The sequence below is a fragment of the Pseudomonas entomophila genome, assembly GCF_023277925.1.
GTDB lineage: Bacteria > Pseudomonadota > Gammaproteobacteria > Pseudomonadales > Pseudomonadaceae > Aquipseudomonas > Aquipseudomonas entomophila_D.
Genome location: NZ_CP063832.1, coordinates 4,799,151 through 4,912,610 on the forward strand (window position 1 = coordinate 4,799,151; position 113,460 = coordinate 4,912,610).

Genomic DNA, 113,460 nt, shown 5'->3' on the forward strand with positions numbered 1-113,460 from the left:
CGGAGTGACCGGCGTGAATTGTTCAGGCACAGCATCGCCGCTGTGCTCGGCAATCCGGTCCTTTTCCACATCGTACAAAAGCACAGCGACCCGAAGCGTGGCTGCTATGAGTCCCACCAGGCGCTCGCGCAGTTGGCGCTTGATCAAGGCCTCGAGCGAATCCTGATCTTTGAGGATGACGTGAAGCATTATCCGTTGAAGGCCTCGCGTATCCGCTGGGTCAATCGCTTCATGCGCACTCACCGATTCGAAGCCCTGCACTTGGGCTACAGCATGGGGCGTACCTGGCTGACTTGGTTCCCTTTTATTGCCCGGGGTAAGGTCGTGGCACTCCACGCTTATGTGCTTTCACGGGAGGGTTGCAAGATCCTGGCGCAGACGCCTTACGATGGCACGCCGGTGGATGTGATGTTCAAGCGTCGGATTCGGCAACATTGTGTGTTTCCCATGATGTTCCGCCAGCACGCGGCCACTGTCACCGGCAGCGACCTGGAACTGGTTGTGCGTAATGAGGATGAGTGGTGGGAGCGAAACTGGCGCAAACACTGGCGCTCGCCGCTCAAGAACCTGTGGCGTACCGCGCTGCGGCTGAACTTCTGACCATGGGGGCTGCGATAATCGTGTTGAACCCTAATTTCGCACGCCACAAATACGAAAGCCGCGCAATGCGCGGCTTTCAGTTTGGTGGGCCCACACGGACTCGCACCGTGGACCAAAGGATTATGAGTTGCCTGGAGACGCTGCAAACCCAGTGAAACCGTTCGTAGCTTAGCGTAGGTATAGTTAGCTGGAAGTAGCCTGGTTACTGGTGTTTTGGCGAAATGGGTAGAAGCTGGGCACTGTACCGCCAGTGTATTGTTTTTTGTACCGCGGAGCGGTCAGGTTTTTCGGCCATGACGTTGTTCTCCTGGTGAAAATGTGATCAAGGTTGTTGCAAGGTGGCAATTACACACCTAAGATGCCCGCCTTCTCTTACCCGACAGCAAAGGAGGCACATCATGCAACAGTTGATCACCCTTTGCAGGTCGCGCCTGGCTTGATCGCATTCGCCGCTACTCGTTAGCGGTACCGCAACGCCCGGCCTCTGGCCTGCCAATCCGAACATCTTTTTGTTTCAACCCATCAGGATTGGACTATGGGCACTTGCATTCGCAATTTGTCCGACGGCGCCGTATTGGTCGCTGCGGACGACACCTGGATCGAAGGAAAAGCGATCCAACAACTCGAAACCACCGCTCGCCTGGGGGGCATGCATCGGGTGGCCGGCATGCCGGACCTGCATCCGGGACGTGGCTATCCGGTCGGCGCGGCATTCTTTTCCGTGGGGCGTTTGTACCCGGCGCTGGTCGGCAATGACATCGGCTGTGGCATGGCGCTGTGGCGCACGGACATCCCGACCGCCAAGCTGCATCTGGACAAGCTGGAGAAACGCCTTGGCAACCTCGACCTGCCGCTCGACGAGACGTGGCAGGAGGCCGTCGCCAGCTTCGGTTTGCCTGCCACGGGGCACGAGCGTTCTCTAGGCACCATTGGTGGTGGTAACCACTTCGCCGAGCTGCAGCAACTCGATGAAAACTACGACGATGCGGCCTTGGCAGCCTTGGGCATCGAGCGTAAACACTTGCTGTTGCTGGTACACAGCGGCTCGCGTGGTTTGGGCGAGGCGATCTTGCGTGAGCAGGTCGACCTGTTCGGTCATCACGGACTGGAGGCGGGCAGCGAGGCCAGCACTCATTACCTGGGCCGGCACGACGGCGCGCTGCGTTTTGCCGAAGCCAACCGTCAGTTGATTGCCCGGCGCATGCTCGACCGCTTGCGTGCCGATGGCGATGTACTGCTCGACATCAACCACAACCTGGTGTCGCCAGCGCAGGTCGACGGGCTCGATGGGTGGCTGCATCGCAAAGGTGCCACACCGTCGGATCAGGGGGCGGTGGTGATCCCTGGTTCGCGCGGCGACTACAGCTACTTGGTACAGCCGATCGCCGACGAGCGCAGCCTGTTGTCCCTGGCCCATGGCGCCGGACGCAAATGGATGCGCAGCGAGTGCAAGGACCGCCTCGCCTCGCGCTACAGCGTCGAGCAACTGAGTCGTACGGCACTAGGCAGCCGTGTGATCTGCGCCGACCGGGCGCTGATCTACGAGGAAGCGCCGGAGGCCTACAAGGCTATCGACACGGTGGTGGGTGCCTTGCGTGAAGCGGGGTTGGTTCGCGTGCTGGCACGACTGAAACCGGTGCTCACCTACAAGACGCGCGGAGGGTGCTGCTGATGATCCTACTGCAACTCTCGGCGGCTCAGGGGCCGGAAGAATGTGCCCTGGCAGTGGCCAAGGCATTGCTCAGGCTGCAGGCCGAAGCGGATGCCCAGGCCGTGGCGGTACGGATACTCGAAGAAGAGCCGGGGCCGCGGCGCGGTACCTTGCGCTCGGTGTTGCTGGCACTGGATGGCGAGCAGGCCGAGCGCCTGGCTGATCACTGGACGGGCTCGCTGCAATGGACGTGCAGCAGCCCGTACCGGCCGGGGCATGTGCGCAAGAACTGGTTCTTTGGGGGCGCACGGTTTGCGCCACCGGCACCGGAATTGGCGAGCGAGATCCACTTCGAGACCTTGCGTTCGTCCGGGCCGGGTGGTCAGCATGTCAACACCACCGACTCGGCAGTGCGCGCCACGCACCTAGCCAGCGGCGTCAGCGTCAAGGTACAGAGCGAGCGCAGCCAGCACGCCAACAAGCGCTTGGCGCTGCTGCTCATCGGCCAACGCCTGGCGCAACAGGCAGAGCAGGTCGACAGCGAACTGCGCGCGGAGCGGTGGTTGTTCCATCACCGCATCGAGCGTGGCAATCCACGTCGGGTGTTTCGTGGCGAGCGCTTTGAGCCGGCTGACGGGTAGATTGTGTACGAATAGTCGTCGAGCTAAAGTCAGGCCCGGCGGCGTAGGCGATACCGGCCCCACAAAAACGGATGAGGAAAGGACTCGGCTCGCATTCGGGTTTACGAGTTGCAAATGAGCATTCCGTATCTGAGGCGATCCCGCCAAAAACGCAAAAGCCGCGCAATGCGCGGCTTCGAAGATGGTGGGCCCACACGGACTCGAACCGTGGACCAAAGGATTATGAGTCCTCTGCTCTAACCGACTGAGCTATAGGCCCTCAGCAGGTGCGCCGGATTATAACGAGGGTTTCGATACCGTGCCATCCGAAAGATCTGATAGTGCTATACGAAGGAAGGTAGCAGCGAATTCCTCGGGTGGCAGCGGCAGGCTGACGATGTAACCCTGGATCTGCTCACACCCTTCGGTTGCAAGGAAGCGCTGCTGGGCCTGGTTCTCCACCCCCTCGGCGATGATCGTCAGTTGCATGCTGCGCCCCAGCGCGATGATGGCGCGAGCGATGGCGGCATCGTGGGGGTCGTCCGGCAGGCCGCGGATGAACGACTGGTCGATCTTGAGGATGTCCAGCGGCAGGCGCTTGAGGTAGCTGAGCGAGGAGTAGCCGGTACCGAAATCGTCGATGGCCAGCTGTACGCCCAGTTGCTTGAGCTGGTGGAGCACGCTCAAGGCTTCCTCAGCCTGGCTCATGATGAAGTTTTCGGTGATTTCCAGTTGCAGGTCGCCAGCTTTGAGCTGATAGCTCTTGAGCAATTGCCCGATGCGCTTGGCCAGGTTGGGCTGGCGCAACTGTGCGCCAGCGAGGTTGATCGAGAGCGGGCCGAAGGCCTGGTAGGCCTTTTTCCACATATGCATCTGCCGACAGGCCTGCTCCAGCACCCAGTCCCCCAGCTGGAGAATGGTGCCGTTTTCTTCAGCGAGGTGGATGAACTGCTCGGGCGGCACCTCGCCAAAGGTGGGGTGTGTCCAGCGGATCAGGGCTTCGGCGCCGACCAGGCTCTGGGTCTTGAGGCTGAACTTGGGCTGGTAGCACAGGCTGAGTTCGTTGCGCTCGATGGCGCGACGCAGCTCGTGCTCAAGGGCGATGCGTTCGCTGGCCTGGGCGGTGAGGTCGCGGGTGTAGGTCTCGACACGGTTGCGGCCCTTGGCCTTGGAGCGGTACATGGCAGCGTCGGCGTTACGGATCAGCGTGGCGACATCGCTGCCATCCTGTGGGTAAAGGCTGATGCCGATGCTGGCGCTGGTGAAGAACTCGTGTTCACCGGCCTGGAACGGGGCGTGGAAGCAGGCCAGCAGCTTGTTGGCGATGGCGCTGGCGTCGCTGGGCTTGTGCAGGCCGGGCAGGAGAATAATGAACTCGTCGCCGCCCAGGCGGGCCACGGTGTCGACATCGCGAACCTGCTCTTTCAGGCGCTGGGCGATGCCCTTGAGTAGCAAGTCGCCGACCGGGTGGCCGAGGCTGTCGTTGATGTGCTTGAAGCGGTCCAGGTCGAGGAACAGCACGGCGCCCTGGCGGTTGGAGACTTGCGCGCAGGTGAGGGCCGACTGCAGGCGGTTCTCGAACAGTGCGCGGTTGGGCAGGCCGGTGAGTGGGTCGTGGTGGGCCTGGTAGTCGAGTTTGGCCTGGGCATGTTTGAGGCTGGAGATATCGGCGAACACGGCAACGAAGTGCGTAGTTTCCCGCTCGCTGTTGCGCACGGCGCTGATGGTCAGCCAGCCGGGGTAGAGCTCGCCGTTCTTGCGCTTGTTGTAGATCTCGCCTTGCCAATGGCCCTCGGCGGTGAGTTGGTGCCACATGGCGGCGTAGAAGGCGCTGTCATGCTGGCCGGAGGCGAGCAGGCGCGGGGTCTGGCCGAGGGCTTCGATCTCGCTGTAGCCGGTGATCTCGCTGAAGGCACGGTTGACCGCGCTGATGCGCTGGTCGGTGTCGGTGATCAGCACGCCTTCGGCGGTGTTCTCGAACACGGTGGCGGCCAGTTGCAGTTTTTCCTGCATCAGGTGGCGCTCGGTGATGTCGCGGGCAATGGTCAGCATGCAGTCGACACCGCCGATCGGCAGAGGCCGGGCAGACAGTTCGCATAGGCGGATCTGCCCGTCGCTGCGGCGAATATGGCAGCTGAAGTCACGGACGAACCCATCGCGGTTGAGCTGTTCGACCAGGCGCTGGCGTTCGTTGAGGTCGACCCAGATGCCTAAGTCGAGGGAGGTCTGGTCGACGGTCGTGCTGATGTCGTAGCCGGTCAGGCGGCAGAAACCTTCGTTGACTTCCAGCAGCAGGCCATCTTCCTGGCGTGACAGCAGTAGCCCATCAGGCGAGGCATGGAAGGCTTTGGCGAACTTTTCTTCGGAAATCTGCAGTTGCTGTTGGGTTTCTTTGAGCTGGTTGATATCACGTACCGCCACCACCAGCGCCTTGGTGCCATCCAGCTCAAAGGTTTCGGCGGAGACAAGACCGGTGAACAACTGGCCGTTACTGCGCCGGAAGGTCATTTCCAGATTACGGATACCGCCCTGGTGCAGGCGTTCGAGCAGCAGTGGACCGGTGCCGGCCACGCCCCACAGGCCAAGTTCGGTGGCCGTGCGGCCAAGTACTTGCGCCGGGCCCAGGCCTATCTGCTCCTCGAACGCTTCGTTGACCTCCATCAAGCAGCCGTCACTGTGGCGGGCGATCAGCAGAATGTCCGGGCACTGCTGGAACACCGAGGCAAACTTCTGTTCCGACAGACGTAAGGCGTCCTCGGTGTGCTTGGTTTCGCTGATGTCGATCATCAGGCCGCGTATCAAGGGTTTGGGGCCGTGCTCGATCATGCTGACAATGTTGCGCACCCATAGAGAATGGCCATCGGCGCGGATCACTCGGTAGTCGAGGCTGTGGTCGCGCCCTGCCGCGGTTTCGCTGTCGCAGTAGGCCTGGGCCCAGAGCGCGTCCTCCGGGTGCAGAATGCTGCGCCAGAAGCCGGGCTGGAGCCAATCGCCAAGCGGGTAGCCGAGCAGGTCCTCGGCATGGGGTGAGACGTAGCTGTAGGTGAAATCATTGGCGTCGGCCTCCCAGGCAATCGCCGACAGGCTCTCGACCAGGCCGCGGTAGTGGTACTCGCTGCTGCGCAGTTCCTGCTCCAGGGCGATGCGTCGGGAGATTTCCGAGCTAAGCCGGCGGTTGATACGGATCACCACGGCGAGGATGGCCACCAGAAGCAGGACGCCCGGCAGGCCGTAGAGCAGCATGTCGTGCCAGAACGTGCGCTGGTCGATGACGTTGCCCACCCAGCGCTGCTGGATATGGCTGACCTCGCTGCTGCTCATGTCGGCCATGACTTTGTCGAGGATTCCGACGAAGATCTTCTGTTCTTGTGGCGCGGCCATGGCCAACTGGTAGCGGTAGGGCGTCTCGCCGCTGACGTAGAGGCCGTCGAGCTTGAGTTGGCGCAGGCTCCAGATGCTCGAGGCGAGGTCGCCGACCACTGCGTCCACTGCATCCGTGGCCAGGGCCTGGAGCGCGGAGCTGACGTTGGGCATGGCCACCAGGTTCAGGTCCGGATGGTGGGTGCGCAGTAATTCGTGGGGGGCATAATTTTCCACCACGGCGATTTTCAAGCCATAGAGATCCTGCAGGTTACGCGGTTGAGCGCCACCTTTGTGGGCGAGAATGACGATCGGGAAGTCCAGGTAGGGGCGGGTGAACGCCAGGTAAGCCTGGCGCTCCGGGGTGGACATGATGCCGGGCAAAAGGTCGATGCGACCCGTGCGGGCCTGCGCGAGCACCTCGGTCCAGCTGCTGGGCTCGATGGGCTTGAGCTTGATGTCAAGGCGATCCTGGATCAAGGCGATGTAATCGGCGGCCAATCCCTGGTAGCGGCCTTCCTGGTCGCGAAATTCGAAGGGCGGCCATGAAGCGTCGACGCCCAGGCGCAGCTGCGGGTGTGCGCTGAGCCAGGCTTGTTCCTCGTCAGTCAGGGTGAGGGCGCCGGCCGTTGTGTTCCAGGCGATCAGGAGCAGCAACAGTAGGGCCGGCATCAAGGGCATAGCGGCCTCTCGATCAGGGGGTCTGAATCGAGTGTAGACGGGCATCCGGGCAGCGGCGTGGCGCTGTTCACGACCATTTGTCACATAAGAAAAACCCCGGCCTGGGCCGGGGTTCGTCTTTACTCGTCGAGGAAGGAGCGCAGATGCTCGCTTCGCGTCGGGTGGCGCAGCTTGCGCAGCGCCTTGGCTTCGATCTGGCGGATCCGCTCGCGGGTCACGTCGAACTGTTTGCCGACTTCTTCAAGCGTATGGTCGGTGTTCATGTCGATGCCGAAACGCATGCGCAGCACCTTGGCTTCGCGCGCGGTCAGGCCCGAGAGCACGTCGCGGGTCGCTTCCTTGAGGCTTTCGACCGTGGCCACGTCGATCGGGGACTGCATGGTGGAGTCCTCGATGAAATCGCCCAGATGCGAGTCTTCGTCGTCACCGATCGGCGTTTCCATGGAGATCGGCTCCTTGGCGATCTTCAGCACCTTGCGGATCTTGTCCTCAGGCATCTCCATGCGCTCGCCGAGCTCTTCCGGGGTCGGTTCACGGCCCATTTCCTGCAGCATCTGGCGGGAAATACGGTTGAGCTTGTTGATCGTCTCGATCATGTGCACCGGAATACGGATGGTGCGCGCCTGGTCGGCGATCGAGCGGGTGATCGCCTGGCGGATCCACCAGGTGGCGTAGGTCGAGAACTTGTAGCCGCGACGGTATTCGAACTTGTCCACCGCCTTCATCAGGCCGATGTTGCCTTCCTGGATCAGGTCGAGGAACTGCAGGCCACGGTTGGTGTACTTCTTCGCAATGGAGATCACCAGACGCAGGTTCGCCTCGACCATTTCCTTCTTGGCGCGGCGGGCCTTGGCCTCGCCGATGGACATGCGACGGTTGATTTCCTTGATTTCGGCGACGGTCAGGCCAGTCTCGGTCTCGAGGTCGATCAGCTTTTGCTGGCAGGCGACGATCGCGGCGTCTTTCTCACCCAGGGCGGCAGCCCATTTGGTGTTGCGCTTGGCCAGGTCACCGGACCAGGTCTGGTCGGTCTCGTTGCTCGGGAACAGGCGCAGGAAGTCGGCACGCGGCATGCGGGCGTCACGCACGCACAGCTGCATGATGGCGCGTTCTTGCTGGCGCAGGCGGTCGAGGGCGCTGCGGACGCGCTCAACCAGTGCGTCGAACTGCTTGGGCACCAGCTTGATCGGCATGAACAGATCAGCCAGCGCCTGCATGGCGCCAATGCTCTCGGCGTGAGTGCGACCGTGCTTCTTCAGCACCTTGAGGGTGATGACCAGCTGATCGTTGACGGCACCGAAACGTTGTGCGGCAACGACGGGGTCCGGACCGCTTTCGGCCTCTTCCTCGTCATCACTTTCGGTATTTTCGTCGTCTTCGTCTTCTTCTTCTTTCGCGGCAGCGGCCTTGGCACCTGGAATTGGTACTTCTTCGGTCGGCGCGGCGATGTTGTCGTCAGGGTCGATGTAACCGCTGAGGACGTCGGACAGGCGGCCGCCTTCGGCGGTGACGCGGTCGTATTCGCTGATGATGTAGTCGACGGTGCCCGGGAAGTGAGCGATGGCGCCCATGACTTCACGGATGCCTTCCTCGATGCGCTTGGCGATTTCGATCTCGCCTTCGCGGGTCAGCAGCTCGACGGTACCCATTTCACGCATGTACATGCGCACCGGGTCGGTCGTGCGGCCGATATCGGTCTCAACGGCCGCCAACGCTGCGGCGGCCTCTTCGGCTGCGGCTTCGTCGGTGTCGGCTTCCGCCAACAACAGGGCATCCGCATCCGGAGCACTCTCGAATACGTTGATCCCCATGTCGTTGATCATGCGGATGATGTCTTCCACCTGCTCCGGATCTGAAATATCCTCTGGCAGGTGGTCGTTGACCTCCGCGTAAGTCAGGTAGCCCTGCTCACGACCGCGGGTGATCAACTCTTTGATACGAGATTGCTGTTGCGCTTTTCCGGACATAACACCCTATCCACTGAAGGTCTTGGCGGGCAAAAAACAAGCCGAGGATTATACCCGAGCATGGACCTCACGCGCCAGATGAGGTCGGGTTTTGTGCGGGAACATTGCGGCGGAGCAAGTCGCGAAGCTTGGAAGTTTCGTCCTCGTCCAAGCCGGTTAGACGTGATTTGCTGATCAAATGTTCCAGGCTGCGCTCGCGCTGGCGAGCGGACAAACTAGTTATAGTGTCGAAAAACTGTTGTTCAAGGTTGTCGGCATCGATCAACCATTCCTTTTCCGCCAGGGCCCGCAGCAGGCGGCCTTGCTCGGTCCCGTGCCAGCGTGCGATCAGCTGCATTGAGCTTAGCTTAGGATTCTTCTGCGCGGCTTCGATCAGGGCTACCAGCAGCTGGCTGTACAGCTGTTTCTCGTCGGCGAAGTGGCCGGCGTCCTCGACCTTGCCGGCCAGCAGCGGGTGATGCAACAGGGTGCGCAAAGCTGACAATGTGGGTGGCTCCACCGGTGCTGGCACCCGTGGTGGCGCTTCGCGTTGGCCATCGCGCTGCCAGGGCTTGCCGCCTTTCTTGTCCCAAGGCTTGCCATCCCATTGTTTCTTGCCGCCGCCCTTGTTCGGCGTCCACGGGCGCTGCTCCTGTTGTGCCGGCGCGTAGTCGGGCTGTGGCAGGTCGCCGAAGTCCGGTGTATAGCTGGCCATGGCGTCGTAGTCGTAGCCGGGGTCATAGTCCGGCACGCTGGGGGTGGGCGCGTTCTGGGCCAGTTGCTCCATCTGCTGCGGATCGAGCCCGGTGATTTCCTTCAGGCGATTGCGCATCAGCTGGCGCAGGTTGGCGCCGGGCACTTGCTCGATCAGCGGTGTGGCCAGCGTGGCCATGTGCGCCTTGCCTTCCAGTGAGCGGGGATCTGCCTCGTTGCTCAGCTGTTCGAAGAAGTAGTCGGCCAGTGACTGGGCGTGCTGGTTGATGCGGGCCTGGAAGGCGTCGGTGCCCTCGGCGCGGACCAGGCTGTCCGGGTCCTCGCCTTCGGGCAGGAACAGGAAGCGCGCGCGGCGGCCATCCTGCAGGCTCGACAGGGTCGATTCCAGCGCGCGCCAGGCGGCCTTGCGGCCGGCCTGGTCGCCATCGAAGCAGAACAGCACGCTGGGCACCACACGGAACAGGCGCTTGAGATGTTCCTCGCTGGTGGCCGTGCCGAGCGTGGCCACCGCATTGCGCAGGCCTTGCTGGGCGAGGGCGATTACGTCCATGTAGCCCTCGACCACGATGATCTCGTCGAGGTTGCGGTTGTGCTTGCGTGCCTCAAACAGGCCGTACAGTTCCTGGCCTTTGTGGAACACCGGGGTTTCCGGGGAGTTCAGGTACTTGGGCTTGTCGTCGCCCAGAACCCGGCCGCCAAAGGCGATCACCCGGCCGCGACTGTCGCGGATGGGGAACATCACTCGGTCACGGAAGCGGTCGTAGCGCTTGCCGCTTTCGGCGTTCTCGATCAGCAGGCCTGCGTCGATCATCACCTTTTGCTGCAGGGTGTCAGCACCCAGGTGCTTGAGCAGATTGTCCCAGCCAGGCGGGGCGAAGCCCAGGCCAAAGTCGCGGGCGATCTCGCCGGACAGGCCGCGACCTATCAGGTACTCCACTGCCGCCTTGCGGGTGGGGTGGTTGCGCAAGGCTTGGCGATAAAACTCAGCGGCGGCCTCAAGCAGCGGGTACAGCGGCGAATCGGTTGGCTGGCGGGGCTTCTGTCCGCGGCGGCCTTCCTCGCGTGGTACCTCCACGCCTGCTGCGCGGGCCAGTTCCTCGACCGCCTGGGGGAAGTCCAGGTTGTCGTGGTCCATGACGAAGCCGAGCGCGTTGCCGCCGGCACCACAGCCGAAGCAGTAGTAGAACTGCTTGTCGGGGCTGACGGTGAAGGAAGGGCTTTTTTCCTTGTGGAACGGGCAGCAGGCGGAGAGATTCTTGCCGGTCTTCTTCAGCTGGACACGCGAACTCACCACATCGACGATGTCGGTACGGTTGAGAAGGTCATCGATGAAGCTCTGGGGAATCAGCCCGGCCATGGCAGCCTCGTCATCTGGCAACTGGCAAGTCTAAACGCTTGTGCGCGGGTTTGGCGTGGGGTGTCGCAGAAGAGGTGTTGTGCTCGTCACCAGCCCGGAAAGGGCTCGTCAGAGAGGACGTGCACGCCTGGCCAAAGACCAGTTCTGACGTGTTGAGGCAGGTTGCCCATGGCTTGTGCCAGGGCGCCCAAGGCGCATGGCCAAGGGTTTGAAACGACCGCTGCCATCAGCCCGGCACGAGGCCGGGCGGGGCAGAAGCTTTGCGTAGAACGCCTGTATTAGTACAGACGAACGGCGCGGCGCTGTTCGCGCTGGACCTTCTTGGCGTGACGCTTAACAGCGGCAGCGGCTTTGCGCTTACGCTCTGCGGTCGGCTTCTCGTAAAACTCGCGGCTACGAACTTCAGCCAGTACACCGGCTTTTTCGCAGGAGCGCTTGAAACGACGCAGAGCTACGTCGAAGGGTTCGTTCTCTTTAACTTTGACGGCTGGCATCCAGGGCTACCTTAATTCATTACCGGGGTAGACGTGCTCCTGGCAAAACATAAGGTGTGCTGGAGAACGTCGGTTTTCAAGGGTTGCGGATGTTAACCCTTAGCTGGCAGGAATGCAAAGCCTCTGATCGAAAACCGCTGGTCGGCACAAGGTGCGGGGACTATCATGCGCGCCTTCGAATTCAGCCTCCACAAGGCACGGACCCATGCTAGTACTGGGATTGGAAACATCCTGCGACGAAACTGGCGTCGCATTATACGACAGTGAACGCGGCCTGCTGGCCGACGCGCTGTTCAGCCAGATCGACTTGCACCGCGTCTATGGCGGTGTAGTCCCCGAGCTCGCCTCGCGCGATCACGTCAAGCGCATGTTGCCGCTGATCCGCCAGGTGCTGCAAGAGGCAGGTTGCGTCGCCACTGAGATCGACGCCATCGCCTACACCGCAGGTCCTGGCCTGGTCGGCGCGTTGCTGGTGGGTGCATCTTGCGCCCAGGCGCTGGCGTTCGCCTGGGATATTCCGGCGATCGGCGTACACCATATGGAAGGCCATCTGTTGGCGCCGATGCTCGAGGAGCAACCACCGGAATTTCCGTTCGTCGCTTTGTTGGTTTCGGGTGGCCATACGCAGTTGGTACGGGTTGATGGCATCGGCCGATACGAGCTACTGGGCGAGAGCCTGGATGACGCCGCCGGCGAAGCCTTCGACAAGACCGCCAAGCTGATCGGCCTCAACTACCCAGGTGGCCCGGAGATCGCGCGCCTGGCTGAGCAGGGAACGCCGGGGCGTTTTGTGTTCCCACGGCCGATGACCGATCGCCCTGGCCTGCAATTCAGTTTCAGCGGCCTGAAGACTTTCGCTCTGAACACCTGGCAACAATGCCGCGATGCCGGGGACGACAACGAGCAAACCCGTTGCGACGTGTCACTGGCGTTCCAGCAGGCGGTGGTGGAAACTCTGACCATCAAGTGCAAGCGCGCCCTCAAGCAGACCGGCCTCAAGCGTCTGGTCATCGCCGGTGGCGTGAGCGCTAACAAAGCCTTGCGCGCGTCTCTCGAGGATATGCTGGCCAGCATCAAGGGCAACGTCTATTACGCGCGCCCGCGCTTCTGTACCGACAACGGCGCGATGATTGCCTATGCAGGTTGCCAGCGTCTTCTGGCCGGTCAGCAGCAGGACCTGGCGATCAGTGTCCAGGCACGCTGGCCGATGGAACAGTTGCCTCCCGTGTGAGATGGGGCCGGAAGGCGGGCGTCAGAAGTGGCGTTCGCGCCCGGCGAACAGGTCGCGCAGGTTGCTGCGGTGTCGCCATACGATCAACAGCGTGAGCACCGTCATTGGCAGCAAGGCCTCGGGCTCGCGCCAGGCCAGCAATGGCAGGGTGAGTGGCGTGGCGATCAGGGCGGCCAGCGAGCTGGTGCGGGTCAGGTAGAAGGTCAGCAGCCAGGCGCCGATGGCCAGCAGTGCTGCCGGGAAGTAAAGGGCCATGAGCATGCCGGCCGCGGTGGCGACGCCCTTGCCACCCTGGAAGCGGAAGTAGATCGGGAACAGGTGGCCGAGCACCGCGCAGATGCCCACCCAGGCCTGCTCCTGCGGATCCAGGCCGACCTGGCGAGCCAACAGCACGGGCAACATGCCCTTGCACAGGTCGCCCAGCAGCGTCAGGATCGCCAGCTTGCGCCCTGCCAGGCGTAGCATGTTGGTTGCGCCGGCGTTGCCCGAACCACTGGAGCGCGGGTCCGGGCTGCCCGTGAGGCGGCTTAGGACGATGGCGAAGGACAGAGAGCCGAGCAGGTAGGCAAGCAGCGCCAGTGACCAAAACATGCTAACTATTCCGGGCGAGGACGCCCTGATTCTAACGGCGCCCGTCGCCCTTGTCGTGCTGTGGAGAGAAGTGCTTGGACAGAGTGTTCATCGAAGGCCTGGAAGTCGATACCGTCATCGGCGCCTATGACTGGGAACGGGATATTCGCCAGTGTCTGCGCCTGGACCTGAGTTTCGCCTGGGACAATCGACCGGCCGCTGCGGGCGACGACCTGTCGCTGGCCCTGGACTACGCCAGTGTTTCGTCGCGCATTCAGGCCTTTGCCGAGCAGGCACGCTTCGAGCTGGTCGAGACCTTCGCTGAGCGGCTGGTGGCGGTGCTGATGGAGGAGTTCAAGATCCCCTGGGTGCGCCTGAAGCTGACCAAGCCGGGTGCGGTACCAGCAGCCCGTGGCGGTGTTGGCGTGGAGATCGAGCGCGGATGTCTCTGAGCACGGTTTACCTGGGGTTGGGCAGTAACATCGACCGCGAGCGGCACTTGTGCGCGGGGCTCGATGCGTTGGCGGGCATTCTCAGTGGCATGCACTGTTCAGCGGTGTTCGAGAGCCAGGCCGTAGGCATCAAGAGCGGGCCCTTCTACAACCTGGTGGTGCGCGGGCAGACCGAGCTACCGCTACTGGAGCTCGATCGCCGCCTGAAGCTCATCGAGGCGGACAATGGCCGCTATGCACCGGACCGCAAGGGCCTGCCGCTGGATATCGATGTATTGATGTACGACGACCTGCACGGCACGTTCAACGGGCTTGTGCTACCGCGGGCGGAGATCCTGAAGAACGCCTTCGTGCTGTGGCCGTTGTCGTTGCTGGCGCCGGAGCTGGTGCACCCGGGCGAGGGCAAGCCCATGGGGCAGTTGTGGCATGAGGCACGCATCGAGCAGGTGCTGGCGCCAGTGCCGTTCGAATGGCGGGGCCTGCAACTGACCCGGATTTGAGCGGGAGGGGTTCGCCGGCAAGCCGGCGAACAGGTAGCACAGTCAACGCGCTTTGTACGCCCGCAGTGCGCTCAGTCGCTCAGTCTTGAGCGCCACGCCCAGAGCCTGGCCCGTCAACCCGCTGTCCAGCAACGGCTTCACATCCACCGCCTTGGCTGCCGTTGCCGCACCTCGCAGGTACTCGGCCTGTGGATAATCCCGGTCTTCCTGCAAGGCATCCATCCTGCACGCCTCGATGAATTCCTCGAAGCGTTGCGGGCGTCGGTATACGTCAAATTTCTGCAGCAGTTCCAGCAGCATTTCGGGGGCCAGCTCCATGGCGCGGTGCCCTTGCTCATGGAACTCACCTGCCAGTATCGCCAGTTCCTGGCACTCGCGGGGCGCCTTGAAGCGTTGGTTGACCGCCTTGATCTGCTTTCCCCCGAGGGCAAGTAGCAGGCAGGCCCAGCGTACAGCCAGAGGCTGCTGGTGCGCTGCGGCCTGTTGCAGCACATCGAGCGCGTGGCTGCCTTGGCTGGCCTCGCTATGGAACAGGGCGTCAACCTCCGGCATCAGCTCCTTGAGAGCACCGCAAGCGCGCAGCACTTCGATGAATACCTGGGGCTGGTCCTCCATCAGCGCGCGCTCGATTTCCTTCCAGCTGCGCTCTGCGGTAAGTGCTTGCAGTTCGCCCGAGGCACTGATCTGGCGCATCAGCTCCAGTGTTTCATCGGCTACGCGGAACCCCATTGGCGCATAGCGGGCGGCGAAACGTGCCACGCGCAGGACTCGTAGCGGATCTTCGGCGAACGCGAGGGAAACGTGGCGCAGGATGCGTTGGTCCAGGTCTGTTTTGCCATGGTAAGGATCGTGCAGGTTGCCGTGCTCGTCCTCGGCCATGGCATTGATGGTCAGATCACGGCGTATCAGGTCCTCTTCGAGGGTCACGTCGGGGCTGGCGTGGAAGGTGAACCCGCCATAACCGCGCCCACTCTTGCGCTCGGTGCGGGCCAGGGCGTACTCCTCACCGGTTTTGGGGTGAAGAAACACCGGGAAATCGGCGCCCACCGGGCGAAAACCCTGGGCCTGCATCTGTTCAACCGTGGCACCGACTACCAGCCAATCGACGTCGCTGACCGGGCGGCCGAGCAAGCGGTCGCGCACGGCGCCGCCAACCTTGTAGATCTGCATATGAAACCTCCATGAATGCCGACAGGATACCGTGTCGGCACGCATGGAGGAGGGTCATAGGTGATGAACTACGGCCAGGTCCATGCGCCCGTACTCACCAGACTCGCCATGTTCGCTGCGTGGCGGCATGTGGTGGGTCTTCATGATCTGGTCGCCCTGCACGGTTTCCAGGTGGATATCGAAGCCCCACAGGCGGTGTAGATGCTTGAGCACTTCGTCGGTGGAGTCGCCCAGTGGTTTGCGGTTGTGTTGCTGGTGGCGCAGGGTCAGGGAGCGGTCACCACGACGGTCGATGCTCCAGATCTGCACGTTGGGTTCGCGGTTGCCCAGGTTGTACTGGGCGGCCAGTTGCTCGCGGATGGTCCGGTAGCCGTCTTCGTCGTGGATCGCCGGTACCAGCAGGTCGTCGCGCTGGTCGTCGTCGAGGATGCTGAATAGCTTGAGGTCGCGGATCACCTTCGGTGAGAGGTACTGCAGGATGAAACTTTCGTCCTTGAAGCTACTCATGGCGAACTTGATCGTGGACAGCCAGTCGCTACCGGCGATGTCCGGGAACCAGCGGCGGTCCTCTTCAGTTGGGTGTTCGCACATGCGACGGATGTCAGTGTACATCGCAAAACCCAGGGCATAGGGGTTGATGCCGCTGTAGTACGGGCTGTCGAAGCCGGGTTGGAACACCACGCTGGTATGCGACTGGAGGAACTCCATCATGAAACCTTCGGTGATCAACCCCTCGTCGTAGAGATCGTTCATCAGCGTGTAGTGCCAAAAGGTCGCCCAACCTTCGTTCATCACTTGGGTCTGGCGCTGCGGGTAGAAATACTGGGCGATCTTGCGCACGATACGCACGACTTCACGCTGCCAGGGTTCGAGCAACGGGGCGTGTTTCTCGATGAAGTAGAGGATGTTTTCCTGCGGCTCGGCCGGGAAGCGCGCGTCATCCTTCTCGCTGCCTTTTTCCGTGCCTTTGGGGATGGTGCGCCAAAGATCGTTGATCTGCCGTTGCAGATGCTCTTCGCGCTCTTTCTGGCGTCGGCGCTCCTCTTCCGCAGAGATGGGGTAGGGGCGTTTGTAGCGGTCCACGCCGTAATTCATCAGGGCGTGGCAGGAGTCAATCAGGTCTTCCACTGCGTCGATGCCGTGGCGCTCCTCGCATTGGGCGATGTACTGCTTGGCGAACACCAGGTAATCGATGATCGAGCTGGCATCGGTCCAGGTGCGGAACAGATAGTTGCCCTTGAAGAAGCTGTTGTGGCCATAGCAGGCATGGGCGATCACCAGTGCCTGCATGCACATCGTGTTCTCTTCCATCAGGTAGGCGATGCACGGGTCGGAGTTGATCACGATCTCGTAGGCCAGGCCCATTTGCCCACGGCTGTAGGACTTTTCGGTGCTGAGGAACTGCTTGCCATATGACCAGTGGTGATACCCCAGGGGCATGCCCACGGAGGCATAGGCGTCCATCATCTGCTCGGCGGTGATGACTTCGATCTGGTTGGGGTAGGTGTCAAGCGCGTAGCGCGCGGCCAGGCGGCTGATCTCGCGGTCGTAGGTCTGGATCAGCTCGAATGTCCACTCCGAGCCGACGGAAATGGGTTGGCGTCTCTGTTCTCTGGCGCTCATGTGGCTAACCTGCGCTGGAAGAGTTCACGGAAGACCGGGTAGATATCGCCGGCCGATACCAACTGCTGCTGGGCGAAGGTGTCCGGATAGGCTTCGCCTATGCGCTCGTACTCGTACCACAGCGCTTGGTGTTCGCGTGGCGTGATCTCGACATAAGTGTAGTACTGCACATGCGGCATGATCTGGTTGGCGAGGATGTCGCGGCAGATCGGCGAGTCGTCGTTCCAGTTGTCGCCGTCCGAGGCCTGGGCGGCGTAGATGTTCCAGTCACTGGCCGGGTAACGTTCGGCCATGATCTCCTGCATCATTTTCAGTGCGCTGGAAACGATGGTGCCGCCGGTCTCGCGGGAGTAGAAGAACTCTTCTTCGTCCACTTCACGGGCGCTGGTGTGGTGACGGATGAACACCACCTCGATGCGGTCGTAGTTCCGCTTGAGGAACAGGTACAGCAGGATGAAGAAGCGCTTGGCGATATCCTTGGTGGCCTGGGTCATTGAGCCGGAGACGTCCATCAGGCAGAACATCACCGCCTTGGAGCTAGGGTTGGGTTGCTTGATCAGCAGGTTGTACTTGAGGTCGAAGGTGTCGAGGAACGGCAGGCGGTTGATGCGCGCCTTGAGGCGTTCGATCTCGATCTCGGTTTCCTGGATGTCGGTGAAGTTGTCCGGCTCTTCGACTTTCAGCCGATCCAGCTCCTTTTGTGCTTCACGCAACAGGGCGCGACTGCTGCCGGTCAGGGCGATGCGCCGGGCGTGGGCCGAGCGCAATGTGCGCACGATATTGATGCGCGATGGGTTGCCTTCGTTGGCGATACCAGCGCGCACGGTCTTGAAGGTATCGGTACCGGTCAGGTGGCGCTTGACCAGGTTGGGTAGTTCAAGATCCTCGAACATGAACTCGAGGAACTCTTCCTGGGTGATCTGGAAGACGAAGTCGTCCATGCCCTCACCGGAGTTGCCAGCCTTGCCGCGCCCGCCACCGCCGCCACCGCCCTGGGGGCGGGCGATGTGTTCGCCGGCGGTGAATTCCTTGTTGCCGGGGTGGACGATGGTCTGTTTGCCGCCACGACCGTGGTGCAGCACCGGCTCATCGATATCGCGACCCGGAATGCTGATCTGTTCGCCATGCTCCATGTCCATGATGGAGCGGCGACTCACGGCCTCTTCGACGGCTTTCTTGATGTGCTCGCGGTACCGCCGCAGGAAGCGTTGGCGGTTGACCGTGCTCTTGTTCTTGCCGTTCAGGCGTCGGTCGATTACGTAGCTCATGGGCCCTCCGGTAGCGGGATACAGCTGCAAGCTTCAAGCTACGAGCTGCAAGTAAAAGCAGTCGCCGCCGCCACGTGCGGTACGCGGGAGCCCGCCGTACCGCACGTGACTTGCCGCCTTTACTGCGATTTCCTGACCCGCAGGTACCATTCCGACAGCAGGCGCACCTGTTTGTCGGTGTAGCCACGCTCCACCATCCGGGTGACGAAGTCGTTGTGTTTCTGTTGATCCTCTTTGCTGGCCTTGGCGTTGAAGCTGATGACGGGCAGCAGATCCTCGGTGTTGGAGAACATTTTTTTCTCGATCACCACCCGCAGCTTCTCGTAGCTCAGCCAGCTGGGGTTCTTGCCATTGTTGTTGGCCCGGGCGCGCAACACGAAGTTGACGATCTCGTTGCGGAAGTCCTTTGGATTGCTGATGCCTGCCGGCTTCTCGATCTTCTCCAGTTCTTCGTTGAGGGCGATGCGGTTGAGGATTTCGCCGGTTTCCGGGTCGCGGTACTCCTGGTCCTGGATCCAGAAGTCGGCGTACAGCACATAACGGTCGAAGATGTTTTGGCCGTATTCGCTGTAGGACTCGAGGTAGGCGGTCTGGATTTCCTTGCCGATGAACTCGATGTAGCGCGGTGCCAGGTACTCCTTCAGGTAGCGCAAGTAACGCTCGCGCACCTCGGCGGGGAACTGCTCCTGCTCGATCTGCTGTTCCAGCACATAAAGCAGGTGCACCGGGTTGGCCGCGATTTCGTGCGGATCGAAGTTGAACACCTTGGACAGGATCTTGAACGCAAAACGCGTCGACAGGCCATTCATGCCCTCGTCGACACCGGCTGAGTCGCGGTACTCCTGGATCGACTTGGCCTTCGGGTCGGTGTCTTTCAGGTTCTCGCCATCGTAGACGCGCATTTTCGAGTAGATGTTGGAGTTTTCCGGCTCCTTCAGGCGCGATAGCACGGTGAACTGGGCGAGCATCTTGAGGGTGTCGGGCGCGCAGTGGGCTTTGGCCAGCGAGCTGTTGACCAGCAGCTTGTCGTAGATCTTGATCTCGTCGCTGACCCGCAGGCAGTACGGGACCTTGACGATGTAGATCCGGTCGATGAACGCTTCGTTGTTCTTGTTGTTGCGGAACGTGTGCCATTCCGACTCGTTGGAGTGGGCCAGCAGGATACCGGTGTAGGGGATGGCCCCCAGGCCTTCGGTACTGTTGTAGTTGCCCTCCTGCGTGGCGGTGAGCAGCGGGTGCAGGACCTTGATCGGTGCCTTGAACATCTCGACGAATTCCATCAAGCCCTGGTTGGCCCGGCACAGAGCGCCCGAGTAGCTGTAGGCGTCGGCATCGTTCTGTGGAAATTCTTCGAGCTTGCGGATGTCCACCTTGCCCACCAGGGCCGAGATATCCTGGTTGTTCTCGTCGCCTGGTTCAGTCTTGGCGATAGCGATCTGGTTGAGTATCGAAGGGTAGAGCTTGACCACCTTGAACTGGCTGATATCACCGCCGAACTCCGCCAGGCGTTTGGTGGCCCAGGGCGACATGATGGTGTTCAGATAGCGTCGTGGTATTCCGAAGTCCTCTTCGAGAATAGCGCCGTCCTCGGTAGCGTTGAACAGCCCCAAGGGCGATTCGAACACCGGCGAGCCCTTGATGGCATAGAACGGTACTCTCTCCATCAACTGCTTGAGTTTTTCGGCCAGCGACGATTTGCCGCCGCCTACCGGGCCCAGCAGGTAGAGGATCTGTTTCTTCTCTTCCAGGCCCTGAGCGGCATGACGGAAGTAGGAGACGATCTGGTCGATGCATTCTTCCATCCCGTGGAAGTCGGCAAAGGTTGGATATCGACGGATTACCTTGTTGGAGAATATCCGCGACAGCCTGGAGTTGCTGGAGGTGTCGATCAGCTCGGGTTCACCGATAGCCATCAACAGCCGCTCGGCCGCCGAGGCATAGGCACTGCGATCTTTCTTGCACAGTTCGAGGTACTCCTGCAGGGTAAGTTCTTCCTGCCGGGTGGACTCGAAACGTTGTTGGAAGTGGCTAAAAATGCTCATGACGTCACCTCGCTCGATACGTGGAGACGACGCCGGATCAGTCAGCTGATGCTGGCATGCAACCGGGCTTGCCGATTGCTGTAAACCCCCCAGAACACCCTGTAACGCTACCGATGACCCGCACGCCGGTGTACCGGCTCTCCCCTTTTTTTGGATGGCCTGCGCTTAAGGATAGTTGGTTATACGCAAGGTCAAGGACGGGGAGCCAAGAAGACGCCTACGACCGTTCGTCAGGTCTGGCGCGAGCCCGCACGGAGCGCGGGCTGCAGGAAAAATGAAAAAATTATTCGGAGCTGCCCTGAGCGGTCTCGCCCGGGTAGGTGTTGCGCCACAGCTCGAAGCCACCATCGATGCTGTAGACGTTGGAGAAGCCCTGGCCGACGAGATAGGCGGCGGCACTCTGGCTGGAATTGCCGTGGTAGCAGACAACCAGTGTAGGCGCATCGAGGTCGGCACTGCGGATGAAATCGGCCACCGAGTGGTTGTCCAGATGAGTGGCGCCGGTGATGTGCCCGGCGGCATAGGCTTGCGGGTCGCGAATGTCGACCACGACCGCACCTTCGGCACGCAGGGCGAGGGCTTGTTCGGGGGTAATACGCTTGAATTCGCTCATGGGTGCGCTTCCTTCAGGGGTGATCGTTGGGGGCTGGTGGGCGAGGGGTGCCCTCGCGGGTGCAATCGCAGCGGTGGTACTCGCCGCTGTCGACGTTGTACAGGGTCATCGCGCCGCCCCAGACGCAACCGGTGTCCAGGGCGATCACGCCCGGTACGTCGACACGGCCTTCGAGGGCGGCCCAGTGGCCGAAGATGATCTTCACGTGCCGCGAGCGGCGGTCCGGGTGGTCGAACCAGGGCTTATAGCCTTTGGGGGCGCTGTCCAGCCCTTCCTTGCTCTTGAGGTCGAGCTTGCCGGCGGCGGTGCAGAAGCGCATGCGGGTGAAGTAGTTGGTGATCACCCGCAGGCGTTCGACACCCGCCAGGTCCTTGCTCCACTTGTTGGGTTCGTTGCCGTACATGCCGTCCAGGTACTGCTTGAGACGACCATCGTCGCGTAGCACTTCCTCGACTTCGGCGGCCAGTTCCAGCGCCTTGCCCAGCGTCCATTGCGGTGGGATGCCGGCATGGACCATGGCAATGCCGCGTGGCTCGTCGTAGTGCAGCAGCTTTTGCCGGCGCAGCCAGTCGAACAGTGAGTCGGCGTCCGGGGCCTCGATGATTTCGCGCAGGGTGTCGCTTTTCTTCAGGCGTTCGACGCTGTGCCAGGCGGCCAGCAGGTGCAGGTCGTGGTTGCCGAGCACGCATACCAGCGAATCACGAATCGAATAGAGATAGCGCAGAGTCTCGAGCGACTCCGGGCCGCGGTTGACCAGGTCGCCCACCAACCATAGGCGGTCGACCGCGGGGTTGAAGCGCACGCGTTCGAGCAGGCACTTGAGTGGCTGCAGGCAACCTTGCAGGTCACCGACCGCGTAGGTGGCCATCAGTGCAGTGCTCCGGGTACGGCCAGGCGGAACGGCGCGATGGTGGCGTCGAAGCGTTTACCGTCCTCGGCGAACATCTGGTAGCTGCCCTGCATGGTGCCGACGCGGGTGCTGATCACCGCGCCGCTGCTGTAGGTGTGGCTCTGGCCGGGCTCGATCAGCGGTTGTTGGCCGATCACGCCCGCGCCCCGGACTTCCTCGACTTCGCCATCGCCGTTGGTGATCAGCCAGTGCCGGGACATCAGCTTGGCTTTCACCGTGCCGTTGTTCTGCACGGTGATGGTGTAGGCGAAGGCGAAACGGTCGTTTTCGGGGTCGGATTGTTCTTTGAGGTAGCGAGTGACGACGCTGACGTCGATCTGGTAGCGGGGGTCGGACATGCAAGGGCCTTGGGCGAACTGACGCAATAACGCAGTCTAGGCCATTGGCGGGGGGGAGGGCCAGCGGTGTGGGGGTGGCTGCTGGCCCGTTCGCCGGCAAGCCGGCTCCTACTATGGGGCATATCGCCTGTAGGAGCCGGCTTGCCGGCGAACGGGGGGTGTCAGCCCTGCTGTTCGGCCAGCTTGTCGGCCAGGCGCACGAACGCGGCCAGGTCCAGTTGCTCGGGGCGCAGGCTGCCATCAACGCCGGCAGCCTCGATGGCTTGGCTGTCGAGCAGGCCTTTGAGCGTGTTGCGCAAGGTCTTGCGGCGTTGGTTGAAGGCTTCGCGCACCACGCGCTCCAGCAACTGCGGGTCCTTGGCCGGGTGTGGCAGGACTTCATGGGGTACCAGGCGCACGATGGCCGAGTCCACTTTCGGTGGTGGGTTGAAGGCGCCGGGGCCTACGTTGAACAGGTGCTCCACGCGGCAGTGGTACTGGACCATGATCGACAGGCGACCCCAGTCACCACCACCAGGGCCTGCGGCCATGCGCTCAACCACTTCTTTCTGCAGCATGAAGTGCATGTCGCGGATCAGGTGGGCGTGGTCCAGCAGGTGGAAGATCAGCGGTGTCGAGATGTTGTAGGGCAAGTTGCCCACCACCTTGAGGCTGCGCTCCGGAACGCCCAACTGGTTGAAATCGAACTTCAGAGCGTCGCCCTGATGCAGGCGGAAATTGCCGCGACCGGCGAACTTGTGTTGCAGGATCGGCACCAGGTCCTTGTCCAGCTCCACCACGTCCAGCTGTGCACCGCTGCCCAGCAGACCCTCGGTGAGGGCGCCCTGGCCTGGGCCGATTTCCAGCAGGTGTTCGCCAGTCTTGGCGTTGATCGCCCGCAGGATGCGGTCGATGATTCCGGCGTCGTGCAGGAAGTTCTGGCCGAAGCGCTTGCGCGCCCGGTGTTGGTAATGCTCGGTCATGGTCGGTTCTCGGCCATCTGGTAGGCGGTTTCTAGGGCGACGCGCAGGCTGCCGGTGTCGATCCGGCCGCTGCCGGCCAGGTCCAGGGCGGTGCCGTGGTCGACCGACGTGCGGATGATCGGCAGGCCCAGCGTCACGTTGACCGCGGCGCCGAAGCCCTTGTACTTGAGCACGGGCAGGCCCTGGTCGTGGTACATCGCCAGCACTGCGTCGCAGTGCTCCAGATATTTTGGGGTAAACAGGGTATCGGCCGGCAGTGGTCCGCGCAGGTCCATGCCTTCCTGGCGCAGGCGCTCCAGGACGGGCTCGATGATGTCGATTTCTTCGCGGCCCAGGTGGCCGCCTTCTCCGGCATGGGGGTTGAGCCCGCAGACCAGGATGCGTGGGGTGTCGATGCCGAACTTGTCGCGCATGTCCGCATGCAGGATGCGGGTGACGCGCTCGAGGCGCTCGGGGGTGATGGCATCGGCGATGTCGCGCAGGGGCAGGTGAGTGGTCACCAGTGCCACGCGCAGGCCTCGTGTCGCCAGCATCATGACCACTTGCGCGGTATGGGTGAGGTCGGCGAGGAACTCGGTGTGCCCGGAGAAGGCGATGCCGCTCTCGTTGATCACCCCCTTGTGCACGGGGGCGGTGATCATCCCGGCGAATTCACCGTTGAGGCAGCCTTGGCCGGCGCGGGTGAGGGTTTCCAGGACGAAAGCGGCGTTGGCCTTGTCCAGTTGCCCTGCCACCACTGGTTTGGCCAGGGGGGTGTCCCAGACATACAGGCTCCCGGCGGGGGCCGGGTGTTCCGGGAAGCTGCCAGGCATGACCGGGCGCAGGTCGACGTCCAGCCCCAGTTGCGTGGCCCGCTCGGCGAGCAGGTCACGGCTGGTGATGGCGATCAGGGGGTGTGGCTGTGCCTCGGCGGCGAGCAGCAGGCACAGGTCTGGGCCTATGCCGGCTGGTTCACCGGGTGTAACGGCGAAGCGCAGGGGCTTCACTGGCCGGCCTGGTCGGCGCCAGGCAGCTTGATTTCAACGTAGGCTTCGTCGCGGATCTGGCGCAGCCAGGTCTGCAGCTCTTCGTCGTACTTGCGGTTGCGCAGGACGTTCATGGCCTGTTGTTCGCGGGCCTGTGCGGTGCTGTCGGTGGCACGACGGCCCAGCACTTCAAGCACGTGCCAGCCATACTGGGTGCGGAACGGGCGGGTGACTTCGCCTTGCTGGGCGTTGGCCATCTGCTCGCGGAACTCCGGCACCAGGCTGTTCGGATCGACCCAGTTGAGGTCGCCACCGTTAAGCGCCGAACCTGGGTCTTCCGAGAAGCTCTTCGCCAGTTCGCCGAAGTCTTCACCGTTCTTGATCCGGTCGTACAGGCGTTCGGCCAGCTGCTCGGTGGCCTTGTCGCTGCGGATCTCGCTCGGTTTGATCAGGATGTGGCGCACATGCACTTCGTCGCGCAGCACGCTGCTTTCGCCACCACGCTTCTCCTCGAGCTTGAGGATGATGAAGCCGTTGGGGATGCGGATTGGCTGTGTGATGTCGCCGACCGCCATGCTGCTGAGCATCTTGGCGAAGTCAGGCGGCAGCTGGCCGGCTTTGCGCCAGCCCATCTCGCCGCCTTCCAGGGCGTTCTCGCTGGCGGAGCGGGCAATGGCCAGTTGGCCGAAGTCCGCGCCCTGGCGCAGTTGCTGGTAGACCTGGCCGGCCTGCTGGGCCGCCGCCTGGATCGCCGTGGAGTTGGCGCTTTCCGGGGTCGGGATGAGGATGTTGGCCAGGCGGTACTCTTCCGAGAGCTGCATCTTGCCCAGGTCCGAGTTCAGGAAGTTCTTCACTTCCTGCTCGGAAACCTGGATGCGCTCGGCCACCCGACGCTGACGCACGCGGCTGATGATCATCTCGCGCTTGATCTGCTCGCGGGCGTCGTCGTACGACAGGCCGTCGTGGGCCAGGGCGGCGCGGAACTGCTCCAGCGACATGCCATTGCGCTGGGCGATGGTGGCGACGGCCTGGTTCAGTTCCTCGTCGGTAATGCGGATGCCCGAGCGCTCGCCGATCTGCAGTTGCAGGTTCTCGACAATCAGGCGTTCCAGTACCTGCTGCTCCAGCGCACTGGTTGGTGGCAGACCACCGCCACGCTTGGCGATGGTCTGCTGCACTTCGTGTACGCGCTGGTCCAGCTGGCTCTGCATGACCACGTCGTTGTCAACGATGGCCACTACACGGTCGATGGGTTGCACCGCGGCATGTACCGCGCCACTCAGCAATACGGCGCCCAGCATCAGCGGGCGCAGACGATCAATAAGCTTGCTCTTCACGGGTACGGTAACCTTGAATGCCTTGGTCCAGGAACGATTCGACCTTGTTGCCTACCACGCCACCTAGGCCTTTCAGCACGATCTGCAGGAAGACACCGTGGTCACCCTTCTCGTTGCTTGGGGTGGCTTGGCTGAAGTCGTCGTAGTCCAGCCAGTAACGGTTGATCAGGCGCAGCTTCCAGCAGCAGTTGTCATACTCGAAACCGCCCATCGCTTCGAGCGTGCGGTTGCGGTTGTAGTCGTGCTGCCAGCGCGCGATGACGCTCCATTGCGGCACGATCGGCCAGATGACCGAGAAGTCGTGCTGCTGGATCTTGTAGTAGTCCTTGATGTAGTTCGGCTGGCCTGGCGTGCCGTAGTCGCCGCCACCCACTTTCCAGGTGCCGGTCAGTGAGTCGTAGGTGACCAGGTCGTTACGATAGCGATATCCGAGGTTGACGACCTTGTTCGGATTGTCCTCAGGCTGGTAGTGGAACATCGCGCTTCCCGAACGGGTGCTGCGGCTGTCCGGATCCCAGTTGAAGTCCGAGTTGAAGCGCCAGTCACGGTTGAAGGCGTATTCGTATTCCAGCGCATACGGCGAGACGTCCGACAGACTGTCCTTGCGAGTGCGGTAGTCGATACCAGGCAGTTGGACCTTGCGATCCTTGAGGTAGTAAGCCTGGCCGATACTGAAGCGCTGACGTTGGAAGCCGTTGTCTTCGATCCAGCGGTTGGTCACGCCCAGCGACAGTTTGTTCTCGTCACCGATCCGGTCCGTGCCGCTGAAGCGATTGTCACGGAACAGCGAGGCATAGTTGAAGGTGTTTTCAGCCGTGTCGAACAGCGGGATGTCCTTCTGGTCCTGATAGGGGACGTAGAGATAGAACAGGCGCGGCTCGAGTGTCTGGCGATAGTGCGTGCCAAACAGCTGGGTGTTCCGGTCGAAGTAAAGACCGCTGTCGACGCTGAAGACGGGGATATCACGATTCAGTGTGCTGTTGTAGCTGCCGTAGCCGGCAATTGACGACTGTGCTGCCGCCTGCGCCTTGCCTTGGCTGTCCAGGTCCAGGTCGTAGTGGGTATAGACGTATTTCAGCTTCGGCGTGATATAGCCATAGCTGGCGCCCATCGGCAGGCTGATCGAAGGTGCCGCGTTCAGGCGGGTGCCATTGGCACGGGCAATGCCGCTGACACTTTCATCGATACGGCGGCCGCCGATGATATTGCCATTCGGATCGAACACATACCCCAGCGATCCATCCGCCTCGCCGTCCTTGTTGAACACCAGGTCGTTCTTCAGGTCGCGGTCGAAGCGGACGGCTTCGGTCTCGTAACTGAAGTCGAGCCCACCTGGATGGTAAGGCAGCATCCCGTTGAAGGTGACTTGTGGCAGCCTGTCGTACGGCGTGATCTGCGAAATGGTCGCCATTTCGTAGGCGTGGACATTCAAACCAGCGGAATAGTTGTCACCACGATAGGTGAGCGTGCCCCGTTGGTTGATGAAGTCTCGCTTCTGCACACCGATCTGGTCCGTTTCCAGATCCTGGAAGTAGAACGGATCACTGATATCGGTGTAGTCCACCTCGGCCATCAGGCGCTCGTCCAGGCCGCCCTTGTGCTGCCAGTTGACCATCCAGCGCTCTTTCTTGTAGTCCGTCTGCAGCTTGCGGTCATCGCTCTCGTCGTTGAGATACGCGCCGCCGAATTGACCTTCGCTGGACTTGGTCAGGTAACGGAACTCGCCTTCCATGAGCATGCCGCGCTTGGCCATGTAGCGCGGGTACAACGTGGCATCGTAGTTAGGTGCCAGGTTGAAGTAGTACGGTGTGACCAGCATGAAGCCGGTGTCGCTGCTGGTGCTGAACGACGGCGGCAGGAAACCGGACTGGCGGCGGTCATCGATCGGGAAGTAGATGTACGGTGTGTAGAACACCGGGAAATCCTTGACCCGCAGCGTCACGTTGGTCGCGGTGCCGAAACCGGTGGCAGGGTTCAAGGTGATGTTGTTGCCCTTGAGCTGCCATGCGTTGCTGCCCGGCTCACAGGTGGTATAGGTACCGTCCTTGAGGCGGATGATGGCGTTTTCCGCGCGCTTGGCGTACAGGGCGTTGCCGCGGATGTGCGACTTGTGCATCACGTATTCGGCGTTGTCGACCCGGGCTTCGCCGGTGTCGAGCTGGATCTGCGCCTCGTCGCCGACTACCAGCGAGCCATTGTCGCGGATCTTGACGTTACCCTTGAGCTCGCCGCGGTTCTCGGCCTGGTACAGGTTGGCCTCGTCGGCCTCGGCCTGCATGCTGCCCTGGCGCATGACCACGTCACCTGCAAGCGTCGCGATCTGCTGCTCTTGCTGGTACTTGGAGACCTTGGCGTTGATGTAGGTGGGCGACTCGTCCTTGGGCGTGGTGTCGTTCATGCCCGGGCGGGTCGGCTCGATGTAGGCGCCGCCGCAGTACGGGCCGGTCTCGGCCAGTTGCGCGGCGGTGAGCTTCTCGCGCGGCACCCAGTCCAGATGGCTGTAGTCTTCGCTGCGCGACTTCAGGCCGCGACCTTTGGCCTCGGTGACCAGCATCGGTTTTTCGGCCTGCGCCTCACCGCCTTCGCCCGGCGCCTCGGCGCCTGAACTCGCGGCGGCAGCACCCGGGTGCACCGGGCGTGGCGGCAGGTTGCCGGTAGCCTTGGGCTTGCAGTCCCAGCCACCGGCGGCGGACACTTGGCAGTCGAACTGCTCGGCCGCCACCACGTACGACGTGGCCAGGGGTTGCAGTGCCAGCAGACCGCCAGTCACCAGCAACGGAAACTTTCTACGAAACGCGGGGGATTTCAATGCCATCTTATTAGTCCGGGCTTCCTGCGTGCCATCTGCCCGCGTGTGGGGGCCGCACGCCTCTCGATGGTCTGAAAAAGATGCTGGATAATAAAGCATGACCCGCTTGACGGCTAGGGCCGTCGGAGAACCCTTGTAATGCCCGATCACGATGTACGCCTGCAACAACTGACCGCCTGGCTCGCCGGGCAGCTCGAGAGTCTGTTCCGCAACAACGCCTGGGGCGAGGTGCCCGAAGGCAGCCTGACCGCCGCCAGCAGCGATGCGAGTTTCCGCCGCTACTTCCGTTGGGAAGGCGCGAGCCACAGCTTCGTGATCATGGATGCCCCACCTCCCCAGGAAAACTGCCGGCCATTCGTCGACATCGATCATCTGCTGGCCAGTGCCGGGGTAAACGTCCCGGTGATCCATGGCCAGGACCTGGAGCGTGGCTTCCTGCTGTTGGGCGACCTTGGGCGCCAGACCTACCTTGACATCATCGATCAGGACAACGCCGACGCCTTGTTTGCCGATGCCATCGAGGCATTGCTGGCCTTCCAGCGCCTGCCGATGGACGCACCGCTGCCCAGCTACGATGTCGCGCTGCTGCACCGTGAACTGGAGCTGTTCCCCGAGTGGTACGTCGGGCGGGCGCTCGGCCTGCAACTGAGCGCGGCTCAGCAGGCTACCTGGCAACGGGTGAGCCAACTGCTGATCGACAGTGCCCTGGCCCAGCCCAAGGTACTGGTGCACCGCGACTACATGCCGCGCAACCTGATGCACAGTGCCCCCAACCCCGGTGTGCTGGACTTCCAGGATGCGGTCTACGGTCCTGTAACCTACGACATCACTTGCCTGTTCAAGGATGCCTTCCTCAGTTGGCCTCAGGCGCGCGTCGAGGGCTGGTTGCGCAATTACTGGGACAAGGCGCGGGCCGCGGGTATTCCGGTCCAGGACGACTTCGAGGCGTTCCACCGCGCCAGCGACCTGATGGGTGTGCAGCGTCACCTCAAGGTGATCGGTATCTTCGCGCGAATTTGCCACCGTGATGGCAAGCCACGCTATCTCACCGATGTGCCGCGCTTCTTCACCTATATAGATGAAGTGATCGCCCGACGCCCCGAATTGGCCGAGCTGGGGCAACTGATTGCCGAACTCCAAGGCGAGGCGCGCCCATGAAGGCGATGATCCTGGCAGCAGGCAAGGGCGAGCGTATGCGCCCATTGACCCTGCATACCCCCAAGCCACTGGTGCCCGCCGCCGGCAAGCCACTGATCGAGTACCATCTCGAGGCGCTGGCCCGGGCCGGCGTGCGCGATGTCGTCATCAATCACGCCTGGCTTGGTCAACAGATCGAGGATCATCTGGGGGATGGTAGCCGTTTCGGGTTGAGCATCCGTTATTCGCCGGAGGGCGAGCCGCTGGAGACCGGCGGCGGGATCTTCAAGGCCCTGCCGTTGCTGGGGGGCGCGCCGTTCCTGCTGGTCAACGGCGATATCTGGACGGATTACGACTTCCGGGCGCTGAACGCCCCCCTGCAGGGCCAGGCGCACCTGGTGCTGGTCGATAACCCCGGGCACCACGGCCGCGGCGATTTCCGGCTGCTGGATGGGCAGGTGGTCGACGGCGACGATGCGCCAGGCACGTTGACGTTCAGCGGCATTTCCGTGCTCGACCCTTCGCTGTTCGATGGCTGTCAGGCGGGAGCCTTCAAATTGGCCCCGTTGCTGCGCAAGGCCATGGTCGAGGGGCGGGTAAGTGGTGAGCATTTTGCTGGGCACTGGGTCGATGTCGGCACCCTCGAACGTCTGGCCGATGTCGAGCGCCTGATCGGAGCGAATACCTGAAATGTGGTGGCCAAGCACAGTGATTGGTGCCGGGGCCGGTTTCGCCGTGGCCAGCATTCCTGGGGCACTGCTCGGGGCGCTGCTGGGCCAGGCCATGGATCGGCGCCTGCGTCTTCAGGGATGGGACGATATGCGCGAGCGCCTGGGTGGCCGCCCGGCGTTGCGTGATGACGAACTGCTGTTCGTGCTGCTTGGGCGCCTGGCCAAGAGCGATGGTCGGGTGGCCGAAGGGCATATCCAGCAAGCCCGCCAGGAGATGATCCGCCTGGATCTTGGGGAGCCTGCGCGTCGGCGGGCCATTGCGGCGTTCAATCGTGGCAAGGCGGGCAAGGATCGGTTGGGTCATCACCTGCGCCGGATCAAGCTGCAGCCCCATGCCGCGGAAGGTACCTTGCGCGCCTGTTGGCGGATGGTCTGGGCCGATGGCAAGGCGGGGCGCCAGGAGCGTGACTTGCTGTTGGGCTGGGGCGAGCAGTTGGGGCTTAGCCGCAGCCAGGTGCAGGCGCTGTCGTTGGAGTACGAGCCGCGAAAGGCGTCGCTCGAAGGCGGCACGATGACCTATGCGGCAGCCTTGCGCCTGTTGGGTGTGGAGGCGGATACCGACACCGACCAGGTCAAGCAGGCCTATCGCCGCCTGCTCAGTCGCCACCACCCGGACAAACTGGTGGGCAGTGGCGCCAGCGAGGCGAAGGTGCGCGAGGCGACCGAGCTGACGCGCGAGCTGCACCAGGCCTTTGCCATGGTCCGTAAGCGTCGGGGTTTGTAAGGGGGCTATCGTCGGCACCTGAGGGGGCGACCGTATTGTGCTGGCGGTACTGGCCCTTTCGCCAGCAAGGCCGGCCCCTACAGGTGTGGCGCTAGTCTTTAGACAGCTTCGGTCCCTGTGGGAGCGGGTTTACCCGCGAAGCCGCCACCGCCGTCGTCACTCTTCCTTGGGCGTCAGCCACCCACGTACCCGGCGCAGCAGTTGTTCCTGCTCCGCTGCCTTGTTGCCCGGCATGGCCATCAGCGAGACCTGGCGATACTGGCTGTCCTTTTGCCGCTTGCTTGCCTGCAGGCGCTGCTGGGCGGCCTGGCTGTCCTGGGGGCGGCTGGCGTAGTAGATGTCGGCGGTCGGTACTTTCAAGGTCGGTGTCAGGCTTTGCAGGTCCTGCTCGACCCTTGCCGGCGTCTGTGCGCCTACCATCACCAGTTTCTGCACCTGCGGCGGCTGCTTCTCGCTGAGGTAGCGCGCGGCCCAGTAGGCACCGCTGCCATTGCCGAGCAGGACGATGCTGCGCGCCTTTTGCTGCTGTGCGTAGGCCACGGCGGCGTCAAGGCGAGCGAAGATCCGCTCGGCATCGGCCTGGTCGCTGTGTTCGTCGGCTTCGACCGCGTCGGTGCTCTCGGCGGCGTCCGCCTCAGGAGCAGTGGCTTGGGCGACGTTGGCGTTGGCGTCCGCTGGCGTATCCTTGGCCGGTGCCGACTCTCCCTCAGGCTTTTGCGCTGCGGGGGCCGGCTTGGCCTCGACCCGTGCTTGTGGGCGCTCGGCCAAAAGGTCCGGCAGGCTCAGGCTCAGGGTGTGCCAGCCTACATCCGGGAAGCCCCGGCGCAATGGGCCGACGGTATTCGGCCAGTCGGCCGTCTCACCCGCGCCCGGGACGATGATCACGGCGCCTTTCGGGTCGCTATCGTTGGCGGGTTTCCACAGCGCCAGGAAGTTCTCGCCATTGGCCTGCAAGGTCTGCTGCTCGGCCTTGGGCGCCTGGCGTTCGAGGGCCAGGGCGTCGTCCTGGCTGCGTTCGGCCAGCGGCGCGCGCGGGGTGGGCGCGGCGGCCTCGGTGGCAGCTTCTGTTTTCTCGGTATCGGCGGCCTGAGCGCCGAGGGGCAGGAGCGAGGCCAGGCAGAACATTGCCAGCGTCGTGCGATAAAGTGTGAACATGAATCAACCCAAGGCCAGAATAATACCGGCAGCCTAATAGTATTTGCCCGCGACGGCCACGCCAGGTGGCCATCCTTGCCAAGACGAGCGTATAGATGAAGCGAGTGCGTTGCCTGTGGGTTATCGGCTGGTTGTGTCTACCCTTGATCGCGTTGGCTAGGCCGCAGGCGCCCCCCGTGGTTGTGCTGGAGCCTGCCCAGCAGCAATGGCTGGATGCGCACCGCAGCCTGCGCGTCGGGTTCGTGCTGCAGGCGCCTTACGCGCAGTTCGATCGCCGTCTCCAGCAGTACTACGGCGCGAACGTCGAACTGGTCGATGAACTGGCCCAGGCGCTCCGGCTGGACCTGACCTGGCGCGGGTTCACCGACGAAGCGGCCCTCGAGCATGCCTTGCAGGCGAGCGAGATCGACTTTGCCCCTGGGCTCGCCCAGACGCCGGCCAGCCTGCGCAACTGGTTGTTCAGCGACCCGTACATGCGTGTGCCGCAGTTGGTGGTGGGGATGCGCAGTGGCGCGGTGGCGGTGGAACTGGAGAAGTTGACCGCCAATGACCGGGTCGCGGTTCGCATGCCCTCCAGGTTGGCGGATTACCTGCGTGGCAACTACACCAACCTCAACCTGCAAGGCGTGCCCAGCGAGCGTGAGGCGTTGCAACTGGTGCTGGGCGGTCAGGCCGGTTTCGCCGTGCTCGATGAAGCGCAACTCAGCCGTCTTTCCCGTGAAAGCGAGTTCAGTGACCTGGCTGTTGTGGGCGACATCGGCCTGCCCCAGCTGCTGCGGATCGGCTCGCGACGAGACTGGCCGATGCTCGCTGACATTCTCGAGCGCGGCCTGCAGGCGATGCCGGCCAAGCGCCTGGAGCAACTGCATCAACGCTGGTTGCAACCCAAGTACCCACGTTTTTCCGAGTCGACCGGATTCTGGCAGAACCTCGCGCTGTTGTTCGGTCTGTTGCTGCTTTGCGCCTTGGCCACGCTGGTGTGGCAGCGTCGCCAGCAGCGGGGGGTGGAACGGGCCTTGCTGGCGGCTCGCGAGACGCTGATCGAGCGCCAGGTGCGGGAAGAGGCGCTGCGCCTGAGCCAGTTCTCCATCGACCAGAGCACGGTCGGTATCTTCTGGGTCAACTGGGACAGCCATGTGCGCTACGCCAATCACGCGGCCGAGCGCATGCTCGGGTTCGACGAGGGGGCGTTGATCGAGCGGCCGCTGAGCGACGTCGAGCCCAGCCTCAGCATGGATCGCTGGCTGGCACTATGGAAGCGGGCGCGCAGCGGCGAGGGTGGGGAACTGCAGTTCGAGAGCCAATGTGTGCGCGCCGACGGTAGCCAATTGCCGGTGGACCTGTCGCTGTCGTTCCTGCGCTTTCGCGATGCCGAGTACCTGGTGGTGTTTCTTTCCGATGTCACCGAGCGCCGCCGAGCCCTTGAAGAGCTGCGTGAAAGCGAAGCGCGCCTCAAGGGTATCGCCGGCAATGTGCCGGGGCTGGTGTTCCGCCTAGAGCGCGACCCGGCCGAAGGCGACCCGGAGTTTCCCTACATCAGCGAGGGCAGCGAAGCTCTCGTCGGCTATAGCCCTGCGGCCATCCAGCACCCGCAGATGGGGCTGCGCAATCTGGTCCACCCCGAGGATCGCGGCGACTACCACCGCGTCCAGAACCTGGCCTTGGCGACTGACCAGGATTGGTCCTGGCAAGGACGAATCCTGACGCGCGAGGGCGAACAGCGCTGGGCCGACATCAAGGCCACCACCCGCCGCCTGGTCGATGGGCGCATGGTCTGGGACGGGGTGGTCTGGGACATCACCCAGGGCAAGCAGGCGGAACTTGCTTTGGCGAACTCCCAGGAGCAGCTTCGCGAGCTGTCGGCGCACCTGGAAAGCGTACGTGAAGAAGAAAAAGCCCGCATCGCCCGTGAAGTGCACGACGAGCTAGGGCAGATGCTCACGGTGCTCAAGCTGGAAGTGTCGATGTGCGAGCTGGCCTATGGTGAGTTGGACGCAGGGCTCAACGAGCGGCTGGCTAGCATGAAGCGCCTGATCGCCCAGCTGTTCCAGCTGGTGCGCGATGTGGCCACCGCTTTGCGCCCGCCAATCCTCGACGCTGGCATCGCCTCGGCGATCGAGTGGCAAGCCCGGCGTTTCGAGGCGCGCACGCAGATCCCTTGCCTGGTGCAGGTGCCGGACAATCTGCCTCCCTTGAGTGATGCCAAGGCCACGGGCCTGTTCCGCATCCTTCAGGAGGCGCTGACCAATGTGATACGCCATGCTCAGGCACACACGGTGCAGATCGAACTGGTGCGCGAGGGCGGGCAACTGCGCTTGACGGTCATCGACGATGGTAAGGGCTTCATACCGGGCGAGGCGCGGCCTACCTCGTTCGGCCTGGTGGGTGTGCGTGAACGTGTGCTGATGCTGGGCGGCAGCATGAGCCTGGACAGCGAGCCGGGCGAGGGCACCAGCCTGAGCGTGGCGATTCCTTTGGTGTAGGAGAAAACGATCGTGATTCGAGTGCTGGTGGCGGAAGACCACACCATCGTCCGGGAAGGCATCAAGCAGTTGATCGGCCTGGCCAGGGACATGCAGGTGGCGGGCGAGGCGAGTAACGGCGAGCAATTGTTGGAGACGCTGCGTCACACGCCCTGCGAGGTGGTGTTGCTGGATATCTCCATGCCGGGGGTGAATGGCCTGGAGGCGATCCCACGGATCCGCGCGTTGAACAACCCGCCGGCGATCCTGATGCTGTCGATGCACGACGAGGCGCAGATGGCGGCCCGGGCGCTGAAGGCCGGCGCGGCGGGCTATGCCACAAAGGATAGCGATCCGGCGCTGTTGCTCACCGCCATTCGCCGGGTGGCCGGGGGCGGGCGCTATATCGACCCGGCCCTGGCCGACCGCATGGTGTTCGAGGTTGGCCTGACCGAGACCCGGCCCTTGCATACCCTGCTGTCGGAGCGCGAGTTCTCGGTGTTCGAGCGCCTGGCCCAGGGCGCCAACGTCAACGACATCGCCCAGCAGTTGGCGCTGTCGAGCAAGACCATCAGCACCCACAAGGCGCGCTTGATGCAGAAGCTCAAAGTCAACTCGCTGGCGGAGCTGGTGAAGTACGCCATGGAGCACAAGCTGGTGTGAGTGTTCTGGTTGCGACAAGGGCTTTTACGCGATCTCACCGTAGGAGCAGCTTTAGCCGCGATGCAAGCGCCGCTGTCTCTGGTACCCGCTTCGCGGGTGATCGCGGCTGAAGCCGCCCCTACAAAGATAGAGTTACCTGAAAACGCCATCCATGTAGGGCGATCCCTACAGCAAGTCTTCCATCCGGATGATGACATTCTCTCAGCGCCCCCGATTTTCGGGCGTTCTTGCCTCTTCTACGCTTCTACCCACGCAGTCATTCCAACAAGAAGGTACAGGCATGAGCGAGGCGAATTCGAACGCGGCCAGCGAGACGCTGGTCAGCTTCCGGGGCGTGCAGAAGAGCTACGACGGCGAATCGCTGATCGTCAAGGACCTCAACCTCGATATCCGCAAGGGCGAGTTCCTCACCCTGCTCGGGCCGTCCGGCTCGGGCAAGACCACCAGCCTGATGATGCTGGCCGGCTTCGAAACCCCCACCGCCGGCGAGATCCAACTGGCCGGGCGCTCGATCAACAACGTGCCGCCGCACAAGCGCGATATCGGCATGGTGTTCCAGAACTACGCGTTGTTCCCGCACATGACCGTGGCTGAGAACCTGGCCTTCCCGCTGACCGTGCGCAACCTGAGCAAGACCGACATCAGTGAGCGGGTCAAGCGCGTGCTCAACATGGTCCAGCTCGACGCCTTCGCCAAGCGCTACCCCGGCCAGCTGTCCGGTGGCCAGCAGCAGCGTGTGGCGCTGGCCCGGGCCCTGGTGTTCGAGCCGCAGCTGGTGCTGATGGACGAACCACTCGGCGCGTTGGACAAGCAATTGCGTGAACACATGCAGATGGAGATCAAGCACATCCACCAGCGCCTTGGCGTGACCGTGGTTTATGTAACCCACGATCAGGGCGAGGCGCTGACCATGTCCGACCGGGTGGCAGTGTTCCATCAGGGCGAGATCCAGCAGATCGCCGACCCGCGCACCCTCTACGAAGAGCCGTGCAACACCTTCGTCGCCAACTTCATTGGCGAGAACAACCGCATCAACGGCACCCTGCTGGCCAGCGATGGTAAGCGCTGCCAGGTGCAATTGGCCCGTGGCGAGCGGGTCGAGGCGCTGGCGGTGAACGTCGGCCAGGCCGGCGAGCCGGTCACCCTGTCGATCCGCCCCGAGCGCGTGCGGCTGAACGGCCACAGCGAAAGCTGCGTCAACCGCTTCTCCGGCCGCGTGGCCGAATTCATCTACCTGGGCGACCACGTGCGGGTGCGCCTGGAAGTCTGCGGCAAGGCCGACTTCTTCGTGAAGCAGCCGATCGCCGAGCTCGACCCGGCCCTGGCCGTGGGCGATGTGGTACCGCTGGGCTGGGAGGTGGAGCACGCCCGCGCGCTCGATCCGATTGCACAAGCCCATTGATGGATTGCTTCACCAACCCTGCACTGTGGAGAGAATAATAATGCGCAAGCAGTTGAAACTGACCGCCCTGGCCCTTGGGCTGTTCGCCGCCGGCCAGGCCATGGCGGCCGACCTCACCGTGATTTCCTTCGGGGGGGCCAACAAGGCCGCCCAGGTCAAAGCGTTCTACGAGCCGTGGGAAAAGGCCGGCAAGGGCAAGATCGTCGCGGGTGAGTACAACGGTGAGATGGCCAAAGTGAAAGCGATGGTCGACACCAAGAGCGTGTCGTGGAATCTGGTCGAGGTGGAGTCGCCGGAGCTGGCGCGGGGCTGCGACGAAGGCATGTTCGAGGAGCTCGATCCGGCTTTGTTCGGTAGTGAAAGCGACTACGTCAAAGGTGCCATCCAGCCTTGCGGCGTGGGCTTCTTCGTCTGGTCCACGGTCATGGCCTACAACGCCGACAAGCTCAAGACCGCGCCCACCAGCTGGGCCGATTTCTGGGACACGAAGCAGTTCCCAGGCAAGCGCGGCCTGCGCAAGGGTGCCAAGTACACCCTCGAATTCGCCCTGATGGCCGACGGCGTCGCGCCGAAGGATGTCTACAAGGTGCTGGCCACCAAGGAAGGCCAGGATCGCGCCTTCAAGAAACTGGATGAGCTCAAGCCCAGCATCCAGTGGTGGGAAGCCGGCGCCCAGCCGCCGCAGTACCTGGCTTCGGGGGATGTGGTCATGAGCTCGGCCTACAACGGCCGCATCGCCGCGGTGCAGAAAGAGAGCAACCTCAAAGTGGTATGGAACGGCGGCATCTACGACTTCGACGCCTGGGCCATCCCGAAAGGCGCCAAGGATGTGGAAGAGGCGAAGAAGTTCATTGCCTACACCGTGCAGCCTGAGCAACAGAAGACCTACTCCGAGAACATCGCCTACGGCCCGGCCAATTCCAAGGCCGTCCCGCTGCTGGCCGATGCGGTGAAGAAGGACATGCCGACCACGCCTGAGAACATCGCCAACCAGGTGAAGATCGATGTGGCGTTCTGGGCCGACAACAGCGAACAGCTGGAGCAACGCTTCAACGCCTGGGCGGCGAAGAAGTAACCAGCCCGTTCACCGGCAAGCCGGCTTCCACTTGGATTCCCTGTAGGAGCCGGCTTGCCGGCGAACAATCCCACCCCTGTATTCCGGAGTTCGCCATGGCCATTGCAGTGCCCCTCAACGAAGGCGCAGGTCCAAGCCTCAAGCAGCGCCTCAAGCATGCCGAGCGGGTCAACCGCTGGAAGGCCCAGGCGTTGATCGCGCCGCTGGCGCTGTTCCTCCTGCTGGTGTTCCTGGTGCCGATCGCGGCGCTGTTGTACAAAAGCGTCGGCAACCCCGAGGTGGTCGGCGGCCTGCCGCGTACCGTCGAAGCGGTAGCGCAATGGGATGGCAAGAGCCTGCCCGGCGAGGAGGTCTACAAGGCCCTGAGCCAGGACCTGGCCGAGTCGCGCAAGCACCAGACCCTGGGCGATCTCTCCAAGCGGCTCAACATGGAGCTGGCCGGTTACCGCAGCCTGCTGGCCAAGACTGCGAGGGCGCTGCCGTTCAAGGAGGAGCCCGCCTCCTATAAAGAAGCCTTGCAGACGCTCGACGAGCGCTGGGGCGACCCTGCCTACTGGCAAGCGATCCGTCGCAACACCAGCAGCGTCACGCCGTTCTACCTGCTGGCCGCACTGGACCACCGTATCGACGACCTGGGCGAGCTGGCCAAGGCTACCCCCGACCAGGCCATCTACCTCGACATCTTCGCTCGCACCCTGTGGATGGGGGTGGTGATCACTGTGATCTGCCTGGTGCTGGCCTATCCTCTGGCCTACCTGCTGGCCAACCTGCCGACCCGGCAAAGCAACCTGCTGATGATCCTGGTGCTGCTGCCGTTCTGGACGTCGATCCTGGTACGGGTGGCGGCGTGGATCGTGCTGTTGCAGTCGGGTGGCCTGATCAACAGCGCGCTGATGGCAATGGGCATCATCGACCAGCCGCTGGAGCTGGTGTTCAACCGTACCGGCGTGTACATCTCGATGGTGCACATCCTGCTGCCATTCATGATCCTGCCGCTGTACAGCGTGATGAAGGGTATTTCACCCAGCTACATGCGCGCGGCGATCTCCCTCGGTTGCCACCCCTTCGCCAGCTTCTGGCGGGTGTACTTCCCGCAGACCTACGCCGGCGTCGGCGCCGGTTGCCTGCTGGTGTTCATCCTGGCCATCGGCTACTACATCACCCCGGCGCTGCTGGGCAGCCCGAATGACCAGATGGTCAGCTACTTCGTCGCCTTCTACACCAACACCAGCATCAACTGGGGCATGGCCACCGCGCTGGGCGGGCTGTTGCTGCTGGCGACCGTACTGTTGTACCTGATCTATAGCTGGCTGGTCGGCGCCAGCCGCCTGCGCCTGAGCTAAGGAGCCTTGTCATGCTGAGCCCCTACATGTCGCCCGTGGAACGGGTGTGGTTCTACAGCCTGCGTATCCTGTGTGGGTTGATCCTGCTGTTCCTGGTGTTGCCGGTGCTGGTCATCGTGCCGTTATCGTTCAACAGCGGGAGTTTCCTGGTCTATCCGCTGCAAGGCTTCTCGCTGCACTGGTACCAGGATTTCTTCGCGTCCGCCGAATGGATGCGGGCCTTGAAGAACAGCATCATCGTCGCCCCGGCGGCCACGGTACTGGCCATGGTGTTTGGCACCTTGGCCTCGATCGGCCTGACCCGGGGCGACTTCCCCGGCAAGTCGTTGGTGATGGCGCTGGTGATCTCCCCGATGGTGGTGCCGGTGGTGATCATTGGTGTGGCCAGCTATCTGTTCTTCGCACCGTTGGGCATGGGCAACAGCTTCGTTTCACTGATTCTGGTGCATGCGGTGCTGGGCGTGCCGTTCGTGATCATCACCGTGTCGGCCACGCTGCAGGGGTTCAACTACAACTTGGTGCGCGCGGCGGCCAGCCTCGGGGCTTCGCCATTGCTGACCTTCCGTCGGGTGACATTGCCGCTGATTGCGCCGGGCGTGATCTCCGGGGCGCTGTTCGCCTTCGCCACCTCATTCGATGAAGTGGTGGTGACCCTGTTCCTCGCCGGGCCGGAGCAGGCGACCCTGCCACGGCAGATGTTCAGCGGCATCCGCGAGAACCTGAGCCCCACCATCGCGGCGGCGGCCACGTTGCTGATCGTGTTCTCGGTGATCCTGTTGCTGACCCTGGAGTGGTTGCGAGGGCGTAGCGAGAAGTTGAGAACCCAGCAACCTGCCTGAGGCAGTGCGGTTGTAGGAGCCGGCCTTGCCGGCGAACCAGGCGATGCTATGGTTGGCACCGGCTGTGCCGGTGTTCGCCGGCAAGGCCGGCTCCTACAGGGTTGCGGCACATCCTTGATACCAATCAGCCTCGATCTGCTTCCCTGGGTTACAATGCGCGCCACTGTGATTTCCGCCAACAGGTGCGCCATGCAGCCCTACGCTATTGCCCCCTCCATTCTTTCCGCCGATTTCGCCCGCCTGGGCGAGGACGTCGACAAGGTTCTGGCCGCCGGGGCCGACATCGTCCACTTCGATGTCATGGACAACCACTACGTCCCCAACCTGACCATCGGCCCGATGGTCTGCAGCGCGCTGCGCAAGTACGGCGTGACCGTGCCGATCGACGTGCACCTGATGGTCAGCCCGGTCGACCGTATCATCGGTGACTTCATCGAGGCCGGCGCCACCTATATCACTTTCCACCCGGAAGCCTCGCAGCACATCGACCGCTCGCTGCAGTTGATTCGCGACGGAGGCTGCAAGGCTGGCCTGGTATTCAACCCGGCGACCGGCCTGGACGCCCTGAAGTATGTGATGGACAAGGTCGACATGGTCCTGCTGATGAGCGTCAACCCAGGCTTCGGCGGGCAGAAATTCATCCCCGGCACCCTGGATAAGCTGCGTGAAGCACGCGCCCTGATCGACGCCAGCGGCCGGGATATCCGCCTGGAGATCGACGGCGGCGTCAACGTCAACAACATCCGCGAGATCACCGCCGCTGGCGCTGACACCTTCGTGGCCGGCTCGGCGATCTTCAACGCCCCGGACTACAAGGAAGTCATCGACAAGATGCGTGCCGAAATGGCGCTGGCCCGCGCATGAGCGGCTTCGAGCAGCTGTTCCCGGGGACGCTGCCCAGGCTGGTGATGTTCGATCTGGATGGCACCCTGATCGACTCGGTACCTGACCTGGCCGCAGCCGTCGACCGCATGCTGCTCGACCTCGGGCGCCCGCCTGCCGGGCTCGACGCCGTGCGCCATTGGGTGGGCAACGGTGCCCAGGTCCTGGTGCGCCGGGCGCTGGCTGATGGCATCGAGCACGACAAGGTGGACGACGAATTGGCCGAACGTGCCCTGGCCCTGTTCATGGAGGCCTACGCCGAGAGCCATGAGCTGACCGTCGTCTACCCCGGGGTGCGTGACACGTTGCGCTGGCTGAACAAGCAAGGCGTGGAAATGGCGCTGATCACCAACAAGCCGGAGCGCTTCGTCGCGCCTCTGCTTGACCAGATGAAGATCGGCCGCTATTTCCGCTGGATCATCGGCGGCGACACCCTGCCACAGAAGAAACCCGACCCTGCAGCCCTGCTATTTGTCATGAAAATGGCCGGTGTTGCCCCGGAGCAGTCGCTGTTCATCGGCGACTCGCGCAGCGACGTGCTGGCGGCCAAGGCCGCCGGGGTCAAGTGCGTCGGCCTTAGCTATGGCTACAACCACGGCCGCCCCATCGACGAAGAATCCCCCAGCCTGGTGATCGACGACCTGCGCCGCCTGCTGCCCGGTTGCTTAGTCACCGACACTGGGATAACGTTGGCGGACCTTCAAGCCCCGCAAAGCAGAGACAACAACGTGGTGGTCACTGGCAAATTCTGGATGAAAGTCATCAAGGCCCTGGCCCGCTGGCGCTGGCGCGCCTGACTCCCGCTCGCCGGCACCTGCCGGCCCGTCCGCTTGCCCGACCCCATTGCTGCTTGCCACGAGGCTACACATGACCCGCGAAGAATTCCTGCGCCTGGCCGCTGCCGGCTACAACCGTATCCCCCTTGCCTGCGAAACCCTGGCCGACTTTGACACCCCGCTGTCGATCTACCTGAAGCTTGCCGACCAACCCAACTCCTACCTGCTCGAGTCCGTGCAGGGGGGGGAGAAGTGGGGCCGCTACTCGATGATCGGCCTGCCGTCGCGCACCGTGATGCGCGTGCATGGCTACCACGTCAGCATCCTGCAGGATGGCGTCGAAGTGGAAAGTCACGATGTCGAGGATCCACTGGCTTTCGTCGAGGCGTTCAAGGACCGTTACAAGGTTGCCGACATCCCCGGTTTGCCACGCTTCAACGGTGGCCTGGTGGGTTACTTCGGCTATGACTGCGTGCGCTACGTCGAGAAACGCCTGGGCGCCAGCCCCAACCCGGATCCGCTCGGGGTGCCGGATATCCTGCTGATGGTGTCCGATGCCGTGGTGGTGTTCGACAACCTGGCGGGCAAGATGCACGCGATCGTCTTGGTCGATCCAGCCGAGGAGCAGGCGTTCGAGAACGGCAAGGCCCGCCTGGAGGGGTTGCTGGAGAAGCTGCGTCAGCCGATCGCCCCGCGCCGTGGCCTCGACCTCAGCGGGCCCATGGCCGCCGAGCCCGAGTTCCGCTCCAGCTACACCCGCGCCGACTACGAAAGCGCGGTGGATCGTATCAAGGAGTACATCCTTGCCGGTGACTGCATGCAGGTGGTGCCGTCGCAGCGCATGTCCATCGACTTCAAGGCCGCGCCCATCGACTTGTACCGTGCGCTGCGCTGTTTCAACCCCACGCCATACATGTACTTCTTCAACTTCGGTGACTTCCATGTCGTGGGCAGTTCCCCCGAAGTGCTGGTGCGTGTCGAGGACAACCTGGTCACTGTGCGCCCGATCGCCGGTACCCGCCCACGTGGTGCCACCGAAGAGGCCGACCGCGCCTTGGAAGACGATCTGCTGTCGGACGACAAGGAGATCGCCGAGCACCTGATGCTGATCGACTTGGGCCGCAACGATGTTGGCCGAGTGTCTGCCACTGGCAGCGTGCGCCTGACCGAGAAGATGGTGATCGAGCGTTATTCCAACGTCATGCACATTGTCTCCAACGTCACTGGCCAGTTGCGTGAAGGGTTGACGGCGATGGATGCGCTGCGGGCAATCTTGCCAGCGGGTACCTTATCCGGTGCGCCGAAGATCCGTGCCATGGAGATCATCGACGAGCTGGAGCCGGTCAAGCGTGGCGTCTACGGTGGTGCGGTGGGCTACTTCGCCTGGAATGGCAACATGGATACCGCCATCGCAATCCGTACTGCGGTGATCAAGGATGGCGAGCTGCATGTGCAGGCTGGTGGCGGCATTGTCGCGGACTCAGTGCCGGCGCTGGAGTGGGAAGAGACCATCAACAAACGCCGGGCGATGTTCCGTGCCGTGGCGTTGGCTGAGCAAACGCCCAGGTAATTCTGCAGCCCTTCGCCGGCAAGCCGGCTCCTACACGAACCCTGTAGGAGCCGGCTTGCCGGCGAACCGCGATTCAGAAATCTACGCTCACCGCCAGGCTCACCCCCTGCTGCCTCAGCTCGTCACTCTTGCGCCAGTTGTAGTTCCCCCGCAGGTTTACCCCCGGTACCAGTTCATGAGTCACCCCCAGGCTGGCGCGGGTCAGGTTGCTGTGTGGTGTATAGCCGGTCAGGGTGAAGTCGTTGGCCGGCAGTGTGGTCAGGTGCATGGTCAGGTCCTGTTGGTCATCCTCGAACTCATGCTCCCGGGCGACCTCGGCGAACAGTTTCGTGCCCTGCAGCACCTGCACGCTCCCCAGCATCCCAACGCCCAGGCGCCGCGACGTGCGTTCCTGATCATCGAAGCCCAGTGCTGTCGAGCGCCCACTTTTCTCCTCATAGCCATCCACCTTGACCCGTGCATAGTCGGCGCTGACGAAGGGGGCCAGTTGCCATTCGCTGCCGTCTGCTGCCAGGTTGTAGCCCAGGCGGCCGGTGACCGCCCAAGTCTCGCCATCGGTGTCGCCTTTTTCGCTACGGTCGTTCACGCCCAGGGCGAAGGTGCGCTTGAGGTCCCTGTAATCAAGATGCCCGGCGGTAAGCGCCGCGTCGGCCCACCAGCGGCCCTGGCGGAACTGGGCGAAGGCACTGGCAAGGTAGCTGTCGAGCTTGTAGTAAGAATCTTGTTGGCCCACCTCGAGCTTCTGCCGGTACACACCGGCGGCCAGGCCCAGCCGCCAGGCATCGTCGGGACGGTAGCTGCCACCCAGGGTCAGGTTATAGCCCCGGCCATCACCGCTGGCGGCGCTGCGTTGACTGCCGAAGTCCAGGTCCTGCGCGCCGGTGGCGACGAAGGCCTGCCACTGGCCGACTGCTTGCCAAGGTGTTTGCCATTGGTTGCGCAACTCGTCCTGGTGGGCGCGGACACTGGCGTGGGCTATTTCGGGAAGAAGGGTCAGTTCCCACGGCGCGGCGAGAATCGAATAGCCGTAGTCGGCGATCAGTTGCTGGCCGGCGATGGTTGGGTGCACGGAGTCGTTGAACAGCAGTTTGGTCGGGTCGGGCGTCGTGCCGTTGGCACCATAGACCGGGTTGCCCACGCAGTTGCCGCCGCTATAGCAGGTGCCGACCAGGTTCTGGCCGCTGGCCAGGCCGAACTGCGCAGGGCTGGCCAGGGCTTCCTGGAGCAGCACCGGTATGTTCAGGGGAATGATCTCGGCATCGATGCCGGCAAGTTGGCTGACCAGCGACTGGTTGAATACGCCGGACAGCTGCGACAGCGGGCCCTGTTGTGGCGTGCCACTGAAGCTCGGAGTCTGACCCAGGTCGGGCAGCAGCCACACCATGATGTAGCGAGCACCTGCCTGTTGCAGCGCCTGGGCACTGGCGGCCAGGCGGGCGCCGGACGCGGCGGCGCTGGCCGGGCTGGTGACCAGGCCCTGGAGGAAGTCGTTGCCGCCACCTGTCAGGTAGTACAGGGCGTTCGGGTCGGCGCCCAGGCCGTTGGCCAAGTAACCGGGGCGTTGGCGCAGTACCGTGCCGGCTCCGGGCTGCCCTGGCGGTATGACCGCTTTCGAGGTGGTGGTGATCGAGTCGAGGATCTGTTGCGTGGTGTAGCCGCCCACCGCCCAGTTGTTGCCGTCAGGTATGCCGCGCAGCTGGTTGGTCGGTGACGTCGAGGGGCCGAGCGAGCCGTCGCTGAAACCAAGCCGACCGCCGAGGATCATTGGCGACACCGGTGCATAGTTGCCGTTGGCGTCGCGGTTGGTAAAACGCATGCCCGCGGTACCACCGGTCAGGTCGGGAAACTGCCCGGCGTCACTCAGGCTGTCGCCGAAGACGACCAGCGAGCTGTAGGGAGAGGGCGCGGCCATGGCCTGGCTGCAGGCGAACACGAGGGCACCGAGTGAAGTGCGCAGGAAGGGAGCCTTGTGCATGCATGGATATCCTTTTCTTTGTTTTTATTGGAACAAGCCGCTTGACCTTAGCAAATTCCCGGTCTTTGCCTACCGTTCCATTCGTTTCCCTGTGTTTACGGGCATATTGCGCCCATCGTCACGGTAGGCTACTGTGCCGGAACGTATGAACGAGACCTACCCTGTGTTGATCGTCAGCAAACTCTTGATACACGTGATCAAGGCCATCGCCCGTTGGCGTTGGCGCGCCTGACTTTTTCTCCTGCCGGCATAACCGGCCCGTCCCCGTCTGCCTTCCTTTCGTTTCACCCGTCGCCTTGTCGCGCACCTGTTCGCGCACCCGTGATCGGCCGTGGAAGGCTCGAATCAAAAGTCAGTATTCAAGAGGTTCGTTCCAGATGTTACTGATGATCGACAACTACGACTCCTTCACCTACAACGTCGTGCAATACCTCGGCGAGCTGGGTGCCGAGGTCAAGGTCATTCGCAACGACGAAATGACCATCGCCCAGATCGAAGCCCTCAATCCCGAGCGCATCGTGGTCTCCCCCGGCCCCTGCACACCCAGCGAAGCGGGCGTGTCCATCGAGGCCATCCTGCATTTCGCCGGCAAGCTGCCCATCCTGGGCGTCTGTCTCGGCCACCAGTCCATCGGCCAAGCCTTCGGCGGTGACGTGGTGCGCGCACGCCAGGTGATGCACGGCAAGACCAGCCCGGTGCTCCACCGCGACTTGGGCGTATTCGCCGATTTGAACAACCCGCTCACCGTCACCCGTTATCACTCGCTGGTGGTCAAGCGCGAAACGCTGCCGGATTGCCTGGAAGTCACCGCCTGGACCGCCCACGAAGACGGTTCGGTCGACGAGATCATGGGCCTGCGTCACAAAACGCTGAATGTTGAAGGGGTACAGTTCCACCCCGAGTCCATCCTCACCGAGCAGGGCCATGAACTGTTCGCCAACTTCCTCAAGCAGACCGGCGGCCGCCGTTAAGGATCGATCATGGATATCAAGAGTGCTTTGAGCCGTATCGTCGGCCATCTGGACCTGTCCACTGAGGAAATGCGCGATGTCATGCGCCAGATCATGACTGGCCAGTGCAGCGAGGCGCAGATCGGCGCGTTCCTCATGGGCATGCGCATGAAGAGTGAAAGCATCGACGAGATCGTCGGCGCGGTATCGGTCATGCGTGAGCTGGCCGACAAGGTCGAACTCCAGAACCTCGACGGCGTGGTCGACATCGTCGGCACCGGCGGCGATGGCGCCAACATATTTAACGTGTCCACGGCGTCGGCCTTCGTTATCGCGGCGGCCGGATGCACCGTGGCCAAGCACGGCAACCGCGCGGTTTCCGGTAAGAGCGGCAGCGCCGACCTGCTGGAGGCTGCCGGCATCTACCTGAACCTGACACCGGTCCAGGTGGCGCGTTGCATCGACAGCCTGGGCATCGGCTTCATGTTCGCCCAGACCCACCACAGCGCCATGAAGCACGCGGCCGGCCCGCGTCGTGATCTGGGCCTGCGTACTTTGTTCAACATGCTCGGCCCGCTTACGAATCCGGCCGGCGTGAAGCACCAGGTGGTCGGGGTCTTCACTCAAGCCCTGTGCCGTCCACTGGCCGAAGTGCTGCAGCGCCTGGGCAGCAAGCATGTGCTGGTGGTGCATTCGAAGGACGGCCTGGATGAGTTCAGCCTGGCCGCTCCAACCTTCGTCGCCGAACTGAAAAATGACCAGATCACCGAGTACTGGGTCGAGCCGGAAGACCTTCGCATGAAGAGCCAGAGCCTGCACGGCTTGGCCGTCGAAGGCCCGCAAGCGTCGCTGGAGCTGATCCGTGACGCGCTGGGCCGGCGCAAGACCGAGAACGGGCAGAAGGCCGCCGAGATGATCGTACTCAACGCAGGTGCTGCCCTGTATGCCGCCGATCATGCAATGAGTCTGGCGCAAGGTGTGGAATTGGCCCATGACGTGCTGCACACCGGCCTGGCTTGGGAAAAACTGCAGGAGCTGGGTGCGTTTACCGCGGTATTCAAGGTGGAGAACGAAGCATGAGTGTCCCGACGGTGCTGGAAAGGATCATCGCACGCAAGTTCCAGGAAGTGGCCGAGCGTAGCGCGCGCGTCAGCCTCGCCGAGCTCGAGGCCATGGCCAAGTTGGCCGATGCGCCGCGTGGCTTTGCCAAGGCCCTGATCGAGCAGGCCAAGTGCAAGAAACCGGCGGTGATTGCCGAGATCAAGAAGGCCTCGCCCAGCAAGGGCGTGATCCGCGAAGACTTCGTGCCAGCAGACATCGCCGTCAGCTACGAGAAGGGCGGTGCGACCTGCCTCTCCGTGCTGACCGACGTGGACTACTTCCAAGGTGCCGACGCCTATCTGCAACAGGCCCGCGCTGCGGTTTCGCTGCCGGTGATCCGCAAGGACTTCATGGTCGATCCGTACCAGATCGTCGAAGCCCGTGCCCTGGGTGCCGACTGCGTGCTACTGATTGTTTCGGCGCTCGACGATGTAAAAATGGCCGAGCTGGCCGCCACCGCCAAGGATGTTGGCCTCGATGTGCTGGTGGAAGTGCACGACGGTGATGAGCTGGAGCGTGCGTTGAAAACCCTCGACACACCATTGGTCGGGGTCAACAATCGCAACCTACACACCTTCGAAGTCAGCCTCGAGACCACTCTCGACCTGCTGCCGCGCATTCCGCGTGATCGCCTGACCATTACCGAGAGCGGCATCCTCAACCGTGCCGATGTCGAGCTGATGGAAATCAACGAGGTGTATTCGTTTCTGGTCGGTGAAGCCTTCATGCGCGCCGAGCAGCCGGGGCTGGAGTTGCAACGGCTGTTCTTCCCGGACCAGGTGAAGAAAACCGTGGTTCAGCCACTGGACTGATCGAATCGAAGCCGGCGTTTGCCGGCTTTTTGTTGGCCTGTCACCGACCTTTCGTGGGCAAGTCCCGTTCCTGTATGCAGCGCCGTACCTGGGGACGCAGGCTTGCCCGCGAAGAGGCCCGAGAAAACAACATCAAAGGTGGATCAATGACCGATCAACCCCTGGCCCTGACCGTCGAGCAAGGCCTGCACGCCGAGCAGGACCTGCTGGCCGCCGTGTGTTGCGGTGATCGCGAGTCCGGTGTGCTGTTCTGGCGCCCGACCGACCATGCCCTGGTGATGCCACGACGCATGAGCCGTCTGGAAAACTTCGAAGCCGCCTGCGCTGAGCTGGCGATCGCCGGCTGGCCGGTGTTGCTGCGTGAAACCGGTGGTGAGCCGGTGCCGCAGTCCCACTCAACGGTGAACATCGCGCTGGTCTACGTGGCGCCGCGCAGCGAAGGCGACCATGGGCGGATCGAGAACGCCTACGAACGCCTGTGCCTGCCGTTATGTGATGTGTTGCGCGAATGGGGTGGGGTGGCTTCGGTCGGCGAGATCGACGGCGCCTTCTGTGACGGGCGCTACAACGTCAACCTCAATGGCCGCAAGCTGGTCGGCACTGCCCAGCGATGGCGCCAGGGCCTGGGTGGCAAGCGCCCTGTGGTGCTGGTGCATGGCGCACTGTTGCTGGATAACGAGCGCGAATCGATGGTGGCGGCGGTGAACCGCTTCAACGAGTGCTGCGAGCTGGACCAGCGCTGCCGCGCCGATAGCCACATTGCCCTGCATGAAGTGGTGCCCGAGGCACCTTGGTTCGAACGCCTCAACCAGGCTTATGCCGATGTGATCGGGGCATTGCCGAAGGATTAACGGGTACCGTAGACCACCATGGTCTTGCCCTTGACCTGCACCAGGCTGCGCTCCTCGAGGTCCTTGAGCACGCGGCCAACCATTTCACGGGAGCAACCGACGATCCGGCCGATCTCCTGGCGGGTGATCTTGATCTGCATGCCATCGGGGTGGGTCATGGCGTCGGGTTGCTTGCACAGTTCGAGCAGGCAGCGGGCAACTCGACCGGTCACATCGAAGAAGGCCAGGTCACCCACCTTGCGCGTGGTGTTGCGTAGGCGCTGGGCCATCTGGCTGCCGAGCGCATAGAGGATTTCCGGGTCCTGGCGCGCCAGTTCGCGAAACTTGTCGTAGCTGATCTCGGCCACTTCGCATTCGGTCTTGGCGCGTACCCATGCACTGCGCTGGTGCTCCTGGCCAACCGGCTCGAACAGGCCCAGCTCGCCAAAGAAATCGCCGTTGTTGAGGTAGGCGATGATCATTTCGTGGCCTTCGTCGTCCTCGATCAGGATGGTCACCGAACCCTTGACGATGAACGACAGCGTTTCGGCCCGGTCTCCCGCGCAGATGATGTTGCTCTTGGCCGCATAACGGCGGCGCTGGCAGTGCCCGAGCAGCTTGTCGATGTTCTTGATCTTGGCGGGAAGGGCTGAGGAGACCATCACGAAATCCTGTTCGATGCGACGCATTGGCTTTTATATAGTTGGCCTGCGCGATGCGCCAGGCATTTGGCGCCAGCTTATCAGACACTTTCGCTTGTATCGGCATAAAAGCGACGTGTCTTGAGCTTTTCCGACAGCGCCACAAGGACTAAGCTGACACCCTTTTACGAAATCGGGAGTCCGGATAGATGAAGGCACGCATCCAGTGGGCCGGTGAAGCGATGTTCCTCGGCGAGTCGGGGAGCGGTCATGTCGTCGTGATGGACGGCCCACCCGAAGCCGGTGGCCGTAACTTGGGCGTACGCCCCATGGAGATGCTGCTGTTGGGTCTCGGTGGCTGCAGCAGCTTCGACGTGGTCAGCATCCTGAAGAAGTCGCGCCAGGCCGTGGAAAGCTGCGAAGCCTTCCTGGAGGCCGAACGTGCCAGTGAAGACCCCAAAGTGTTCACCAAGATCCATCTCAACTTCGTGGTCAAGGGCCGCGGGTTGAAGGAGGCGCAGGTCAAGCGTGCGGTGGAGCTGTCGGCCGAGAAGTACTGCTCGGCCTCGATCATGCTGGACCGCGCGGGCGTCGAGATTACCCACGGTTACGAAATCGTCGAACTCGCCTGACGTGCGGGAGCGCCTGGCGCTCAGGTGCTCTGCTTGCGCAGTCGCTCAACGCCAAGCAGTAGCGCGAGCCCCGGGATGAGGGCGAGCAGCAACCAATGCGTGTTCACGCCCAACAGCATGAGCAGTTCCAGGGCGCTCCAGGTACTGCCGTAGCTTTCGGCAAAGTTCAAGCACTGCAACTGCGCGACGATGATCGCAAGCAGCACAAAAATGCCGATAAGTGTTCGACGGCTGTGGATAAAGCAGCCGAGCAGAAGGAACATCAGCTGCACCGGGGCGGTGAAGAGCAGCAGTTCGAGCGCGCTGTTGCTTTTGGGCTCGACGAGATAAGGCAGCTCCAGGCTGAACCCGGTTTGCCTGAGGCTTGCTGTCATCAGGCAAACGAAGAGATAGGCAACCAGAATCAGTCCCAGGCCTTGCAACAGGCGGGCGACGAACATTCGAACGCTCAACGGCGCAACGCTGGGAGCAGTTGCAAAAGGCGGGCAGGCACTTTTGCTCGTAGGTGTGCGCTTAATGCTTCCCGCTGCTTCTGGTAGAGCACGCCCAGCCCGATAACTGCGAGGCCGATCAGGGTCAGTACTACAGGGAACAGCAGGGAGTCGGCGAATACTTCGTAGGAAAGGTACCCAAGGTAAGCCGCCACCCCCATGGCTCCGAACACCATGAACACCGGCCTGCGCAAAAGCACGGCCAGGCCCATCAGGCCCAGGTTGATCAGGCAGTACACGAACTTGCCCCATTCGCTACCGCTGTCCATCAGCGTCAGCCCGCCCCAGAATGCCGCTAGCCCAGCGAGGTATCCCCAGAAGGCGTAATCGCGCTCGGTGCGCCCATCCACCACGAGAAACACCAGCAGCATGCCAAGGCCGAACCATAGCGAAACGGTGCGGCGTTGCTCCCAGTCGAAGACATCGCCGTAAAACCATTCGGTGAGGTCCATCGACATGAACCACAACGCCACGGCAATCGGCATGACAATGAAAGGGAAGGGCACCAGGCGCAGCATCAGCAGGCCGGCGAGCACGGTTGCCGCCTCCATGACCAGCCAACCGCCCTGTACATAGGTGTAGTACTGGTGATAGTCGCCCTGGGCATCATCCATTGGCCACCAACCGAGCAATCGCTCGATGGCGAACACCGCCAACGGCACGATGCTGACCGCCACCGCCGCCAGCACCCCTGCGGCGATGGGTTGGCCTCGGCGTTGCAGTGACAGGGCGAACAGGGTGATCGCGGCAATGTAGAGCAGCGCGATGGCCAGCAGCGCAGAATCGCCGATGCGCATCCAGGCTTCCGTGAGCAACCAGCCCATGGCGCCCATGATCAGTAATGCGCCGAAGTAGAACGCCACGTGAGCCAGCTGGAAGCTGCCGGAGGTTTGTGGCTGCTGGCGCAGGAAGTCCAGTAATGCCCGGTCTTGGCCGGGTTGCAGTATCCCGGCGCTCACGGCGCGTGCCAGGTCCCTGGCGTCGAAGCGTTCCATCCGGGTTACCTCAGATGCGATAGGTGCTCTTGGTCATGACCTTGGCCAGCAGGCTCATGCCGAAGCGGACCGGTGCCGGGAAACGATAGCCGCCGGCTTCCAGTGCGGATTCGGCATGATGCTCCTCGTCGATGCGCATCTGCTCGAGGATCGCGCGGGACTTGCCGTCGTTCACGGGGATCTGCTCTAGGTGCTCGTCCAGGTGCTTGCACACCTGATGCTCGGTAGCCGCGACGAAACCCAGGCTGACCTTGTCGCTGACCAGGCCGGCGAGGGCACCGATGCCGAAGGACATGCCATAGAACAATGGATTGAGCACGCTGGGGTGGCTGTCGAGCTGGCGAATACGCTGCTCGCACCAGGCCAGGTGGTCGATTTCTTCTTCGGCCGCATGCTCCATGGCCTTGCGCACCTGGGGTAGCTTGGCAGTCAGGGCCTGGCCCTGATAGAGCGCCTGGGCGCAGACTTCACCGGTGTGGTTGATGCGCATCAGGCCGGCGATGTGGCGGGTCTGCTGCTCGTCGAGTTCAGCGTCCGGCTGGATGATCGCCGGGGACGGACGAGCAGGTTGACCGCTGAAGGGCAGCAAGGTGCGCATGGCGGTATCGGCCTGCAGCAACAAGCGGTCGAGCGGCGAATAGTGACGTTCGGTAGCCATCGGGCACCTCCGCAAGAGTGTGCCCGACAGTTTACCGCAATCGGTTGAACCGAGCTTGCCTTGGATCAGCCCGGTGGCCAGTGCATCTGGCGCTGACCGAGCACATGCATATGGATGTGGTAGACGGTCTGGCCGCCTTTCGGGTTGCAGTTCATGACCACCCGGAAACCTTCCTCGCAGCCCTGCTCGACGGCCAGGCGCTGGGCGGTGAACAGGATGTGGCCGGCCAGGGCCTTGTCCTCTTCGGTCAGGTCGTTGAGGGTGCGGATGTGTTTCTTCGGTATGACCAGGAAATGTACTGGCGCCGCGGGGGCGATATCCTTGAAGGCCAGAATCTGGTCATCTTCGTAGATGATATCCGCCGGGATTTCCCGGTTGATGATTTTGAGGAATAGATCGTCCACAGTACTTGCTCCATGGTGAGTGTCCGGGCCGAGTGTACTGAGCCCGATGCCGCTCGCCCAGGGGTTATTCCATGCCGACCGGGCAGTAGCGTCGATGGATCACCCCTGCCAGTTTACGCGTCAGCCAGCGTGGTAGCAGGCGCGGGGCGAAGGCCAGCCAGCGGTTGCGTCGGCCTGGCATTATCAGTGCGCGGTTCTTGTCCAGGGCACGGACGGTGTACAGGGCAATTTCCTCGGGGCTGGGGCAGCGAGTGCGACCATCAAGCCTAGGTATCCTGCGCCGGGGTGAGCGTATCGGCCCCGGGCACAGCACTGAAACCTTGATTCCGGTACGCCGGAGCTCTTCACGCAACGCTTCGGAAAAGCTCATTACATAGGCTTTGCTGGCGGCATAGGCAGCCATCCAGGGGCCGGGAGCGACACCGGCGAGTCCCGCGACATTGAGAATCTGTCCACCACCCTGGATAGCCATCAAGTTGCCGATGGCGTGGCACAGCCGACTCAGGGCGAGGATGTTGACCTCGAGCAGGTCCTGCTCGTCGGCCCATTCATGGGCAAGAAACGGCCCATAGGTACGCTGTCCGGCGCAGTTGACCAGCAAGTCGATACGCCGCTCGCCTTCCTCCAGTTCGAGCACGAAGCCCGACAGGCGCAAGGGCTGGCTGAGATCGCAGGCACGGAACAGCACCTCGACCCCGAATCGTTGGGTGAGCTCGATGGCTACCGGTTCCAGCGTCTCGCGCTGGCGTGCCACCAGGATCAGGTTGCGCCCGCGCCGCGCCAGTGCCTCCGCCAGGGCAAGGCCCAGGCCGCTGGAGGCTCCAGTGATCATGGCGTAACGGGTCATGCAAGGCTCCTGGGGCGTGAGGGGCGCCTAGTGTACAGCCTGGCTGATTTGCTACAAGGCGTTGCCGCGTAGCTGCTGGCTACGATCAAGGGCGGCCTGGTATTCGTCGCGCAGACGCTCGATCAGCTCGGCGACACCAGGCAGGTCGTGGATATCGCCAACGCCCTGGCCGGCGGACCAGACGGTCTTCCACGCCTTTGCCTCGTCATCCAGTGGCTTGAGCTTGCCTGTTTCATGGTTGCTCTTCAGGGTGCCGAGATCGTACCCGGCCTGCTCCAGGCTCTCGCGCAGGAAACTGGCCGGGATGCCGGAGACTGCCGGGGTATGCACGATGTCAGCCGCGCCTGCGTCCAGAATCATCTGTTTGTAAGTTTCCTGGGCCTGGCTCTCTCGGGTGGCGATAAAGCGTGTGCCCATGTAACCCAGGTCGGCTCCCAGCAGTTGGGCGGCAAGCAATTGATTGCCGTGGTTGAGGCAGCCGGCCAGCAGGACGGTCTTATCGAAGAACTGTCGGATTTCCGCAACCAGAGCGAAGGGGCTCCAGGTCCCGGCATGGCCGCCCGCGCCTGCGGCGACGGCAATCAACCCATCGACGCCTGCTTCGGCGGCTTTTTCGGCATGACGGCGGGTGGTGACGTCGTGAAACACCAGGCCACCATAGCTGTGCACTGCATCCACTACTTCTTTCACCGCCCCCAGGCTGGTGATGACGATCGGCACGCGATGCTCGACGCACAGTATTAGGTCGGCCTGCAGGCGCGGGTTGCTCTGGTGCACGATCAAGTTCACCGCATAGGGCGCTGTTGCCTGCAATTGCGCCAGCCCAGCCTCGATCTGTTCCAGCCAGTCCTTGAAACCCGCACTGTCACGCTGGTTGAGCGCGGGAAAGCTGCCCACTACGCCATTCGCGCAGCATGCCAGCACCAACTGCGGGTTGGAAATCAGGAACATCGGTGCGGCCACCAGCGGCAAGCGCAGGCGTTGTTCGAGCGAAGCGGGCAGGGACATGGCGAAACTCCTGTAGGCGGTGGTTTACCGTCAGAACGGTTTGACCACCACGAGAATTACGATACCCAGCAAGATGAGGACGGGCACTTCGTTGAACCAGCGATAGTAGATATGGCTGCGGGTGTTGCTGCCCGTGGCGAAGCGCTTGCGCTGGGCGCCGCACATGTGATGGTAGACGGTGAGCAGGGCCACCAGGGTCAGCTTGGCGTGCAGCCAGCCCTGGCTCAGCCAGCCTGGGTTCAGATACAGCATCCAGCCGCCGAACACGTAGGTGGCGATCATCGCCGGGTTCATGATGCCCCGGTACAGCTTGCGCTCCATGGTGACGAAGCGATCCAGGCTGACGGCGTCCTGGCTCTGGGCGTGGTACACGAACAGGCGTGGCAGGTAGAACAGGCCGGCGAACCAGCAGACCACGCTGACGATATGCAGCGCCTTGATCCATAGATAGAGCATGGGGAGTTCCTTCAGGTTTTCACGGTCGTCAGATAGTAGAGTCCCAGCGCCCGAAGGGACATCCCAAGAGTTGTTACAGGCCTTTCACGCCCCTATTATCGTGCGCTTTCCAGTCGGTTCGTTGATAAGGGGCAAGCGTTATGATCAAGGTCGGTATCGTTGGCGGCACGGGTTACACCGGTGTCGAACTGCTTCGTCTGCTGGCGCAGCACCCACAGGCCGAAGTGGCGGTGATCACTTCGCGTTCCGAGGCGGGCGTCGCGGTTGCTGACATGTACCCGAACCTGCGCGGCCATTACGACGGGCTGACCTTCAGCGTGCCTGACAGCAAGACCCTCGGCGCCTGCGACGTGGTGTTCTTCGCCACCCCGCACGGGGTCGCCCACGCCCTGGCCGGTGAATTGCTGGCGGCGGGGACCAAGGTCATCGACCTCTCCGCCGACTTCCGCCTGCAGGACGCCGCTGAATGGGGCAAGTGGTACGGCCAGCCACACGGCGCGCCCGAACTGCTCAAGGATGCGGTCTATGGTCTGCCCGAAGTGAACCGCGAGAAGATCCGTCAGGCCCGCCTGATCGCTGTGCCCGGCTGTTACCCGACTGCCACCCAACTGGGCTTCCTGCCGTTGCTGGAAGCTGGCCTGGCCGACCCATTGCGCCTGATCGCCGATTGCAAGTCGGGTGTGAGCGGTGCCGGCCGTGGCGCTGCGGTGGGTTCGTTGTTCTGCGAGGCGGGCGAAAGCATGAAGGCCTATGCAGTCAAAGGCCATCGCCACCTGCCGGAAATCAGCCAGGGCCTGCGCCTGGCTGCGGGCAAGGACATCGGCCTGACGTTCGTGCCGCACCTGACCCCGATGATCCGCGGCATTCACGCCACCCTGTACGCCGCGGTCGCCGACACCTCCGTGGACCTGCAGGCGCTTTTCGAGAAGCGATATGCCAACGAACCGTTCGTCGACGTGATGCCGGCCGGCAGCCATCCGGAAACCCGTAGCGTGCGCGGCGCCAACGTCTGCCGCATCGCCGTGCATCGGCCGCAGGGTGGAGATCTCGTGGTGGTGTTGTCGGTGATCGACAACCTGGTCAAGGGCGCTTCCGGGCAGGCAGTACAGAACCTGAACATCCTGTTCGGCCTGGATGAGCGCATGGGGCTGTCCCACGCTGGCCTGTTGCCGTAAGCAGTCTCCGTGCATCAAGGCCCGCCCTGCGCGGGCCTTTTTCATGGGCGCGACTAAAGCCGCACAATTCTTGACCGATTTTCTCGGAGAAGCGGATAATGCGCGACATCGAGTTTTATGGCGGCACTGCGCCGGGAGAATCAACATGAGCGTCGAATCCTTCACCCCCACGGCTTTGGAGTTCACCCCAGGGGCTGCGCACAAGGTGAAGACTCTGGTCAGCGAAGAGGGCAATGACCGTCTGAAGCTGCGGGTATTCGTGACCGGCGGTGGTTGCTCGGGTTTCCAGTATGGCTTCACCTTCGATGAGGATGTGGCCGAGGACGACACCATCGTCGAGCGCGAAGGCGTTGCGCTGGTGGTCGATCCGATGAGTTTCCAATACCTCGCGGGTGCCGAAGTGGATTACCAGGAAGGCCTGGAAGGTTCGCGCTTCGTGATCAAGAACCCGAATGCCACCACTACCTGTGGTTGTGGTTCGTCGTTCTCGATCTGATTGCCGTGCTGCAATAGAAAACGCCGCGCAATAGCGCGGCGTTTTGCATTCTGCATGGTGGCTATGCCGGATAGATGGCGCCGAGGATGCGCAAGCCTTTGGCGGCGGTCACACTGGGGCGGTTGGCGGGGATGCCCTCCAGGCAGCAGTGGGCTAGCCAGGCGAAGGCCATGGCTTCTACCCAGTCAGGGTCCACGCCATGCGCCGCAGTGCTGGCAACCTGCGCCGCGGGCATCAATGCTGCCAGGCGGGCCATCAGCGTTCCATTGCGTGCGCCCCCGCCACACACCAGCAACGACTCGGTAGCGTCCTGGGCCTGGCGCAGCGAATCGATGATGCTGGTGGCGGTCAGCTCTAGCAGAGTGGCCTGAACATCTTCATCTCGGTACGCAGGCAAGCGCGCAAGATGTGTATCCAGCCAGGGCAGGTTGAACACTTCGCGGCCAGTACTCTTCGGGCCGCTCCCGGCAAAGAACGGATCACTCAGCAGCGCTTCAAGCAGGTCAGGCTGGACTGCGCCACCGGCTGCCCAGTTGCCATTGGCATCAAAGGCCAGGCCCTGCTTGCGTTCGATCCAGGCGTCCAGCAGTACGTTGCCAGGCCCGCAGTCGAAGCCATGCACCGGCTTGTCCTGATCGATCAGGCTCAGATTGCTGAAGCCCCCTATATTCAAGATCGCCACCCGTTGGCCAAGATGCCCGAACAAGGCCTCATGGAATGCGGGTACCAGTGGCGCACCCTGGCCGCCGGCAGCCACGTCACGGCGGCGAAAATCACCCACCACACAGATGCCGGTCAGTTCGCCGAGCAATGCCGGGTTACCGATCTGCACGGTAAAACCGCGAGCGGGTTCATGGCGGATGGTTTGCCCGTGGCTGCCGATGGCGCGGATAGCGTCAGGCTTCAGGCCTTGAGTGGCCAGCAGGTGGTTGATGCCGTGGGCGGCGAGGCTGGCCCAGCGATTCTCCGCCAGGGCTGCACGCGTAATCTCGTCCGGTCCGCTGGCGCAAAGGCCGAGCAAATCCTGGCGGAGATCGGCGGGCATGGGGATGTAATGGGTGGCGAGCAGCTTTGGCTGCTCGTGTTGTTCGATCAGGGCAATGTCCAGGCCATCGAGGCTGGTCCCGGACATTACCCCCAGGTAGAGCGCCATGCCGTCAGCGCTTGTTGGCGGCAAGCAGGGTGGCCTTTTCCTGATCCATGCGGGCGATCAAGGGTTGGCTCTGCTGGTTGAAACGCGCGCGCTCGGCCTTGGCGATCGGGTCAGCCATCGGCACCTTCTGGCTCAACGGGTCGACGTGCACGCCATTGACCTGGAACTCGTAGTGCAGGTGCGGGCCGGTCGACAGGCCGGTGGTGCCGATATAGCCGATGATCTGGCCCTGTTTCACGCTCCCGCCCGTCTTGATGCCCTTGGCAAAGCCCTGCATATGACCGTAGAGGGTCTTGTAGGAGTTGCCGTGGGCAATGATCACGGTGTTGCCGTAGCCACCGCGACGGCCAGCCAGTTCGATGCGGCCATCGCCAGCGGCTTTGATCGGTGTGCCGCGAGGGGCAGCGTAATCCACACCCTTGTGGGCGCGGATCTTGTTCAGGATCGGGTGCTTGCGGCCAGCGGAGAAGCGCGAGCTGATGCGGGCGAAGTCCACTGGTGTGCGGATGAACGCCTTGCGCAGGCTATTGCCGTCGGCGGTGTAGTAGTTGGTGTTGCCCTGCTTGTTGGTGTAGCGCACGGCGGTGTAGGTCTTGCCGCGGTTGGTGAAGCGGGCGGAGAGGATGCTGCCGGTGCCGACCACCTTGCCATCCATTATCTTCTGCTCGTAGACCACGTCGAATTCGTCGCCTGGGCGAATGTCCTGGGCGAAGTCGATGTCGTAGCCAAGGATCTTGGCCATGTCCATGGTCATGCTGTGGGACAGGCCAGCACGCTGCGCCGAGGCTGACAGCGAACTCTTGATCACTCCATGCGCGTAGGCGGTGCGTACCACCGGTTTGCTGATCTCGCGGTCAAAAGTGAAGCCCTTGTCGGTGCGGGTCAGGCGAATGGTCTCAAGATTACTGACCTTGCTGTGCAGGCTGGTCAGTTGGCCATCCTTGTCCAGTTCGAACTGCAGCACCTGGCCATGCTTGAGTTGGCTGAACTGCTTGGCCTGCTTGTTACTGGCGAGGATGTCGTGGACTGCATTGGCGGGTAGACCGACCTTGTTGAACAGGGTGGAAAGCGTATCGCCACGGGAGACGACCACTTCACGATGGCCCGGAGCTTTCTCTTCCTGCTTGGCGACAGGAGCGGGTTCGGTCTTGGTCTGGGCGGTATCCGCCTCGTCACTTTCGATCTGGGCAAAAGGGGAATCGGTGTTCTGCTCGGCCTGCACCAGAGGCGCGGCCCGGGACTCGTCCTTCAGCTGCTCGGCCGGGCTTTCCAGCTCCAGGCTGAGGGTGGTTTTCTTGGCTTCGACTTCGCTGGAAGGGAAGACCAGCAGCGCCAGGCTGAGCAGGGCAGCAATGCCGCTGGCGGCCAACAGATGGCTTTTCGGATAAAGCGGGGGCGCTTTAGGCGTTTCGTTGGTCATAGGTGAAGTGACTTTGAAAAAATGAAGTGGAAAAGATGAATGACATGATGAAGATGAAATAACTGTATAAAATATAACCAAATCCGTTCTCGCGCAAGGGCGCGTAGACGCCATCGCGCGTCGTTCGGGTCACATTTCATTGCGAAACTTGTAATTGATGGCCGATCTTGTATGGTTGGCTCCCCTTGAATCTGAGCCTTGCGGGTCTGTCTATGAAGTCGGTTGAAGAGCAGCTGGCGCTTATCAAGCGCGGTGCGGAAGAGGTACTGGTCGAGTCGGAATTGGTGGAGAAGCTCAAGCGCGGCCAACCGCTGCGCATCAAGGCGGGCTTCGATCCAACCGCGCCCGACCTGCACCTGGGTCACACCGTGCTGATCAACAAGCTGCGCCAGTTCCAGGAGCTTGGCCATCAGGTCATTTTCCTGATCGGCGACTTCACCGGCATGATTGGTGATCCGAGCGGGAAGAGTGCCACGCGCCCGCCGCTGACCCGCGAGCAGGTACTGGAGAACGCCGAGACGTACAAGCAGCAGGTGTTCAAGATTCTTGATCCCGCGAAGACCGAGGTGGCGTTCAACTCCACCTGGATGGATCAGCTCACGCCTGCCGACTTTATTCGCCTGGCTTCCCAGTACACGGTCGCACGCATGCTCGAGCGCGATGACTTCGACAAGCGCTACACCAGCAATCAGCCGATCGCGATTCATGAGTTTCTCTATCCGCTGGTGCAGGGGTATGACTCCGTGGCACTGAGGGCCGATGTGGAGCTGGGAGGTACCGATCAGAAGTTTAACCTGCTGATGGGGCGTGAGTTGCAGCGCGCCTACGGGCAGGAAGCACAGAACATTGTCACCATGCCGTTGCTCGAAGGGCTGGATGGTGTGAAGAAGATGTCCAAGTCACTGGGCAATTATGTTGGTATCCAAGAAGCGCCTGGGGTGATGTACAGCAAGCTTGTGTCGATCCCGGATACTTTGATGTGGCGTTACTTTGAGCTCCTGAGCTTCCGTTCCATGGAAGAGATCGATCAATTCCGTGCGGATGTCGAGAAGGGCGCTAATCCGCGGGATATCAAGATCAAGCTGGCTGAAGAGATCGTTGCTCGCTTCCATGGTGAAGAAGCTGCTGCCAATGCTCACCGTGCGGCGGGTAACCGCATGAGAGATGGCGAGTTGCCGGAAGATCTGCCGGAGATCGAAGTCGCTGCGGCGGAAGACTTGCCGATCGCGGCTGTGTTGAACCGTGCGGGGCTGGTGAAAAACTCGGCTCAGGCGCGGGACTTATTGAGTGGTGGTGCCGTCAAGGTTGATGGCGCGGTGGTCGAGCGTGACTTCATGTTTGTGCTTGGTGCGACTCATGTGTGCCAGGCGGGCAAGAAGTCCTTTGCGCGAGTTACGTTGAAGGCGCAGTGAGGCTTGGTTCTTTCTATATAGAGGGAGCGGAAGCGGGGAGGTCAGTAGGCCTCCCTGTTTTGTTTTTGGGGTTGGCTCTTTCTTCTACATGGGCGTCGGGGTCGCTAGGCGCTTGTCTTGAGACCGTTTTGGCCCCGATAGGTGCCTGTCTTGGGTTTCTCTGGCGCTATCTTCAGGGCGCAGCAAGGCTCATGGCGGGCCCCTGGAGGGCGCGGAACGACCTTTTCGCTAATTATTTGAAAATATTGAAATTAAAGGTTGACGGGGTTTCAGATCCCCTTATAATGCGCCCCACTTCCAGCGACAACGGAACGCGGAACTCCTTGAGAATCAACGAGTTAAGCGAATTTGAAGTGGCTGGAAGGGCTTCGGTTTCACATCGAAAGCGGTGAAAAGGTGGTTGACAGCAGGTTGTAACGCTGTATGATTCGCCTCCCGCTACGAGAGATCGCAGCGAGTCAAGTGTTTGAAGTTAAACGAAAAACTTCGAAAATAACGCTTGACACGAAATGAGGCTAGCGTAGAATGCGCGCCTCGGTTGAGCTGAAAAGCGCTTAACCAATCGCTCTTTAACAAATTGAATCAAGCAATTCGTGTGGGTGCTTGTGAGTACGGACTGATAGTCACCAAGATTATCAGCATCACAAGTGGCCATGCGAGAAATCACATAGTCATTTGAGATTGCTGAGCCAAGTTTAGGGTTTATTAAAAACCCAAGCAGTATTGAACTGAAGAGTTTGATCATGGCTCAGATTGAACGCTGGCGGCAGGCCTAACACATGCAAGTCGAGCGGATGACGGGAGCTTGCTCCTTGATTCAGCGGCGGACGGGTGAGTAATGCCTAGGAATCTGCCTGGTAGTGGGGGACAACGTTTCGAAAGGAACGCTAATACCGCATACGTCCTACGGGAGAAAGCAGGGGACCTTCGGGCCTTGCGCTATCAGATGAGCCTAGGTCGGATTAGCTAGTTGGTGGGGTAATGGCTCACCAAGGCGACGATCCGTAACTGGTCTGAGAGGATGATCAGTCACACTGGAACTGAGACACGGTCCAGACTCCTACGGGAGGCAGCAGTGGGGAATATTGGACAATGGGCGAAAGCCTGATCCAGCCATGCCGCGTGTGTGAAGAAGGTCTTCGGATTGTAAAGCACTTTAAGTTGGGAGGAAGGGCAGTAAGTTAATACCTTGCTGTTTTGACGTTACCGACAGAATAAGCACCGGCTAACTCTGTGCCAGCAGCCGCGGTAATACAGAGGGTGCAAGCGTTAATCGGAATTACTGGGCGTAAAGCGCGCGTAGGTGGTTCGTTAAGTTGGATGTGAAAGCCCCGGGCTCAACCTGGGAACTGCATCCAAAACTGGCGAGCTAGAGTATGGTAGAGGGTGGTGGAATTTCCTGTGTAGCGGTGAAATGCGTAGATATAGGAAGGAACACCAGTGGCGAAGGCGACCACCTGGACTGATACTGACACTGAGGTGCGAAAGCGTGGGGAGCAAACAGGATTAGATACCCTGGTAGTCCACGCCGTAAACGATGTCAACTAGCCGTTGGAATCCTTGAGATTTTAGTGGCGCAGCTAACGCATTAAGTTGACCGCCTGGGGAGTACGGCCGCAAGGTTAAAACTCAAATGAATTGACGGGGGCCCGCACAAGCGGTGGAGCATGTGGTTTAATTCGAAGCAACGCGAAGAACCTTACCAGGCCTTGACATGCAGAGAACTTTCCAGAGATGGATTGGTGCCTTCGGGAACTCTGACACAGGTGCTGCATGGCTGTCGTCAGCTCGTGTCGTGAGATGTTGGGTTAAGTCCCGTAACGAGCGCAACCCTTGTCCTTAGTTACCAGCACGTTATGGTGGGCACTCTAAGGAGACTGCCGGTGACAAACCGGAGGAAGGTGGGGATGACGTCAAGTCATCATGGCCCTTACGGCCTGGGCTACACACGTGCTACAATGGTCGGTACAGAGGGTTGCCAAGCCGCGAGGTGGAGCTAATCTCACAAAACCGATCGTAGTCCGGATCGCAGTCTGCAACTCGACTGCGTGAAGTCGGAATCGCTAGTAATCGCAAATCAGAATGTTGCGGTGAATACGTTCCCGGGCCTTGTACACACCGCCCGTCACACCATGGGAGTGGGTTGCACCAGAAGTAGCTAGTCTAACCTTCGGGGGGACGGTTACCACGGTGTGATTCATGACTGGGGTGAAGTCGTAACAAGGTAGCCGTAGGGGAACCTGCGGCTGGATCACCTCCTTAATCGACGACATCAGCCTACTGATGAGCTCCCACACGAATTGCTTGATTCAGATGTAAAGACGATCAAGACCCTATATAGGTCTGTAGCTCAGTTGGTTAGAGCGCACCCCTGATAAGGGTGAGGTCGGCAGTTCAAATCTGCCCAGACCTACCAATATGCGGGGCCATAGCTCAGCTGGGAGAGCGCCTGCCTTGCACGCAGGAGGTCAGCGGTTCGATCCCGCTTGGCTCCACCACTTTCTGTTGTGTCTAGTTGATCAGAACTTAGAAATGAGCATTCGTTGATGAATGCTGATTTCTGACTTTTGTCAGATCGTTCTTTAAAAATTCGGATATGTGATAGAAATAGACTGAACACCCGTTTCACTGCGGGTGGATCAGGCTAAGGTAAAATTTGTGAGTTCTGCTCGAAAGAGCGACGTGCGAATTTTCGGCGAATGTCGTCTTCACAGTATAACCAGATTGCTTGGGGTTATATGGTCAAGTGAAGAAGCGCATACGGTGGATGCCTTGGCAGTCAGAGGCGATGAAAGACGTGGTAGCCTGCGATAAGCTTTGGGGAGTCGGCAAACAGACTGTGATCCAGAGATCTCTGAATGGGGGAACCCACTCAGCATAAGCTGAGTATCTTGTACTGAATACATAGGTGCAAGAGGCGAACCAGGGGAACTGAAACATCTAAGTACCCTGAGGAAAAGAAATCAACCGAGATTCCCTTAGTAGTGGCGAGCGAACGGGGACCAGCCCTTAAGCTGGTTTGAGATTAGTGGAACGCTCTGGAAAGTGCGGCCATAGTGGGTGATAGCCCCGTACACGAAAATCTCTTGCCAGTGAAATCGAGTAGGACGGAGCACGAGAAACTTTGTCTGAACATGGGGGGACCATCCTCCAAGGCTAAATACTACTGACTGACCGATAGTGAACCAGTACCGTGAGGGAAAGGCGAAAAGAACCCCGGAGAGGGGAGTGAAATAGAACCTGAAACCGTATGCGTACAAGCAGTGGGAGCCTACTTTGTTAGGTGACTGCGTACCTTTTGTATAATGGGTCAGCGACTTATATTCAGTGGCGAGCTTAACCGAATAGGGGAGGCGTAGCGAAAGCGAGTCTTAATAGGGCGCTTTAGTCGCTGGGTATAGACCCGAAACCGGGCGATCTATCCATGGGCAGGTTGAAGGTTAGGTAACACTGACTGGAGGACCGAACCGACTACCGTTGAAAAGTTAGCGGATGACCTGTGGATCGGAGTGAAAGGCTAATCAAGCTCGGAGATAGCTGGTTCTCCTCGAAAGCTATTTAGGTAGCGCCTCATGTATCACTGTAGGGGGTAGAGCACTGTTTCGGCTAGGGGGTCATCCCGACTTACCAAACCGATGCAAACTCCGAATACCTACAAGTGCCGAGCATGGGAGACACACGGCGGGTGCTAACGTCCGTCGTGAAAAGGGAAACAACCCAGACCGTCAGCTAAGGTCCCAAAGTCATGGTTAAGTGGGAAACGATGTGGGAAGGCTTAGACAGCTAGGAGGTTGGCTTAGAAGCAGCCACCCTTTAAAGAAAGCGTAATAGCTCACTAGTCGAGTCGGCCTGCGCGGAAGATGTAACGGGGCTCAAACCATGCACCGAAGCTACGGGTATCACCTTTGGTGATGCGGTAGAGGAGCGTTCTGTAAGCCTGTGAAGGTGAGTTGAGAAGCTTGCTGGAGGTATCAGAAGTGCGAATGCTGACATGAGTAACGACAATGCGAGTGAAAAACTCGCACGCCGAAAGACCAAGGTTTCCTGCGCAACGTTAATCGACGCAGGGTTAGTCGGTCCCTAAGGCGAGGCTGAAAAGCGTAGTCGATGGAAAACAGGTTAATATTCCTGTACTTCCAGTTATTGCGATGGAGGGACGGAGAAGGCTAGGCCAGCTTGGCGTTGGTTGTCCAAGTTTAAGGTGGTAGGCTGAAATCTTAGGCAAATCCGGGATTTCAAGGCCGAGAGCTGATGACGAGTGCTCATTAGAGCGCGAAGTGGTTGATGCCATGCTTCCAAGAAAAGCTCCTAAGCTTCAGATAACTGGGAACCGTACCCCAAACCGACACAGGTGGTTAGGTAGAGAATACCAAGGCGCTTGAGAGAACTCGGGTGAAGGAACTAGGCAAAATGGCACCGTAACTTCGGGAGAAGGTGCGCCGGTGAGGGTGAAGCACTTGCTGCGTAAGCCCACGCCGGTCGAAGATACCAGGCCGCTGCGACTGTTTATTAAAAACACAGCACTCTGCAAACACGAAAGTGGACGTATAGGGTGTGACGCCTGCCCGGTGCCGGAAGGTTAATTGATGGGGTTAGCGCAAGCGAAGCTCTTGATCGAAGCCCCGGTAAACGGCGGCCGTAACTATAACGGTCCTAAGGTAGCGAAATTCCTTGTCGGGTAAGTTCCGACCTGCACGAATGGCGTAACGATGGCGGCGCTGTCTCCACCCGAGACTCAGTGAAATTGAAATCGCTGTGAAGATGCAGTGTATCCGCGGCTAGACGGAAAGACCCCGTGAACCTTTACTATAGCTTTGCACTGGACTTTGAGCTTGCTTGTGTAGGATAGGTGGGAGGCTTTGAAGTGGGGACGCCAGTTCTCATGGAGCCATCCTTGAAATACCACCCTGGCAACCTTGAGGTTCTAACTCAGGTCCGTTATCCGGATCGAGGACAGTGTATGGTGGGTAGTTTGACTGGGGCGGTCTCCTCCCAAAGAGTAACGGAGGAGTACGAAGGTGCGCTCAGACCGGTCGGAAATCGGTCGTAGAGTATAAAGGCAAAAGCGCGCTTGACTGCGAGACAAACACGTCGAGCAGGTACGAAAGTAGGTCTTAGTGATCCGGTGGTTCTGTATGGAAGGGCCATCGCTCAACGGATAAAAGGTACTCCGGGGATAACAGGCTGATACCGCCCAAGAGTTCATATCGACGGCGGTGTTTGGCACCTCGATGTCGGCTCATCACATCCTGGGGCTGAAGCCGGTCCCAAGGGTATGGCTGTTCGCCATTTAAAGTGGTACGCGAGCTGGGTTTAGAACGTCGTGAGACAGTTCGGTCCCTATCTGCCGTGGACGTTTGAGATTTGAGAGGGGCTGCTCCTAGTACGAGAGGACCGGAGTGGACGAACCTCTGGTGTTCCGGTTGTCACGCCAGTGGCATTGCCGGGTAGCTATGTTCGGAAGAGATAACCGCTGAAAGCATCTAAGCGGGAAACTTGCCTCAAGATGAGATCTCACTGGAGCCTTGAGCTCCCTGAAGGGCCGTCGAAGACTACGACGTTGATAGGTTGGGTGTGTAAGCGCTGTGAGGCGTTGAGCTAACCAATACTAATTGCCCGTGAGGCTTGACCATATAACACCCAAGCAATTTGCTCATGCGAATTGCGGTGGTGAAGACGAAACGAACCGAAAGTTCGCGACGAACCACAAGATCACATATCCGAATTGGCTGGAGTATCCATCTGGATCTTCTGGCAACAGAATTTCTTGACGACCATAGAGCATTGGAACCACCTGATCCCATCCCGAACTCAGCAGTGAAACGATGCATCGCCGATGGTAGTGTGGGGTTTCCCCATGTGAGAGTAGGTCATCGTCAAGATTCATTTCGCAAAACCCCTATCTGCGCGAGCAGGTAGGGGTTTTGTCTTTGCGCGATCGAAACGCAGCCCCCTGTAGGCGCCGGCATGCCGGCGAACACCGGCACCGCCGCGCGCCCTTCGCCGGCAACGCCGGCTCCTACGGGGGTAACCCGATGGGCCCCTTTTCCTATGCAAGCCTACTACCCATAGCTATCATGCCAGCCTTATTTAAAATCGAGACTGGCATGCTGAAGTTGTTGAATCTTCTCAAGGATGGCCGGTTCCATTCTGGCGAGGCTCTGGGGGCTGCCCTCGGAGTGAGTCGCAGCGCCGTGTGGAAGCAGCTGCAGCACCTCGAGGGCGATCTGAACCTGACCGTACACAAGGTTCGTGGGCGTGGCTATCAACTGGCTTCTCCGCTGAACTTGCTGGAAGAACAGGCAATTGCTGGCTTTTCGCAAGGAGAACAGTGGCCGCTGTTCATACATAGGGATATCGACTCGACCAATGCAGAAGGGTTGCGGCTTGTCGCTGCCGGGCAAAGCGCTCCGTTCGTGGTGCTGGCGGAGCGTCAGCGCGCCGGGCGCGGGCGCCGTGGTCGGCAATGGGTCAGTCCATTCGCAGAAAACCTCTATTACAGCGTGGTGCTGCGCGTCGAAGGTGGTATGCGTCAGCTGGAAGGGTTGAGTCTGGTCGTGGGGTTGGCCGTCATGCGTACTCTGCAGGCCTTTGGGCTTCAGGACGTGGGGCTCAAGTGGCCCAATGATGTGTTGGCCAGCGGTAAGAAAATCACTGGCATTCTGCTCGAGCTGGTGGGTGATCCCGCAGATGTCTGCCATGTCGTGCTGGGTATCGGTATCAATGTGAACATGCAGAGCAATGACCAGGTCGATCAGGCCTGGGCCTCGATGCGGACGCAGATGGGCAAGGTAATCGATCGTAACCACCTGGTCGCTTTGCTCTCCCAGCAGTTGCAGCATGAGCTGGCTCGTCATCGTCGGTATGGTTTTGCGGTATTCCAGGAGGAGTGGGAGCAGGCGCACTTATGGCAGGGGCGGAAAGTTTCGCTCGTGGCGGGCAATACCCGGATCGACGGGGTGGTGCTCGGAGTGGACGGCCAGGGCGGGTTGCGTCTTGATGTAGATGGTGTGGAAAAGAGCTACAGCGGTGGTGAGCTCAGCCTGAGGTTGCGTGATGATTCTTGAGCTCGACTGTGGAAACAGCTTTATAAAGTGGCGTGTCATCCATGTTGCGGATGCCACGATTGCCGGAGGCGGCGTCGTCGACTCCGATCAGGCGCTATTGGCAGCGGTTGCTGCGTTACCGGCGTTACATCTTGCCGGTTGCCGAATGGTCAGTGTGCGCAGTGAGGAGGAGACATCTTCCTTGTGCACATTGCTCCAGGGGGCTTTCGCAATAGAGGTGTGCGTGGCACAGCCGGTAAAGGAAATGGCCGGCGTACGCAACGGCTATGAGGATTACCAGCGCTTGGGTATGGACCGCTGGCTCGGTGCTTTGGGGGCCTATCACCTGGCGAAAGGTGCTTGCCTGGTAATCGATTTCGGAACTGCGGCCAAGGCCGACTTCATTGCTGCTGATGGTGAGCACTTGGGGGGATACATCTGCCCTGGCATGCCATTGATGCGCAGCCAGTTGCGTACTCATACCCGCCGCATTCGCTATGACGATGCTTCCGCCGAGCGTGCGCTGAACAGCCTCGAGCCAGGCCGCTCGACGGTCGAGGCGGTAGAGCGCGGTTGTGTATTGATGCTCCAGGGCTTTGCTCGTACGCAGGTGGAGCAAGCAGGTGCGCTTCTGGGGGAAGGCTTTACAGTTTTCCTTACTGGAGGTGATGCGCCCCTGGTGCGCGAGGCTGTGCCCCAGGCGCGAATTGTCCCGGACCTGGTATTTGTCGGCTTGGCCATCGCCTGCCCGTTGAGTTGAGGTGACTATGCGCTGGTTGTTTCTGCTGTTGGTCGTGTTGAACGTCTTTTATTACGTCTGGCATCAGCAGGAAGCTCCTTTGAAGGCCAAGGAGGTCGCCCCACTGTCTTTGTACAAGGGTTCCCAGCAGGAGATACGCCTGCTGCGTGAGACTGGTGCCGCGACGCCGGCTCGGCGTCGCGATGAGTGCCTGGTAGTGGGGGGGATGCCTGCTCGTGAGCAACTGGATATGCTGCGCCAGCGCCTGTTGAGCCTGGATATTTCCGCGCAGCCGCTTGCTGGGCAGCTGCCTGGTGCGGAAGGTTTCTGGCTCAAAGTCGCACCGGAGAGCGAGCGTTTGCTGGATCAAGCGGTACTGGCGGCTCTTTCCAAGGATTTCAAAGACTTAAAACACAAAATTATTTTGTGCGAGGGTATTGCAACTGCTGATTAGCTTGATAGAATGGCGCCCGCTTCACAGGGAACACCACTGAGGTGGTAGAGCTGGAAGCGGTGTCAAAGTAGCTAAGTTTCAGATTTGATTGAAAAAATCTGAAAAAAAGCTTGACACTGAGGCGGCGGGCAAATAGAATGCCGGCCACATCTGGAGGGATTCCCGAGCGGTCAAAGGGGACGGACTGTAAATCCGTTGCGAGAGCTTCGAAGGTTCGAATCCTTCTCCCTCCACCAGTTTTAGCGAGAGCCGCAAGCTCCGCGGGTATAGTTTAGTGGTAGAACCTCAGCCTTCCAAGCTGATGATGCGGGTTCGATTCCCGCTACCCGCTCCAAGTTTGCTGTTGTTGCGCAAGGTGTTTCGCTCTTGTAGCTCAGTTGGTAGAGCACACCCTTGGTAAGGGTGAGGTCAGCGGTTCAAGTCCGCTCAAGAGCTCCATATAAACAAGGCAGATATGAAAATATCTGCCTTTGTTTTATCAGCGGTATATCTATTTCTTCTGCGGAGGATTGTATCGATGGCTAAGGAAAAGTTTGATCGTTCCCTACCTCACGTTAACGTCGGCACCATCGGCCACGTTGATCACGGTAAGACCACTCTGACTGCAGCGCTGACTCGCGTCTGCTCCGAAGTTTTCGGTTCGGCCGTCGTTGAGTTCGACAAGATCGACTCGGCTCCAGAAGAAAAAGCGCGCGGTATCACCATCAACACCGCTCACGTCGAGTACAACTCGAACATTCGTCACTACGCTCACGTTGACTGCCCAGGTCACGCTGACTACGTGAAGAACATGATCACCGGTGCTGCCCAGATGGACGGCGCGATCCTGGTTTGCTCGGCCGCCGATGGTCCGATGCCACAAACCCGTGAGCACATCCTGCTGTCCCGTCAGGTTGGCGTTCCGTACATCGTGGTCTTCCTGAACAAGGCTGACCTGGTAGACGACGCTGAGCTGCTGGAGCTGGTCGAGATGGAAGTTCGCGACCTGCTGTCCACCTACGACTTCCCAGGCGACGACACTCCGATCATCATCGGTTCGGCTCGTATGGCCCTGGAAGGCAAAGACGACAACGAAATGGGCACTACCGCTGTCAAGAAGCTGGTAGAAACTCTGGATGCCTACATCCCTGAGCCAGTTCGTGCCATCGACCAGCCGTTCCTGATGCCGATCGAAGACGTATTCTCGATCTCGGGTCGTGGTACCGTTGTTACCGGTCGTATCGAGCGTGGTATCGTCCGCGTTCAAGACCCGCTGGAAATCGTTGGTCTGCGTGACACCACCACCACCACCTGCACCGGCGTTGAGATGTTCCGCAAGCTGCTGGACGAAGGTCGTGCTGGCGAGAACTGCGGCGTCCTGCTGCGTGGTACCAAGCGTGACGACGTTGAGCGTGGCCAGGTTCTGGTCAAGCCAGGTTCGGTCAAGCCGCACACCAAGTTCACCGCAGAAGTCTACGTCCTGTCGAAGGAAGAAGGCGGCCGTCACACTCCGTTCTTCAAAGGCTACCGTCCTCAGTTCTACTTCCGTACCACTGACGTGACCGGTAACTGCGAACTGCCGGAAGGCGTTGAGATGGTAATGCCAGGTGACAACATTCAGATGACTGTCACCCTGATCAAGACCATCGCAATGGAAGACGGTCTGCGCTTCGCCATCCGTGAAGGCGGTCGTACCGTCGGCGCCGGCGTCGTAGCAAAAATTATTGAATAAGTAGTTGATTTAAATGATCAGGCCGGTATAATTGCCGGCCTGATACAGCGTTATAGGTCAGTAGCTCAATTGGCAGAGCGACGGTCTCCAAAACCGTAGGTTGGGGGTTCGATTCCCTCCTGACCTGCCATTCACCTCGGTGTGATTGGCTTTCTTCTCACAGGATCCTCCTCGATGACTCCCAAAACTGAAGCCCAAGAATCGCGTTTTGATCTGTTCAAGTGGCTGGCTGTTGTTGCATTGGTAGTCGTAGGTGTTGTGGGTAATCAGTATTACTCCGCCTCCCCGATCCTGTATCGCGTGCTCGTTCTGCTCGCTTTGGCTGCAGTCGCTGGCTTCGTTGCCTTGCAGACCGCCAAAGGCAAGTCGTTCTTTGCGCTGGCGAAGGAAGCTCGTACCGAGATCCGTAAAGTCGTGTGGCCAACTCGCCAAGAAACCACTCAGACCACGCTGATTGTCGTGGCTGTAGTCCTGGTTATGGCGCTGCTGCTGTGGGGGCTCGACTCCCTGCTCGGCTGGTTGGTCTCCTTGATCGTTGGCTAAGGGTGTCTCGTGGCTAAGCGTTGGTATGTTGTTCATGCTTACTCGGGTTACGAGAAGCATGTCATGCGCTCCCTGATCGAGCGTGTCAAGCTGGCTGGCATGGAAGACGAATTCGGCGAGATCCTGGTCCCGACCGAAGAAGTTGTCGAAATGCGCAACGGCCAGAAGCGCAAGAGCGAGCGAAAATTCTTCCCTGGCTATGTATTGGTCCAGATGGAAATGAATGAAGGGACTTGGCACCTTGTCAAGGATACTCCTCGGGTCATGGGTTTCATTGGTGGTACCGCAGACAAGCCTGCGCCGATCACCGATAAAGAGGCAGAGGCCATCCTGCGTCGCGTAGCCGACGGCAGTGACAAGCCGAAGCCGAAGACACTGTTCGAGCCGGGTGAAGTGGTTCGCGTCATTGACGGTCCGTTCGCCGACTTTAACGGTAGTGTCGAAGAGGTTAACTACGAAAAGAGTCGCCTGCAGGTTGCGGTGCTCATTTTCGGTCGCTCTACTCCGGTGGAGCTCGAGTTCAGCCAGGTCGAGAAGGTCTAGCGGAACGCAGCATCCCATACCCCGCAGCCCTATGTGCTGCGGGGTTTTGTCGTCACTGGGATAAAACGCAAGTCATCCGGGGAGCCATCTGGCGTTCGTACCCGATTTTGGAGTAGCTCATGGCTAAGAAGATTCAGGCTTACATCAAGCTGCAAGTAAAGGCCGGCCAGGCCAACCCAAGCCCACCCGTTGGTCCAGCACTGGGTCAACACGGTGTGAACATCATGGAATTCTGCAAGGCCTTCAACGCCCGTACTCAGGGTCAAGAGCCAGGTCTGCCGACTCCAGTGATCATCACTGTCTACAGTGACCGTAGCTTCACCTTCGAAACCAAGAGCACCCCTGCTTCGGTTCTGCTGAAGAAAGCTGCTGGTCTGACCAGCGGTTCGGCTCGCCCGAACACCGTCAAGGTCGGTACTGTTACCCGTGCTCAGCTGGAAGATATCGCCAAGACTAAGCAGGCTGACCTGACCGCCGCTGACCTGGACGCAGCTGTACGCACCATCGCTGGCTCTGCCCGCAGCATGGGCCTGAACGTGGAGGGTGTGTAATGGCTAAGCTGACCAAGCGTCAAAAGGCAATCGCCGAAAAAATCGAAGCAGGCAAGGCCTACAACTTCGAAGAAGCTGCAACCCTGCTGGCTTCGCTGCCGACTGCCAAGTTCGTAGAGTCCTACGACATCGCCGTTAACCTCGGTGTTGACCCGCGTAAATCCGACCAGGTCGTTCGTAGCGCTACCGTGCTGCCACACGGCACTGGCAAGACCGTACGTGTTGCCGTCTTCACCCAGGGTCCAGCTGCTGAAGCCGCTCTGGCTGCCGGCGCTGACCGTGTAGGCATGGACGATCTGGCTGCCGAAATGAAAGGCGGCGACCTGAACTATGACGTCGTCATCGCATCGCCTGATGCAATGCGCGTTGTAGGTCAGCTGGGTCAGGTTCTCGGTCCTCGCGGCCTGATGCCTAACCCGAAAGTCGGTACCGTTACTCCAGACGTAGCCACTGCCGTGAAAAACGCCAAGGCCGGTCAGGTTCGCTACCGTACCGACAAGAACGGTATCATCCACACCTCCGTTGGCAAGGTTGGCTTCGAAGCTGGCAAGCTGAAGGAAAACGTTGAAGCCCTGATCGCTGATCTGAAGCGTATCAAGCCAGCTTCCTCGAAAGGTATCTACGTCAAGCGCGTTACCCTGAGCACCACCATGGGCCCAGGTCTGATCATCGATCAGAGCTCGCTGAACGTGTAATGCTCGGCCGGTGCGACCTAGTCGCACCGGCTGCTGAAAATTGGGGTCCCTGCCTGGCGGGGGCTATCCAAGACCGTAGGCGGCGCAAGCCTTAAACCTCAAGCCTACGCAGATGGTGCTCCCGATTCGTTCGCGAATCAGACACCAAAACGACATCCGGCTCCGGCCAGATGAAACGGTAGAAACCAGGAGTAAACCCGTGGCAATTAAACTCGAAGACAAGAAGGCCATCGTCGCTGAAGTCAACGAGGCTGCCAAAGTCGCTCTGTCCGCTGTCGTGGCTGATGCCCGTGGTGTGACTGTAGGCGCAATGACCGGACTCCGTAAAGAGGCCCGCGAAGCTGGCGTATACGTACGTGTCGTACGTAACACCCTGCTCAAGCGCGCTGTTGAAGGCACCGAATTCTCGATCCTCAACGACGCGTTCAAAGGCCCGACCCTGATTGCTTTCTCCAACGAACACCCGGGCGCCGCTGCTCGTCTGTTCAAAGAGTTCGCCAAGGGTCAGGACAAGTTCGAGATCAAGGCAGCTGCGTTTGACGGCAAGTTCCTTGCCGCTAACCAGATCGACGTGCTGGCAACCCTGCCAACTCGCGACGAGGCTATCGCACAGCTGATGAGCGTAATCCAAGGTGCAACCAGCAAGCTGGCTCGCACTCTGGCAGCTCTGCGCGACCAGAAAGAAGCTGCTGCTGCCTAAGGCACGCGCAACCCTTTCAAAATCATATGTTTAATTTGATGGCTGCGTAGGCTGTCACCCCAATACAGGATTTAAGTCATGTCTCTGACTAACGAGCAAATCATCGAAGCAATCGGCCAGAAAACCGTTCTGGAAATTGTTGAGCTGATCAAAGCGATGGAAGAAACCTTCGGCGTTACCGCTGCTGCCGCTGTTGCCGCTGGCCCAGCTGTTGCCGCTGCTGCTGCTGAAGAGCAAACCGAGTTCAACGTCGTTCTGACCGAAGCTGGCGACAAGAAGGTCAACGTGATCAAGGCAGTTCGTGAACTGACTGGTCTGGGCCTGAAAGAAGCCAAAGAGAAAGTCGACGGCGCTCCTCAGGTTATCGCTGAAGGCGTTTCGAAAGAAGCCGCTGAAGACGCGAAGAAGAAGCTGGAAGAAGCAGGCGCTAAAGTCGAGCTGAAGTAATTTCGACTTTGCGACTCCAGTCCGAGCGTTAAGCGAAGGGCTGATGGCTGGTGGCTTATGCCACCGGCCTTTTTCCGTTATTGGTGGCCGATCAGGTCGGCCCCGATAACGAGCGGCAACCACCAAGACGGTGGCGCAAACCAAGGGGTTTGCACGATTTTCTGGCTGCTCCCGCCGGGAGATGCCAAACAAGCAGGTGACCAAGCTGGGGAATGCTGATGGCTTACTCATACACTGAGAAAAAACGTATCCGCAAGGACTTTAGCAAGTTGCCGGACGTCATGGATGTGCCTTACCTCCTGGCCATCCAGCTGGATTCGTATCGCGAATTCCTGCAGGCGGGAGCATCCAAGGATCAGTTCCGCGACGTCGGTCTGCATGCGGCCTTCAAATCGGTATTCCCGATCATCAGCTACTCCGGCAATGCTGCCCTGGAGTACGTCGGCTATCGCCTGGGCGAGCCGGCCTTCGATGTGAAGGAATGTGTCCTGCGCGGTGTGACCTTTGCGGTCCCGCTGCGGGTGAAGGTGCGCCTGATCATCTTCGACAAGGAATCGTCGAACAAAGCGATCAAGGACATCAAAGAGCAAGAAGTCTACATGGGTGAAATCCCCCTGATGACTGAAAACGGTACCTTCGTTATCAACGGTACCGAGCGTGTAATCGTATCTCAGCTGCACCGTTCGCCGGGTGTGTTCTTCGACCACGACCGTGGCAAGACCCACAGCTCCGGCAAGCTGCTGTACTCCGCACGCATCATCCCTTACCGCGGTTCCTGGCTGGACTTCGAGTTCGACCCGAAGGACTGCGTATTCGTGCGTATCGACCGTCGCCGCAAACTGCCGGCCTCGGTACTGCTGCGTGCCCTGGGTTACAGCACTGAAGAAGTACTCAACACCTTCTACACCACCAACGTGTTCCACCTGTCCGGCGAGAAACTCAGCCTGGAACTGGTGCCACAGCGCCTGCGTGGTGAAGTCGCGGTCATGGACATCCATGACGGCAGCGGCAAGGTCATCGTCGAGCAGGGCCGCCGTATTACCGCGCGCCACATCAACCAGCTGGAAAAAGCTGGCGTGAAAGAGCTGGACGTTCCGCTGGAGTACGTACTGGGCCGCACCACCGCCAAGGCGATCGTGCACCCGGCTACCGGTGAGATCCTGGCCGAATGCAACACCGAGCTGACCACTGATCTGCTGGTCAAGATCGCCAAGGCCCAGGTCGTTCGCATCGAGACGCTGTACACCAACGACATCGATTGCGGTCCGTTCATTTCGGACACCCTGAAGATCGATACCACCAGCAACCAACTGGAAGCGCTGGTCGAGATCTACCGCATGATGCGTCCAGGCGAGCCGCCAACCAAGGACGCCGCCGAGACCCTGTTCAACAACCTGTTCTTCAGCGCCGAGCGTTACGACCTGTCCGCTGTCGGTCGCATGAAGTTCAACCGTCGTATCGGTCGTACCGAGATCGAAGGTTCGGGCGTGCTGAGCAAGGAAGACATCGTCGAGGTCCTGAAGACCCTGGTCGATATCCGTAACGGCAAAGGCATTGTCGACGACATCGACCACCTGGGTAACCGTCGCGTCCGTTGCGTCGGCGAGATGGCCGAGAACCAGTTCCGTGTTGGCCTGGTGCGTGTAGAGCGCGCGGTCAAAGAGCGTCTGTCGATGGCTGAAAGCGAAGGCCTGATGCCTCAGGACCTGATCAACGCCAAGCCAGTAGCGGCGGCGGTGAAAGAGTTCTTCGGTTCCAGCCAGCTCTCGCAGTTCATGGACCAGAACAACCCGCTCTCCGAGATCACTCACAAGCGCCGTGTCTCCGCACTCGGCCCTGGTGGTCTGACCCGTGAGCGCGCAGGCTTCGAAGTCCGTGACGTACACCCGACCCACTACGGCCGTGTGTGCCCGATCGAAACGCCGGAAGGCCCGAACATCGGTCTGATCAACTCCCTGGCCGCTTATGCCCGCACCAACCAGTACGGCTTCCTGGAAAGCCCGTACCGCGTGGTGAAAGAGGGTGTGGTCAGCGACGACATCGTGTTCCTGTCGGCGATCGAAGAAGCGGATCACGTCATTGCACAGGCTTCGGCCGCAATGAACGAGAAGAAGCAGCTGATCGACGAGCTGGTAGCCGTTCGTCACCTGAACGAATTCACCGTCAAGGCGCCGGAAGACGTCACCCTGATGGACGTTTCGCCGAAGCAGGTAGTCTCGGTCGCAGCGTCGCTGATTCCGTTCCTCGAGCACGACGACGCCAACCGTGCGTTGATGGGTTCGAACATGCAGCGTCAGGCTGTACCAACCCTGCGCGCCGACAAGCCGCTGGTGGGTACCGGCATGGAGCGCAACGTCGCCCGTGACTCTGGTGTCTGCGTGGTTGCTCGCCGCGGTGGTGTGATCGACTCGGTTGACGCCAGCCGTATCGTCGTACGCGTGGCTGACGACGAAGTCGAAACCGGTGAAGCTGGTGTGGATATCTACAACCTCACCAAGTACACCCGCTCGAACCAGAACACCTGCATCAACCAGCGTCCGCTGGTAAGCAAAGGTGATGTGGTCGCGCGTGGCGACATCATGGCTGACGGTCCGTCCACCGACATGGGTGAGCTGGCACTGGGCCAGAACATGCGCATCGCGTTCATGGCGTGGAACGGCTTCAACTTCGAAGACTCCATCTGCCTGTCCGAGCGTGTGGTCCAGGAAGACCGTTTCACCACGATCCACATTCAGGAGCTGACCTGTGTGGCCCGTGACACCAAGCTTGGCCCAGAAGAAATCACCGCGGATATCCCGAACGTGGGTGAAGCTGCGCTGAACAAGCTGGACGAAGCCGGTATCGTTTACGTGGGTGCCGAAGTCGGCGCTGGCGACATCCTGGTCGGCAAGGTCACCCCGAAAGGCGAGACCCAGCTGACTCCGGAAGAAAAACTGCTGCGCGCGATCTTCGGTGAGAAGGCCAGCGACGTCAAAGACACCTCCCTGCGCGTACCAACCGGTACCAAAGGCACCGTCATCGACGTACAGGTCTTCACCCGTGATGGCGTAGAGCGCGACAGCCGCGCCCTGGCCATCGAGAAGATGCAGCTGGACGAGATCCGCAAGGACCTCAACGAAGAGTTCCGCATCGTCGAAGGTGCAACCTTCGAGCGTCTGCGTTCCGCCCTGAACGGCCAGGTGGTCGACGGTGGTGCGGGCCTGAAGAAAGGCACCGTGATCACTGATGACGTGCTGAACGGTCTGGAGCACGGCCAGTGGTTCAAGCTGCGCATGGCAGAAGATGCACTGAACGAGCAGCTGGAAAAGGCTCAGCAGTACATCGTCGATCGCCGTCGCCTGCTGGACGACAAGTTCGAAGACAAGAAGCGCAAGCTGCAGCAGGGCGACGACCTGGCACCGGGCGTGCTGAAGATCGTCAAGGTCTACCTGGCAATCCGCCGTCGCATCCAGCCGGGTGACAAGATGGCCGGTCGTCACGGTAACAAGGGTGTCGTCTCGGTGATCATGCCGGTCGAAGACATGCCGCACGACGCCAACGGTACTCCGGTCGACGTCGTACTGAACCCGCTGGGCGTACCTTCGCGTATGAACGTCGGTCAGATCCTCGAAACCCACCTGGGCCTCGCGGCCAAGGGCCTGGGCGAGAAGATCGACCGCATGATCGAAGAGCAGCGCAAGGCCGCTGAACTGCGTACCTTCCTCACCGAAATCTACAACGAGATCGGTGGTCGTCAGGAGAACCTGGAAGAGTTCACCGACGAAGAGATCATGGCTCTGGCAAACAACCTGAAGAAAGGCGTGCCTATGGCCACTCCAGTCTTCGACGGTGCCAAGGAGCGTGAGATCAAGGCCATGCTGAAGCTGGCAGACCTGCCGGAAAGCGGCCAGATGCAGCTGTTCGACGGCCGCACCGGCAACAAGTTCGAGCGTTCTGTGACCGTTGGTTACATGTACATGCTCAAGCTGAACCACTTGGTGGACGACAAGATGCACGCGCGTTCCACTGGTTCCTACAGCCTGGTTACCCAGCAGCCGCTGGGTGGTAAGGCGCAGTTCGGTGGTCAGCGTTTCGGGGAGATGGAAGTGTGGGCGCTGGAAGCATACGGCGCGGCATACACCCTGCAAGAAATGCTCACAGTGAAGTCGGACGACGTGAACGGCCGTACCAAGATGTACAAGAACATCGTGGATGGCGATCACCGTATGGAGCCGGGCATGCCCGAGTCCTTCAACGTGTTGATCAAAGAGATCCGTTCGCTCGGTATCGATATCGATCTGGAAACCGAATAACACGTGACGCGAAGGGGAGTGGGGCAGGTAATGCCCGCTCCCTGCTCCGCCAGGAGGAAAGGCCTTGAAAGACCTACTGAATTTGCTGAAAAACCAGGGTCAAGTCGAAGAGTTCGACGCCATCCGCATCGGTCTGGCGTCGCCTGAAATGATCCGTTCGTGGTCGTTCGGTGAAGTCAAAAAGCCGGAAACCATCAACTACCGTACGTTCAAGCCTGAGCGTGACGGCCTGTTCTGCGCCAAGATCTTTGGCCCAGTCAAGGACTACGAGTGCCTGTGCGGTAAGTACAAGCGCCTGAAGCACCGTGGCGTGATCTGCGAGAAGTGCGGCGTTGAAGTCGCCCTGGCCAAGGTTCGTCGTGAGCGCATGGCGCACATCGAACTGGCCTCGCCGGTTGCCCACATCTGGTTCCTGAAGTCGCTGCCGTCCCGTATCGGCCTGCTGATGGACATGACCCTGCGTGATATCGAGCGCGTGCTCTACTTCGAGAGCTACGTCGTTATCGACCCGGGTATGACCACCCTGGAAAAGGGCCAGCTGCTGAACGATGAGCAGTACTTCGAAGCGCTGGAAGAGTTCGGTGACGACTTCGACGCCCGCATGGGTGCCGAGGCTGTCCGCGAACTGCTGCACGCTATCGACCTGGAACACGAGATCGGCCGCCTGCGCGAAGAGATTCCGCAGACCAACTCGGAAACCAAGATCAAGAAGCTGTCCAAGCGCCTGAAGCTGATGGAAGCTTTCCAGGGCTCGGGCAACCTGCCTGAGTGGATGGTCCTGACCGTCCTGCCAGTACTGCCGCCGGACCTGCGTCCGCTGGTACCGCTGGATGGTGGCCGCTTCGCGACCTCCGACCTGAACGACCTGTATCGTCGGGTGATCAACCGTAACAACCGTCTGAAGCGCCTGCTCGATCTGTCGGCGCCGGACATCATTGTGCGCAACGAAAAGCGCATGCTGCAGGAAGCGGTCGACGCCCTGCTCGACAACGGCCGTCGCGGTCGCGCCATCACTGGCTCGAACAAGCGTCCGCTGAAGTCGCTGGCTGACATGATCAAAGGTAAGCAAGGTCGTTTCCGTCAGAACCTGCTCGGTAAGCGTGTGGACTACTCCGGCCGTTCGGTAATTACCGTAGGCCCGACCCTGCGTCTGCACCAGTGCGGTCTCCCCAAGAAAATGGCCCTCGAGCTGTTCAAGCCGTTCATTTTCGGCAAGCTGGAAATGCGTGGTCTGGCGACCACCATCAAGGCTGCCAAGAAGATGGTCGAGCGCGAGCTGCCAGAGGTGTGGGACGTTCTCGCTGAAGTGATTCGCGAACACCCCGTGCTGCTCAACCGTGCACCGACCCTGCACCGTCTGGGTATCCAGGCGTTCGAGCCGGTTCTGATCGAAGGTAAGGCCATCCAGCTGCACCCTCTGGTCTGCGCCGCGTACAACGCCGACTTCGACGGTGACCAGATGGCTGTGCACGTGCCGCTGACGCTGGAAGCCCAGCTGGAAGCGCGCGCGCTGATGATGTCGACCAACAACATCCTGTCGCCAGCCAACGGTGAGCCAATCATCGTTCCGTCGCAGGACGTTGTACTGGGTCTGTACTACATGACCCGCGAAGCCATCAACGCCAAGGGCGAAGGTCGCGTGTTTGCCGACCTGCAGGAAGTCGACCGCGTATTCCGCGCCGGCGAAGCCGCCCTGCACGCGAAAATCAAGGTCCGTATCAACGAGACCGTGAAAGATCGCGATGGCAGCATCACCAAGAACACCCGCATTGTCGACACCACTGTCGGCCGCGCGCTGCTGTTCCAGGTTGTACCGGCAGGCCTGCCGTACGATGTGGTCAACCAGCCGATGAAGAAAAAGGCGATCTCCAAGCTGATCAACCAGTGCTACCGCGTGGTTGGTCTGAAAGAGACCGTGATCTTCGCCGACCAGTTGATGTACACCGGTTTCGCCTACTCGACCATTTCCGGCGTTTCGATCGGTGTTAACGACTTCGTTATCCCGGACGAGAAAGCCCGCATCATCGGTACCGCTACCGACGAAGTGAAGGAAATCGAGAGCCAGTACGCCTCCGGCCTGGTAACCCAGGGCGAGAAGTACAACAAGGTCATCGACTTGTGGTCCAAGGCGAACGACGAAGTCTCCAAGGCGATGATGGCCAACCTCTCGAAAGAGAAGGTCATCGACCGCAATGGCGACGAAGTCGAGCAAGAGTCCTTCAACTCGATGTACATGATGGCCGACTCCGGTGCTCGTGGTTCCGCGGCTCAGATCCGTCAGCTGGCCGGTATGCGTGGCCTGATGGCCAAGCCGGACGGCTCGATCATCGAGACGCCGATCACCGCGAACTTCCGTGAAGGTCTGAGCGTACTGCAGTACTTCATCTCGACCCACGGTGCTCGTAAGGGTCTGGCGGATACCGCGTTGAAGACTGCGAACTCCGGTTACCTGACTCGCCGTCTGGTGGACGTTGCCCAGGATCTGGTCGTGACCGAGATCGACTGTGGCACCGAACAGGGCCTGTTGATGACCCCGCACATCGAAGGCGGCGACGTTGTCGAGCCGCTGGGTGAGCGTGTACTGGGTCGTGTCATCGCCCGTGACGTGTTCAAGCCAGGCACCGAGGACGTCATCGTTCCGGCCGGCACTCTGGTCGACGAGCAGTGGGTCGAGTTCATCGAGCTGAACAGCATCGACGAAGTGATCGTGCGTTCGCCGATCAACTGCGAAACCCGCTATGGCATCTGCGCCAAATGCTACGGTCGCGACCTGGCTCGCGGTCACCAGGTGAACATCGGTGAGGCTGTTGGCGTTATCGCTGCACAGTCGATCGGTGAGCCGGGTACCCAGCTGACCATGCGTACGTTCCACATCGGTGGTGCTGCAAGCCGTACCTCGGCTGCCGACAGCGTCCAGGTGAAGAACGGCGGTATGGTGCGTCTGCACAACCTGAAGCAGGTCGTGCGCGCCGACGGTAACCTGGTTGCCGTATCGCGTTCCGGCGAGCTGGCCATTGCCGACGAATTCGGTCGTGAGCGTGAGCGTTACAAGCTGCCTTACGGTGCGGTGATTTCGGTCAAGGAAGGTGAGAAGGTCGAAGCTGGCGCCATCGTCGCCAAGTGGGACCCGCACACCCACCCGATCGTTACCGAACTGAAAGGTACCGTGACCTTCGTGGGCATGGAAGAAAACATCACCATCAAGCGCCAGACCGATGAACTGACCGGCCTGACCAACATTGAAGTGATGGATGTCAAGGATCGCCCTGCCGCTGGCAAGGAAATCCGTCCGGCGATCAAGATGGTCGACGCCAATGGCAAGGACCTGTACCTGCCAGGTACCGACGTACCGGCTCAGTACTTCCTGCCGGCCAACGCCCTTGTCGGTGTGGCTGACGGTGCCCAGATCGGTGTCGGTGACGTTATCGCGCGTATCCCGCAAGAAACGTCGAAGACCCGTGACATCACCGGTGGTCTGCCACGCGTTGCCGACCTGTTCGAAGCGCGTCGTCCGAAAGAAGCCTCGATCCTGGCTGAAGTCAGCGGCACCATCGCGTTCGGTAAAGAGACCAAGGGCAAGCGTCGTCTGGTCATTACTCCGACCGACGGTAGCGATCCGTACGAAGAGCTGATTCCGAAGTGGCGCCACCTGAACGTCTTCGAAGGCGAACAGGTAAACCGCGGCGAAGTTATCTCCGACGGCCCGAGCGATCCGCACGACATCCTGCGTCTGCTGGGTGTGAGCGCGCTGGCGAAGTACATCGTCAACGAGATCCAGGACGTTTACCGCCTGCAAGGCGTTAAGATCAACGACAAGCACATCGAGACCATCCTGCGTCAGATGCTGCGCAAGGTCGAGATCGCCGAGTCGGGTGACTCCAGCTTCATCAAGGGCGACCAGATGGAACTGACTCAGGTGCTGGTCGAGAACGAGCGTCTCGCCGCCGAAGACAAGTTCATCTCGAAGTACACCCGTGTGCTGCTGGGTATCACCAAGGCCTCGCTGTCCACCGAATCGTTCATCTCGGCGGCTTCCTTCCAGGAAACCACCCGCGTACTGACCGAAGCGGCGGTAACCGGCAAGCGCGATTACCTGCGCGGCCTGAAAGAGAACGTGGTCGTGGGTCGTCTGATCCCGGCCGGTACTGGTCTGGCCTACCACAGCGAGCGCAAGCGTCGCCGTGATGCCGACAAGCCGCTGCGTGTGAGCGCCAGTGAGGTGGAAGCCGCACTGACCGAAGCGCTGAACTCCAGCGGTAACTAAGTGCAGGGCAAGGCCCCGGCGCCCCTCGCAAGACCATCGGCGACATGAATTGTTGCCGATGATCGGGCGGGGAGGGCCGGGGCCTCGTCTTGACTGGGTGCAAGATCCTCTTTAGACTTTTGTACCCTTAAATTTGGTGAGGCTCCGTCTCGCCAATTTTTGGCTTTCTTGCAAGACAATAGAGTCGCAAGACAATCAGTGGAGCTAGTAGATGGCAACTATCAACCAGCTGGTACGTCAGCCGCGTAAGCGTTCGGTCGAGAAGTCCGACGTTCCTGCGCTGCAGAACTGCCCGCAGCGTCGTGGCGTGTGCACCCGCGTGTACACCACCACGCCGAAAAAACCTAACTCGGCACTGCGTAAAGTATGCCGTGTGCGTCTGACCAACGGTTTCGAGGTTTCCTCGTACATCGGTGGTGAAGGCCACAACCTGCAAGAGCACAGCGTCGTCCTGATCCGTGGCGGCCGTGTAAAAGACTTGCCAGGTGTTCGTTACCACACCGTTCGCGGCTCTCTGGATACTTCGGGCGTCAAAGGCCGTAACCAGGGTCGTTCGAAGTACGGTACCAAGCGTCCGAAGTAATCGGCCGTTTGCAGACATCCATTTTTTTGAGTCGATAAGAGTAAGGTCGGGCGTGGGTCGAATAGACCTGGTCCCGGGCTAACCTGAAGACCGTTTGAGGGCTTATCATGCCAAGACGTCGTGTAGCAGCAAAACGTGAGATCCTTGACGATCCGAAGTACGGATCCCAGATCCTCGCCAAGTTCATGAACCACGTGATGGAAAGCGGCAAGAAGGCCGTAGCCGAGCGCATCGTTTACGGTGCCCTGGATACCGTCAAAGCACGCAAGAACAGCGACCCCCTGGAAATCTTCGAGAAAGCTCTCGACGCCATCGCTCCGCTGGTCGAAGTAAAGTCCCGCCGTGTCGGCGGTGCCACTTACCAGGTCCCGGTTGAAGTTCGTCCGTCCCGTCGTAACGCTCTGGCAATGCGCTGGCTCGTAGACTACGCCCGCAAGCGCGGCGAGAAGTCGATGGCTCTGCGCCTGGCTGGCGAGCTGCTGGATGCTGCTGAAGGCAAGGGTGCTGCAGTCAAGAAGCGTGAAGACGTTCACCGTATGGCTGAAGCCAACAAAGCGTTCTCGCACTACCGCTTCTAATTCAAGCATCAATCATTTTGCGAGGGCTTTATGGCTCGTACTACAGCAATTAACCGCTACCGTAACATTGGTATCTGCGCGCACGTTGACGCGGGCAAGACTACCACTACCGAGCGGATCCTGTTCTACACAGGTCTGAGCCACAAGATGGGCGAGGTGCACGACGGCGCCGCGACCACCGACTGGATGGTGCAGGAGCAGGAGCGCGGTATCACCATTACCTCCGCTGCCGTTACCACCTTCTGGAAAGGTTCCCGTGGTCAGTACGACAACTACCGCGTAAACGTCATCGATACCCCCGGCCACGTTGACTTCACCATTGAAGTAGAGCGTTCGCTGCGTGTACTCGACGGCGCGGTCGTTGTGTTCTGCGGTACCTCCGGCGTTGAGCCGCAGTCCGAAACCGTATGGCGTCAGGCCAACAAGTACGGCGTTCCACGTGTTGTCTACGTGAACAAGATGGACCGTGCCGGTGCAAACTTCCTGCGCGTTGTCGGCCAGATCAAGAACCGTCTGGGGCACACCCCGGTTCCGGTCCAGCTGGCTATCGGTGCTGAAGATGACTTCCAGGGTCAGGTTGACCTGATCAAGATGAAAGCCATCTACTGGAACGATGACGACAAAGGTACTACCTACCGCGAGGAAGAAATTCCTGCCGAGCTGGTGGACCTGGCCAACGAATGGCGCAGCAACATGGTTGAGGCTGCTGCCGAGGCCAACGAAGAGCTGATGAACAAGTACCTTGAAGAAGGTGACCTGTCCGTCGAAGACATCAAGGCTGGTCTGCGCGCCCGTACCCTCGCGAGCGAGATCGTTCCTGCTGTCTGCGGTTCCTCGTTCAAGAACAAGGGCGTTCCCCTGGTTCTCGACGCCGTTATCGACTTCCTGCCTGCTCCGACCGAAATCCCGGCGATCAAGGGTATCCACCCTGACCTGATCGACGTGCCGAAGGACGAAGTCACCCCAGAGCAGTACGACGAGCGTCCTGCTGACGACAACGAGCCGTTCTCGGCCCTGGCGTTCAAGATTGCCACCGACCCGTTCGTGGGCACTCTGACCTTCGTTCGCGTCTACTCGGGCTTCCTGACCTCCGGTGACTCCGTCATCAACTCGGTCAAGGGCAAGAAAGAGCGCGTTGGTCGTATGGTGCAGATGCACGCCAACCAGCGTGAAGAGATCAAAGAAGTACGCGCTGGCGACATCGCTGCTCTGATCGGCATGAAGGACGTCACCACCGGTGACACCTTGTGCAACGCCGACAAGCCGATCATCCTCGAGCGTATGGACTTCCCTGAGCCGGTGATTTCGCTCTCCGTAGAGCCGAAAACCAAGGCTGACCAGGAGAAGATGGGTATCGCTCTGGGCAAGCTGGCCCAGGAAGACCCGTCGTTCCGCGTCAAGACCGACGAAGAAACCGGCCAGACCATCATCTCCGGTATGGGTGAGCTGCACCTGGACATCCTCGTTGACCGCATGAAGCGCGAATTCAACGTCGAGTGCAACGTCGGCAAGCCGCAGGTTTCGTACCGCGAGAAGATCACCAAGTCCAACGTCGAGATCGAAGGCAAGTTCGTTCGTCAGTCGGGTGGTCGTGGTCAGTTCGGTCACTGCTGGATCCGTTTCTCGGAGCCGGACGTGGACGACAAGGGCAACATCACCGAAGGTCTGGTGTTCACCAACGAAGTCGTTGGTGGTGTGATTCCTAAGGAATTCATCGCCCCGATCCAGAAGGGTATCGAAGAGCAGATGAAAAACGGCGTTGTTGCCGGCTATCCGCTGCTCGGCCTGAAGGCTACGGTATTTGACGGTTCGTACCACGACGTCGACTCCAACGAAATGGCGTTCAAGATCGCCGCTTCGATGGCGACCAAGCAACTGGCCCAGAAGGGCGGTGGCGTGGTACTTGAGCCGATCATGAAGGTCGAAGTTGTAACCCCGGAAGACTACCTGGGTGACGTGATGGGTGACCTGAGCCGTCGTCGCGGGATGATCCAGGGTAATGAAGACTCGGTGTCCGGCAAGGTAATCACTGCTGAGGTACCGCTCGGAGAGATGTTCGGTTACGCGACCGACGTTCGTTCCATGTCTCAGGGTCGCGCAAGCTACTCCATGGAATTCTCCAAATACGCCGAAGCTCCGTCGAACATCGTCGAAGCACTCGTTAAAAAACAAGGCTAATCCCCTTTAGGCAAGAGGTTCACTGTCGTGGCTAAAGAAAAATTTGATCGTTCCCTTCCCCACGTTAACGTCGGCACCATCGGCCACGTTGACCACGGTAAGACCACTCTGACCGCAGCTCTGACCCGCGTCTGCTCCGAAGTTTTCGGTTCGGCCGTCGTTGAGTTCGACAAGATCGACTCGGCTCCAGAAGAAAAAGCGCGCGGTATCACCATCAACACCGCTCACGTCGAGTACAACTCGAACATTCGTCACTACGCTCACGTTGACTGCCCAGGTCACGCTGACTACGTGAAGAACATGATCACCGGTGCTGCCCAGATGGACGGCGCGATCCTGGTTTGCTCGGCCGCCGATGGTCCGATGCCACAAACCCGTGAGCACATCCTGCTGTCCCGTCAGGTTGGCGTTCCGTACATCGTGGTCTTCCTGAACAAGGCTGACCTGGTAGACGACGCTGAGCTGCTGGAGCTGGTCGAGATGGAAGTTCGCGACCTGCTGTCCACCTACGACTTCCCAGGCGACGACACTCCGATCATCATCGGTTCGGCTCGTATGGCCCTGGAAGGCAAAGACGACAACGAAATGGGCACTACCGCTGTCAAGAAGCTGGTAGAAACTCTGGATGCCTACATCCCTGAGCCAGTTCGTGCCATCGACCAGCCGTTCCTGATGCCGATCGAAGACGTATTCTCGATCTCGGGTCGTGGTACCGTTGTTACCGGTCGTATCGAGCGTGGTATCGTCCGCGTTCAAGACCCGCTGGAAATCGTTGGTCTGCGTGACACCACCACCACCACCTGCACCGGCGTTGAGATGTTCCGCAAGCTGCTGGACGAAGGTCGTGCTGGCGAGAACTGCGGCGTCCTGCTGCGTGGTACCAAGCGTGACGACGTTGAGCGTGGCCAGGTTCTGGTCAAGCCAGGTTCGGTCAAGCCGCACACCAAGTTCACCGCAGAAGTCTACGTCCTGTCGAAGGAAGAAGGCGGCCGTCACACTCCGTTCTTCAAAGGCTACCGTCCTCAGTTCTACTTCCGTACCACTGACGTGACCGGTAACTGCGAACTGCCGGAAGGCGTTGAGATGGTAATGCCAGGTGACAACATTCAGATGACTGTCACCCTGATCAAGACCATCGCAATGGAAGACGGTCTGCGCTTCGCCATCCGTGAAGGCGGTCGTACCGTCGGCGCCGGCGTCGTAGCCAAAATCATCGAGTAATCACTCGATCGGTTGAAAAAACCCCCGCTCAGCGGGGGTTTTTTTTATTGGGTTGACACTAAATTGGGGCGTCTATAGAATCACGCCTCCTTTTAACGGGCGTAGTGCGCCCGATGGGAACAGCCTGGAGTCTGAAATCCAATGCAAAATCAGCAAATCCGTATCAGGTTGAAGGCTTTCGACCATCGCCTGATCGACCAATCCACCCAGGAAATCGTGGAAACCGCGAAACGTACTGGTGCACAAGTGCGTGGTCCAATTCCACTGCCAACCCGCAAAGAGCGTTTCACCGTTCTGATCTCCCCGCACGTCAACAAGGACGCGCGTGATCAGTACGAGATTCGCACTCATAAGCGTGTTCTGGACATCGTCCAGCCAACGGATAAAACCGTTGATGCGCTGATGAAGCTTGATCTCGCGGCAGGCGTGGAAGTGCAGATCAGCCTCGGCTAAGACTTCGGTCTGGTCGTGTAACGCTCTGAAATGGGCGGCCATAGCGGGTGAAAGCCCCGTACACTCATGAGGTTTACAACATGACTATTGGTGTAGTCGGTCGAAAAGCGGGCATGACCCGTATTTTCACCGAAGAAGGTGTCTCCATTCCGGTCACGGTCATCGAGATCGAGCCGAATCGCGTCACCCAGTTCAAAACTGAAGAAACCGATGGCTACCGTGCAGTGCAAGTCACTGTCGGCGAGCGTCGTGCTTCGCGTGTGACTGCCGCTCAGGCAGGCCACTTCGCCAAGGCTAACGTTGCCGCTGGTCGCGGTGTCTGGGAGTTCCGTCTTGAAGAAGGCGATTTCCAGGCTGGCGATCTGATCAAAGCTGAACTCTTCACTGCAGGCCAGCTGGTAGACGTAACCGGTCAGTCCAAAGGTAAAGGCTTCGCCGGTACCATCAAGCGTTGGAACTTCCGTGGTCAGGACAATACCCACGGTAACTCCGTATCGCACCGTGTCCCTGGCTCCATCGGCCAGTGCCAGACTCCTGGTCGTGTATTCAAGGGCAAGAAAATGTCCGGTCACATGGGCGCCGAGCGCGTGACTGTTCAGTCCCTGGAAGTAGTACGCGTAGACGCTGAACGCAACCTGCTGCTGATCAAGGGTGCCGTCCCAGGCGCTACTGGCGGCGACGTGGTCGTGCGTCCGGCTGTCAAGGCTCGCGGTTAAGGGGAAACTGACATGCAACTTAATGTAAATGACGCTCAGGCGATCGAAGTTTCCGAACTGACCTTCGGTGGCGAATTCAACGAGACGCTGGTACACCAAGCAGTCGTGGCCTATATGGCCGGCGGCCGTCAGGGCACCAAGCAGCAGAAGACCCGTTCTGACGTGGCCGGTGGCGGTAAGCGCCCATGGCGTCAGAAAGGTACTGGCCGCGCTCGTGCCGGTACTACCCGTGGTCCGATCTGGCGTGGCGGTGGTGTAACCTTCGCAGCTCGTCCTCAAGATCACTCGCAGAAGCTCAACAAGAAGATGTACCGCGCAGCCCTGCGCTCCATCCTCGCCGAGCTGGTGCGTAGCGACCGTCTGGTCGTGGTTCAGGACTTCGCTGTTGAAGCACCGAAAACCAAGGATCTGCTGAACAAGCTGAACGGCATGGGTCTGAACGACGTTCTGATCGTTTCCGACGCTGTTGATCAGAACCTGTACCTGGCTGCTCGCAACCTGCCGCACGTCGACGTACGTGACGTTCAAGGTTCCGACCCGGTCAGTCTGATCGCATACGAGAAAGTGTTGATCACTGTCTCGGCCGTGAAGAAATTCGAGGAGCTGCTGGGATGAACCAGGAACGCGTATTCAAAGTCCTCCTTGGCCCGCACGTTTCCGAGAAGGCTACCGTTCTGGCTGAGAAAAAAGGTCAGTTCGTATTCAAGGTTGCTACCGATGCAACCAAGCTGGAAATCAAGAAAGCTGTCGAAGGCCTGTTCAACGTAAAAGTTGAAAACGTGTCGACTGTTAACGTTCTGGGTAAAACCAAGCGTACCGCACGTGGTCTGGGCAAGCGTAATGACTGGAAGAAGGCGATCGTCTCCCTTCAGCCAGGCCAAGATCTCGATTTCAGCAGCAGTGCTGAGTAAGGAAGGGGTGCATCATGGCAATCGTTAAATGCAAACCGACTTCCCCTGGCCGCCGTTTTGTGGTCAAGGTGGTCAACAAGGAGCTGCACAAAGGCGCTCCTCACGCACCGCTGATCGAGAAAAAATCGAAGTCTGGTGGTCGTAACAACAATGGCCGCATCACCACTCGTCACGTTGGTGGTGGTCATAAGCAGCATTACCGTCTGGTCGACTTCCGTCGCAACGACAAAGATGGCATTCCAGCCACTGTCGAGCGTATCGAATACGACCCGAACCGTACTGCTCACATCGCCCTGCTGTGCTACGCAGACGGTGAGCGTCGCTACATCATCGCCCCTAAAGGCGTGAGTGCTGGCGACCAGCTGATCGCAGGTGCACTGGCCCCAATCAAGGCCGGTAACTCCCTGCAGCTGCGCAACATCCCAGTAGGTAGCACCGTTCACGGCATCGAACTGAAGCCGGGTAAAGGTGCTCAGATCGCTCGTTCTGCTGGTGCTTCCGCTCAGCTGATCGCGCGTGAAGGCGTCTACGTGACTCTGCGTCTTCGCTCTGGCGAAATGCGTAAAGTACTGGCTGAGTGCCGTGCGACCCTGGGCGAAGTCTCGAACTCCGAGCACAGCCTGCGTTCGCTGGGTAAAGCGGGTGCCAAACGCTGGCGCGGCGTTCGCCCAACCGTTCGTGGTGTTGCCATGAACCCGGTTGACCACCCGCATGGTGGTGGTGAAGGTCGTACCTCCGGTGGTCGTCATCCGGTATCGCCATGGGGCTTCCCAACCAAGGGTGCTAAAACCCGCGGTAATAAGCGTACCGACAACATGATCGTCCGTCGTCGCAAGTAACTAGAGGGATACGACAGTGCCACGTTCTCTGAAAAAAGGTCCTTTTATCGATCTTCACCTGCTGAAGAAGGTCGAAGTGGCGGTGGAGAAGAACGATCGCAAGCCAGTTAAAACCTGGTCGCGCCGTTCGATGATCCTGCCACAAATGGTCGGTCTGACCATCGCGGTACACAACGGTCGCCAACACGTCCCAGTTCTCGTGAACGAAGACATGGTCGGCCACAAACTGGGCGAGTTCGCCGGTACCCGCACCTACCGCGGGCACGTGGCTGACAAGAAAGCCAAGCGTTAAGGGGTAAGGAAATGGAAGTAGCCGCTAAGTTGTCGGGCGCTCGCATCTCCGCCCAGAAAGCCCGCTTGGTCGCCGACCAGATCCGCGGGAAGAAGGTGGGCGAAGCGCTCAACCTGTTGGCCTTCAGCAGCAAAAAAGCCGCTGAAATCATGAAGAAAGTCCTCGAGTCGGCCGTTGCCAACGCCGAACACAACGAAGGCGCAGACGTTGATGACCTGAAGGTCTCCACCGTCTTCGTCAACGAAGGGCGTTCGCTGAAGCGCATCATGCCGCGTGCTAAAGGCCGCGCTGATCGCATCGTCAAGCGGTCTTGCCATATCACTGTCAAGGTTGCGGACAAGTAACGGAGTCGATCAGATGGGTCAGAAAGTACATCCCACTGGCATTCGCCTGGGAATCGTCAAGGAGCACACCTCCGTCTGGTACGCAGACGGCGCGACTTACGCAGATTACCTGTTGAAGGATCTGCAGACGCGTGAGTACCTCCAAGACAAACTAAAAAGCGCGTCCGTAAGCCGTATCGATATTCATCGTCCGGCTCAAACTGCACGCATCACCATCCACACCGCTCGTCCCGGTATCGTTATCGGTAAGAAAGGTGAAGATGTTGAGAAACTGCGTCAGGACCTGACCAAGCAGATGGGTGTGCCTGTGCACATCAACATCGAAGAGATCCGCAAGCCGGAACTCGACGCCATGCTGGTTGCTCAGAGCGTTGCCCAGCAGCTGGAACGCCGCGTTATGTTCCGTCGCGCCATGAAGCGCGCCGTGCAGAACGCCATGCGTATTGGTGCCAAAGGCATCAAGATCCAGGTGAGCGGTCGTCTCGGCGGTGCCGAGATCGCACGTACCGAGTGGTATCGCGAAGGTCGTGTGCCTCTGCACACCCTGCGTGCCGATATCGACTACAACACCTACGAAGCTCACACCACCTACGGTGTGATCGGTGTGAAGGTTTGGATCTTCAAAGGCGAAGTGATTGGTGGTCGCCAGGAAGAGCTGAAGCCTCAAGCACCAGCGCCTCGTAAAAAAGCTGCTAAGTAAGGGGTACGCCAAATGTTGCAACCAAAGCGTACAAAATTCCGCAAGCAGATGACTGGCCACAACCGTGGTCTGGCACTGCGCGGTAGCAAGGTCAGCTTCGGCGAGTTCGCTCTGAAAGCTGTCGCTCGCGGTCGTCTCACCGCCCGCCAGATCGAGTCGGCACGTCGTGCTCTGACCCGTCACGTAAAACGTGGCGGCAAGATCTGGATCCGTGTATTCCCGGACAAGCCGGTTACCAAGAAGCCTCTCGAAGTGCGTATGGGTAAAGGTAAGGGTTCCGTGGAGTACTGGGTTGCCCAGATCCAGCCAGGCAAAGTCCTGTACGAGATCGAGGGTGTTTCTGAAGAGCTGGCGCGCGAAGCTTTCGCCCTGGCTGCTGCAAAGCTGCCTCTCGCCACCTCCTTTGTTAAGCGGACGGTGATGTGATGAAAGCGAATGAACTTCGTGAAAAATCGGCACAGCAACTGAATGAGCAACTGCTCGGCTTGCTGCGCGACCAGTTCAATCTGCGCATGCAGAAAGCAACTGGCCAGTTGGGGCAGTCGCACCTGCTCTCGCAAGTTAAGCGTGACATCGCTCGCGTGAAAACTGTGCTCAACCAGCAGGCAGGTAAGTGATCATGGCTGAAGCTGAAAAAACCGTCCGTACGCTGACTGGCCGTGTCGTCAGCGACAAAATGGACAAGACCATCACCGTTCTGATCGAGCGTCGCGTCAAGCACCCGATCTACGGTAAATACGTTAAGCGTTCGACTAAGCTGCACGCGCACGACGAATCCAACCAGTGCAAGATCGGCGACAAGGTTTCCATCCGTGAAACCCGTCCGCTGGCCAAGACCAAGTCCTGGGCACTGGTTGAAGTCCTCGAACGCGCTGTTGAAGTCTAAGGGCTAGGGGTCGGAGAAATTTTATGATTCAGACTCAATCCATGCTCGATGTGGCCGATAACAGCGGCGCTCGTCGCGTCATGTGCATCAAGGTGCTCGGCGGTTCTCACCGCCGTTACGCCGGCATCGGTGACATCATCAAGGTTACCGTCAAGGAAGCAATTCCGCGCGGTAAGGTCAAAAAAGGCCAAGTGATGACCGCTGTTGTCGTCCGTACCCGTCACGGTGTACGTCGCGCTGACGGTTCCATCATTCGTTTCGACGGCAACGCTGCTGTTCTGCTGAACACCAAGCAAGAGCCGATCGGCACTCGCATCTTCGGGCCAGTGACCCGTGAACTTCGTACCGAGAAGTTCATGAAGATCGTCTCGCTCGCCCCTGAAGTGCTCTAAGGAGATCCGACATGCAAAAGATTCGTCGTGACGACGAGATCATCGTGATCGCCGGCAAAGACAAAGGTAAGCGCGGTAAGGTGCTGAAGGTTCTGGCTGATGACCGTCTGGTCATCGGTGGTGTGAACCTGGTCAAGCGTCATACCAAGCCTAACCCGATGGCGGGCGTCCAGGGCGGTATCGTCGAGAAAGAAGCGCCTCTGCACGCTTCCAACGTTGCCATCTTCAACGGTGAAACCAACAAGGCTGACCGCGTTGGTTTCAAAGTAGAAGACGGTAAGAAAATTCGTGTCTTCAAGTCGACCCAAAAAGCGGTTGATGCTTGAACACTGCTAGGTAGAAGACCATGGCACGACTGAAAGAGATTTACCGGAACGAAATCGCTCCTAAGCTTAAGGAAGAACTTAAGCTGTCGAACGTGATGGAAGTTCCGCGCGTTACCAAGATCACCCTGAACATGGGTCTGGGCGAAGCGATCGGCGACAAGAAAGTCATCGAGCACGCTGTTGCCGACCTGGAAAAGATCACCGGTCAAAAGCCGGTTGTGACTTTCGCTCGTAAATCCATCGCGGGCTTCAAAGTCCGTGAGGGCTGGCCGATCGGCGTCAAGGTGACCCTGCGTCGCGACAAGATGTACGAATTCCTGGACCGCCTGCTGGCGATCTCCCTGCCTCGGGTTCGCGACTTCCGCGGCCTGAATGCCAAGTCCTTCGACGGTCGTGGCAACTACAGCATGGGCGTGAAAGAGCAGATCATCTTCCCGGAAATCGACTACGACAAGATCGATGCTCTGCGCGGTTTGGACATCACCCTGACCACCACTGCTCGTTCGGACGACGAAGGCCGCGCTCTGCTGCGTGCATTCAAGTTCCCGTTCCGCAACTGATTGGAGTAGGAAAATGGCCAAGAAGAGCATGAAAAACCGCGAGCTGAAGCGTCAGCTCACGGTAGCCAAGTTCGCTAAGAAGCGTGCTGAGCTGAAAGCGACCATCGTCAACCTGAACGCCTCTCCAGAAGAGCGTTTCGCTGCCGTTGTCGCTCTGCAGAAGCAACCACGTGACGCCAGTGCCTCGCGCCTGCGTAACCGTTGCCGCCTGACCGGTCGTCCGCACGGCGTGTACCGCAAGTTCGGCCTCGGCCGTAACAAGCTGCGCGAAGCCGCCATGCGTGGTGACGTGCCAGGTCTGGTCAAGGCCAGCTGGTAATTCAGTTGGCGTGACCGCCGGCGGAAGGGGAGTGATCTTCCGACCGCCGGTGACCTCGCAACGAAACAAGCCCCTATATGGGGCTTGTTTCGTTTCTACCTTGTGTCTAGAATGACCGGCTCACCCGAGCCTGGGTTTTTTCCCCTGCGCGTTTGGGTGGTTGTGATAGCCGCAAGGCTAATAATTCTTGTATCAGGAGCATCTAGCCCATGAGTATGCAGGACCCGTTAGCGGACATGCTAACTCGCATCCGTAATGCCCAGATGGCTGAAAAGTCTGTCGTAAGCATGCCTTCCTCCACCCTGAAGGTCGCGGTTGCCAAAGTACTGAAAGACGAAGGTTACATCGCCGGCTATGAAGTCACTGGCGAAGCCAAGCCTTCTCTGTCGATCGAACTGAAGTACTTCGAAGGCCGTCCGGTCATTGAGGAACTGAAGCGTTCCAGCCGTCCTGGCCTGCGCCAGTACAAGGCCGTTACCGAGCTGCCGAAAGTACGTGGCGGCCTGGGCGTGTCTATCGTCTCCACCAACAAAGGTGTGATGACTGACCGCGCTGCGCGCGCTGCCGGTGTCGGCGGCGAAGTTCTGTGCACAGTGTTCTAAGGGGAGATAGGCATGTCTCGCGTCGCTAAGAACCCCGTTAAGCTGCCAGCAGGCGTCGAAGTCAAATTCGCCGGTCAGCAGCTTTCGGTGAAGGGTGCCAAGGGCACTCTCGAACTGAACGTTCACTCGTCTGTTGAAGTTACCGAAGAAGCTGGTGAGCTGCGTTTCTCCGCTCGCAACGGTGACCAGCAAGCTCGCGCCATGGCCGGTACCACCCGCGCCCTGGTGAACAACATGGTCCAAGGCGTAAGCCAAGGCTTCGAGCGCAAGCTCCAGCTGGTCGGTGTTGGTTACAAGGCACAGGCCAAAGGCACCGTCCTGAACCTGGCTCTGGGCTTCTCGCATCCAGTGGATTACGAACTGCCAGCTGGTATCACCGCTGAAACCCCAAGCCAGACCGACATCCTGATCAAGGGTATCGACAAGCAGCTGGTAGGTCAGGTGGCCGCTGAAGTCCGCGGTTTCCGTCCGCCAGAGCCTTACAAGGGCAAGGGTGTGCGTTACGCGGACGAAGTAGTCCGTCGTAAAGAAGCCAAGAAGAAGTAGGGCCTAGCAAATGACCGACAAAAAAGTTACTCGACTGCGTCGCGCTCGCAAAGCACGCCTGAAAATGCACGAGCTCGAAGCCGTGCGTCTGTGCGTGTTCCGCTCCTCGCAGCACATCTACGCCCAGGTCATTTCGGCCGACGGCAGCAAGGTTCTGGCAAGTGCCTCGACCTTGGACAAAGAACTGCGTGATGGCGCCACTGGCAACATCGACGCGGCCACTAAGGTTGGCAAGCTGGTAGCTGAGCGCGCGAAAGCCGCCGGTGTATCTCAAGTTGCCTTTGACCGTTCCGGCTTCAAGTACCATGGCCGCGTCAAAGCGCTGGCTGATGCTGCTCGTGAAGGCGGGCTGGAGTTCTAAGTTATGGCAAATAACGATCAAAAGCGCGACGAAGGCTACATCGAGAAGCTGGTTCAAGTTAACCGCGTAGCCAAAACCGTAAAAGGCGGCCGTATCTTCACCTTCACCGCGCTGACCGTGGTAGGTGATGGCAAGGGTCGTGTTGGCTTCGGCCGTGGCAAATCGCGCGAAGTACCAGCCGCGATCCAGAAAGCCATGGAAGCTGCTCGTCGCAACATGATTCAGGTTGACCTGAAAGGCACCACCCTGCAGTACGCCACCAAGGCCGCCCACGGCGCCTCGAAGGTCTACATGCAGCCTGCCTCGGAAGGTACCGGTATCATCGCCGGCGGCGCAATGCGTGCCGTCCTGGAAGTTGCTGGTGTTCAGAACGTCCTGGCCAAGTGCTACGGTTCGACCAACCCAGTGAACGTGGTTCATGCCACCTTCAAGGGTCTGAAAGCCATGCAATCCCCTGAGTCCATTGCTGCCAAGCGCGGCAAGACTGTCGAGGAGATCTTCTGATCATGGCAACCGTAAAAGTAACGCTGATCAAGAGCGTCTCGGGCCGTATCCCTAACCACAAGCTGTGCGTCAAGGGCCTGGGTCTGCGTCGTATCGGTCACACTGTAGAAGTCCAGGATACTCCCGAGAACCGCGGGATGATCAACAAGGCCTACTACATGCTGAAGGTCGAGGGTTAATCGATGAAACTCAATGATCTGAGTCCAGCGCCGGGTTCCCGTCGCGAGAAGCACCGTCCGGGCCGTGGTATCGGTAGCGGTCTGGGTAAGACCGGTGGTCGCGGCCACAAAGGTCAGACCTCCCGTTCCGGTGGTTCCATTGCTCCAGGCTTCGAAGGCGGTCAACAGCCGCTGCACCGTCGCCTGCCGAAGTTCGGCTTCGTCTCCCTCAAGGCCATGGACCGCGCTGAAGTGCGTCTGTCCGAGCTGGCCAAGGTGGAAGGCGATCTGATCACCGTTCAGTCCCTCAAGGACGCCAACGTGATCGGCCAGCACGTACAGCGCGTGAAAATCATGCTGTCGGGCGAAGTCACTCGCGCAGTCACCCTCAAGGGTATCGCCGTCACCAAAGGTGCACGTGCGGCTATCGAAGCAGCTGGCGGCAAGTTCGAGGAATAAATGGCTAAGCAAGGTGCTCTCTCTTCGCTCGGTAAGGGCGGGATGTCGGAACTCTGGGCTCGTCTGCGTTTTCTGTTCATGGCGATCATCGTCTATCGAATCGGCGCGCACATCCCGGTACCAGGCATTAACCCGGACCGTCTTGCGGATCTGTTCCGGCAGAATGAGGGGACCATTCTTAGCTTGTTCAACATGTTTTCCGGCGGCGCGCTGGAGCGCATGAGCATTTTTGCACTGGGGATCATGCCGTACATCTCGGCGTCGATCATCATGCAGCTCATGACCGCTGTCAGCCCGCAGCTGGAGCAGTTGAAGAAGGAAGGTGAAGCTGGCCGTCGCAAGATCAGCCAGTACACCCGCTACGGCACCGTTATCCTGGCGCTGGTTCAAGCCATTGGCATGTCCATTGGCCTGGCCAACCAGGGCGTGGCGTTTTCTGCTGGCCTCGGCTTCCATGTCGTCGCCGTCTCCACCTTCGTGGCAGGCGCGATGTTCATGATGTGGCTGGGTGAGCAGATCACCGAGCGCGGTGTGGGCAACGGTATCTCGATGTTGATCTTCGCAGGTATCGTTGCCGGTCTTCCGAGAGCAATCGGGCAGTCTTTCGAGTCTGCGCGCACAGGCGATATCAACATATTCGCCCTGGTCGCTATCGGTTTGCTGGCAGTAGCGATTATCGGCTTCGTGGTGTTCATTGAGCGTGGTCAGCGTCGTATCGCCGTTCACTACGCCAAGCGTCAGCAGGGCCGCAAGGTCTTCGCTGCGCAGACTAGCCACCTGCCGCTGAAGGTGAATATGGCGGGCGTAATCCCGGCCATTTTCGCGAGCAGCATTCTGCTGTTCCCGGCTTCGCTGGGTGCCTGGTTCGGTCAGTCCGAGGGTATGGGCTGGCTGCAGGACATCTCGCAGTCGATCGCTCCTGGTCAGCCGTTGAACATTCTGCTGTTTAGTGCAGGGATTATTTTCTTCTGCTTCTTCTACACAGCGTTGATGTTCAACCCGAAAGACGTAGCGGAAAACCTGAAGAAGTCCGGTGCCTTTATTCCGGGTATCCGTCCTGGTGAGCAGTCGGCACGCTACATTGATGGCGTCCTGACCCGTTTGACCATGTTCGGTGCTCTTTACATGATGGCCGTCTGCCTTCTGCCCCAGTTCCTGGTGGTAGCAGCAAACGTGCCGTTCTACCTTGGCGGGACCTCGTTGCTGATTGTGGTAGTGGTTGTGATGGACTTCATGTCCCAAGTACAATCGCACCTCGTTTCGCACCAGTACGAATCCCTGATGAAGAAAGCCAACCTGAAAGGCTACGGCGGCAGCGGTCTGCTGCGCTGATTTAGCCCCCTAAGGTTCGAGGAGTCGGTAATGAAAGTTCGTGCATCGGTGAAAAAGCTGTGCCGTAACTGCAAGATCATTCGTCGCGAAGGTATCGTGCGCGTGATCTGCAGCGCGGAACCGCGTCACAAGCAGCGCCAAGGCTGAGTGTGATCTGCGCTTCAAACCCAGCAGCTAGTGTGCTGCTGGGTTGATTATTCGTTTCTACAGCGATATTATCTCGCGCCCTATTTCTTGGCTTCCGGGGCGTAGGTAGCTGTCAATTGGAGTCCCACTGAATGGCCCGTATTGCAGGCGTCAACATTCCAGATAACAAGCATACTGTTATCTCGCTGACCTACATCTATGGTGTCGGTCGCACAACTGCACAGAAGATCTGTGCAGACGCTGGTGTCAACCCAGCCGCTAAGATCAAGGATCTGAGCGACGAGCAAATCGAAACCCTGCGTGGCGAAGTCGCGAAGTTCACCACCGAAGGTGACCTGCGTCGTGACATCAACATGAAGATCAAGCGCTTGATGGACCTGGGTTGCTACCGCGGCCTGCGTCATCGTAAAGGTCTGCCGGTTCGCGGTCAGCGCACCAAGACCAACGCACGCACCCGTAAGGGCCCGCGTAAGCCGATCCGCAAGTAATCGCCCAGGAATATAGACATGGCAAAACCTGCTGCTCGTCCTCGTAAGAAAGTCAAAAAGACAGTGGTTGATGGCATCGCCCACATCCATGCGTCTTTCAACAACACCATCGTGACCATCACCGACCGTCAGGGCAACGCACTGTCCTGGGCTACTTCCGGTGGTTCGGGTTTCCGTGGTTCGCGCAAATCCACCCCGTTCGCAGCCCAGATCGCTGCTGAGCGTGCTGGTCAAGCTGCGCTGGAATATGGTCTGAAGAACCTCGACGTCAACGTCAAGGGTCCAGGTCCAGGTCGTGAATCCGCCGTTCGTGCACTGAACAGCTGCGGCTACAAGATCGCCAGCATCACCGACGTGACGCCAATCCCGCATAACGGGTGCCGTCCGCCGAAGAAGCGTCGCGTGTAATCAGGAGACAGATAAATGGCACGTTACATTGGTCCAAAATGCAAACTGTCTCGCCGTGAAGGCACTGACCTGTTCCTGAAGAGTGGCGTTCGCGCTCTGGAATCGAAGTGCAACATCGAAGCAGCCCCAGGTATCCACGGCCAGCGCCGTGGCCGTCAGTCCGACTACGGTACCCAGCTGCGCGAGAAACAAAAAGTCCGTCGTATCTACGGCGTGCTGGAGCGTCAATTCCGCGGTTACTACCAAGCGGCTGCCTCGAAGAAAGGCGCCACTGGTGAGAACCTGCTGCAGATGCTCGAGTGCCGTCTGGATAACGTCGTCTACCGTATGGGCTTCGGCTCGACTCGTTCCGAGTCCCGCCAGCTGGTTTCGCACAAAGCGATCAGCGTCAACGGTAAGACTGTGAACATTCCATCCTACCAAGTTCGTCCGGGTGACGTGGTCTCGGTTCGCGAGAAGTCGCTGAACCAGCTGCGCATTGTTCAAGCCCTTGAACTGTGCGCCCAGCGTGGCCGCGTTGAGTGGGTAGACGTGGATACTGCTAAAAAGTCGGGCGTTTTCAAGAACGTTCCTGCTCGCAGCGACCTGTCCGCCGACATCAACGAAAACCTGATTGTCGAGCTCTACTCCAAGTAAGGGCTAGAAAATAGGTGCATCCATGCAGATTTCGGTAAATGAGTTTCTGACACCCCGCCACATCGATGTGCAGGTTGTCAGTCCAACCCGCGCCAAGATCACGCTCGAGCCTCTCGAGCGTGGCTTCGGCCATACCCTGGGCAACGCGCTGCGCCGCATCCTGTTGTCCTCCATGCCTGGCTGTGCAGTAGTCGAGGCCGAGATCGACGGCGTACTCCATGAGTACTCCGCGATCGAAGGTGTACAGGAAGACGTCATTGAAATCCTGTTGAACCTGAAAGGCCTGGCTATCAAACTGCACGGTCGTGACGAAGTTACGCTGACCTTGTCGAAAAAGGGTTCGGGGGTGGTTACCGCTGCCGATATTCAGCTGGATCACGATGTCGAGATCGTCAACCCCGATCACGTAATCGCGAACCTGGCGTCCAACGGCGCCCTGAACATGAAGCTCACCGTAGCTCGTGGTCGCGGTTACGAGCCGGCCGACTCCCGTCAGACCGACGAAGATGAAAGCCGCAGCATTGGTCGCCTTCAGCTGGACGCTTCGTTCAGCCCGGTGCGTCGTATCGCCTATGTGGTCGAGAACGCCCGTGTTGAACAGCGTACCAACCTGGACAAGCTGGTCATCGATCTGGAAACCAACGGTACCCTGGATCCTGAAGAGGCCATCCGTCGTGCCGCGACCATCCTGCAACAGCAGTTGGCCGCGTTCGTCGACCTCAAAGGTGACAGCGAGCCGGTTGTGGTCGAGCAGGAAGACGAGATCGATCCGATCCTGCTGCGCCCGGTTGACGACCTGGAACTGACCGTACGTTCGGCCAACTGCCTCAAGGCGGAGAACATCTACTACATCGGCGACCTGATTCAGCGTACCGAAGTAGAGCTGTTGAAGACTCCTAACCTGGGCAAGAAGTCCCTGACTGAAATCAAGGACGTCCTGGCCTCCCGTGGTCTGTCTCTCGGCATGCGCCTCGACAACTGGCCGCCTGCAAGTCTTAAGAAGGACGACAAGGCGACTGCCTGATCGTCGTAATCACCGAACGTAGTGTTTGGTAAGGAATGAATCATGCGTCATCGTAAAAGTGGACGTCACCTGAGCCGTACCAGCTCTCACCGCAAGGCTATGTTCCAGAACATGGCAGTGTCGCTGATCGAGCACGAGCTGATCAAAACCACCCTGCCGAAAGCCAAGGAACTGCGCCGCGTTGCCGAGCCGCTGATCACCCTGGCCAAGGAAGACAGCGTAGCCAACCGTCGTCTGGCCTTCGACCGTACCCGTTCGAAGTCCGCCGTTGGCAAACTGTTCAACGATCTGGGCAAGCGTTACGCCACCCGTCAGGGCGGCTACCTGCGCATCCTGAAGTGCGGTTTCCGCGCTGGCGACAACGCGCCTATGGCGTATGTCGAGCTGGTTGATCGTCCAGTCGGTGGTGCTGTAGAAGCTGCCGAGTAAGACGTTCTGTCTGCTGCAAGGAACCGGGCCTAGTGCCCGGTTTTTTGTGTCTGCGGTAATCAGAATTTTCTATCATATTTGCAAGAATAATGAATTAGCTCAAAGATCTGACCTTGAGGATACTTCATGGTATGCCACTAAGTGGCCACTGAAGCCGATAAGGAGAGCCCATGAGCAAGATTCTCACCACCGCCAGCGGTGCCCCCGTTGCTGATAACCAGAATTCCCGTTCCGCCGGCCCACGTGGCCCGTTGCTGCTCGACGACTTCCACCTGATCGAGAAACTGGCCCACTTCAACCGCGAGAACATCCCTGAGCGCCGCGTACATGCGAAGGGCTCGGGCGCCTACGGTACCTTTACCGTCACCCGTGATATCAGCGGTTACACAAGCGCCAAGCTGTTCGATGCCATCGGCAAGCGCACCGAAACCTTCCTGCGCTTTTCCACGGTAGGTGGCGAACGCGGTTCCGCCGACACCGAGCGTGACCCGCGCGGCTTCGCGTTGAAGTTCTACACAGAGGAAGGCAACTGGGACATCGTTGGCAACAACACCCCGGTGTTCTTCATCCGTGACCCGTTGAAGTTCCCGGACTTCATCCACACCCAGAAGCGCCACCCGCAGAGCAACCTGAAGAATGCCCAGATGATGTGGGACTTCTGGTCGTACTCGCCGGAAGCACTGCACCAGGTCACCATCCTCTTCTCCGACCGCGGCATCCCCGATGGCTACCGCCATATGCACGGTTTCGGCAGCCACACCTACAGCCTGATCAACGCCAAGGGTGAGCGCACTTGGGTCAAGTGGCACTTCAAGACCCAGCAGGGCATCAAGAACCTGGCGCCTGCCGACGCAGCGCGCCTGGCTGGTACCGACCCAGACTACGCCCAGCGCGACCTGTTCGAGGCTATCGGGCGTGGTGATTTCCCGCGTTGGACCGTGTGCATCCAGGTGATGAGCGAGGCCGAAGCGGCTGCCCGGGCAGAGAACCCCTTCGATGTGACCAAGACCTGGTCGCAGAAGGAGTACCCGTTGATCGAAGTGGGTGTGCTGGAACTCAACCGCAACCCACTCAACTACTTCGCCGAGGTCGAGCAGGCCACCTTCGGCCCGAGCAACATGGTCCCGGGTGTTGGCCTGTCGCCGGACCGCATGCTGCAAGGTCGGGTGTTCGCCTACGCCGATGCGCACCGCTACCGGGTGGGCACCAATCACCAGCAGTTGCCGGTTAATGCTTCGCGCAGTCCGGTCAACAGCTACCAGCGCGATGGTTCGATGGCCATGGGGGGCTACGGCAGCGCGCCGAACTATGAGCCCAACAGCCACGCCGACGCGCCGAAGCAGTCGCCCCGCCATGCCGAGCCGGCGCTGGCACTCAATGGCGCGGCGGATCGCTACGATCACCGTGAGGACACGGATTATTACAGCCACGCTGGGGCGCTGTTCCGCCTGATGAACGCCGAGCAGAAGGCGTTGTTGATCAGCAATATCGCCGGCACCATGGCCGGAGTCAGCGAAGATGTGGTCCAGCGCCAGTTGCAGCACTTCTTCAAGGCCGATCCGGCTTATGGCGAAGGCGTCGCCAAGGCCCTGGGTGTGAATCTCGCCTAAGTCGAAGTGATAAGAAAAATCGCCCTCATTTGGGCGGTTTTTCAATGAATATCACTACTGTTTAGTCGATTTTTTACCTCGGATTGCGCATTTTCAGTGACCACGAGCAAAAGCTGGTTCACACTAGTGGTCATTGACGCATTCATAGGGAGAAGCAGGGCGATGCAAGGTCACCCGGACGTAATCAACTACCTCGTCACGTTGCTGAAGGGCGAACTGGCAGCACGCGATCAGTATTTCATCCACTCGCGCATGTACGAAGACTGGGGCTTGGGGAAGCTCTACGAGCGTATCAACCACGAGATGGAAGAAGAGACGCAGCACGCCGATGCCCTGATGCGTCGTATTCTGATGCTCGAAGGCACTCCCGACATGCGCGCCGATGACCTCGAAGTCGGCAGCACGGTCCCGGAGATGATCGAGGCCGATCTCAAGCTCGAGTACAAGGTGCGTGCCGCGTTGTGCAAGGGTATCGAACTGTGCGAGCTGCACAAGGACTACATCAGCCGCGATATCCTGCGGGCGCAGCTGGCAGATACCGAAGAAGATCACACCTACTGGCTGGAGAAGCAGCAGGGGCTGATCAAGGCCATTGGCCTCGAGAACTACCTGCAATCGCAGATGTAAAAGCCTGGGGGCTGCAACGCAGCCCCCTTGTTGTATCAGGCCCGATCCCGCTCCAGCAGCGGTTTCAGGTAATGCCCGGTGTAGGACTGCTTCTTCTCGGCCAGCTCTTCCGGCGTGCCACAGGCAATGATCTGCCCCCCCTTGGAACCACCCTCCGGCCCCAGGTCCACCAGCCAGTCGGCAGTCTTGATCACATCCAGGTTGTGCTCGATCACCACCACTGTATTGCCGTGGTCGCGCAGTCGGTGCAGCACATCAAGCAGTTGCTGGATGTCGGCGAAGTGCAGGCCTGTGGTGGGTTCGTCGAGGATGTACAAGGTCTTGCCGGTATCACGCTTGGACAGCTCGCGGGATAGCTTGACCCGTTGTGCCTCGCCGCCGGACAGGGTAGTCGCCGACTGCCCCAGCTTGATGTAGGAAAGCCCGACGTCCATCAGTGTCTGCAGCTTGCGCGCCAGGGCCGGGACCGCGTCGAAGAACTCGCGGGCATCCTCGATGGTCATTTCCAGCACCTCGTGGATGTTCTTGCCCTTGTACTTGATCTCCAGGGTTTCGCGGTTGTAGCGCTTGCTCTTGCACACGTCGCAGGGCACGTAGATGTCCGGCAGGAAGTGCATCTCAACCTTGATCAGGCCGTCGCCCTGGCAGGCCTCGCAGCGCCCGCCTTTGACGTTGAACGAGAAGCGCCCAGGGCCGTAGCCGCGTGAGCGGGCCTCCGGCACGCCGGAGAACAGTTCACGGATCGGCGTGAAGATGCCGGTGTAGGTTGCCGGGTTCGAGCGTGGGGTGCGGCCGATTGGGCTTTGGTCGATGTCGACCACCTTGTCCAGATGCTGCAGGCCGTCGACGCTGACGTGCGGCGCCGCCTCCAGGCTGCTCGCACCGTTGAGCGCGGTGGCGGCCAAAGGGAACAGGGTGTTGTTGATCAGTGTCGACTTGCCCGAGCCGGACACGCCGGTCACACAAGTCAGCAGGCCGATCGGTACTTCCAGGTCGACGTTCTGCAAGTTGTTGCCGCGCGCGCCCTTTAGCTTGAGCGAGAGCTTCTTGTTGCGCGGGGTGCGCTTGGCGGGCACGACGATCTTCTTGCGCCCGGACAGGTATTTGCCGGTCAGTGAGTCAGGGTGCGCCATGACTTCTTCCGGCGAGCCTTCGGCGACGATCTGCCCGCCATGCACGCCGGCGCCCGGGCCAATGTCCACCACGTAGTCGGCCAGGCGGATGGCATCCTCGTCGTGTTCCACCACGATCACCGTGTTGCCCAGGTCTCGTAGGTGGTTGAGGGTGGCCAGCAGGCGGTCGTTGTCGCGCTGGTGCAGACCGATGGACGGCTCGTCGAGGATGTACATCACGCCCACCAGGCCGGCACCGATCTGGCTGGCCAGGCGGATGCGCTGGGCCTCACCGCCGGACAGGGTGTCAGCGCTGCGGTCGAGCGTCAGGTAGTCGAGGCCGACGTTGACCAGGAACTGCAGGCGCTCGCAGATCTCCTTGAGGATCTTCGCGGCAATCTCACCGCGTCGGCCGGTCAGGGTCAGGTCGCCGAAGTACGCGCTAGCTTCGCCGATTGGCAGATTGGTGACTGCCGGCAAGGTTTTCTCACCTACCCACACATGCCGCGCCTCACGGCGCAGGCGCGTACCGCGGCAGTCGGGGCAGGGCTGGGTGCCGAGGAACTTGGCCAGTTCTTCGCGCACGGTGGCCGACTCGGTCTCGCGGTAGCGGCGCTCGAGGTTGGGCACGATACCTTCGAACGGGTGCGAGCGCTTGACGATGTCGCCACGGTCGTTGAGGTACTTGAAGTCGACGCTTTGCTTGCCGCTGCCGTGCAGGATCACTTTCTGGTGATCGGCCGAGAGCTCGCCGAAGGGTTCTTCAAGACTGAAACCGTAGTGCGCGGCCAGTGAACCGAGCATCTGGAAGTAATAGACGTTGCGCCGGTCCCAGCCGCGTATAGCGCCCTCGGCGAGGGTGAGTTCGGCGTTGACCAGGCGCTTGGTGTCGAAGAACTGCTTCACCCCCAGGCCATCACAGGTCGGGCAGGCACCGGCCGGGTTATTGAAAGAGAACAGCTTCGGTTCTAGTTCGCTGATCGCATGGCCGCAGATCGGGCAGGCGAAGCGGGCGGAGAAGATCACTTCATCGCCTTCCTCGTCGTCCATTGGCGCCACCAGGGCAATACCGTCGGCCAGCTTGAGCGCGGTCTCGAACGATTCGGCCAGGCGCTGCTGCAGGTCGGCGCGGACTTTGAAGCGGTCCACCACCACATCAATGCTGTGCTTCTTCTGCTTATCCAGCTTGGGCAGTTCGTCGAGCTCGTAGAGCTTGCCGTTGACCCGGGCGCGTACGAAGCCCTGGGCACGCAGTTCGTCGAACACCGCCAGGTGCTCGCCCTTGCGCTCGCGGATTACTGGGGCCAGCAGCATCAGCTTGCTACCCTCGGGCTTTTCCAGCACCAGGTCGACCATCTGGCTGATCGTTTGCGCTTCCAGCGGGATGTCATGGTCCGGGCAGCGTGGTGTGCCGACGCGGGCATAGAGCAGGCGCAGGTAGTCGTAGATCTCGGTGATGGTGCCCACGGTCGAGCGCGGGTTGTGCGAGGTCGACTTCTGTTCGATGGAGATGGCCGGCGACAGGCCTTCGATAGTATCGACGTCGGGTTTTTCCATCATCGACAGGAACTGCCGGGCGTACGCCGACAGCGATTCCACGTAGCGGCGCTGGCCTTCGGCGTACAGGGTGTCGAACGCCAGGGACGACTTGCCGGAACCGGACAGGCCGGTGATCACGATCAGCTTGTCCCGCGGTAGCGTGAGGTCGATGTTCTTCAGGTTGTGGGTGCGTGCCCCACGGATCAGGATCTTGTCCACTGCAGCCTCGCTCGGCGGGCATAAACACAGGAGTATACGGCGCGCTGCCATTACGCGGCAAAGCGTCACGTGTATGCCGTCAACGCGTCGGACTGATAGAATCGCCGCCGGTTCACACGAGGTTATTCCATGCACGACACCCACAACGAACGCATGAGTGGCAGCGAAACCCGCGCCGCTAGCGGCCTGGCCCTGGTCTTTGCCTTTCGTATGCTGGGCATGTTCATGGTACTGCCGGTGCTGGCCACCTACGGCATGGACCTGGCTGGCGCCACCCCCGCGCTGATCGGCCTGGCCATCGGTGCCTATGGCCTGACCCAGGCCGTGCTGCAGATCCCGTTCGGGGTGATTTCCGATCGCATCGGCCGACGCCCGGTGATTTACCTGGGGCTGGTGATCTTCGCCCTGGGCAGCGTGTTGGCGGCCCAGGCCGATTCGATCTGGGGTGTGATCGCCGGGCGCATCCTGCAGGGTGCCGGTGCCATCTCCGCGGCGGTGATGGCGCTGCTTTCCGATCTCACCCGCGAACAGCACCGGACCAAGGCCATGGCGATGATCGGCATGAGCATCGGCTTGTCGTTCGCCGTGGCGATGGTGATCGGGCCGTTGTTGACCCGCGCCTTTGGCTTGTCAGGATTGTTCCTCGCCACCGCAGGACTTGCCCTGGTCGGTATCGCCCTGATCGCTTTTGTCGTGCCCAACACCCATAGCACCATGCAGCATCGCGAATCCGGTGTGGCCCGCCAGGCGCTCGGCCCGACCCTCCGTCATCCGGACCTTCTGCGCCTGGACGCGGGCATTTTCATCCTCCACGCTATTCTCATGGCCAGCTTCGTGGCGCTGCCGCTGGCGTTCGTCGAGCGAGGTGGTTTGCCGAAAGAGCAGCACTGGTGGGTGTACCTGACCGCGCTGCTCGTTTCATTTTTTGCAATGGTCCCGTTCATCATCTACGGGGAGAAGAAGCGCAAGATGAAACGCGTGCTGCTTGGCGCGGTCAGTGTGTTGCTGCTGGTGGAGGTGTTCTTCTGGCAGTGGGCTGACAACTTGCGCGGACTGGTGATCGGCACCGTGGTATTCTTTACTGCCTTCAACCTGCTGGAGGCATCTCTGCCTTCGCTGGTCAGCAAGGTGTCGCCCGCCGGCGGCAAGGGGACTGCGATGGGGGTGTACTCCACCAGCCAGTTCCTGGGTGCCGCGCTGGGAGGAATCATCGGTGGCTGGTTGTTCCAGCACGGTGGCCTGAGCATGGTGTTTCTTGGTTGCGCGGGCCTGTGCGCCTTGTGGCTGCTCACCGCGTTGCGCATGAACGAGCCGCCCTACGTGACCAGCCTGCGCATGCCGCTGACGCCGGAGGCGGTCCGGGAAGCCGGGCTGACCGAGCGCTTGATGGCCGTGCCGGGTGTGACCGACGCCGTGGTGGTGGCAGAAGAAGCCGCCATCTATATCAAACTGGATACGAAAATTTTGGACCGTACGACCCTCGAGCGTCTGGTGAACCCAGCCTCTTCGGCGTGCGAAGCCTAGGAGAACGTTATGGCCCGTGGGGTTAACAAAGTCATTCTGGTCGGTACCTGCGGTCAGGATCCCGAAGTCCGCTACCTGCCCAACGGTAACGCCGTGACCAACCTGAGCCTGGCCACCAGCGAGCAGTGGACCGACAAGCAGTCCGGCCAGAAGGTCGAGCGTACTGAATGGCACCGCGTGTCGCTGTTTGGCAAGGTCGCCGAGATCGCCGGCGAGTACCTGCGCAAGGGTTCGCAGGTGTACATCGAGGGCAAGCTGCAGACCCGCGAGTGGGAAAAGGACGGCATCAAGCGCTACACCACCGAGATCATCGTCGACATGCAGGGCACCATGCAGCTGCTCGGCGGCCGTCCGCAGAACCAGCAGCAAGGTGGCGACCCGTACAACCAGGGTGGCGGTAACTACAACCAGGGCGGCCAGCAGCAGTACAACCAGGCGCCGCGCCAGCAGGCCCCACGCCCGCAGCAGGCTCCTCAGCGTCCGGCACCGCAGCAGCCTGCCCCGCAGCCGGCCGCTGACTTCGACAGCTTCGACGACGATATTCCGTTCTAAGCCGAAGTGTGACCGTTGGTTGCGAACCCCCTAGGCGAGAGCTTCGGGGGTTTTTTGTTGCCGAGTATGCTTGCGCGGTACTCAGTTCGAAACCACAGCATATTTGAAAACAACTTGATGGCACTATGCCATAGTTGAGGCATTTCGTCGGCTTTAACAATTCGATTTGGTTCTGATCATAACTTTTCCTACGTGCGTTTCAAAAAAATCTGAGCTCAGAATGGCTGCGATTTCTTTTAACGGCTGTTAAATTTTTCAAAGAGTTATCCACGATACCTGATTGAGTTTCGTCAATAAGTTTTGCAATTGCCTCAGGGATAATATTAGTCGGCATCAGGGAAACCCTGAGATGGTGTATTCGCTCTGCTTTTGCCTATCCTTTTGAGTGGTTGCAATGTGTCATTGATGGCATTAGGCTATTCATCCGCTTGACCACCTGTTCACTGGATTGTGAACTGAATCGATAGAACTTCCCGACAGCAAAGTTCTGGAACTCAGGTTCCAGAATCGATGTGCGAGTTCTAAATGCGAGAAATGGATGTCTTATTCTTCTAAATTGGCTGCGCGCTATCTGGAACTCGGCAAGAATGCCGTCTCGCCGGGCTCATTCGGCGGTGACGACGTGCGCTTCTCCACCGAGTTCGAAGCCCTCGAAGGTGAGCTGACCCGGGCGCAGTCGATCCATGCCAGCGGCCAGGTGGACTGGCTGAAGATCCTCGAGAACAGTGAAGCGCTGCTGCGCGACCAGTCCAAGGATCTGCGCGTGGCCTCTTGGCTGACCTGGGCCCTGTTCCAGCGCGAATCCTACGCCGGCCTGCTGGCGGGTATCAGCCTGCTGCGCGAGCTGTGCGAGCACCACTGGGAGGACGTCCATCCCGCCAAGCCCCGTACCCGTTCCGCCGCCATCGGTTGGCTGGTGCCACGCCTCGAGCAGGCGCTGGGCGCCGACATTGCGATCAAGGAACAGTTGCCGCTGTTCCAGCAGATGGTCGAGCAACTGGGTGGATTGGAAGCGGCGCTATCCGCCCAGCTGGGCGACGATGCGCCGCTGCTGCTGCCGATCTGCCGTGCACTCAAGGGCCAGGTCCAGCGTTCGGCCGACAACGAGCCGCAACCTGGCGCGGTCGGCGCCATCGTCGCTCAGGTCAAGCAGGCCGCCACCCAGCTGTTCACCCCGGGCGAGCCGGTGGAGAACGAGAAGGACGCCACCAAGGCCCTGCGTGCCCAGCAGGAACAGGGCCGCCAGCTGTGCGTATGGTGGCAGCGGCAGAAAGCCACCGATCTGCGCGCTCTGCGCCTGAACCGCACGCTGCTGTGGCTGCCCATCGAGGCGATGCCGGAGCGTAATGCTGAAAACGTTACCGCATTGCGTGGCCTGCCTGCTGACAAGCTCAAGAACTACCGGGAGCGTTTCGAGCAGGGCAACTATGCCGACCTGCTAGTGGAGCTGGAGAACAGCGTGGCCAAGGCGCCGTTCTGGTTCGATGGCCAGCGCCTGGTCTGGGAGTGCTGCCAGGCCTTGAACGTCGAGGCCGGCATGCGTGAGGTGGAGATGAACTTCGCCTCGCTGTTGCAGCGCCTGCCCAGCGTGATCGAGCTGAAGTTCCACGACGGTACTCCCTTCGCTGACCCCGAAACCCGTGCCTGGGTCGCCGCCCAGGTCACCCCCCACTTGCAGGCCGAGGTGGCCCAGCCGGTCACTGAGCCCGGCGCGCGCCAGGCGCCCTGGGAGGAAGCCCTGGAGGCGGTGCAGCCGATCCTGCGCAAGGATGGCCTCAAGAGCGCGGTGCAACACCTCAAACAGCAGATGCAGGGCGCCCACGGCGGGCGTGAGCGCTTTTTCTGGCAGTTGAGCCAGGCGCGCCTCTGCTACACGGCCAAGAAATACGAGCTGGCCAAGACCCAGCTGGAAGCCCTCGACGAACAACTGCGCCAAGCCGGCCTGGACGTCTGGGAGCCCGACCTGTCGCTGCAGGTGCTGCACCTGCTGCATACCTGTTGCGAGCTGCTGCCGCAGAACCATGTGGTGCGCGAACGCAAGGACGAGATCTACCGCCGACTGTGCCATCTCGATCTCGAAGTCGTACTCGAATAGGCCCAAGGGCCATAACCCTCAAGGAGAAAACCAATGGCCAAAGAAGGCTCGGTAGCCCCCAAGGAACGCATCAACGTCACGTTCAAACCCGCCACCGGTGGGGCTCAGGAAGAGATCGAACTGCCGTTGAAACTACTGGCGATCGGTGACTACACCCTGCGTGCCGACGATCGCAAGATCGAAGACCGCAAGCCGATCAGCATCGACAAGATGAACTTCGACGAGGTGCTGGCCAAGCAGGAGCTGAGCATGACCCTGGCCGTGCCCAACCGCCTGCAGGAAGGCGCCGAAGGCGACGAGCTGGCGGTCAGCCTGCGCGTCAACACCATGAAGGACTTCAACCCGGCCAGCTTGGTCGAGCAAGTGCCGGAGCTGAAGAAGCTGATGGAACTGCGTGAAGCCCTGGTCGCCCTGAAAGGCCCGTTGGGTAACGCCCCAGCGTTCCGCAAGGCCATCGAAGGCGTGCTGGCCGACGGTGAGTCCCGCGAGCGCGTGCTCGGCGAACTGGGCCTGAACGCCGCGCCTGACGCCTGATCCCCCTAGTCAAGGAAGCTAATTGCCATGAGCACCGCCGCACAACAACAGAGCGCCGAGAACAGCGAATTCAGCATTCTCGACAGCATCATCGCCGAAACCCGACTGACCCCGGACGACGAAGCCTACGACATCGCCAAGCGTGGTGTGTCGGCTTTCATCGAAGAACTGCTCAAGCCGCAGAACGACGGTGAGCCGGTCAAGAAGGCGTTGGTCGACCGCATGATCGCCGAGATCGATGCCAAGCTCAGCCGCCAGATGGACGAGATCCTCCACCACCCGGACTTCCAGGCCATGGAATCGGCCTGGCGTGGGCTGCAACTGCTGGTCGACCGCACCAACTTCCGTGAAAACATCAAGATCGAGATCCTCAACGTCTCCAAGCAGGACCTGCTGGATGACTTCGAAGACTCGCCGGAAGTGATGCAGGCCGGCCTGTACAAGCACATCTACACCGCCGAGTACGGCCAGTTCGGTGGCCAGCCGGTGGGCGCGGTCATCGCCAACTACTACCTGTCGCCGAGCTCGCCGGACGTCAAGCTGATGCAGTACGTCTCCAGCGTCTCCTGCATGTCCCACGCGCCATTCATCGCCGCTGCCGGCCCGAAATTCTTCGGCCTGGAAAGCTTCACCGGCCTGCCGGACCTGAAGGACCTGAAAGATCACTTCGAAGGCCCGCAGTTCACCAAATGGCAGAGCTTCCGTGAGTCCGAGGACGCGCGCTACATCGGCCTGACCGTGCCGCGCTTCCTGCTGCGCAACCCGTACGACCCGGAAGAGAACCCGGTCAAGTCGTTCGTCTACAAGGAAACCGTGGCCAACAGCCACGAGCACTACCTGTGGGGCAACACCGCGTACGCCTTTGGTACCAAGCTGACCGACAGCTTCGCCAAGTTCCGCTGGTGCCCGAACATCATCGGCCCGCAGAGCGGTGGCGCGGTGGAAGACCTGCCGCTGCACCACTTCGAGAGCATGGGCGAGATCGAGACCAAGATCCCGACCGAAGTGCTGGTGTCCGACCGTCGCGAGTACGAGCTGGCCGAAGAGGGCTTCATTGCCCTGACCATGCGCAAGGGCAGCGACAACGCGGCGTTCTTCTCGGCCAACTCGGCGCAGAAACCGAAGTTCTTCGGTATCAGCGCGGAAGGCAAGACCGCCGAGCTGAACTACAAGCTGGGCACCCAGCTGCCGTACATGATGATCGTCAACCGCCTGGCCCACTACATCAAAGTCCTGCAGCGCGAGCAGCTGGGCTCCTGGAAGGAACGCACCGACCTGGAGCTGGAGCTGAACAAGTGGATCCGCCAGTACGTGGCCGACCAGGAGAACCCGAGCGCCGAAGTGCGTGGCCGTCGTCCGCTGCGCGCCGCCCAGGTGATCGTCAGCGACGTGGAAGGTGAGCCGGGCTGGTACCGCGTCAGCCTGAACGTGCGTCCGCACTTCAAGTACATGGGCGCCGACTTCACCCTGTCGCTGGTCGGCAAGCTGGACAAGGAGTAAGCGTCGATGATGGAAGGTTACGGAAGCCTGTTCGAACGCCTGAGCGGCGAAGCCGACCAGCGTGCCAACTGGCGGCGTGAAGACGCCGCCATGGCTTCCGTGGCCGCTCATCTGGCGAAAATGCTCAGCACCCGTGCCGGCAGCGTGCAGACGCTCGCCGACTACGGGTTGCCGGACCTCAACGACATGCGCCTGAGTTTGCACGACGCACTCAGCCAGGCCCGCCGGGCTATCGAGTATTTCATCGAAGCCTACGAGCCCCGCATGTCCGATGTCCGGGTGATTTCCCGACCGCGTGATCACGATCAGCTCAAGCTGGCTTTCAGTATCGAAGGCCAGCTTGAGGTGGACGGCATCAAGCGCTCTGTCAGTTTTGCCGCGCGCCTGGATGGCAGCGGGCAAGTCAGTGTCAGTCAAGGAGACTAACGATGTCGCGCCTCCCATAAACCTGGATTTCACGAACCCTGCGCCACTGGCGGTACTCGAGATCTGAATTCAGGCGGAACGACGGATGTCCTTCAACTATTACTACCAAAGCGAGCTGACGGCGCTGCGCCAGCTGGGGCGACGCTTTGCCGAACGCAGCCCGGCGCTGGCGCCGTTCCTCGGCCAGGCTGGGCGCGACCCGGACGTCGAGCGCCTGCTCGAGGGCTTCGCCTTCCTCACCGGCCGCCTGCGGCAGAAGCTCGACGATGAGCTGCCTGAACTCACACACTCGCTGATGCACCTGCTGTGGCCGAACTACATGCGTCCGCTACCGGCGTTCAGCATCCTCCAGTTCGACCCCCTGCGCCAGGCCGGCCCGGCCCTGCGGGTCGAGCGCGACACGCCGGTGGAAGGCAAGCCGATCGATGGCGTCAGCTGCCGCTTTCGCACCTGCTACCCGACCGAAGTGCTGCCGCTGCGCCTGAGCGCGCTGAACTACTCGCTCAATGGCCAGGGCGCGCTGCTGAGCCTGCGCCTGGAGATGAACTGCGACGGCAACCTGGGGGATGTGAAGCTGAACAAGCTGCGCCTGCACCTGGCCGGTGAGCGCTACATCAGCCAGATGCTCTACCTGAGCCTGCTGCGCAGCCTGGCCGGTATCGAGCTGATGCCGCTGGACAGCCACGGCAAGCCGATGCTCAATTCCAAGGGCGAGCCGTTGCTGCTGCGCGCGCCGGCGGCCAAGGTGCACCCGGTGGGGTTCGCCGAGGAAGAGGCGCTGATCCCCTATCCACTGAACACCTTCCGCGGCTACCGCTTCCTGCAGGAGTACTTCGCCTTCCAGGACAAGTTCCTGTTCGTCGACGTGACCGGCCTGGAGGTGCTGCAGAGCCTGCCGGAGGAAACCCTCAAGCAGG

The 113,460-nt window shown here is 60.4% G+C and carries 108 protein-coding genes, 7 tRNA genes and 3 rRNA genes (2 of these 118 running past the window's edge); 88 read left to right on the forward strand and 30 right to left on the reverse strand.

What is annotated here, in order from left to right; all coding sequences use genetic code 11:
• The 3 genes from IM733_RS21290 to prfH all read left to right on the forward strand — a co-directional run.
• On the forward strand, window positions 1–600 hold the 3' portion of the coding sequence (locus IM733_RS21290; RefSeq protein WP_248918371.1) for a glycosyltransferase family 25 protein. 48 nt of this gene lie to the left of the window's left edge; the window shows 600 of its 648 coding nt (coding positions 49–648); its start codon lies beyond the left edge, outside the window; its stop codon occupies window positions 598–600.
• 535 nt (window positions 601–1,135) lie between these two features.
• Window positions 1,136–2,272 carry an RNA ligase RtcB family protein gene (locus IM733_RS21295; protein WP_248918372.1) on the forward strand — a complete coding sequence of 379 codons (1,137 nt, stop codon included), beginning with the start codon at window positions 1,136–1,138 and terminating at the stop codon, window positions 2,270–2,272.
• Complete coding sequence (gene prfH, locus IM733_RS21300; RefSeq protein ID WP_248918373.1) at window positions 2,272–2,892, forward strand: peptide chain release factor H; 621 nt, start codon at window positions 2,272–2,274, stop codon at window positions 2,890–2,892. Before IM733_RS21295 ends, prfH begins: the two co-directional genes overlap by 1 nt.
• Before the next feature lie 182 nt (window positions 2,893–3,074).
• Here prfH and IM733_RS21305 read toward each other — a convergent pair.
• The 5 genes from IM733_RS21305 to rpsU all read right to left on the reverse strand — a co-directional run bounded on the left by IM733_RS21305 (window position 3,075) and on the right by rpsU (window position 11,423).
• Window positions 3,075–3,151 (reverse strand) — tRNA-Ile (locus tag IM733_RS21305).
• Window positions 3,152–3,168: 17 nt separating this feature from the next.
• Entirely contained in the window at window positions 3,169–6,912 is a 3,744-nt protein-coding gene (locus IM733_RS21310; RefSeq protein ID WP_248918374.1) for a bifunctional diguanylate cyclase/phosphodiesterase, read from the reverse strand.
• Between the two features lie 119 nt (window positions 6,913–7,031).
• A complete protein-coding gene (gene rpoD / locus IM733_RS21315; protein WP_248918375.1) occupies window positions 7,032–8,879 on the reverse strand; it encodes an RNA polymerase sigma factor RpoD in 1,848 nt (615 codons plus the stop codon).
• Window positions 8,880–8,946: 67 nt separating this feature from the next.
• Window positions 8,947–10,929, reverse strand: coding sequence for a DNA primase (gene dnaG / locus IM733_RS21320; RefSeq protein WP_248918376.1), 1,983 nt, complete (start codon window positions 10,927–10,929; stop codon window positions 8,947–8,949).
• 278 nt (window positions 10,930–11,207) lie between these two features.
• Window positions 11,208–11,423 (reverse strand): 30S ribosomal protein S21, encoded by a 216-nt coding sequence (rpsU, locus tag IM733_RS21325; protein WP_003255575.1) that lies wholly within the window; start codon window positions 11,421–11,423, stop codon window positions 11,208–11,210.
• A 205-nt stretch (window positions 11,424–11,628) separates the two neighbouring features.
• Here rpsU and tsaD point away from each other — a divergent pair, with 205 nt between their 5' ends.
• The gene (gene tsaD / locus IM733_RS21330) at window positions 11,629–12,654 is read left to right on the forward strand and encodes a tRNA (adenosine(37)-N6)-threonylcarbamoyltransferase complex transferase subunit TsaD (protein WP_248918377.1); all 1,026 of its coding nucleotides are present in this window, start codon (window positions 11,629–11,631) and stop codon (window positions 12,652–12,654) included.
• Between the two features lie 21 nt (window positions 12,655–12,675).
• Here the strand turns inward: tsaD and plsY are convergent, their stop codons facing one another.
• Window positions 12,676–13,245, reverse strand: coding sequence for a glycerol-3-phosphate 1-O-acyltransferase PlsY (gene plsY / locus IM733_RS21335; RefSeq protein ID WP_248918378.1), 570 nt, complete (start codon window positions 13,243–13,245; stop codon window positions 12,676–12,678).
• Window positions 13,246–13,319: 74 nt separating this feature from the next.
• On the opposite strand from plsY, the gene folB reads away from it, so the two are divergent.
• The gene (gene folB, locus IM733_RS21340; protein ID WP_248918379.1) at window positions 13,320–13,676 is read left to right on the forward strand and encodes a dihydroneopterin aldolase; all 357 of its coding nucleotides are present in this window, start codon (window positions 13,320–13,322) and stop codon (window positions 13,674–13,676) included.
• Window positions 13,667–14,176: a 2-amino-4-hydroxy-6-hydroxymethyldihydropteridine diphosphokinase gene (gene folK, locus IM733_RS21345; protein ID WP_248918380.1), complete on the forward strand. Its 510-nt coding sequence runs from the start codon at window positions 13,667–13,669 to the stop codon at window positions 14,174–14,176. The genes folB and folK overlap by 10 nt, the downstream gene beginning before the upstream one ends.
• 42 nt (window positions 14,177–14,218) lie before the next feature.
• On the opposite strand, the gene IM733_RS21350 is transcribed toward folK, so the two are convergent.
• The 11 genes from IM733_RS21350 to IM733_RS21400 all read right to left on the reverse strand — a co-directional run bounded on the left by IM733_RS21350 (window position 14,219) and on the right by IM733_RS21400 (window position 28,219).
• Window positions 14,219–15,346 (reverse strand): multifunctional CCA addition/repair protein, encoded by a 1,128-nt coding sequence (locus tag IM733_RS21350; protein ID WP_248918381.1) that lies wholly within the window; start codon window positions 15,344–15,346, stop codon window positions 14,219–14,221.
• A 54-nt stretch (window positions 15,347–15,400) separates the two neighbouring features.
• Window positions 15,401–16,969: a SpoVR family protein gene (locus IM733_RS21355; protein WP_248918382.1), complete on the reverse strand. Its 1,569-nt coding sequence runs from the start codon at window positions 16,967–16,969 to the stop codon at window positions 15,401–15,403.
• Window positions 16,966–18,237: a YeaH/YhbH family protein gene (locus IM733_RS21360; RefSeq protein WP_213659292.1), complete on the reverse strand. Its 1,272-nt coding sequence runs from the start codon at window positions 18,235–18,237 to the stop codon at window positions 16,966–16,968. Before IM733_RS21360 ends, IM733_RS21355 begins: the two co-directional genes overlap by 4 nt.
• Before the next feature lie 119 nt (window positions 18,238–18,356).
• On the reverse strand, window positions 18,357–20,279 hold the full coding sequence (locus tag IM733_RS21365; protein ID WP_213659293.1) for a PrkA family serine protein kinase: 1,923 nt from the start codon (window positions 20,277–20,279) through the stop codon (window positions 18,357–18,359).
• 283 nt (window positions 20,280–20,562) lie between these two features.
• Window positions 20,563–20,892 carry a thiosulfate sulfurtransferase GlpE gene (gene glpE, locus IM733_RS21370; protein WP_248918383.1) on the reverse strand — a complete coding sequence of 110 codons (330 nt, stop codon included), beginning with the start codon at window positions 20,890–20,892 and terminating at the stop codon, window positions 20,563–20,565.
• 13 nt (window positions 20,893–20,905) lie between these two features.
• The gene (locus IM733_RS21375) at window positions 20,906–21,760 is read right to left on the reverse strand and encodes a symmetrical bis(5'-nucleosyl)-tetraphosphatase (RefSeq protein ID WP_248918384.1); all 855 of its coding nucleotides are present in this window, start codon (window positions 21,758–21,760) and stop codon (window positions 20,906–20,908) included.
• Window positions 21,760–22,140: a Co2+/Mg2+ efflux protein ApaG gene (apaG, locus tag IM733_RS21380; RefSeq protein ID WP_248918385.1), complete on the reverse strand. Its 381-nt coding sequence runs from the start codon at window positions 22,138–22,140 to the stop codon at window positions 21,760–21,762. Before apaG ends, IM733_RS21375 begins: the two co-directional genes overlap by 1 nt.
• Before the next feature lie 161 nt (window positions 22,141–22,301).
• Window positions 22,302–23,102: a 16S rRNA (adenine(1518)-N(6)/adenine(1519)-N(6))-dimethyltransferase RsmA gene (gene rsmA, locus IM733_RS21385; protein WP_248918386.1), complete on the reverse strand. Its 801-nt coding sequence runs from the start codon at window positions 23,100–23,102 to the stop codon at window positions 22,302–22,304.
• A complete protein-coding gene (pdxA, locus tag IM733_RS21390; protein ID WP_248918387.1) occupies window positions 23,099–24,088 on the reverse strand; it encodes a 4-hydroxythreonine-4-phosphate dehydrogenase PdxA in 990 nt (329 codons plus the stop codon). Before pdxA ends, rsmA begins: the two co-directional genes overlap by 4 nt.
• Window positions 24,085–25,404, reverse strand: a complete 1,320-nt coding sequence (surA, locus tag IM733_RS21395) for a peptidylprolyl isomerase SurA (protein ID WP_248918388.1) — start codon at window positions 25,402–25,404, stop codon at window positions 24,085–24,087. The genes pdxA and surA overlap by 4 nt, the downstream gene beginning before the upstream one ends.
• Entirely contained in the window at window positions 25,385–28,219 is a 2,835-nt protein-coding gene (locus tag IM733_RS21400) for an LPS-assembly protein LptD (RefSeq protein ID WP_248918389.1), read from the reverse strand. Before IM733_RS21400 ends, surA begins: the two co-directional genes overlap by 20 nt.
• 132 nt (window positions 28,220–28,351) lie before the next feature.
• On the opposite strand from IM733_RS21400, the gene IM733_RS21405 reads away from it, so the two are divergent.
• From IM733_RS21405 to IM733_RS21415, 3 genes are read left to right on the forward strand one after another with little or no spacing between them, the layout of a single operon-like run.
• Window positions 28,352–29,371 (forward strand): aminoglycoside phosphotransferase family protein, encoded by a 1,020-nt coding sequence (locus tag IM733_RS21405; protein ID WP_248918390.1) that lies wholly within the window; start codon window positions 28,352–28,354, stop codon window positions 29,369–29,371.
• Window positions 29,368–30,039 (forward strand): N-acetylmuramate alpha-1-phosphate uridylyltransferase MurU, encoded by a 672-nt coding sequence (gene murU, locus IM733_RS21410; protein WP_248918391.1) that lies wholly within the window; start codon window positions 29,368–29,370, stop codon window positions 30,037–30,039. The genes IM733_RS21405 and murU overlap by 4 nt, the downstream gene beginning before the upstream one ends.
• A 1-nt stretch (window position 30,040) precedes the next feature.
• Window positions 30,041–30,805, forward strand: a complete 765-nt coding sequence (locus tag IM733_RS21415; protein WP_248918392.1) for a TerB family tellurite resistance protein — start codon at window positions 30,041–30,043, stop codon at window positions 30,803–30,805.
• Between the two features lie 156 nt (window positions 30,806–30,961).
• On the opposite strand, the gene IM733_RS21420 is transcribed toward IM733_RS21415, so the two are convergent.
• Window positions 30,962–31,960, reverse strand: a complete 999-nt coding sequence (locus IM733_RS21420) for an alpha/beta hydrolase family protein (protein ID WP_248918393.1) — start codon at window positions 31,958–31,960, stop codon at window positions 30,962–30,964.
• A gap of 95 nt (window positions 31,961–32,055) precedes the next feature.
• Here IM733_RS21420 and IM733_RS21425 point away from each other — a divergent pair, with 95 nt between their 5' ends.
• From IM733_RS21425 to trpE, 9 genes are all read left to right on the forward strand, one after another.
• A complete protein-coding gene (locus IM733_RS21425; RefSeq protein ID WP_248918394.1) occupies window positions 32,056–34,443 on the forward strand; it encodes a PAS domain-containing sensor histidine kinase in 2,388 nt (795 codons plus the stop codon).
• Window positions 34,444–34,452: 9 nt separating this feature from the next.
• Entirely contained in the window at window positions 34,453–35,085 is a 633-nt protein-coding gene (locus tag IM733_RS21430; RefSeq protein WP_248921218.1) for a response regulator, read from the forward strand.
• Window positions 35,086–35,365: 280 nt separating this feature from the next.
• Window positions 35,366–36,487 (forward strand): ABC transporter ATP-binding protein, encoded by a 1,122-nt coding sequence (locus tag IM733_RS21435; RefSeq protein WP_248918395.1) that lies wholly within the window; start codon window positions 35,366–35,368, stop codon window positions 36,485–36,487.
• Between the two features lie 40 nt (window positions 36,488–36,527).
• A complete protein-coding gene (locus IM733_RS21440; protein ID WP_248918396.1) occupies window positions 36,528–37,562 on the forward strand; it encodes an ABC transporter substrate-binding protein in 1,035 nt (344 codons plus the stop codon).
• 95 nt (window positions 37,563–37,657) lie between these two features.
• A complete protein-coding gene (locus IM733_RS21445; RefSeq protein WP_248918397.1) occupies window positions 37,658–38,905 on the forward strand; it encodes an ABC transporter permease in 1,248 nt (415 codons plus the stop codon).
• A gap of 11 nt (window positions 38,906–38,916) precedes the next feature.
• The gene (locus IM733_RS21450; protein ID WP_248918398.1) at window positions 38,917–39,744 is read left to right on the forward strand and encodes an ABC transporter permease; all 828 of its coding nucleotides are present in this window, start codon (window positions 38,917–38,919) and stop codon (window positions 39,742–39,744) included.
• 189 nt (window positions 39,745–39,933) lie between these two features.
• Complete coding sequence (gene rpe / locus IM733_RS21455; RefSeq protein ID WP_248918399.1) at window positions 39,934–40,608, forward strand: ribulose-phosphate 3-epimerase; 675 nt, start codon at window positions 39,934–39,936, stop codon at window positions 40,606–40,608.
• Entirely contained in the window at window positions 40,605–41,423 is an 819-nt protein-coding gene (locus tag IM733_RS21460) for a phosphoglycolate phosphatase (protein ID WP_248918400.1), read from the forward strand. The genes rpe and IM733_RS21460 overlap by 4 nt, the downstream gene beginning before the upstream one ends.
• A 70-nt stretch (window positions 41,424–41,493) precedes the next feature.
• Window positions 41,494–42,972 (forward strand): anthranilate synthase component I, encoded by a 1,479-nt coding sequence (trpE, locus tag IM733_RS21465; protein WP_248918401.1) that lies wholly within the window; start codon window positions 41,494–41,496, stop codon window positions 42,970–42,972.
• A gap of 73 nt (window positions 42,973–43,045) precedes the next feature.
• Here trpE and estP read toward each other — a convergent pair whose 3' ends face one another.
• On the reverse strand, window positions 43,046–44,947 hold the full coding sequence (estP, locus tag IM733_RS21470) for an esterase EstP (RefSeq protein ID WP_248918402.1): 1,902 nt from the start codon (window positions 44,945–44,947) through the stop codon (window positions 43,046–43,048).
• Between the two features lie 377 nt (window positions 44,948–45,324).
• Between estP and IM733_RS21475 the strand changes: the two genes are divergently transcribed.
• From IM733_RS21475 to IM733_RS21490, 4 genes are all read left to right on the forward strand, one after another.
• Window positions 45,325–45,918: an aminodeoxychorismate/anthranilate synthase component II gene (locus tag IM733_RS21475; protein WP_248918403.1), complete on the forward strand. Its 594-nt coding sequence runs from the start codon at window positions 45,325–45,327 to the stop codon at window positions 45,916–45,918.
• Window positions 45,919–45,927: 9 nt separating this feature from the next.
• The gene (trpD, locus tag IM733_RS21480; protein ID WP_248918404.1) at window positions 45,928–46,977 is read left to right on the forward strand and encodes an anthranilate phosphoribosyltransferase; all 1,050 of its coding nucleotides are present in this window, start codon (window positions 45,928–45,930) and stop codon (window positions 46,975–46,977) included.
• Complete coding sequence (gene trpC / locus IM733_RS21485) at window positions 46,974–47,810, forward strand: indole-3-glycerol phosphate synthase TrpC (RefSeq protein ID WP_248918405.1); 837 nt, start codon at window positions 46,974–46,976, stop codon at window positions 47,808–47,810. The genes trpD and trpC overlap by 4 nt, the downstream gene beginning before the upstream one ends.
• Window positions 47,811–47,956: 146 nt before the next feature.
• A complete protein-coding gene (locus IM733_RS21490) occupies window positions 47,957–48,661 on the forward strand; it encodes a lipoate--protein ligase family protein (protein WP_248918406.1) in 705 nt (234 codons plus the stop codon).
• Here the strand turns inward: IM733_RS21490 and crp are convergent.
• Complete coding sequence (gene crp, locus IM733_RS21495) at window positions 48,658–49,302, reverse strand: cAMP-activated global transcriptional regulator CRP (protein WP_011531862.1); 645 nt, start codon at window positions 49,300–49,302, stop codon at window positions 48,658–48,660. The genes IM733_RS21490 and crp overlap by 4 nt on opposite strands.
• A 188-nt stretch (window positions 49,303–49,490) precedes the next feature.
• Between crp and IM733_RS21500 the strand changes: the two genes are divergently transcribed.
• Window positions 49,491–49,913, forward strand: a complete 423-nt coding sequence (locus IM733_RS21500) for an OsmC family protein (protein ID WP_213659316.1) — start codon at window positions 49,491–49,493, stop codon at window positions 49,911–49,913.
• A gap of 20 nt (window positions 49,914–49,933) precedes the next feature.
• Here IM733_RS21500 and IM733_RS21505 read toward each other — a convergent pair whose 3' ends face one another.
• The 7 genes from IM733_RS21505 to hemJ all read right to left on the reverse strand — a co-directional run bounded on the left by IM733_RS21505 (window position 49,934) and on the right by hemJ (window position 54,772).
• Window positions 49,934–50,353, reverse strand: a complete 420-nt coding sequence (locus IM733_RS21505) for a hypothetical protein (protein ID WP_248918407.1) — start codon at window positions 50,351–50,353, stop codon at window positions 49,934–49,936.
• Window positions 50,354–50,361: 8 nt separating this feature from the next.
• Entirely contained in the window at window positions 50,362–51,399 is a 1,038-nt protein-coding gene (locus IM733_RS21510) for a DUF2157 domain-containing protein (RefSeq protein WP_248918408.1), read from the reverse strand.
• A gap of 10 nt (window positions 51,400–51,409) precedes the next feature.
• Window positions 51,410–52,057, reverse strand: a complete 648-nt coding sequence (gene coq7 / locus IM733_RS21515) for a 2-polyprenyl-3-methyl-6-methoxy-1,4-benzoquinone monooxygenase (RefSeq protein WP_248918409.1) — start codon at window positions 52,055–52,057, stop codon at window positions 51,410–51,412.
• Between the two features lie 65 nt (window positions 52,058–52,122).
• The gene (locus IM733_RS21520; RefSeq protein ID WP_011531867.1) at window positions 52,123–52,461 is read right to left on the reverse strand and encodes a histidine triad nucleotide-binding protein; all 339 of its coding nucleotides are present in this window, start codon (window positions 52,459–52,461) and stop codon (window positions 52,123–52,125) included.
• Between the two features lie 64 nt (window positions 52,462–52,525).
• Window positions 52,526–53,308, reverse strand: coding sequence for an SDR family NAD(P)-dependent oxidoreductase (locus IM733_RS21525; protein ID WP_248918410.1), 783 nt, complete (start codon window positions 53,306–53,308; stop codon window positions 52,526–52,528).
• A gap of 51 nt (window positions 53,309–53,359) precedes the next feature.
• A complete protein-coding gene (locus tag IM733_RS21530) occupies window positions 53,360–54,316 on the reverse strand; it encodes an NAD(P)H-dependent flavin oxidoreductase (RefSeq protein ID WP_248918411.1) in 957 nt (318 codons plus the stop codon).
• Between the two features lie 30 nt (window positions 54,317–54,346).
• Window positions 54,347–54,772: a protoporphyrinogen oxidase HemJ gene (hemJ, locus tag IM733_RS21535; protein WP_248918412.1), complete on the reverse strand. Its 426-nt coding sequence runs from the start codon at window positions 54,770–54,772 to the stop codon at window positions 54,347–54,349.
• Window positions 54,773–54,912: 140 nt separating this feature from the next.
• On the opposite strand from hemJ, the gene argC reads away from it, so the two are divergent.
• Together argC and erpA are read left to right on the forward strand one after the other, a co-directional pair.
• Complete coding sequence (argC, locus tag IM733_RS21540; RefSeq protein ID WP_248918413.1) at window positions 54,913–55,947, forward strand: N-acetyl-gamma-glutamyl-phosphate reductase; 1,035 nt, start codon at window positions 54,913–54,915, stop codon at window positions 55,945–55,947.
• 145 nt (window positions 55,948–56,092) lie between these two features.
• Window positions 56,093–56,443, forward strand: coding sequence for an iron-sulfur cluster insertion protein ErpA (gene erpA, locus IM733_RS21545; RefSeq protein ID WP_011531872.1), 351 nt, complete (start codon window positions 56,093–56,095; stop codon window positions 56,441–56,443).
• A gap of 61 nt (window positions 56,444–56,504) precedes the next feature.
• On the opposite strand, the gene IM733_RS21550 is transcribed toward erpA, so the two are convergent.
• Window positions 56,505–57,596 carry an anhydro-N-acetylmuramic acid kinase gene (locus IM733_RS21550; RefSeq protein ID WP_248918414.1) on the reverse strand — a complete coding sequence of 364 codons (1,092 nt, stop codon included), beginning with the start codon at window positions 57,594–57,596 and terminating at the stop codon, window positions 56,505–56,507.
• Window positions 57,597–57,600: 4 nt separating this feature from the next.
• Window positions 57,601–59,016: a peptidoglycan DD-metalloendopeptidase family protein gene (locus IM733_RS21555; protein WP_248918415.1), complete on the reverse strand. Its 1,416-nt coding sequence runs from the start codon at window positions 59,014–59,016 to the stop codon at window positions 57,601–57,603.
• A gap of 212 nt (window positions 59,017–59,228) precedes the next feature.
• Between IM733_RS21555 and tyrS the strand changes: the two genes are divergently transcribed.
• The 56 genes from tyrS to bfr all read left to right on the forward strand — a co-directional run bounded on the left by tyrS (window position 59,229) and on the right by bfr (window position 103,042).
• The gene (gene tyrS / locus IM733_RS21560) at window positions 59,229–60,428 is read left to right on the forward strand and encodes a tyrosine--tRNA ligase (RefSeq protein ID WP_248921219.1); all 1,200 of its coding nucleotides are present in this window, start codon (window positions 59,229–59,231) and stop codon (window positions 60,426–60,428) included.
• A gap of 725 nt (window positions 60,429–61,153) precedes the next feature.
• Window positions 61,154–62,690, forward strand: a 16S ribosomal RNA gene (locus IM733_RS21565).
• 77 nt (window positions 62,691–62,767) lie between these two features.
• A tRNA-Ile gene (locus tag IM733_RS21570) sits at window positions 62,768–62,844 on the forward strand.
• Between the two features lie 6 nt (window positions 62,845–62,850).
• A tRNA-Ala gene (locus tag IM733_RS21575) sits at window positions 62,851–62,926 on the forward strand.
• A 242-nt stretch (window positions 62,927–63,168) separates the two neighbouring features.
• Window positions 63,169–66,061 (forward strand): 23S ribosomal RNA (locus tag IM733_RS21580).
• A 133-nt stretch (window positions 66,062–66,194) separates the two neighbouring features.
• Window positions 66,195–66,310: ribosomal RNA gene (gene rrf / locus IM733_RS21585) — 5S ribosomal RNA — on the forward strand.
• The 16S, 23S and 5S rRNA genes sit together here with 2 tRNA genes alongside, the layout of an rRNA operon.
• 225 nt (window positions 66,311–66,535) lie before the next feature.
• Window positions 66,536–67,495: a bifunctional biotin--[acetyl-CoA-carboxylase] ligase/biotin operon repressor BirA gene (gene birA / locus IM733_RS21590; RefSeq protein ID WP_248918416.1), complete on the forward strand. Its 960-nt coding sequence runs from the start codon at window positions 66,536–66,538 to the stop codon at window positions 67,493–67,495.
• Window positions 67,485–68,234 carry a pantothenate kinase gene (locus IM733_RS21595; protein WP_248918417.1) on the forward strand — a complete coding sequence of 250 codons (750 nt, stop codon included), beginning with the start codon at window positions 67,485–67,487 and terminating at the stop codon, window positions 68,232–68,234. The genes birA and IM733_RS21595 overlap by 11 nt, the downstream gene beginning before the upstream one ends.
• A gap of 7 nt (window positions 68,235–68,241) precedes the next feature.
• Window positions 68,242–68,667, forward strand: coding sequence for a hypothetical protein (locus IM733_RS21600; RefSeq protein WP_248918418.1), 426 nt, complete (start codon window positions 68,242–68,244; stop codon window positions 68,665–68,667).
• A gap of 152 nt (window positions 68,668–68,819) precedes the next feature.
• Window positions 68,820–68,903, forward strand: a tRNA-Tyr gene (locus IM733_RS21605).
• 24 nt (window positions 68,904–68,927) lie between these two features.
• Window positions 68,928–69,001, forward strand: a tRNA-Gly gene (locus IM733_RS21610).
• A gap of 28 nt (window positions 69,002–69,029) precedes the next feature.
• Window positions 69,030–69,105: transfer RNA gene (locus IM733_RS21615), tRNA-Thr, on the forward strand.
• Window positions 69,106–69,184: 79 nt separating this feature from the next.
• Window positions 69,185–70,378 carry an elongation factor Tu gene (gene tuf / locus IM733_RS21620; protein ID WP_010951775.1) on the forward strand — a complete coding sequence of 398 codons (1,194 nt, stop codon included), beginning with the start codon at window positions 69,185–69,187 and terminating at the stop codon, window positions 70,376–70,378.
• 54 nt (window positions 70,379–70,432) lie between these two features.
• Window positions 70,433–70,508: transfer RNA gene (locus tag IM733_RS21625), tRNA-Trp, on the forward strand.
• A 44-nt stretch (window positions 70,509–70,552) separates the two neighbouring features.
• The gene (secE, locus tag IM733_RS21630; RefSeq protein WP_011531879.1) at window positions 70,553–70,921 is read left to right on the forward strand and encodes a preprotein translocase subunit SecE; all 369 of its coding nucleotides are present in this window, start codon (window positions 70,553–70,555) and stop codon (window positions 70,919–70,921) included.
• Window positions 70,922–70,930: 9 nt separating this feature from the next.
• A complete protein-coding gene (gene nusG, locus IM733_RS21635; protein ID WP_011531880.1) occupies window positions 70,931–71,464 on the forward strand; it encodes a transcription termination/antitermination protein NusG in 534 nt (177 codons plus the stop codon).
• Window positions 71,465–71,583: 119 nt separating this feature from the next.
• Window positions 71,584–72,015, forward strand: coding sequence for a 50S ribosomal protein L11 (rplK, locus tag IM733_RS21640; RefSeq protein WP_248918419.1), 432 nt, complete (start codon window positions 71,584–71,586; stop codon window positions 72,013–72,015).
• Window positions 72,015–72,710, forward strand: a complete 696-nt coding sequence (gene rplA / locus IM733_RS21645; protein WP_011531882.1) for a 50S ribosomal protein L1 — start codon at window positions 72,015–72,017, stop codon at window positions 72,708–72,710. The genes rplK and rplA overlap by 1 nt, the downstream gene beginning before the upstream one ends.
• Before the next feature lie 199 nt (window positions 72,711–72,909).
• Window positions 72,910–73,410: a 50S ribosomal protein L10 gene (gene rplJ / locus IM733_RS21650; RefSeq protein WP_003257082.1), complete on the forward strand. Its 501-nt coding sequence runs from the start codon at window positions 72,910–72,912 to the stop codon at window positions 73,408–73,410.
• A 78-nt stretch (window positions 73,411–73,488) separates the two neighbouring features.
• Window positions 73,489–73,857 carry a 50S ribosomal protein L7/L12 gene (gene rplL / locus IM733_RS21655; RefSeq protein ID WP_011531883.1) on the forward strand — a complete coding sequence of 123 codons (369 nt, stop codon included), beginning with the start codon at window positions 73,489–73,491 and terminating at the stop codon, window positions 73,855–73,857.
• Window positions 73,858–74,075: 218 nt separating this feature from the next.
• Window positions 74,076–78,149: a DNA-directed RNA polymerase subunit beta gene (rpoB, locus tag IM733_RS21660; RefSeq protein ID WP_213659330.1), complete on the forward strand. Its 4,074-nt coding sequence runs from the start codon at window positions 74,076–74,078 to the stop codon at window positions 78,147–78,149.
• Window positions 78,150–78,213: 64 nt separating this feature from the next.
• Complete coding sequence (gene rpoC, locus IM733_RS21665) at window positions 78,214–82,413, forward strand: DNA-directed RNA polymerase subunit beta' (RefSeq protein WP_011531885.1); 4,200 nt, start codon at window positions 78,214–78,216, stop codon at window positions 82,411–82,413.
• Window positions 82,414–82,624: 211 nt separating this feature from the next.
• Window positions 82,625–82,996: a 30S ribosomal protein S12 gene (rpsL, locus tag IM733_RS21670; RefSeq protein ID WP_003255492.1), complete on the forward strand. Its 372-nt coding sequence runs from the start codon at window positions 82,625–82,627 to the stop codon at window positions 82,994–82,996.
• A gap of 107 nt (window positions 82,997–83,103) precedes the next feature.
• Entirely contained in the window at window positions 83,104–83,574 is a 471-nt protein-coding gene (rpsG, locus tag IM733_RS21675) for a 30S ribosomal protein S7 (protein ID WP_003246741.1), read from the forward strand.
• A gap of 30 nt (window positions 83,575–83,604) precedes the next feature.
• Window positions 83,605–85,752 (forward strand): elongation factor G, encoded by a 2,148-nt coding sequence (fusA, locus tag IM733_RS21680; RefSeq protein WP_248918420.1) that lies wholly within the window; start codon window positions 83,605–83,607, stop codon window positions 85,750–85,752.
• A gap of 27 nt (window positions 85,753–85,779) precedes the next feature.
• Window positions 85,780–86,973: an elongation factor Tu gene (tuf, locus tag IM733_RS21685; RefSeq protein ID WP_010951775.1), complete on the forward strand. Its 1,194-nt coding sequence runs from the start codon at window positions 85,780–85,782 to the stop codon at window positions 86,971–86,973.
• Between the two features lie 141 nt (window positions 86,974–87,114).
• Complete coding sequence (gene rpsJ / locus IM733_RS21690) at window positions 87,115–87,426, forward strand: 30S ribosomal protein S10 (RefSeq protein WP_003103876.1); 312 nt, start codon at window positions 87,115–87,117, stop codon at window positions 87,424–87,426.
• 80 nt (window positions 87,427–87,506) lie between these two features.
• A complete protein-coding gene (rplC, locus tag IM733_RS21695; RefSeq protein WP_011531887.1) occupies window positions 87,507–88,142 on the forward strand; it encodes a 50S ribosomal protein L3 in 636 nt (211 codons plus the stop codon).
• Window positions 88,143–88,154: 12 nt separating this feature from the next.
• A complete protein-coding gene (gene rplD, locus IM733_RS21700) occupies window positions 88,155–88,757 on the forward strand; it encodes a 50S ribosomal protein L4 (protein ID WP_008089819.1) in 603 nt (200 codons plus the stop codon).
• Window positions 88,754–89,053 (forward strand): 50S ribosomal protein L23, encoded by a 300-nt coding sequence (rplW, locus tag IM733_RS21705; RefSeq protein ID WP_003255484.1) that lies wholly within the window; start codon window positions 88,754–88,756, stop codon window positions 89,051–89,053. Before rplD ends, rplW begins: the two co-directional genes overlap by 4 nt.
• A gap of 14 nt (window positions 89,054–89,067) precedes the next feature.
• Complete coding sequence (rplB, locus tag IM733_RS21710) at window positions 89,068–89,892, forward strand: 50S ribosomal protein L2 (protein ID WP_011531888.1); 825 nt, start codon at window positions 89,068–89,070, stop codon at window positions 89,890–89,892.
• Window positions 89,893–89,908: 16 nt separating this feature from the next.
• A complete protein-coding gene (gene rpsS, locus IM733_RS21715) occupies window positions 89,909–90,184 on the forward strand; it encodes a 30S ribosomal protein S19 (RefSeq protein WP_003255482.1) in 276 nt (91 codons plus the stop codon).
• Window positions 90,185–90,195: 11 nt separating this feature from the next.
• Window positions 90,196–90,528 carry a 50S ribosomal protein L22 gene (rplV, locus tag IM733_RS21720; protein WP_003103908.1) on the forward strand — a complete coding sequence of 111 codons (333 nt, stop codon included), beginning with the start codon at window positions 90,196–90,198 and terminating at the stop codon, window positions 90,526–90,528.
• Between the two features lie 13 nt (window positions 90,529–90,541).
• Window positions 90,542–91,228 (forward strand): 30S ribosomal protein S3, encoded by a 687-nt coding sequence (rpsC, locus tag IM733_RS21725; RefSeq protein ID WP_011531889.1) that lies wholly within the window; start codon window positions 90,542–90,544, stop codon window positions 91,226–91,228.
• A gap of 12 nt (window positions 91,229–91,240) precedes the next feature.
• A complete protein-coding gene (gene rplP, locus IM733_RS21730) occupies window positions 91,241–91,654 on the forward strand; it encodes a 50S ribosomal protein L16 (protein WP_009397508.1) in 414 nt (137 codons plus the stop codon).
• A complete protein-coding gene (gene rpmC, locus IM733_RS21735) occupies window positions 91,654–91,845 on the forward strand; it encodes a 50S ribosomal protein L29 (RefSeq protein WP_002555481.1) in 192 nt (63 codons plus the stop codon). Before rplP ends, rpmC begins: the two co-directional genes overlap by 1 nt.
• Window positions 91,846–91,847: 2 nt before the next feature.
• Window positions 91,848–92,114, forward strand: coding sequence for a 30S ribosomal protein S17 (gene rpsQ, locus IM733_RS21740; protein WP_008089812.1), 267 nt, complete (start codon window positions 91,848–91,850; stop codon window positions 92,112–92,114).
• A gap of 23 nt (window positions 92,115–92,137) precedes the next feature.
• On the forward strand, window positions 92,138–92,506 hold the full coding sequence (gene rplN, locus IM733_RS21745) for a 50S ribosomal protein L14 (RefSeq protein ID WP_008089810.1): 369 nt from the start codon (window positions 92,138–92,140) through the stop codon (window positions 92,504–92,506).
• 11 nt (window positions 92,507–92,517) lie between these two features.
• Window positions 92,518–92,832 carry a 50S ribosomal protein L24 gene (rplX, locus tag IM733_RS21750; RefSeq protein ID WP_003255476.1) on the forward strand — a complete coding sequence of 105 codons (315 nt, stop codon included), beginning with the start codon at window positions 92,518–92,520 and terminating at the stop codon, window positions 92,830–92,832.
• 20 nt (window positions 92,833–92,852) lie between these two features.
• On the forward strand, window positions 92,853–93,392 hold the full coding sequence (gene rplE / locus IM733_RS21755; protein WP_003257095.1) for a 50S ribosomal protein L5: 540 nt from the start codon (window positions 92,853–92,855) through the stop codon (window positions 93,390–93,392).
• A 13-nt stretch (window positions 93,393–93,405) separates the two neighbouring features.
• The gene (gene rpsN, locus IM733_RS21760) at window positions 93,406–93,711 is read left to right on the forward strand and encodes a 30S ribosomal protein S14 (RefSeq protein WP_011531890.1); all 306 of its coding nucleotides are present in this window, start codon (window positions 93,406–93,408) and stop codon (window positions 93,709–93,711) included.
• Window positions 93,712–93,920: 209 nt separating this feature from the next.
• Window positions 93,921–94,313, forward strand: coding sequence for a 30S ribosomal protein S8 (gene rpsH / locus IM733_RS21765; RefSeq protein WP_138221823.1), 393 nt, complete (start codon window positions 93,921–93,923; stop codon window positions 94,311–94,313).
• Window positions 94,314–94,325: 12 nt separating this feature from the next.
• Entirely contained in the window at window positions 94,326–94,859 is a 534-nt protein-coding gene (rplF, locus tag IM733_RS21770) for a 50S ribosomal protein L6 (protein ID WP_011531892.1), read from the forward strand.
• 10 nt (window positions 94,860–94,869) lie between these two features.
• The gene (gene rplR, locus IM733_RS21775) at window positions 94,870–95,220 is read left to right on the forward strand and encodes a 50S ribosomal protein L18 (RefSeq protein WP_011531893.1); all 351 of its coding nucleotides are present in this window, start codon (window positions 94,870–94,872) and stop codon (window positions 95,218–95,220) included.
• 3 nt (window positions 95,221–95,223) lie between these two features.
• The gene (gene rpsE / locus IM733_RS21780; RefSeq protein WP_011531894.1) at window positions 95,224–95,724 is read left to right on the forward strand and encodes a 30S ribosomal protein S5; all 501 of its coding nucleotides are present in this window, start codon (window positions 95,224–95,226) and stop codon (window positions 95,722–95,724) included.
• A gap of 2 nt (window positions 95,725–95,726) precedes the next feature.
• A complete protein-coding gene (gene rpmD / locus IM733_RS21785) occupies window positions 95,727–95,903 on the forward strand; it encodes a 50S ribosomal protein L30 (protein WP_011531895.1) in 177 nt (58 codons plus the stop codon).
• 3 nt (window positions 95,904–95,906) lie between these two features.
• Window positions 95,907–96,341 carry a 50S ribosomal protein L15 gene (gene rplO / locus IM733_RS21790; protein ID WP_011531896.1) on the forward strand — a complete coding sequence of 145 codons (435 nt, stop codon included), beginning with the start codon at window positions 95,907–95,909 and terminating at the stop codon, window positions 96,339–96,341.
• Window positions 96,342–97,673 (forward strand): preprotein translocase subunit SecY, encoded by a 1,332-nt coding sequence (secY, locus tag IM733_RS21795; RefSeq protein ID WP_003255459.1) that lies wholly within the window; start codon window positions 96,342–96,344, stop codon window positions 97,671–97,673.
• A gap of 30 nt (window positions 97,674–97,703) precedes the next feature.
• Window positions 97,704–97,820 (forward strand): 50S ribosomal protein L36, encoded by a 117-nt coding sequence (gene rpmJ, locus IM733_RS21800; RefSeq protein WP_011531897.1) that lies wholly within the window; start codon window positions 97,704–97,706, stop codon window positions 97,818–97,820.
• A gap of 131 nt (window positions 97,821–97,951) precedes the next feature.
• Window positions 97,952–98,308 (forward strand): 30S ribosomal protein S13, encoded by a 357-nt coding sequence (rpsM, locus tag IM733_RS21805; protein WP_003255457.1) that lies wholly within the window; start codon window positions 97,952–97,954, stop codon window positions 98,306–98,308.
• 18 nt (window positions 98,309–98,326) lie between these two features.
• Window positions 98,327–98,716 (forward strand): 30S ribosomal protein S11, encoded by a 390-nt coding sequence (rpsK, locus tag IM733_RS21810; protein WP_003255454.1) that lies wholly within the window; start codon window positions 98,327–98,329, stop codon window positions 98,714–98,716.
• Between the two features lie 15 nt (window positions 98,717–98,731).
• Window positions 98,732–99,352, forward strand: coding sequence for a 30S ribosomal protein S4 (rpsD, locus tag IM733_RS21815; RefSeq protein ID WP_248918421.1), 621 nt, complete (start codon window positions 98,732–98,734; stop codon window positions 99,350–99,352).
• Window positions 99,353–99,374: 22 nt separating this feature from the next.
• Window positions 99,375–100,376 carry a DNA-directed RNA polymerase subunit alpha gene (locus tag IM733_RS21820; RefSeq protein ID WP_003255452.1) on the forward strand — a complete coding sequence of 334 codons (1,002 nt, stop codon included), beginning with the start codon at window positions 99,375–99,377 and terminating at the stop codon, window positions 100,374–100,376.
• Window positions 100,377–100,418: 42 nt separating this feature from the next.
• Entirely contained in the window at window positions 100,419–100,805 is a 387-nt protein-coding gene (gene rplQ / locus IM733_RS21825; protein WP_003255451.1) for a 50S ribosomal protein L17, read from the forward strand.
• A gap of 170 nt (window positions 100,806–100,975) precedes the next feature.
• Window positions 100,976–102,415, forward strand: coding sequence for a catalase (locus IM733_RS21830; protein WP_248918422.1), 1,440 nt, complete (start codon window positions 100,976–100,978; stop codon window positions 102,413–102,415).
• Between the two features lie 162 nt (window positions 102,416–102,577).
• Window positions 102,578–103,042: a bacterioferritin gene (gene bfr / locus IM733_RS21835; RefSeq protein ID WP_166891780.1), complete on the forward strand. Its 465-nt coding sequence runs from the start codon at window positions 102,578–102,580 to the stop codon at window positions 103,040–103,042.
• A gap of 35 nt (window positions 103,043–103,077) precedes the next feature.
• Here the strand turns inward: bfr and uvrA are convergent, their stop codons facing one another.
• Complete coding sequence (gene uvrA, locus IM733_RS21840) at window positions 103,078–105,912, reverse strand: excinuclease ABC subunit UvrA (RefSeq protein WP_248918423.1); 2,835 nt, start codon at window positions 105,910–105,912, stop codon at window positions 103,078–103,080.
• 129 nt (window positions 105,913–106,041) lie between these two features.
• Here uvrA and IM733_RS21845 point away from each other — a divergent pair, with 129 nt between their 5' ends.
• The 7 genes from IM733_RS21845 to tssF form a co-directional block, all read left to right on the forward strand.
• Window positions 106,042–107,436 (forward strand): MFS transporter, encoded by a 1,395-nt coding sequence (locus tag IM733_RS21845; protein WP_248918424.1) that lies wholly within the window; start codon window positions 106,042–106,044, stop codon window positions 107,434–107,436.
• A gap of 9 nt (window positions 107,437–107,445) precedes the next feature.
• The gene (locus IM733_RS21850; RefSeq protein ID WP_011531903.1) at window positions 107,446–107,988 is read left to right on the forward strand and encodes a single-stranded DNA-binding protein; all 543 of its coding nucleotides are present in this window, start codon (window positions 107,446–107,448) and stop codon (window positions 107,986–107,988) included.
• 538 nt (window positions 107,989–108,526) lie between these two features.
• On the forward strand, window positions 108,527–110,083 hold the full coding sequence (gene tssA, locus IM733_RS21855) for a type VI secretion system protein TssA (protein WP_248918425.1): 1,557 nt from the start codon (window positions 108,527–108,529) through the stop codon (window positions 110,081–110,083).
• A 33-nt stretch (window positions 110,084–110,116) separates the two neighbouring features.
• Complete coding sequence (tssB, locus tag IM733_RS21860) at window positions 110,117–110,617, forward strand: type VI secretion system contractile sheath small subunit (RefSeq protein WP_011531905.1); 501 nt, start codon at window positions 110,117–110,119, stop codon at window positions 110,615–110,617.
• A gap of 27 nt (window positions 110,618–110,644) precedes the next feature.
• A complete protein-coding gene (gene tssC / locus IM733_RS21865) occupies window positions 110,645–112,117 on the forward strand; it encodes a type VI secretion system contractile sheath large subunit (RefSeq protein ID WP_011531906.1) in 1,473 nt (490 codons plus the stop codon).
• Window positions 112,118–112,126: 9 nt separating this feature from the next.
• The gene (gene tssE, locus IM733_RS21870; RefSeq protein WP_248918426.1) at window positions 112,127–112,543 is read left to right on the forward strand and encodes a type VI secretion system baseplate subunit TssE; all 417 of its coding nucleotides are present in this window, start codon (window positions 112,127–112,129) and stop codon (window positions 112,541–112,543) included.
• 85 nt (window positions 112,544–112,628) lie between these two features.
• Window positions 112,629–113,460, forward strand: the 5' end (the start) of a protein-coding gene (gene tssF / locus IM733_RS21875; RefSeq protein WP_248918427.1) for a type VI secretion system baseplate subunit TssF. Its footprint extends 956 nt past the window's final position; only the first 832 of its 1,788 coding nucleotides appear in the window; it begins with the start codon at window positions 112,629–112,631; its stop codon lies beyond the right edge, outside the window.

Coding starts and splice junctions, on each gene's coding strand:
- IM733_RS21295 (WP_248918372.1), top strand. CDS start 1,136: ATGGGCACTTGCATTCGCAATTTGTCCGACGGCGCCGTATTGGTCGCT.
- prfH (WP_248918373.1), top strand. CDS start 2,272: ATGATCCTACTGCAACTCTCGGCGGCTCAGGGGCCGGAAGAATGTGCC.
- IM733_RS21310 (WP_248918374.1), bottom strand. CDS start 6,912: ATGCCCTTGATGCCGGCCCTACTGTTGCTGCTCCTGATCGCCTGGAAC.
- rpoD (WP_248918375.1), bottom strand. CDS start 8,879: ATGTCCGGAAAAGCGCAACAGCAATCTCGTATCAAAGAGTTGATCACC.
- dnaG (WP_248918376.1), bottom strand. CDS start 10,929: ATGGCCGGGCTGATTCCCCAGAGCTTCATCGATGACCTTCTCAACCGT.
- rpsU (WP_003255575.1), bottom strand. CDS start 11,423: ATGCCAGCCGTCAAAGTTAAAGAGAACGAACCCTTCGACGTAGCTCTG.
- tsaD (WP_248918377.1), top strand. CDS start 11,629: ATGCTAGTACTGGGATTGGAAACATCCTGCGACGAAACTGGCGTCGCA.
- plsY (WP_248918378.1), bottom strand. CDS start 13,245: ATGTTTTGGTCACTGGCGCTGCTTGCCTACCTGCTCGGCTCTCTGTCC.
- folK (WP_248918380.1), top strand. CDS start 13,667: ATGTCTCTGAGCACGGTTTACCTGGGGTTGGGCAGTAACATCGACCGC.
- IM733_RS21350 (WP_248918381.1), bottom strand. CDS start 15,346: ATGCAGATCTACAAGGTTGGCGGCGCCGTGCGCGACCGCTTGCTCGGC.
- IM733_RS21355 (WP_248918382.1), bottom strand. CDS start 16,969: ATGAGCGCCAGAGAACAGAGACGCCAACCCATTTCCGTCGGCTCGGAG.
- IM733_RS21360 (WP_213659292.1), bottom strand. CDS start 18,237: ATGAGCTACGTAATCGACCGACGCCTGAACGGCAAGAACAAGAGCACG.
- IM733_RS21365 (WP_213659293.1), bottom strand. CDS start 20,279: ATGAGCATTTTTAGCCACTTCCAACAACGTTTCGAGTCCACCCGGCAG.
- glpE (WP_248918383.1), bottom strand. CDS start 20,892: ATGAGCGAATTCAAGCGTATTACCCCCGAACAAGCCCTCGCCCTGCGT.
- IM733_RS21375 (WP_248918384.1), bottom strand. CDS start 21,760: ATGGCCACCTACGCGGTCGGTGACCTGCAAGGTTGCCTGCAGCCACTC.
- apaG (WP_248918385.1), bottom strand. CDS start 22,140: ATGTCCGACCCCCGCTACCAGATCGACGTCAGCGTCGTCACTCGCTAC.
- rsmA (WP_248918386.1), bottom strand. CDS start 23,102: ATGACCGAGCATTACCAACACCGGGCGCGCAAGCGCTTCGGCCAGAAC.
- IM733_RS21400 (WP_248918389.1), bottom strand. CDS start 28,219: ATGGCATTGAAATCCCCCGCGTTTCGTAGAAAGTTTCCGTTGCTGGTG.
- IM733_RS21405 (WP_248918390.1), top strand. CDS start 28,352: ATGCCCGATCACGATGTACGCCTGCAACAACTGACCGCCTGGCTCGCC.
- murU (WP_248918391.1), top strand. CDS start 29,368: ATGAAGGCGATGATCCTGGCAGCAGGCAAGGGCGAGCGTATGCGCCCA.
- IM733_RS21415 (WP_248918392.1), top strand. CDS start 30,041: ATGTGGTGGCCAAGCACAGTGATTGGTGCCGGGGCCGGTTTCGCCGTG.
- IM733_RS21420 (WP_248918393.1), bottom strand. CDS start 31,960: ATGTTCACACTTTATCGCACGACGCTGGCAATGTTCTGCCTGGCCTCG.
- IM733_RS21425 (WP_248918394.1), top strand. CDS start 32,056: ATGAAGCGAGTGCGTTGCCTGTGGGTTATCGGCTGGTTGTGTCTACCC.
- IM733_RS21435 (WP_248918395.1), top strand. CDS start 35,366: ATGAGCGAGGCGAATTCGAACGCGGCCAGCGAGACGCTGGTCAGCTTC.
- IM733_RS21440 (WP_248918396.1), top strand. CDS start 36,528: ATGCGCAAGCAGTTGAAACTGACCGCCCTGGCCCTTGGGCTGTTCGCC.
- IM733_RS21445 (WP_248918397.1), top strand. CDS start 37,658: ATGGCCATTGCAGTGCCCCTCAACGAAGGCGCAGGTCCAAGCCTCAAG.
- IM733_RS21450 (WP_248918398.1), top strand. CDS start 38,917: ATGCTGAGCCCCTACATGTCGCCCGTGGAACGGGTGTGGTTCTACAGC.
- rpe (WP_248918399.1), top strand. CDS start 39,934: ATGCAGCCCTACGCTATTGCCCCCTCCATTCTTTCCGCCGATTTCGCC.
- IM733_RS21460 (WP_248918400.1), top strand. CDS start 40,605: ATGAGCGGCTTCGAGCAGCTGTTCCCGGGGACGCTGCCCAGGCTGGTG.
- trpE (WP_248918401.1), top strand. CDS start 41,494: ATGACCCGCGAAGAATTCCTGCGCCTGGCCGCTGCCGGCTACAACCGT.
- estP (WP_248918402.1), bottom strand. CDS start 44,947: ATGCACAAGGCTCCCTTCCTGCGCACTTCACTCGGTGCCCTCGTGTTC.
- IM733_RS21475 (WP_248918403.1), top strand. CDS start 45,325: ATGTTACTGATGATCGACAACTACGACTCCTTCACCTACAACGTCGTG.
- trpD (WP_248918404.1), top strand. CDS start 45,928: ATGGATATCAAGAGTGCTTTGAGCCGTATCGTCGGCCATCTGGACCTG.
- trpC (WP_248918405.1), top strand. CDS start 46,974: ATGAGTGTCCCGACGGTGCTGGAAAGGATCATCGCACGCAAGTTCCAG.
- IM733_RS21490 (WP_248918406.1), top strand. CDS start 47,957: ATGACCGATCAACCCCTGGCCCTGACCGTCGAGCAAGGCCTGCACGCC.
- crp (WP_011531862.1), bottom strand. CDS start 49,302: ATGGTCTCCTCAGCCCTTCCCGCCAAGATCAAGAACATCGACAAGCTG.
- IM733_RS21500 (WP_213659316.1), top strand. CDS start 49,491: ATGAAGGCACGCATCCAGTGGGCCGGTGAAGCGATGTTCCTCGGCGAG.
- IM733_RS21505 (WP_248918407.1), bottom strand. CDS start 50,353: ATGTTCGTCGCCCGCCTGTTGCAAGGCCTGGGACTGATTCTGGTTGCC.
- IM733_RS21510 (WP_248918408.1), bottom strand. CDS start 51,399: ATGGAACGCTTCGACGCCAGGGACCTGGCACGCGCCGTGAGCGCCGGG.
- coq7 (WP_248918409.1), bottom strand. CDS start 52,057: ATGGCTACCGAACGTCACTATTCGCCGCTCGACCGCTTGTTGCTGCAG.
- IM733_RS21525 (WP_248918410.1), bottom strand. CDS start 53,308: ATGACCCGTTACGCCATGATCACTGGAGCCTCCAGCGGCCTGGGCCTT.
- IM733_RS21530 (WP_248918411.1), bottom strand. CDS start 54,316: ATGTCCCTGCCCGCTTCGCTCGAACAACGCCTGCGCTTGCCGCTGGTG.
- hemJ (WP_248918412.1), bottom strand. CDS start 54,772: ATGCTCTATCTATGGATCAAGGCGCTGCATATCGTCAGCGTGGTCTGC.
- argC (WP_248918413.1), top strand. CDS start 54,913: ATGATCAAGGTCGGTATCGTTGGCGGCACGGGTTACACCGGTGTCGAA.
- erpA (WP_011531872.1), top strand. CDS start 56,093: ATGAGCGTCGAATCCTTCACCCCCACGGCTTTGGAGTTCACCCCAGGG.
- IM733_RS21550 (WP_248918414.1), bottom strand. CDS start 57,596: ATGGCGCTCTACCTGGGGGTAATGTCCGGGACCAGCCTCGATGGCCTG.
- IM733_RS21555 (WP_248918415.1), bottom strand. CDS start 59,016: ATGACCAACGAAACGCCTAAAGCGCCCCCGCTTTATCCGAAAAGCCAT.
- tyrS (WP_248921219.1), top strand. CDS start 59,229: ATGAAGTCGGTTGAAGAGCAGCTGGCGCTTATCAAGCGCGGTGCGGAA.
- birA (WP_248918416.1), top strand. CDS start 66,536: ATGCTGAAGTTGTTGAATCTTCTCAAGGATGGCCGGTTCCATTCTGGC.
- IM733_RS21595 (WP_248918417.1), top strand. CDS start 67,485: ATGATTCTTGAGCTCGACTGTGGAAACAGCTTTATAAAGTGGCGTGTC.
- IM733_RS21600 (WP_248918418.1), top strand. CDS start 68,242: ATGCGCTGGTTGTTTCTGCTGTTGGTCGTGTTGAACGTCTTTTATTAC.
- tuf (WP_010951775.1), top strand. CDS start 69,185: ATGGCTAAGGAAAAGTTTGATCGTTCCCTACCTCACGTTAACGTCGGC.
- secE (WP_011531879.1), top strand. CDS start 70,553: ATGACTCCCAAAACTGAAGCCCAAGAATCGCGTTTTGATCTGTTCAAG.
- rplK (WP_248918419.1), top strand. CDS start 71,584: ATGGCTAAGAAGATTCAGGCTTACATCAAGCTGCAAGTAAAGGCCGGC.
- rplA (WP_011531882.1), top strand. CDS start 72,015: ATGGCTAAGCTGACCAAGCGTCAAAAGGCAATCGCCGAAAAAATCGAA.
- rplL (WP_011531883.1), top strand. CDS start 73,489: ATGTCTCTGACTAACGAGCAAATCATCGAAGCAATCGGCCAGAAAACC.
- rpoB (WP_213659330.1), top strand. CDS start 74,076: ATGGCTTACTCATACACTGAGAAAAAACGTATCCGCAAGGACTTTAGC.
- rpsL (WP_003255492.1), top strand. CDS start 82,625: ATGGCAACTATCAACCAGCTGGTACGTCAGCCGCGTAAGCGTTCGGTC.
- rpsG (WP_003246741.1), top strand. CDS start 83,104: ATGCCAAGACGTCGTGTAGCAGCAAAACGTGAGATCCTTGACGATCCG.
- fusA (WP_248918420.1), top strand. CDS start 83,605: ATGGCTCGTACTACAGCAATTAACCGCTACCGTAACATTGGTATCTGC.
- rpsJ (WP_003103876.1), top strand. CDS start 87,115: ATGCAAAATCAGCAAATCCGTATCAGGTTGAAGGCTTTCGACCATCGC.
- rplC (WP_011531887.1), top strand. CDS start 87,507: ATGACTATTGGTGTAGTCGGTCGAAAAGCGGGCATGACCCGTATTTTC.
- rplD (WP_008089819.1), top strand. CDS start 88,155: ATGCAACTTAATGTAAATGACGCTCAGGCGATCGAAGTTTCCGAACTG.
- rplW (WP_003255484.1), top strand. CDS start 88,754: ATGAACCAGGAACGCGTATTCAAAGTCCTCCTTGGCCCGCACGTTTCC.
- rplB (WP_011531888.1), top strand. CDS start 89,068: ATGGCAATCGTTAAATGCAAACCGACTTCCCCTGGCCGCCGTTTTGTG.
- rplV (WP_003103908.1), top strand. CDS start 90,196: ATGGAAGTAGCCGCTAAGTTGTCGGGCGCTCGCATCTCCGCCCAGAAA.
- rpsC (WP_011531889.1), top strand. CDS start 90,542: ATGGGTCAGAAAGTACATCCCACTGGCATTCGCCTGGGAATCGTCAAG.
- rplP (WP_009397508.1), top strand. CDS start 91,241: ATGTTGCAACCAAAGCGTACAAAATTCCGCAAGCAGATGACTGGCCAC.
- rpmC (WP_002555481.1), top strand. CDS start 91,654: ATGAAAGCGAATGAACTTCGTGAAAAATCGGCACAGCAACTGAATGAG.
- rpsQ (WP_008089812.1), top strand. CDS start 91,848: ATGGCTGAAGCTGAAAAAACCGTCCGTACGCTGACTGGCCGTGTCGTC.
- rplN (WP_008089810.1), top strand. CDS start 92,138: ATGATTCAGACTCAATCCATGCTCGATGTGGCCGATAACAGCGGCGCT.
- rplX (WP_003255476.1), top strand. CDS start 92,518: ATGCAAAAGATTCGTCGTGACGACGAGATCATCGTGATCGCCGGCAAA.
- rplE (WP_003257095.1), top strand. CDS start 92,853: ATGGCACGACTGAAAGAGATTTACCGGAACGAAATCGCTCCTAAGCTT.
- rpsN (WP_011531890.1), top strand. CDS start 93,406: ATGGCCAAGAAGAGCATGAAAAACCGCGAGCTGAAGCGTCAGCTCACG.
- rpsH (WP_138221823.1), top strand. CDS start 93,921: ATGAGTATGCAGGACCCGTTAGCGGACATGCTAACTCGCATCCGTAAT.
- rplF (WP_011531892.1), top strand. CDS start 94,326: ATGTCTCGCGTCGCTAAGAACCCCGTTAAGCTGCCAGCAGGCGTCGAA.
- rplR (WP_011531893.1), top strand. CDS start 94,870: ATGACCGACAAAAAAGTTACTCGACTGCGTCGCGCTCGCAAAGCACGC.
- rpsE (WP_011531894.1), top strand. CDS start 95,224: ATGGCAAATAACGATCAAAAGCGCGACGAAGGCTACATCGAGAAGCTG.
- rpmD (WP_011531895.1), top strand. CDS start 95,727: ATGGCAACCGTAAAAGTAACGCTGATCAAGAGCGTCTCGGGCCGTATC.
- rplO (WP_011531896.1), top strand. CDS start 95,907: ATGAAACTCAATGATCTGAGTCCAGCGCCGGGTTCCCGTCGCGAGAAG.
- secY (WP_003255459.1), top strand. CDS start 96,342: ATGGCTAAGCAAGGTGCTCTCTCTTCGCTCGGTAAGGGCGGGATGTCG.
- rpmJ (WP_011531897.1), top strand. CDS start 97,704: ATGAAAGTTCGTGCATCGGTGAAAAAGCTGTGCCGTAACTGCAAGATC.
- rpsM (WP_003255457.1), top strand. CDS start 97,952: ATGGCCCGTATTGCAGGCGTCAACATTCCAGATAACAAGCATACTGTT.
- rpsK (WP_003255454.1), top strand. CDS start 98,327: ATGGCAAAACCTGCTGCTCGTCCTCGTAAGAAAGTCAAAAAGACAGTG.
- rpsD (WP_248918421.1), top strand. CDS start 98,732: ATGGCACGTTACATTGGTCCAAAATGCAAACTGTCTCGCCGTGAAGGC.
- IM733_RS21820 (WP_003255452.1), top strand. CDS start 99,375: ATGCAGATTTCGGTAAATGAGTTTCTGACACCCCGCCACATCGATGTG.
- rplQ (WP_003255451.1), top strand. CDS start 100,419: ATGCGTCATCGTAAAAGTGGACGTCACCTGAGCCGTACCAGCTCTCAC.
- IM733_RS21830 (WP_248918422.1), top strand. CDS start 100,976: ATGAGCAAGATTCTCACCACCGCCAGCGGTGCCCCCGTTGCTGATAAC.
- bfr (WP_166891780.1), top strand. CDS start 102,578: ATGCAAGGTCACCCGGACGTAATCAACTACCTCGTCACGTTGCTGAAG.
- IM733_RS21845 (WP_248918424.1), top strand. CDS start 106,042: ATGCACGACACCCACAACGAACGCATGAGTGGCAGCGAAACCCGCGCC.
- IM733_RS21850 (WP_011531903.1), top strand. CDS start 107,446: ATGGCCCGTGGGGTTAACAAAGTCATTCTGGTCGGTACCTGCGGTCAG.
- tssA (WP_248918425.1), top strand. CDS start 108,527: ATGTCTTATTCTTCTAAATTGGCTGCGCGCTATCTGGAACTCGGCAAG.
- tssB (WP_011531905.1), top strand. CDS start 110,117: ATGGCCAAAGAAGGCTCGGTAGCCCCCAAGGAACGCATCAACGTCACG.
- tssC (WP_011531906.1), top strand. CDS start 110,645: ATGAGCACCGCCGCACAACAACAGAGCGCCGAGAACAGCGAATTCAGC.
- tssE (WP_248918426.1), top strand. CDS start 112,127: ATGGAAGGTTACGGAAGCCTGTTCGAACGCCTGAGCGGCGAAGCCGAC.